The organism is Mesorhizobium sp. B2-5-3, assembly GCF_006441005.1.
GTDB lineage: Bacteria > Pseudomonadota > Alphaproteobacteria > Rhizobiales > Rhizobiaceae > Mesorhizobium.
In genome coordinates this window covers 226,717-338,580 of the sequence record NZ_VFUS01000008.1, presented here as the reverse complement: position 1 = coordinate 338,580, position 111,864 = coordinate 226,717, and the positions used below count along the sequence as shown (strand labels likewise).

109 protein-coding genes and 2 pseudogenes (2 of these 111 cut by a window edge) are annotated in these 111,864 nt (G+C 64.7%); 63 read left to right on the top strand and 48 right to left on the bottom strand.

The genetic code is table 11. The features are described 5' to 3' along the window. The 3 genes and pseudogenes from fghA to FJ867_RS20975 all read left to right on the top strand — a co-directional run. Positions 1-776, top strand: partial view of an S-formylglutathione hydrolase gene (fghA, locus tag FJ867_RS20985; RefSeq protein WP_140497531.1) — the 3' portion only. It extends 58 nt beyond the left edge of the window; only the last 776 of its 834 coding nucleotides appear in the window; its start codon lies beyond the left edge, outside the window; the stop codon is at positions 774-776. 44 nt (positions 777-820) lie between these two features. Then, positions 821-928 (top strand): annotated as a pseudogene (locus FJ867_RS20980) (isocitrate/isopropylmalate family dehydrogenase); the annotation flags it as partial. A gap of 55 nt (positions 929-983) precedes the next feature. After that, the gene (locus FJ867_RS20975; RefSeq protein WP_140628968.1) at positions 984-2,054 is read left to right on the top strand and encodes a tartrate dehydrogenase; all 1,071 of its coding nucleotides are present in this window, start codon (positions 984-986) and stop codon (positions 2,052-2,054) included. Positions 2,055-2,094: 40 nt separating this feature from the next. Here the strand turns inward: FJ867_RS20975 and FJ867_RS20970 are convergent, their stop codons facing one another. Beyond that, positions 2,095-3,030 carry a LysR family transcriptional regulator gene (locus tag FJ867_RS20970; protein ID WP_140628971.1) on the bottom strand — a complete coding sequence of 312 codons (936 nt, stop codon included), beginning with the start codon at positions 3,028-3,030 and terminating at the stop codon, positions 2,095-2,097. A gap of 77 nt (positions 3,031-3,107) precedes the next feature. Between FJ867_RS20970 and FJ867_RS20965 the strand changes: the two genes are divergently transcribed. Continuing rightward, positions 3,108-3,635, top strand: a complete 528-nt coding sequence (locus FJ867_RS20965) for a hypothetical protein (protein WP_140663312.1) — start codon at positions 3,108-3,110, stop codon at positions 3,633-3,635. 64 nt (positions 3,636-3,699) lie between these two features. On the opposite strand, the gene FJ867_RS20960 is transcribed toward FJ867_RS20965, so the two are convergent. From FJ867_RS20960 to FJ867_RS20950, 3 genes are all read right to left on the bottom strand, one after another. Then, positions 3,700-4,446, bottom strand: coding sequence for an SDR family NAD(P)-dependent oxidoreductase (locus FJ867_RS20960; protein WP_140497539.1), 747 nt, complete (start codon positions 4,444-4,446; stop codon positions 3,700-3,702). Between the two features lie 59 nt (positions 4,447-4,505). After that, positions 4,506-6,017, bottom strand: coding sequence for an altronate dehydratase family protein (locus tag FJ867_RS20955; protein WP_140497541.1), 1,512 nt, complete (start codon positions 6,015-6,017; stop codon positions 4,506-4,508). Between the two features lie 178 nt (positions 6,018-6,195). Next, complete coding sequence (locus FJ867_RS20950; protein WP_140497544.1) at positions 6,196-6,870, bottom strand: GntR family transcriptional regulator; 675 nt, start codon at positions 6,868-6,870, stop codon at positions 6,196-6,198. Positions 6,871-7,180: 310 nt separating this feature from the next. Here FJ867_RS20950 and FJ867_RS20945 point away from each other — a divergent pair, with 310 nt between their 5' ends. From FJ867_RS20945 to FJ867_RS20920, 6 genes are all read left to right on the top strand, one after another. Beyond that, on the top strand, positions 7,181-8,680 hold the full coding sequence (locus FJ867_RS20945) for a sugar ABC transporter ATP-binding protein (RefSeq protein ID WP_140818469.1): 1,500 nt from the start codon (positions 7,181-7,183) through the stop codon (positions 8,678-8,680). Then, a complete protein-coding gene (locus tag FJ867_RS20940) occupies positions 8,677-9,675 on the top strand; it encodes an ABC transporter permease (RefSeq protein WP_224617804.1) in 999 nt (332 codons plus the stop codon). Before FJ867_RS20945 ends, FJ867_RS20940 begins: the two co-directional genes overlap by 4 nt. After that, positions 9,675-10,670, top strand: a complete 996-nt coding sequence (locus FJ867_RS20935) for an ABC transporter permease (protein ID WP_140498090.1) — start codon at positions 9,675-9,677, stop codon at positions 10,668-10,670. The genes FJ867_RS20940 and FJ867_RS20935 overlap by 1 nt, the downstream gene beginning before the upstream one ends. Before the next feature lie 14 nt (positions 10,671-10,684). After that, on the top strand, positions 10,685-11,623 hold the full coding sequence (locus FJ867_RS20930; protein WP_140818468.1) for a sugar ABC transporter substrate-binding protein: 939 nt from the start codon (positions 10,685-10,687) through the stop codon (positions 11,621-11,623). A gap of 164 nt (positions 11,624-11,787) precedes the next feature. After that, positions 11,788-12,003, top strand: coding sequence for a KTSC domain-containing protein (locus FJ867_RS20925; protein ID WP_140525095.1), 216 nt, complete (start codon positions 11,788-11,790; stop codon positions 12,001-12,003). Positions 12,004-12,136: 133 nt separating this feature from the next. Continuing rightward, positions 12,137-12,817, top strand: a complete 681-nt coding sequence (locus tag FJ867_RS20920; RefSeq protein WP_140525094.1) for an aspartyl/asparaginyl beta-hydroxylase domain-containing protein — start codon at positions 12,137-12,139, stop codon at positions 12,815-12,817. A gap of 43 nt (positions 12,818-12,860) precedes the next feature. Here FJ867_RS20920 and FJ867_RS20915 read toward each other — a convergent pair whose 3' ends face one another. After that, positions 12,861-13,013, bottom strand: coding sequence for a hypothetical protein (locus FJ867_RS20915; protein WP_224684637.1), 153 nt, complete (start codon positions 13,011-13,013; stop codon positions 12,861-12,863). Positions 13,014-13,224: 211 nt separating this feature from the next. On the opposite strand from FJ867_RS20915, the gene FJ867_RS20910 reads away from it, so the two are divergent. Together FJ867_RS20910 and FJ867_RS20905 are read left to right on the top strand one after the other, a co-directional pair. Next, entirely contained in the window at positions 13,225-13,905 is a 681-nt protein-coding gene (locus FJ867_RS20910) for a GntR family transcriptional regulator (RefSeq protein ID WP_246675091.1), read from the top strand. A gap of 198 nt (positions 13,906-14,103) precedes the next feature. Then, complete coding sequence (locus FJ867_RS20905; protein ID WP_246675093.1) at positions 14,104-14,937, top strand: SDR family oxidoreductase; 834 nt, start codon at positions 14,104-14,106, stop codon at positions 14,935-14,937. A gap of 6 nt (positions 14,938-14,943) precedes the next feature. Here the strand turns inward: FJ867_RS20905 and FJ867_RS20900 are convergent, their stop codons facing one another. Together FJ867_RS20900 and FJ867_RS20895 are read right to left on the bottom strand one after the other, a co-directional pair. Further along, entirely contained in the window at positions 14,944-15,819 is an 876-nt protein-coding gene (locus FJ867_RS20900) for an SMP-30/gluconolactonase/LRE family protein (RefSeq protein WP_140818464.1), read from the bottom strand. Beyond that, positions 15,816-16,475 (bottom strand): GntR family transcriptional regulator, encoded by a 660-nt coding sequence (locus FJ867_RS20895; protein WP_140497561.1) that lies wholly within the window; start codon positions 16,473-16,475, stop codon positions 15,816-15,818. Before FJ867_RS20895 ends, FJ867_RS20900 begins: the two co-directional genes overlap by 4 nt. 141 nt (positions 16,476-16,616) lie before the next feature. Between FJ867_RS20895 and FJ867_RS20890 the strand changes: the two genes are divergently transcribed. The 9 genes from FJ867_RS20890 to FJ867_RS20850 all read left to right on the top strand — a co-directional run bounded on the left by FJ867_RS20890 (position 16,617) and on the right by FJ867_RS20850 (position 26,139). Further along, positions 16,617-17,813 carry a UxaA family hydrolase gene (locus tag FJ867_RS20890; protein ID WP_140628984.1) on the top strand — a complete coding sequence of 399 codons (1,197 nt, stop codon included), beginning with the start codon at positions 16,617-16,619 and terminating at the stop codon, positions 17,811-17,813. Between the two features lie 35 nt (positions 17,814-17,848). After that, positions 17,849-18,619 carry an ABC transporter permease gene (locus FJ867_RS20885; protein WP_140555620.1) on the top strand — a complete coding sequence of 257 codons (771 nt, stop codon included), beginning with the start codon at positions 17,849-17,851 and terminating at the stop codon, positions 18,617-18,619. Further along, on the top strand, positions 18,616-19,368 hold the full coding sequence (locus tag FJ867_RS20880; protein WP_140583911.1) for an ABC transporter permease: 753 nt from the start codon (positions 18,616-18,618) through the stop codon (positions 19,366-19,368). Before FJ867_RS20885 ends, FJ867_RS20880 begins: the two co-directional genes overlap by 4 nt. Next, complete coding sequence (locus FJ867_RS20875; protein ID WP_140497569.1) at positions 19,365-20,171, top strand: ABC transporter ATP-binding protein; 807 nt, start codon at positions 19,365-19,367, stop codon at positions 20,169-20,171. The genes FJ867_RS20880 and FJ867_RS20875 overlap by 4 nt, the downstream gene beginning before the upstream one ends. 24 nt (positions 20,172-20,195) lie before the next feature. After that, positions 20,196-21,428: a PhnD/SsuA/transferrin family substrate-binding protein gene (locus tag FJ867_RS20870; protein ID WP_140497572.1), complete on the top strand. Its 1,233-nt coding sequence runs from the start codon at positions 20,196-20,198 to the stop codon at positions 21,426-21,428. A 57-nt stretch (positions 21,429-21,485) separates the two neighbouring features. Beyond that, positions 21,486-22,385: an NAD(P)-dependent oxidoreductase gene (locus FJ867_RS20865; RefSeq protein WP_140555617.1), complete on the top strand. Its 900-nt coding sequence runs from the start codon at positions 21,486-21,488 to the stop codon at positions 22,383-22,385. Further along, positions 22,382-22,663: a UxaA family hydrolase gene (locus tag FJ867_RS20860; RefSeq protein ID WP_140497576.1), complete on the top strand. Its 282-nt coding sequence runs from the start codon at positions 22,382-22,384 to the stop codon at positions 22,661-22,663. The genes FJ867_RS20865 and FJ867_RS20860 overlap by 4 nt, the downstream gene beginning before the upstream one ends. Positions 22,664-22,790: 127 nt before the next feature. Beyond that, positions 22,791-23,579, top strand: coding sequence for a DeoR/GlpR family DNA-binding transcription regulator (locus FJ867_RS20855; protein ID WP_140675160.1), 789 nt, complete (start codon positions 22,791-22,793; stop codon positions 23,577-23,579). Between the two features lie 82 nt (positions 23,580-23,661). After that, entirely contained in the window at positions 23,662-26,139 is a 2,478-nt protein-coding gene (locus FJ867_RS20850; RefSeq protein ID WP_140818462.1) for an FAD-dependent oxidoreductase, read from the top strand. Here FJ867_RS20850 and FJ867_RS20845 read toward each other — a convergent pair. After that, positions 26,136-27,005, bottom strand: a complete 870-nt coding sequence (locus FJ867_RS20845) for a LysR substrate-binding domain-containing protein (RefSeq protein WP_140583905.1) — start codon at positions 27,003-27,005, stop codon at positions 26,136-26,138. The genes FJ867_RS20850 and FJ867_RS20845 overlap by 4 nt on opposite strands. A gap of 293 nt (positions 27,006-27,298) precedes the next feature. On the opposite strand from FJ867_RS20845, the gene FJ867_RS20840 reads away from it, so the two are divergent. From FJ867_RS20840 to FJ867_RS20800, 9 genes are all read left to right on the top strand, one after another. Continuing rightward, positions 27,299-28,498, top strand: a complete 1,200-nt coding sequence (locus FJ867_RS20840) for a 2-aminoethylphosphonate--pyruvate transaminase (RefSeq protein WP_140497584.1) — start codon at positions 27,299-27,301, stop codon at positions 28,496-28,498. Between the two features lie 25 nt (positions 28,499-28,523). Further along, positions 28,524-29,780: a phosphonoacetate hydrolase gene (phnA, locus tag FJ867_RS20835; RefSeq protein ID WP_140514498.1), complete on the top strand. Its 1,257-nt coding sequence runs from the start codon at positions 28,524-28,526 to the stop codon at positions 29,778-29,780. A gap of 234 nt (positions 29,781-30,014) precedes the next feature. Continuing rightward, positions 30,015-31,472 (top strand): phosphonoacetaldehyde dehydrogenase, encoded by a 1,458-nt coding sequence (gene phnY / locus FJ867_RS20830; RefSeq protein ID WP_140818460.1) that lies wholly within the window; start codon positions 30,015-30,017, stop codon positions 31,470-31,472. A gap of 73 nt (positions 31,473-31,545) precedes the next feature. Next, positions 31,546-32,904, top strand: coding sequence for an aspartate aminotransferase family protein (locus FJ867_RS20825; protein WP_140818458.1), 1,359 nt, complete (start codon positions 31,546-31,548; stop codon positions 32,902-32,904). Positions 32,905-32,938: 34 nt separating this feature from the next. After that, complete coding sequence (locus FJ867_RS20820) at positions 32,939-33,916, top strand: NAD(P)-dependent oxidoreductase (RefSeq protein WP_140818456.1); 978 nt, start codon at positions 32,939-32,941, stop codon at positions 33,914-33,916. 257 nt (positions 33,917-34,173) lie between these two features. Next, the gene (locus FJ867_RS20815) at positions 34,174-35,202 is read left to right on the top strand and encodes a 2-aminoethylphosphonate ABC transporter substrate-binding protein (RefSeq protein ID WP_140818455.1); all 1,029 of its coding nucleotides are present in this window, start codon (positions 34,174-34,176) and stop codon (positions 35,200-35,202) included. Between the two features lie 59 nt (positions 35,203-35,261). Then, a complete protein-coding gene (locus FJ867_RS20810; protein WP_224646565.1) occupies positions 35,262-36,374 on the top strand; it encodes an ATP-binding cassette domain-containing protein in 1,113 nt (370 codons plus the stop codon). Further along, complete coding sequence (locus FJ867_RS20805; protein WP_140497597.1) at positions 36,367-37,224, top strand: 2-aminoethylphosphonate ABC transporter permease subunit; 858 nt, start codon at positions 36,367-36,369, stop codon at positions 37,222-37,224. The genes FJ867_RS20810 and FJ867_RS20805 overlap by 8 nt, the downstream gene beginning before the upstream one ends. A gap of 2 nt (positions 37,225-37,226) precedes the next feature. Next, positions 37,227-38,024, top strand: a complete 798-nt coding sequence (locus FJ867_RS20800; RefSeq protein WP_140514512.1) for an ABC transporter permease subunit — start codon at positions 37,227-37,229, stop codon at positions 38,022-38,024. A gap of 7 nt (positions 38,025-38,031) precedes the next feature. Here the strand turns inward: FJ867_RS20800 and FJ867_RS20795 are convergent, their stop codons facing one another. The 8 genes from FJ867_RS20795 to FJ867_RS20760 form a co-directional block, all read right to left on the bottom strand. Beyond that, the gene (locus FJ867_RS20795; protein WP_140562340.1) at positions 38,032-38,478 is read right to left on the bottom strand and encodes a MaoC/PaaZ C-terminal domain-containing protein; all 447 of its coding nucleotides are present in this window, start codon (positions 38,476-38,478) and stop codon (positions 38,032-38,034) included. An 8-nt stretch (positions 38,479-38,486) separates the two neighbouring features. Next, the gene (locus FJ867_RS20790; protein ID WP_140818453.1) at positions 38,487-39,563 is read right to left on the bottom strand and encodes a Gfo/Idh/MocA family oxidoreductase; all 1,077 of its coding nucleotides are present in this window, start codon (positions 39,561-39,563) and stop codon (positions 38,487-38,489) included. Then, entirely contained in the window at positions 39,556-39,885 is a 330-nt protein-coding gene (locus tag FJ867_RS20785) for an L-rhamnose mutarotase (protein ID WP_140497605.1), read from the bottom strand. The genes FJ867_RS20790 and FJ867_RS20785 overlap by 8 nt, the downstream gene beginning before the upstream one ends. A 10-nt stretch (positions 39,886-39,895) precedes the next feature. Further along, positions 39,896-41,008, bottom strand: coding sequence for a mandelate racemase/muconate lactonizing enzyme family protein (locus tag FJ867_RS20780; protein WP_140818451.1), 1,113 nt, complete (start codon positions 41,006-41,008; stop codon positions 39,896-39,898). Positions 41,009-41,012: 4 nt separating this feature from the next. Next, positions 41,013-42,110: a sn-glycerol-3-phosphate ABC transporter ATP-binding protein UgpC gene (ugpC, locus tag FJ867_RS20775; protein ID WP_140555594.1), complete on the bottom strand. Its 1,098-nt coding sequence runs from the start codon at positions 42,108-42,110 to the stop codon at positions 41,013-41,015. A 4-nt stretch (positions 42,111-42,114) separates the two neighbouring features. Beyond that, positions 42,115-42,981 carry a carbohydrate ABC transporter permease gene (locus tag FJ867_RS20770; RefSeq protein WP_140564375.1) on the bottom strand — a complete coding sequence of 289 codons (867 nt, stop codon included), beginning with the start codon at positions 42,979-42,981 and terminating at the stop codon, positions 42,115-42,117. Then, on the bottom strand, positions 42,981-43,877 hold the full coding sequence (locus FJ867_RS20765) for a sugar ABC transporter permease (RefSeq protein WP_140818449.1): 897 nt from the start codon (positions 43,875-43,877) through the stop codon (positions 42,981-42,983). Before FJ867_RS20765 ends, FJ867_RS20770 begins: the two co-directional genes overlap by 1 nt. Positions 43,878-44,021: 144 nt before the next feature. Further along, a complete protein-coding gene (locus FJ867_RS20760) occupies positions 44,022-45,341 on the bottom strand; it encodes a sugar ABC transporter substrate-binding protein (protein WP_140818447.1) in 1,320 nt (439 codons plus the stop codon). A gap of 169 nt (positions 45,342-45,510) precedes the next feature. Here FJ867_RS20760 and FJ867_RS20755 point away from each other — a divergent pair, with 169 nt between their 5' ends. Together FJ867_RS20755 and FJ867_RS20750 are read left to right on the top strand one after the other, a co-directional pair. Beyond that, complete coding sequence (locus FJ867_RS20755) at positions 45,511-46,296, top strand: IclR family transcriptional regulator (RefSeq protein WP_140497617.1); 786 nt, start codon at positions 45,511-45,513, stop codon at positions 46,294-46,296. A 62-nt stretch (positions 46,297-46,358) separates the two neighbouring features. Continuing rightward, entirely contained in the window at positions 46,359-47,195 is an 837-nt protein-coding gene (locus FJ867_RS20750; protein ID WP_140818445.1) for an amidohydrolase, read from the top strand. Positions 47,196-47,215: 20 nt separating this feature from the next. Here FJ867_RS20750 and FJ867_RS20745 read toward each other — a convergent pair whose 3' ends face one another. The 8 genes from FJ867_RS20745 to FJ867_RS20710 all read right to left on the bottom strand — a co-directional run bounded on the left by FJ867_RS20745 (position 47,216) and on the right by FJ867_RS20710 (position 54,779). After that, on the bottom strand, positions 47,216-48,184 hold the full coding sequence (locus tag FJ867_RS20745; RefSeq protein WP_140520946.1) for an ABC transporter permease: 969 nt from the start codon (positions 48,182-48,184) through the stop codon (positions 47,216-47,218). 1 nt (position 48,185) lies between these two features. Next, entirely contained in the window at positions 48,186-49,136 is a 951-nt protein-coding gene (locus tag FJ867_RS20740; RefSeq protein ID WP_140818443.1) for an ABC transporter permease, read from the bottom strand. After that, positions 49,133-49,873: an ATP-binding cassette domain-containing protein gene (locus tag FJ867_RS20735; protein WP_140497625.1), complete on the bottom strand. Its 741-nt coding sequence runs from the start codon at positions 49,871-49,873 to the stop codon at positions 49,133-49,135. Before FJ867_RS20735 ends, FJ867_RS20740 begins: the two co-directional genes overlap by 4 nt. Beyond that, positions 49,866-50,603: an ATP-binding cassette domain-containing protein gene (locus FJ867_RS20730; RefSeq protein ID WP_140818441.1), complete on the bottom strand. Its 738-nt coding sequence runs from the start codon at positions 50,601-50,603 to the stop codon at positions 49,866-49,868. The genes FJ867_RS20735 and FJ867_RS20730 overlap by 8 nt, the downstream gene beginning before the upstream one ends. Positions 50,604-50,675: 72 nt before the next feature. Further along, positions 50,676-51,863 carry an ABC transporter substrate-binding protein gene (locus FJ867_RS20725; protein WP_140818439.1) on the bottom strand — a complete coding sequence of 396 codons (1,188 nt, stop codon included), beginning with the start codon at positions 51,861-51,863 and terminating at the stop codon, positions 50,676-50,678. A gap of 23 nt (positions 51,864-51,886) precedes the next feature. Then, the gene (locus FJ867_RS20720; RefSeq protein WP_140818485.1) at positions 51,887-53,032 is read right to left on the bottom strand and encodes an extracellular solute-binding protein; all 1,146 of its coding nucleotides are present in this window, start codon (positions 53,030-53,032) and stop codon (positions 51,887-51,889) included. 32 nt (positions 53,033-53,064) lie between these two features. Next, positions 53,065-54,225, bottom strand: a complete 1,161-nt coding sequence (locus tag FJ867_RS20715) for a CaiB/BaiF CoA-transferase family protein (protein WP_140818437.1) — start codon at positions 54,223-54,225, stop codon at positions 53,065-53,067. 2 nt (positions 54,226-54,227) lie between these two features. Beyond that, the gene (locus tag FJ867_RS20710; RefSeq protein ID WP_140520944.1) at positions 54,228-54,779 is read right to left on the bottom strand and encodes a MaoC family dehydratase; all 552 of its coding nucleotides are present in this window, start codon (positions 54,777-54,779) and stop codon (positions 54,228-54,230) included. Positions 54,780-54,979: 200 nt separating this feature from the next. On the opposite strand from FJ867_RS20710, the gene FJ867_RS20705 reads away from it, so the two are divergent. Further along, on the top strand, positions 54,980-56,077 hold the full coding sequence (locus FJ867_RS20705) for a lactonase family protein (protein WP_140818435.1): 1,098 nt from the start codon (positions 54,980-54,982) through the stop codon (positions 56,075-56,077). 298 nt (positions 56,078-56,375) lie between these two features. On the opposite strand, the gene FJ867_RS20700 is transcribed toward FJ867_RS20705, so the two are convergent. The 3 genes and pseudogenes from FJ867_RS20700 to FJ867_RS20690 form a co-directional block, all read right to left on the bottom strand. After that, complete coding sequence (locus FJ867_RS20700; protein WP_140655561.1) at positions 56,376-57,365, bottom strand: Tim44 domain-containing protein; 990 nt, start codon at positions 57,363-57,365, stop codon at positions 56,376-56,378. A 68-nt stretch (positions 57,366-57,433) separates the two neighbouring features. Next, the gene (locus FJ867_RS20695; RefSeq protein WP_140497640.1) at positions 57,434-57,730 is read right to left on the bottom strand and encodes a zf-TFIIB domain-containing protein; all 297 of its coding nucleotides are present in this window, start codon (positions 57,728-57,730) and stop codon (positions 57,434-57,436) included. A gap of 242 nt (positions 57,731-57,972) precedes the next feature. Continuing rightward, positions 57,973-58,963: pseudogene (locus tag FJ867_RS20690) on the bottom strand (zinc-dependent alcohol dehydrogenase family protein). Between the two features lie 103 nt (positions 58,964-59,066). Between FJ867_RS20690 and FJ867_RS20685 the strand changes: the two are divergent. Beyond that, complete coding sequence (locus FJ867_RS20685; RefSeq protein ID WP_140497644.1) at positions 59,067-59,969, top strand: LysR substrate-binding domain-containing protein; 903 nt, start codon at positions 59,067-59,069, stop codon at positions 59,967-59,969. A gap of 141 nt (positions 59,970-60,110) precedes the next feature. Beyond that, complete coding sequence (locus tag FJ867_RS20680; RefSeq protein ID WP_140497646.1) at positions 60,111-61,757, top strand: acetolactate synthase large subunit; 1,647 nt, start codon at positions 60,111-60,113, stop codon at positions 61,755-61,757. A 62-nt stretch (positions 61,758-61,819) separates the two neighbouring features. Here the strand turns inward: FJ867_RS20680 and FJ867_RS20675 are convergent, their stop codons facing one another. Further along, on the bottom strand, positions 61,820-62,467 hold the full coding sequence (locus tag FJ867_RS20675; RefSeq protein WP_181167178.1) for a GNAT family N-acetyltransferase: 648 nt from the start codon (positions 62,465-62,467) through the stop codon (positions 61,820-61,822). A gap of 166 nt (positions 62,468-62,633) precedes the next feature. Between FJ867_RS20675 and FJ867_RS20670 the strand changes: the two genes are divergently transcribed. The 4 genes from FJ867_RS20670 to FJ867_RS20655 are packed head-to-tail and all read left to right on the top strand — an operon-like array spanning position 62,634 to position 66,986. Further along, positions 62,634-63,935 (top strand): ArgE/DapE family deacylase, encoded by a 1,302-nt coding sequence (locus tag FJ867_RS20670; RefSeq protein WP_181165160.1) that lies wholly within the window; start codon positions 62,634-62,636, stop codon positions 63,933-63,935. Next, a complete protein-coding gene (locus tag FJ867_RS20665; protein ID WP_140497648.1) occupies positions 63,932-64,990 on the top strand; it encodes a phosphotransferase in 1,059 nt (352 codons plus the stop codon). Before FJ867_RS20670 ends, FJ867_RS20665 begins: the two co-directional genes overlap by 4 nt. Before the next feature lie 6 nt (positions 64,991-64,996). Next, on the top strand, positions 64,997-66,301 hold the full coding sequence (locus FJ867_RS20660; RefSeq protein ID WP_140497650.1) for an aspartate aminotransferase family protein: 1,305 nt from the start codon (positions 64,997-64,999) through the stop codon (positions 66,299-66,301). 28 nt (positions 66,302-66,329) lie between these two features. Continuing rightward, complete coding sequence (locus tag FJ867_RS20655) at positions 66,330-66,986, top strand: GntR family transcriptional regulator (protein WP_140555566.1); 657 nt, start codon at positions 66,330-66,332, stop codon at positions 66,984-66,986. A gap of 32 nt (positions 66,987-67,018) precedes the next feature. Here FJ867_RS20655 and FJ867_RS20650 read toward each other — a convergent pair whose 3' ends face one another. From FJ867_RS20650 to FJ867_RS20630, 5 genes are read right to left on the bottom strand one after another with little or no spacing between them, the layout of a single operon-like run. Then, on the bottom strand, positions 67,019-68,308 hold the full coding sequence (locus tag FJ867_RS20650; RefSeq protein WP_140818484.1) for an FAD-dependent oxidoreductase: 1,290 nt from the start codon (positions 68,306-68,308) through the stop codon (positions 67,019-67,021). Between the two features lie 5 nt (positions 68,309-68,313). Further along, the gene (locus tag FJ867_RS20645) at positions 68,314-69,291 is read right to left on the bottom strand and encodes a branched-chain amino acid ABC transporter permease (RefSeq protein WP_181168407.1); all 978 of its coding nucleotides are present in this window, start codon (positions 69,289-69,291) and stop codon (positions 68,314-68,316) included. Beyond that, entirely contained in the window at positions 69,288-70,196 is a 909-nt protein-coding gene (locus tag FJ867_RS20640; RefSeq protein ID WP_140818431.1) for a branched-chain amino acid ABC transporter permease, read from the bottom strand. The genes FJ867_RS20645 and FJ867_RS20640 overlap by 4 nt, the downstream gene beginning before the upstream one ends. Next, on the bottom strand, positions 70,193-70,960 hold the full coding sequence (locus FJ867_RS20635; RefSeq protein WP_140562033.1) for an ABC transporter ATP-binding protein: 768 nt from the start codon (positions 70,958-70,960) through the stop codon (positions 70,193-70,195). The genes FJ867_RS20640 and FJ867_RS20635 overlap by 4 nt, the downstream gene beginning before the upstream one ends. Next, a complete protein-coding gene (locus FJ867_RS20630) occupies positions 70,957-71,757 on the bottom strand; it encodes an ABC transporter ATP-binding protein (protein WP_140520932.1) in 801 nt (266 codons plus the stop codon). Before FJ867_RS20630 ends, FJ867_RS20635 begins: the two co-directional genes overlap by 4 nt. A gap of 145 nt (positions 71,758-71,902) precedes the next feature. On the opposite strand from FJ867_RS20630, the gene FJ867_RS20625 reads away from it, so the two are divergent. The 6 genes from FJ867_RS20625 to FJ867_RS20600 all read left to right on the top strand — a co-directional run bounded on the left by FJ867_RS20625 (position 71,903) and on the right by FJ867_RS20600 (position 76,293). Then, on the top strand, positions 71,903-72,631 hold the full coding sequence (locus FJ867_RS20625) for a GntR family transcriptional regulator (protein WP_140497664.1): 729 nt from the start codon (positions 71,903-71,905) through the stop codon (positions 72,629-72,631). Then, positions 72,632-73,129: a DUF3830 family protein gene (locus FJ867_RS20620; RefSeq protein ID WP_224681930.1), complete on the top strand. Its 498-nt coding sequence runs from the start codon at positions 72,632-72,634 to the stop codon at positions 73,127-73,129. Between the two features lies 1 nt (position 73,130). Next, positions 73,131-73,490, top strand: coding sequence for a TIGR04076 family protein (locus FJ867_RS20615; RefSeq protein WP_140648998.1), 360 nt, complete (start codon positions 73,131-73,133; stop codon positions 73,488-73,490). Next, positions 73,487-74,542 carry an aldo/keto reductase gene (locus FJ867_RS20610; RefSeq protein WP_140818429.1) on the top strand — a complete coding sequence of 352 codons (1,056 nt, stop codon included), beginning with the start codon at positions 73,487-73,489 and terminating at the stop codon, positions 74,540-74,542. Before FJ867_RS20615 ends, FJ867_RS20610 begins: the two co-directional genes overlap by 4 nt. Continuing rightward, complete coding sequence (locus tag FJ867_RS20605; protein WP_140555557.1) at positions 74,539-74,970, top strand: DUF4440 domain-containing protein; 432 nt, start codon at positions 74,539-74,541, stop codon at positions 74,968-74,970. Before FJ867_RS20610 ends, FJ867_RS20605 begins: the two co-directional genes overlap by 4 nt. A 63-nt stretch (positions 74,971-75,033) precedes the next feature. After that, positions 75,034-76,293: an ABC transporter substrate-binding protein gene (locus FJ867_RS20600; protein ID WP_140583866.1), complete on the top strand. Its 1,260-nt coding sequence runs from the start codon at positions 75,034-75,036 to the stop codon at positions 76,291-76,293. A gap of 110 nt (positions 76,294-76,403) precedes the next feature. Here FJ867_RS20600 and FJ867_RS20595 read toward each other — a convergent pair whose 3' ends face one another. Then, positions 76,404-78,062, bottom strand: a complete 1,659-nt coding sequence (locus FJ867_RS20595) for an alkaline phosphatase family protein (protein WP_140818427.1) — start codon at positions 78,060-78,062, stop codon at positions 76,404-76,406. A 131-nt stretch (positions 78,063-78,193) separates the two neighbouring features. Here FJ867_RS20595 and pcaD point away from each other — a divergent pair, with 131 nt between their 5' ends. Beyond that, complete coding sequence (gene pcaD, locus FJ867_RS20590; protein WP_140520927.1) at positions 78,194-79,018, top strand: 3-oxoadipate enol-lactonase; 825 nt, start codon at positions 78,194-78,196, stop codon at positions 79,016-79,018. On the opposite strand, the gene FJ867_RS20585 is transcribed toward pcaD, so the two are convergent. The 3 genes from FJ867_RS20585 to FJ867_RS20575 are packed head-to-tail and all read right to left on the bottom strand — an operon-like array spanning position 79,008 to position 82,059. Further along, a complete protein-coding gene (locus tag FJ867_RS20585; RefSeq protein ID WP_140583863.1) occupies positions 79,008-79,871 on the bottom strand; it encodes a carbohydrate ABC transporter permease in 864 nt (287 codons plus the stop codon). The two genes, pcaD and FJ867_RS20585, sit on opposite strands and share 11 nt — an antisense overlap. Further along, a complete protein-coding gene (locus tag FJ867_RS20580) occupies positions 79,868-80,758 on the bottom strand; it encodes a sugar ABC transporter permease (protein ID WP_140583862.1) in 891 nt (296 codons plus the stop codon). The genes FJ867_RS20585 and FJ867_RS20580 overlap by 4 nt, the downstream gene beginning before the upstream one ends. Before the next feature lie 8 nt (positions 80,759-80,766). Continuing rightward, a complete protein-coding gene (locus tag FJ867_RS20575) occupies positions 80,767-82,059 on the bottom strand; it encodes a sugar ABC transporter substrate-binding protein (RefSeq protein ID WP_140583860.1) in 1,293 nt (430 codons plus the stop codon). 321 nt (positions 82,060-82,380) lie between these two features. Here FJ867_RS20575 and FJ867_RS20570 point away from each other — a divergent pair, with 321 nt between their 5' ends. The 8 genes from FJ867_RS20570 to FJ867_RS20535 all read left to right on the top strand — a co-directional run bounded on the left by FJ867_RS20570 (position 82,381) and on the right by FJ867_RS20535 (position 90,015). Then, positions 82,381-83,649, top strand: a complete 1,269-nt coding sequence (locus tag FJ867_RS20570; RefSeq protein ID WP_140514572.1) for an extracellular solute-binding protein — start codon at positions 82,381-82,383, stop codon at positions 83,647-83,649. Between the two features lie 50 nt (positions 83,650-83,699). Next, positions 83,700-84,632, top strand: a complete 933-nt coding sequence (locus tag FJ867_RS20565) for a sugar ABC transporter permease (protein ID WP_140514575.1) — start codon at positions 83,700-83,702, stop codon at positions 84,630-84,632. Then, positions 84,629-85,486, top strand: a complete 858-nt coding sequence (locus tag FJ867_RS20560) for a carbohydrate ABC transporter permease (protein WP_140555548.1) — start codon at positions 84,629-84,631, stop codon at positions 85,484-85,486. The genes FJ867_RS20565 and FJ867_RS20560 overlap by 4 nt, the downstream gene beginning before the upstream one ends. After that, positions 85,483-86,220 (top strand): PIG-L family deacetylase, encoded by a 738-nt coding sequence (locus tag FJ867_RS20555; RefSeq protein WP_140583859.1) that lies wholly within the window; start codon positions 85,483-85,485, stop codon positions 86,218-86,220. Before FJ867_RS20560 ends, FJ867_RS20555 begins: the two co-directional genes overlap by 4 nt. Next, on the top strand, positions 86,217-87,092 hold the full coding sequence (locus FJ867_RS20550; RefSeq protein WP_140520923.1) for an ROK family protein: 876 nt from the start codon (positions 86,217-86,219) through the stop codon (positions 87,090-87,092). Before FJ867_RS20555 ends, FJ867_RS20550 begins: the two co-directional genes overlap by 4 nt. Beyond that, complete coding sequence (locus FJ867_RS20545; RefSeq protein ID WP_140497696.1) at positions 87,089-87,859, top strand: GntR family transcriptional regulator; 771 nt, start codon at positions 87,089-87,091, stop codon at positions 87,857-87,859. The genes FJ867_RS20550 and FJ867_RS20545 overlap by 4 nt, the downstream gene beginning before the upstream one ends. 39 nt (positions 87,860-87,898) lie before the next feature. Continuing rightward, the gene (locus FJ867_RS20540; RefSeq protein ID WP_140514582.1) at positions 87,899-88,690 is read left to right on the top strand and encodes an SIS domain-containing protein; all 792 of its coding nucleotides are present in this window, start codon (positions 87,899-87,901) and stop codon (positions 88,688-88,690) included. 290 nt (positions 88,691-88,980) lie between these two features. Then, on the top strand, positions 88,981-90,015 hold the full coding sequence (locus FJ867_RS20535) for a LacI family DNA-binding transcriptional regulator (RefSeq protein ID WP_140497700.1): 1,035 nt from the start codon (positions 88,981-88,983) through the stop codon (positions 90,013-90,015). On the opposite strand, the gene FJ867_RS20530 is transcribed toward FJ867_RS20535, so the two are convergent. Further along, entirely contained in the window at positions 90,003-90,953 is a 951-nt protein-coding gene (locus FJ867_RS20530) for an alpha/beta hydrolase (RefSeq protein ID WP_140818482.1), read from the bottom strand. The genes FJ867_RS20535 and FJ867_RS20530 overlap by 13 nt on opposite strands. A 23-nt stretch (positions 90,954-90,976) precedes the next feature. Continuing rightward, positions 90,977-92,125 carry a Gfo/Idh/MocA family oxidoreductase gene (locus tag FJ867_RS20525; RefSeq protein WP_140818425.1) on the bottom strand — a complete coding sequence of 383 codons (1,149 nt, stop codon included), beginning with the start codon at positions 92,123-92,125 and terminating at the stop codon, positions 90,977-90,979. Between the two features lie 175 nt (positions 92,126-92,300). Here FJ867_RS20525 and FJ867_RS20520 point away from each other — a divergent pair, with 175 nt between their 5' ends. Genes FJ867_RS20520 through FJ867_RS20495 form a run of 6 tightly spaced genes read left to right on the top strand, consistent with a single transcriptional unit; the run spans position 92,301 to position 97,580 of the window. After that, positions 92,301-93,122: a sugar phosphate isomerase/epimerase gene (locus FJ867_RS20520; protein ID WP_140818423.1), complete on the top strand. Its 822-nt coding sequence runs from the start codon at positions 92,301-92,303 to the stop codon at positions 93,120-93,122. Between the two features lie 4 nt (positions 93,123-93,126). Continuing rightward, positions 93,127-94,203, top strand: coding sequence for a Gfo/Idh/MocA family oxidoreductase (locus tag FJ867_RS20515; protein ID WP_140818421.1), 1,077 nt, complete (start codon positions 93,127-93,129; stop codon positions 94,201-94,203). Next, positions 94,203-95,024 carry a sugar phosphate isomerase/epimerase gene (locus tag FJ867_RS20510; protein ID WP_140818419.1) on the top strand — a complete coding sequence of 274 codons (822 nt, stop codon included), beginning with the start codon at positions 94,203-94,205 and terminating at the stop codon, positions 95,022-95,024. The genes FJ867_RS20515 and FJ867_RS20510 overlap by 1 nt, the downstream gene beginning before the upstream one ends. Continuing rightward, on the top strand, positions 95,021-95,854 hold the full coding sequence (locus tag FJ867_RS20505; protein WP_140555535.1) for an alpha/beta hydrolase: 834 nt from the start codon (positions 95,021-95,023) through the stop codon (positions 95,852-95,854). Before FJ867_RS20510 ends, FJ867_RS20505 begins: the two co-directional genes overlap by 4 nt. Then, entirely contained in the window at positions 95,851-96,573 is a 723-nt protein-coding gene (locus FJ867_RS20500) for a ribulose-phosphate 3-epimerase (RefSeq protein WP_140520915.1), read from the top strand. The genes FJ867_RS20505 and FJ867_RS20500 overlap by 4 nt, the downstream gene beginning before the upstream one ends. Then, positions 96,570-97,580 (top strand): ROK family protein, encoded by a 1,011-nt coding sequence (locus FJ867_RS20495; protein WP_140818417.1) that lies wholly within the window; start codon positions 96,570-96,572, stop codon positions 97,578-97,580. Before FJ867_RS20500 ends, FJ867_RS20495 begins: the two co-directional genes overlap by 4 nt. Positions 97,581-97,698: 118 nt before the next feature. Here FJ867_RS20495 and FJ867_RS20490 read toward each other — a convergent pair whose 3' ends face one another. Continuing rightward, positions 97,699-99,021, bottom strand: a complete 1,323-nt coding sequence (locus tag FJ867_RS20490; protein ID WP_181168403.1) for a dicarboxylate/amino acid:cation symporter — start codon at positions 99,019-99,021, stop codon at positions 97,699-97,701. A gap of 329 nt (positions 99,022-99,350) precedes the next feature. Here FJ867_RS20490 and FJ867_RS20485 point away from each other — a divergent pair, with 329 nt between their 5' ends. The 3 genes from FJ867_RS20485 to FJ867_RS20475 all read left to right on the top strand — a co-directional run bounded on the left by FJ867_RS20485 (position 99,351) and on the right by FJ867_RS20475 (position 103,038). After that, positions 99,351-101,156 (top strand): sensor histidine kinase, encoded by a 1,806-nt coding sequence (locus FJ867_RS20485; RefSeq protein ID WP_140818413.1) that lies wholly within the window; start codon positions 99,351-99,353, stop codon positions 101,154-101,156. Next, on the top strand, positions 101,153-102,544 hold the full coding sequence (locus FJ867_RS20480) for a sigma-54 dependent transcriptional regulator (protein WP_140663202.1): 1,392 nt from the start codon (positions 101,153-101,155) through the stop codon (positions 102,542-102,544). The genes FJ867_RS20485 and FJ867_RS20480 overlap by 4 nt, the downstream gene beginning before the upstream one ends. Positions 102,545-102,609: 65 nt before the next feature. After that, positions 102,610-103,038, top strand: coding sequence for a GNAT family N-acetyltransferase (locus tag FJ867_RS20475; protein WP_140663198.1), 429 nt, complete (start codon positions 102,610-102,612; stop codon positions 103,036-103,038). Here FJ867_RS20475 and FJ867_RS20470 read toward each other — a convergent pair whose 3' ends face one another. From FJ867_RS20470 to FJ867_RS20430, 8 genes are all read right to left on the bottom strand, one after another. Further along, on the bottom strand, positions 103,039-104,154 hold the full coding sequence (locus tag FJ867_RS20470; protein ID WP_140497724.1) for an anhydro-N-acetylmuramic acid kinase: 1,116 nt from the start codon (positions 104,152-104,154) through the stop codon (positions 103,039-103,041). Further along, positions 104,154-105,155 carry a serine hydrolase gene (locus FJ867_RS20465; protein ID WP_140818411.1) on the bottom strand — a complete coding sequence of 334 codons (1,002 nt, stop codon included), beginning with the start codon at positions 105,153-105,155 and terminating at the stop codon, positions 104,154-104,156. Before FJ867_RS20465 ends, FJ867_RS20470 begins: the two co-directional genes overlap by 1 nt. Positions 105,156-105,381: 226 nt before the next feature. Further along, on the bottom strand, positions 105,382-107,130 hold the full coding sequence (locus tag FJ867_RS20455; RefSeq protein ID WP_140663195.1) for an ABC transporter ATP-binding protein: 1,749 nt from the start codon (positions 107,128-107,130) through the stop codon (positions 105,382-105,384). Next, positions 107,127-107,966 (bottom strand): ABC transporter permease, encoded by an 840-nt coding sequence (locus FJ867_RS20450; RefSeq protein WP_140555523.1) that lies wholly within the window; start codon positions 107,964-107,966, stop codon positions 107,127-107,129. Before FJ867_RS20450 ends, FJ867_RS20455 begins: the two co-directional genes overlap by 4 nt. Then, positions 107,966-108,925, bottom strand: coding sequence for an ABC transporter permease (locus FJ867_RS20445; protein WP_140663190.1), 960 nt, complete (start codon positions 108,923-108,925; stop codon positions 107,966-107,968). Before FJ867_RS20445 ends, FJ867_RS20450 begins: the two co-directional genes overlap by 1 nt. Positions 108,926-109,070: 145 nt before the next feature. Continuing rightward, the gene (locus FJ867_RS20440) at positions 109,071-110,585 is read right to left on the bottom strand and encodes an ABC transporter substrate-binding protein (RefSeq protein WP_140818409.1); all 1,515 of its coding nucleotides are present in this window, start codon (positions 110,583-110,585) and stop codon (positions 109,071-109,073) included. Between the two features lie 140 nt (positions 110,586-110,725). After that, on the bottom strand, positions 110,726-111,658 hold the full coding sequence (gene murQ / locus FJ867_RS20435) for an N-acetylmuramic acid 6-phosphate etherase (protein ID WP_140672693.1): 933 nt from the start codon (positions 111,656-111,658) through the stop codon (positions 110,726-110,728). Positions 111,659-111,832: 174 nt separating this feature from the next. After that, positions 111,833-111,864: the final stretch of an N-acetylglucosamine kinase gene (locus tag FJ867_RS20430; RefSeq protein WP_140562070.1), read on the bottom strand. Its footprint extends 853 nt past the window's final position; the window shows 32 of its 885 coding nt (coding positions 854-885); its start codon lies beyond the right edge, outside the window — the gene reads right to left on this strand; it ends in the stop codon at positions 111,833-111,835.

Sequence of the window (111,864 nt, the reverse complement as noted above, 5' to 3'; positions counted from 1 at the left end):
CTTCAGAGGTCTGCGCCTGCGACATGACCTTTGCCGTCTTCGTGCCGCCGCAGGCCAAGGATGGGCCGGTGCCGGTGCTGTGGTATCTTTCGGGTCTCACCTGCACCCATGCCAATGTCATGGACAAGGGCGAGTACCGGCGCCTGGCGGCCGAGCTTGGTCTCATCGTGGTCTGCCCCGACACCAGCCCGCGCGGTGCCGATGTGCCGGACGAGAAGGATAATTGGCAGTTCGGCTGCGGCGCCGGTTTCTATGTCGATGCGACGCAGCAGCCTTACGCCAGGAACTACCGTATGTATTCCTACGTCCTCGACGAGCTGCCGGGATTGATCGCCGCGAACTTCCCTGCCGACATGGCGCGCCAGGGAATATCGGGTCATTCGATGGGCGGACACGGCGCTTTGACGATCGCGCTGAAGAACCCCGACCGCTTCAGGAGTTGCTCGGCCTTCGCGCCGATCGTTCAGCCGACGACCGCTGGCTGGTCGCGGCCTGCGCTCGAGAAATATCTCGGCGCCGACGACAGGGACTGGCGCGCCTATGACGCCACGCTGCTTATCGAGGACGGCCGCCGTTTTGGCGAGTTCCTGGTTGATCAGGGCACGGCCGATGGGTTCCTTGACGAAGGCCTTCGTCCGTGGCTGCTCGATGAAGCCTGCAAGAAGGCCGGCATCGACCTCACCTTGCGCATGCAGGAAGGCTACGATCATTCCTACAACTTCATCTCGACCTTCATGGACGATCACCTGAAGTGGCACGCCGCTCGGCTAGGCTGAAGAACCGCCGGCATTATCAGCGGTAGGGCCTGTGCATCGGCGAAGGCGACATAGCCATGGCGCAAGCGGCGCACGGGTCCGCGCCCGATATCGCGGGCGAGGGCATCGTCAATCCCTATGCGATGATCGAATCCACCCGCATGCTGCTGCAATGACTTGGCCACAACCGCGGCGCCATCGTCGCTGCCATCGAGAAGGAAACTGAAAATGTCCTCGCATAGGATCGCTGTCATCGGCGGTGACGGTATCGGGCCGGAGGTCGTCGAAGCCGGCGTGAAGGTGCTGGAAGCCCTGACCGCTGTCGAGCCGGGTCTGGCCTTCGACTTCAAGCGCTTCGACTGGGGCTCCGACTATTACCGCCGCAACGGCCGCATGATGCCGCAGGACGGCCTCGGGCAATTGGAGGGCTTCGATGCGATCTATTTCGGCTCGGTCGGCGATCCGAACCTTCCCGACGACGTCACCCTCTGGGGGCTGCGCCTGGCCATCTGCCAGGGGTTCGACCAATACGCCAACGTGCGGCCGACGCGCCTCTTGCCCGGGCTGACCGGCCCGTTGCGGCCCGATCTCGGCAAGCAGATTGACTGGGTGATCGTGCGCGAAAACAGCGAAGGCGAATATGCCGGCGTCGGTGGTCGCGCCCATCGCGGACTGCCTATCGAGGTCGGCATGGATGTCGCCGTCTTTACCCGCGCCGGGATAGAACGCATCGCACGTTTCGCCTGCGAGCTTGCGCTGTCGCGCCCCCGCAAGCTTCTGACGGTTGTCACCAAGTCGAATGCGCAGCGTCATGGCATGGTGCTGTGGGACGAAGTCGTGCGCGGCCTGCTTCGCGACTACCCCGGTCTCACCGTCGACTGGATGCTGGTGGACGCCATGACCCAGCGCATGGTCAACAAGCCCGGCAGCATCGACACGGTTTTGGCCACCAATTTGCATGCCGACATCCTCTCCGACCTGGCCGCCGCGCTGGGCGGATCGCTCGGCATAGGCTCGACGTCGAACATCGATCCCTCGCGCAGCCGGCCGTCCATGTTCGAACCCATCCATGGTTCGGCCTTCGACATCACCGGCAAGGGCGTCGCCAATCCGCTCGGATCGTTCTGGACGGCGAGCCTGATGCTTGAGCATCTCGGCGAGCAGGCCGCCGCGCGGCGCCTCATGGTTGCGATCGAGCTTGTCACGGACCGGGCGGAATATCTCAGCCCCGATCTCGGCGGCACCGCGAGCACCGCCGAGGTTACCGCCGCGGTGATCGCGGCCCTTCGCGCCAATTAGCGCGGCACGAACAGGCAAGCATGTCATCGAGGGCGTGGCCTCAGGAAGTTCGCGCGCCTTCGGCGTCCGTTCCCCGATATTTAACATGCTCTATGAACGCGCGCAGCTTGGGCAGGACCTGGCGTCTGTCGGGATAATACAGAAAAACGCCCGGCGTCGTGACGGCGAAGGGCGTGAGCAACGCTTGCAACCGGCCATCGGCAATCGGGGCTTCGGTGAGAGGGCCGGGCACCTGTGCAAGTCCGACACCTTGGATCGCCGCGCCAAGCAGTGTCGGGTAATCATGCGCGACCAGCGGCCCGGAGACGATTGCCTCGACGGTCTTGTTGCCGTCGATGAAGGGCCAGGGCGCGATCGATCCGTTGGAGCGGCGCATGCGCAGGCAGGCATGGCCGCGCAGATCGTCGAGGCGCTCCGGCCGTTTCTGCCGGCGCAGATAGCCAGGGCTGCCGACGACCACGAGCGGGAACGGCGGCGTCAGCCGAACCGCGACCATGTCGGCGGCGATGAACTGGCCGAGCCGGATGCCGGCGTCGAACCCCTCGGCCGCCAGGTCGACCAGCTCACCGCTTGCGGCGATCTCCACCTCTACTTCGGGATAGGCCTGGCAAAAGGATGCCACCAGCGGCTCCAGCAGGATCGGCACCACGGCGCGCGGCACAGAGAGGCGCAACAGCCCGGTCGGCCGCTGCCCAAGTTCACGTGCGACTTCGCTTGCTGCGACCAGTTCCTCGAAAGCGGGCTTTGCGCGCGAAAGGAACCGTTCGCCGGCTTCGGTCAGGCCGACGCTGCGCGTCGTGCGCATGAAGAGCGCCGCACCGACGCGCACCTCGAGCGCGCGCACCGCCTGGCTGATCGCCGATGGCGTGACGCCGAGCTCCGCGGCCGCTTTTCGGAAGCTGCGGTGTTGCGCGACGCCGAGGAACGCCTCCACGCCGTCGAGCGCGCCTTTCCGGATTGTGAAGTTCTGCTTCATACCCCGTCAACATTATCGCGAATAGTCGACCGCTGGAAGCGGGCGTAAATTGCGCCTTACATCTCTTGGGAGGCCATATGTCGCCTGCAACCATTTTCCTGTTACATCTCGCTCTAGGCTACGTGCCTTGGCTGCTCTGCGTCGGCGTGTATGTCTTGCCCCGGCTCAGATCCGTCAACCTGGTCGAGGCGCAACGTGCCATCGCCACGCTGCACAGCTTCCGCTTCTTCGGGCTTGTCTTCATCGTTCCAGGCGTCGTCGGGCGCGATTTGCCGGCTGATTTCGCCACCTTCGCCGCCTATGGCGACTTCGCAACCGGAGTGTTGGCCATGCTGGCGCTTTTGACGACGAGGATACGTCCGCTGTTCTGGTTGTCCGTCGTCGCGTTCAATCTCGTGGGGACGATCGATATCGCCGTCGACTACTATCACGGCGGCCAAGCCGGTCTTCCCGAGCTGGCGGGGCAGTTGGGCGCTGCATACGCGATCCCCGTAATCTATGTCCCACTGCTGATGATCACGCACGTCGTCGCGTTCTACCTGATGGTGCGCCCCCAGATCCAGGCAGCTCGAGTCTTCGCAGGCGACGCGGCCGCATCTCCGTGAGGCAGCAAGTGCCGGTGTACCGGCGCGCCGCGGTGCAGACGCTTCGCGGCGCGCGGGTATTCGACTAATAGGTCGTGCGCCCGCCCGACAGGTCGAAGGTCGAGGCGGTGGTGAAGCTGTTTTCCTTTGAGACGAGCCAAGCGACCATGGCGGCGGCCTCGTCGACCTCCAGCAGACGGCCGCGTGGAATGCGCGAGCGCATGTATTCGATGTGCTCGGGCGTGAGCTGTTCGAGGATTCGAGTCTGCGCGGTGGCCGGCGAGATGCAGTTGACTGCAATGTCATATTGCGCGAGCTCCTTGCCGAGCGATTTGGTCATGCCGATGACCGCCGCCTTCGAAGCGGAATAGGCGGCGGCGTTGGGATTGCCTTCTTTGCCAGCGACGGAAGCGATGTTGACGATCCGCCCGTAATTGCGCGCCTTCATCCCGGGCACCACGGCGCGGTTGACGTAGAAGGTGCCGTTGACGTTGATGTCGATGATCTTCTTCCACGTCTCTATGTCGTAGCTGTCGAGCGGGGCGGCGGGACCGGCAATGCCGGCAGAATTGACCAGGATGGAGATTTTGCCGGCGCTCTCCTCGGTTTTTGCCCGCGCGGCGTCCACCGTCTCCCAATCCGCAATGTCGACGACCAGGGTCGTGGCGGCCTTGCCAAGGTCGCGCTTGGCCGCTTCGAGGCGCGCCTCGTCGACGTCCCATAAGGTGACCGTCGCGCCGGAGGCGACGAAACGTTTGGCCATCGCGAAGCCGAGGCCTTGCGCGCCTCCGGTGACCACGGCGTGTTGGCCGTCAAGATCGATCCTGTTCATGCCGAGCGTTCTTTCTGGTTGAGTGAATTGAGGTTGCCCGTTGCGGGCGGGCGATGTCGCTACATGGTAGCGCCGAGGTTCCAGGGCACGAACTCATTGTCGCCGTAGCCCAGCGATTCCGATTTGGTACGCGCGCCCGATGCCACGCGCAGGATCTCTGCGAAGATCTCCTGGCCTTTGTCGTCCAGCGTGACGCCGTCGAGGATGTCCCCGCAATTGATGTCCATGTCCTCGCGCATCTGCTCGAAAATGAAGGAATTGGAGGCAAGCTTGATCGAGGGTGTCGGCTTGCAGCCGAAGGCCGAACCGCGCCCGGTGGTGAAGCACAATATGTTCGCGCCGCCGGCGACCTGGCCGGTTGCCGAAACCGGATCGTAGCCGGGCGTGTCCATGAAGACGAGGCCGCGTTCGTTGATCGGTTCGGCATATTCCAGCACCGCGCGCAGATTGGTCGTCCCGCCCTTGGCGGACGCGCCGAGCGACTTCTCCAGGATCGTCGTCAACCCGCCGAGCTTGTTGCCGGGAGACGGGTTGTTGTTCATCTCCATGTCGTGCTTGGCTGTGTAGTCCTCCCACCAGCGGATACGCTCGATCAGCTTCTCGCCGACCGCGCGGTTTTCCGCACGCATGGTGAGCAGATGTTCGGCGCCGTAGATCTCCGGCGTCTCGGACAGCACCGCCGTGCCGCCTTGCGCGACAAGCAGGTCCACGGCGGCGCCAAGCGCCGGATTGGCGCTGATGCCGGAATAGCCGTCCGACCCGCCGCATTGCAGCGCGAGCACCAGTTCGGAGGCCGGTTGTGGCGTCCTTTGCGCGGCGTTGACCATGGGCAGCATATCGACGATCGCCTTGACCCCTGCCTCGACCGTCTTGCGTGTGCCGCCAGTCTCCTGGATCGTCATCGTGCGGAAGGTCGTGCTCTCCTCGATATTGTAGGACTGCATCCAGCGCGGAATCTGGAACGCCTCGCAGCCGAGCCCAACCATCAGCACGCCGCCGACATTGGGGTTCGTGGCAAAACCCCACTGCGTGCGCTTCAAGAGGTCGTAAGCGGGGCCTTTGGTGTCAATGCCGCAGCCAGTGCCATGGACGAGCGAGATCACGCCGTCGACATTGGGATAGTCGCGCAGGATGCCGCAGCGGTTGACCTCTTCTACGATGAAGCGGGCGACGCTGGCCGAACAATTTACCGAGGTCAGGACAGCGATGAAGTTGCGCGTCCCGACCTTGCCGCTCGGCCTGCGGTAACCCATGAAGCTCGCGCGCTCGGCTTCAGGGACGACAGGCGTTTGCCTGGCGTTGGTGCCGAACAGATAGTCGCGTTCGAAATTGCGCAGATATACATTGTGCTCGTGAACCCAATCGCCGGCGGCGATCGGTCCGCGGGCGAATCCGATGGTCTGCCCATATTTCACGACCGGCTCGTCCGAAGCGATGTCGCGGATCGCCATCTTGTGGCCGCGCGGTATGCGCGCCTTCGCGGGCATGTCGCCTGCCTTGTCGCCGATCATCAACGGATCGATCGCCAGAAGGATGTTGTCGGCATGCGAAAGCTGGATGAACCGCGCCATTACAAACTCTGAAAAAGCCCCCGTCGGCACAATGCCGCCGAATGGATCGGAATACTAATATAATAGATTGTCAACGGTCAAGCTGCGAACACGGCTCACCAGGCATCGGCAAGCCGGTCGGATGCCAGGTTCGGGACCTCAAACCTGCGCCGCCCGTCTCAGCGCTCAGTCGAGGTCGTCAGTCGAGAAGCTCGGCGGCGACTTCGAGCGTGTTGCGAAATGACGTCTCGAGGTGATGCTCCATTGCCTGTGCGGCGCCCTCGGCGTCGTGACGCTTCAGCGCGTCCAGAATGGCCTCGTGCTGCTCGATCGTCTGCTCGCCATAGCCGGGCTTCGGAATGGCGAGATAGCGGCCGCGATCCATCTGCGCCTTTGAGATGTCGACGGCGCGCCAAATCATCGGCAAGCCGCATATTTCAGCAATGGTGCGGTGAAAGACGTCGTCGAGCTGAATCGCTGTGGCGTACCTGCCGCGCGCAATGGCGAGCTTATGCGCGGCCATGTTGTCTTCCAGCAATTCACAGGCAGCCGGCGTCAGCTTGGCGGCGGCGCGCCTGGCGCTCTCCATCTCCAATGCACGCCGGATGACATAGGCTTCCTCGAGGTCGGCCCGGCTGATGGGAGCAACGTAGGTGCCGGTCTGCGCCAGGATCTTGACGAGCCCTTCGTCGCTGATGCGTTTGACCGCTTCGCGCACGGGCGTGCGCGAGACGCCCAGCGCTTCGGCAATTGCGATCTCATTGATGACCTCACCCGGTTTCAGCCGTCCGACGACGATCATGTTGCGGATCTTGTTGTATATCTGGTCGCGCAGCGGGAGGGCTCGATTGAGGGTCGAAGGATCTAGATCCATGGAAAATCCCATCGTTCGTCCACCTGAAATGGCAAAATTATTCGAATGTCAAACGGAATGCACCTGCTTGCGACGCGGGGTTCGTTGCGATCCGACGCCAGTGACGGAGCGGTCAGATCCAGCTTGCCAGAACTATTATATTAGTGCAATAGTGCCGCCCGTTGCGTGATTTTCAGCCTATGGTGAAGTGCCTGGTGCGGATGCGCTGAAAGGGGCCTTCGGGCGGGCTCGAGGTGGGCCGAACCGTGCCTTGAAGTGCATTATACTAACATAACGCTGCCCGCATGCTACCAGGGAGGACCAAGCCTAGATGAGTGCCGCCGCCGATTGTGCCCTGGACATGAGAGGCATCTCCAAGAGTTTTCCCGGCGTGAAGGCCCTGTCGAACGTCAATTTCGCTGTCCGGTTCGGCACCGTCCATGCGGTCGTCGGCGAGAATGGCGCCGGCAAGTCGACGCTGATGAAGGTGCTCAACGGCTCCTACGCTCCGACCGCCGGCACGATCCTCGTCGGCGGCGCCGAAGTGCGCATGCGGCGTCCCGCCGACGCCCAGGCGCTCGGCATCCGCATGGTGCACCAGGAGATCAATCTTGTTCCCGACCTGACCGTCGCGGAGAACGTCTATCTCGGCCGCATGCCCGGCAAATGGAGCTGGCTGCACAAGGGCGAAATGGTCAGGAAGGCCGCCGCCGTCCTCCACGAGCTGGGCGCGGCCATCAACCCGCGCGCGCGGCTCGGCGACCTGTCGATCAGCCAGCAGCAACTGGTCGAGATCGCCAAGGCCTATGCGGCGCAGCCCAGGATCATCGTGCTGGACGAGCCGACATCGAGCCTGAGCGAGCACGAAACCGCGGCGCTGTTCCGGATCCTTCGCAAGATGCGCGATGACGGCATCGCCATCGTCTACATCAGCCATAGGCTGAAGGAGGTTCTCGAGATCGCCGACGAGGTGACCGTGCTGCGCGACGGCTCAATGATCGAGACCCGTCCGATCGACGGCATAACCGCGGCCGAGATGATCAGGCTGATGGTCGGCCGCGAGGTCGCCAACGTGTTCCCGAAAAGCCCGGCCGCGATCGGCAAGTCCGTGCTGCGTGTCGAACGCATCGGCGACGGGGCGCATTTCAGTGATGTCAGCTTCGATGTGCGCGCTGGGGAGATACTGGGCTTGACCGGACTGGTCGGGGCGGGTCGCACCGAGGTAGCACGCGCCATCTTCGGCCTGTCGCGGCTGGTGGAGGGAACGGTCAGCGTCAACGGGCGCAAGGTCGCCATCAACTCTCCTTCCGAGGCGGTGCGAGCCGGGATCGCCTACGTCCCCGAGGACCGCAAGGGCGACGGCATCATTCCGGGCATGTCGGTCCGCGAGAACATCAGTCTGCCGATATTGCGGCGTCTGACCAGCTTCGGCCGTATCAGGCGCAGCGCCGACCGTTCGCTGGCGGCGATCTATGTGAAGCAGTTTTCCATCTCGCCGCCCGACGGGGAGCGGCGCATCAACCTGTTGTCGGGGGGCAACCAGCAGAAGGCGGTCATCGCCAAATGGCTCGCGGCCAAGCCCTCCGTGCTCATTCTCGACGAGCCGACGCGCGGCGTCGACGTCGGCGCCAAGGCCGAGATCCACAGCATCATCGGCCGGCTTGTCGCCGACGGCATGGCGGTGGTGATGATCTCGTCGGAACTGCCCGAAATCCTCGGCGTCTGCGATCGCGTCGTTGTGATGCGCGACGGCCGCGCATCGGAGGCGCTCGCCCGCGCCGAACTGAGCGAGGAGCGCATCATGGCGCTGGCGACGGGGGAGGCTGCATGACTGATGCGGCCATGGAGACTAGCGGGGCGAACCGCAATGACCGCTTCACGCGCGGCAGCAGGCTTGCCGATGTCCTGTCCAAGGCGGGGCTTGGCTTCGCTATCCTTGCAGTGGTGCTCTACGGCTCATTCGTCAGCCCCGCCTTCTTCACCACAGGCAATCTGCTCAACGTCCTGACCTCGATGTCCATTGTCGGCATCGTCGTTGTCGGCATGACTTTCGTGCTTGTGGCAGGCGGCTTGGCCGACCTGTCGGTGCCGGCCACCATCGCCTGCGGGGCCATCCTCTCGCTCGGGCTGCAGCCAATGATCGGGCCGGTTCCTGCCTTCGTCCTGGCGGTGGCGCTTGCGGGCCTTATCGGCCTGCTCAACGGCGTGCTGGTCGGCTATGTCGGTATCAATCCCATCATCGCCACGCTCGGCATCGGCACCATCGGGCTGGGCATCGTGCAGGCCACTGTCGGCGGCGTCATCGTCTATGGCAACAATCCCGCTTCGGCCGAATTCGCCAAGGGCCGGCTCTTCGGCGTCCCGGTCGTGGTGCTGATTTTCCTGCTGATCGCTCTCATAGGGCATTTCGTCCTCTCGCGCTCCTTCTGGGGCAGGTGGACGCTCGCCACGGGCGGCAATTACAGCGCCGCCGAGGCGAGCGCGGTGCCCGTGCGAGCGGTGAAGGCCGGTGCGTTCGTGATCACGGCGTTGGCTTCGGGCGTCAGCGGCGGCCTGCTGGGCCTGACCTTGCAAAGCGCGCGGCCGCTGATCGGCGCCGGCTACGAGTTCAGCGCCATCACCGCGGTCGTGGTCGGCGGCGTGTCGATTATCGGCGGTTTCGGCTCGGTGCCGAGGGCGATCGCGGGCCTGATCTTCGTGCAGCTTCTGACCAACGTCATGGTGCTCGACGGCGTGCGCACGCCGATCCAGGGTTTTGTCCTCGGCATCCTGATCGTCGGCGCCGTCGGCATGGACGCGGCATTGCGCAAGAGGGGGGTGGCGTGATGAGGTTCCTGGCGCTTGCCTCGCGGCACAGGGTGGTGATCATCCTCGGCCTGACGCTGATCATTTCCGCCTTGGCGGTTCCGGGTTATTTCTCCGCATCGACCCTCGGACTCGGCCTCGACCGAGCGGCGACGATCGGCCTGATCGCCATTGGACTTACGGTGCTTCTGGTCGCCGGCCAGATCGACCTCTCCGGCGGCGCGGTGTTCGCGCTGGCGGGGATCATGTCGGTCATCCTGCAGCGCGAGATCGGCATCCTGCCTGCCGCACTTGTCGGTATCCTGGTCGGCATGCTGGCAGGCGCCATCAACGGCGCGCTGGTCGTCGGGCTGAAGGTGAACTCGCTGGTGCTGACGCTGGCGACGATGCTGATCTTCCGCTCGCTCGCGCATTGGATCACCAACAGCCAGCCGGTGACCGGCACCGACATCATGCTTTCACTGGCGTTCGCCAAGATCCATCTCGAAATCTTCACCATCCGCAGTGCGCTGTTCATCGTTCTGATCGTGCTGCTGCATGTCTGGCTGACGCGTACAATACCGGGCCGAAATGTCTTTGCGGTGGGGTCCAATCCGGCGGCAGCCAAGGAGAGCGGCATCGCTTCCGATCGCATCGTTTTTCTGGGCTTCGTCTTCGCCGGGACGCTCGCCGGTCTCGCAGGCGTTCTCCAGAGCCTCGTCACCAACACCGGTTCGCCCGTCTTCGGCTCGGAACTGACGGTCGCCGTCATTGCCGCGGTCGTGGTCGGCGGAACCCGCCTCGAAGGCGGCAAGGGATCCGCGCTCGGCACGCTTGGCGGCGTGCTGACGATCGGCTCGCTGACCATCGCGATGGAGTTCCAATCCGTTCCCGCATACGTCCAGCAGGTCGTGTCGGGGCTTATCCTGATCCTGCTCGTCGTGCTCGATCGGGCCGTGACTACCAAGGGGAGGGCGCCGGGCACAGGCCCCGCGCTCATTCGCGACAATCCAATCACTCAAGGAGGAAATACATGATCGGGAGGAAACCTATGATTGGCAAGAAAAGCATGCTCCACATTACCGCCATGGCGGTAATATTGGCGTCGACGGGCTGGGCCAGTGCAAAGACGGTCTGCTACGTCACGGCCGCGGATTCGCATGCCTATGCGACCCCGGCCAACAAGGCGCTCCAGGCGCGCGCCGGCGAACTCGGCATCGAGATCCTGAGCCTCAGCCAGGATTTCGACGTCCAGAAGGGCACCGAGCAGCTCAACACCTGCGTCGCGCGCAAGGTTGACGGCATCATCCTGTGGCCGCTCGACCCGCAGGCCTACATACCGGGCCTCGCCCGCGCACAGCAGGCGAACATTCCCGCGATCCTCATCAACTCGCCGATGAGCGACGATGCCAAGCCGTTCATCAAGTCGTTCACCGGGCCCGACGTTTACGAGGAAGGCAAGCTTGCGGCCGACTCGCTCAGCAAGGCGCTTGGCGGCAAGGGTTCCGTCGTCATCATCGCCGGCCAGGCCGGCAACGGCACGACGATCGGCCGCGTCGGCGGCTTCACCGATCGTCTCAAGGAAACCAGCGCCGACATCAAGGTGCTCGATACGGTCAATGCCGATTTCGACCAGCAGAAGGCGCTGGTGGTCAGCCGCGACCTGATCACCCGTTTCGGCGACCAGATCAGCGGCGTCTATGCCAATGACGACACCATGGCGCGCGGCTTCATCGACGCCTGGAAGGAGGCCAATCCGTCCAAGGCGGCACCGCCGATCGTCGGCATCAACGGCCAGAAGGATGCGTTCGAATCAATCCGCACCAACGAAATGTACTCCACCATCGTGCAGTCGCCGGTCGAGGACGGCCGCCTGGCGATCAACACCATGGCGGAGATCATGGACGGCAAGGAGGTCAAGGACCGTTTGCCGATCCCGCTGACGGTCGTCACCAAGGACAATGTCAACGCGGTCGAGCCGGCGTTCTGATCCCTTGGGGCCGGCTCGGCAGAACCGGGCCGGCTCCTTCGTCTCCTGGCGCGGACGGACGATCCGGCTGCGCTGCTCACTATAGGAAGGCCTGCCAGCCAAGGCTGCGCGGCACAGTTGGAACTTCCGTTTGCGCCCCGGATTATCCATCCGGGAGAACGCCAATGCCTTCTACGGCCATCCGCAGCACACAGTACCATCCCGCCACCAGGGTGCTTTCGGTCTGGTTCGTACCGAGCGGAAACCGCTATGACTACGAAGACGTGGAGCCCGAGACCTACGCTGCCTTCAAAGCCGCCTCTTCCAAGGGACGCTTCTTCAATGAATTCATACGGGATCGCTACAGGTTTCGTCTGGTCGAACGCGCCCCTGAACGCTGACGAACGCCAGCAACAAGGCGCGGTATCGCGGGACTGTTCGTCGGTCACGAATTCGTGCTGACAGGCATACGCCTAGCAAGATCAGCAACTTAATTGCCGGATATTCGTTTCATGATGTCCTCGAGGCCATGAAATGTCTCAAGTTTACGATCTTGCATCCGGTCTGGTGCGGCGGATCTACGAAAAGCGCATCGACGCGCCGGCGATCCTCGATACCGCCAGCGAATTTCCAAACGCCACCAAGTTCACGGCCGCCTGGCAGGCCATCCGCGACGAAGCGCTTGCCGTGGGCAAGGCGCCCCGCTTCCACGACATCATGCCTGAACAGGCCGACATCTCGGCCAATGACGGTCGCGACTGGCGTATGTTCGTGCTCAAGGCCTACGATGTCGCGGTTCCGCAAAACCTCGCGCGAATGCCGGTCCTCGACCGGCTGCTTGCAGAATGCCCTGAGGTGAAGTCGGCGGCGATCTCTTTCCTGGCTCCGGGCAAGCACATTCCCAGCCATCGCGGCCCTTTCAGAGGCATAATGAGGTTCCATCTCGGCCTGGTAATCCCTCGACAGGCAGATGGTCGTCCGGCGACGGTCATGATGATCAATCATCAGGAGAGGCGGATCGCCGACGGCGAGTGTCTGTTGTGGGACGACACGTTCCCTCACGAAGTGACAAACAACGCCGACAAGCCTCGCGTGGCCCTGCTTTTGGATATCTGGCGTCCACGAATGCCGCGCGACATGGAAATCCTGTCACGCCTGATCGTCCACGGCGTGCAGGCAGGCATGCGCCGCAGAGGTGTGTCCTTTTCTGCGTGAGGAGAGGCTCGCGGGCCATGGGCTCGCCGAGCGCCTTGGCGCGTCAGTCGCGTGGGCCCGCCACCATCCGTGCGATCCGTGTCATGTCCGTGCTCATTTCGCGGTCGTCGTCAAGCGGGCTGACAAGGGAGCGCACGGCGGCGAAGGTGCGCTGCGGTCCGTCGCCCATGCCGTCGACGACACCGCGCAATTCCACCCCGTAGCCGTAAAGATAAGTTCCATCGCAACGAGATAACGCAGCCGCTCGACGATTTCGGCTGTCTTGGCCATTCCCGTTCCGAAGGTTCGCCGCGGCAACTTCGCAGGCGCATCGCCGCCGGCTCGCCACTCCTCTCGTACACATGGATACCTATATCCGAGAATGAAGCTTTCCCCTAAGCTGACGATGCGTGAAATGGGAGCATGGATTGCGCGGATTTGGCGAGGGCTTGATCGAGAGGCCGCAAACGGTTGCCGAGCAGGTCGCCAATGTCTTGCGCGAGGCCATTGCCAGCGGGACCCTGAAGGCCGGCACGACGTTGCGCCAGGATGATCTGGCCGAGCAGTTTGGCTTCAGCCGGATGCCAATCCGGGACGCTCTTCGTCAGCTCGAGGCCGAAGGCATCGTATCTATCCACCCGACAAAGGGTGCGCACGTCGCCAGAATGAACGGCGACGAGATCCGAGAGATCTATGCCGTGCGCGAACTGCTCGAGTGCGAGGCACTGCGGCTCTCCATTCCCGGCTTGCCCGGCGGCAAGCTGGACGAGGCCGAACAGGTGCTCGATCAGATCGATGCCGAGCGCAATGTCGGCAGGTGGGGCGTGCTGAACCGGGCCTTTCATCTGGCGCTTTATGACGCCTGCGGCAATCGCCGGTTGCTCGGCCTGATCGAGGCGCACCATAATGCGGCCGACCGCTACGTCCGTGTCCTGTTGTCGAACCTCGACTACCGCGCCCGCTCTCAGACGGAGCATCGCGGCCTCTTGGCCGCTTGCCGGCGACGCGACGCCGGCAAGGCCGTCAGCGTTTTGATGCAGCATCTGCGCCAAGGCAGCGAGACACTGGTCAACGCCATAGAAGGCGACGGTCTGTCGCGAAAATCTTAGAATCTTTGTCCAATTCCGATGGGCGCGCGTGACAGGCTGTACGCCTTCGTCTAGCCGCTGCCGGCCAAGGACGCTGCTTTTCAGCTTGCCTGATTTGATCAAATGGAAGAATTGGTTCTGGATTTCTTCCTGAAAATGCGTTTTGGAGAGCACTCCAAAGAAAAGTGTGATCAAATTGGAAAGGCTGGGCTATTGACGGTGCAAAAGGAAGAGATCGACATCCAGAATGCGTTGGCTCTTGCCGAGCGCTTCACGATGGCTGGGCGGCGCGCCTTGGTAACCGGCGGCAGCGTCAGCATCGGTCGTGAGATCGTGCGGGTTTTTGCCGAGGCGGGCGCCGATGTGGCCGTCCATTTCGCTCGCGACGCCGACGTGGCATTCGGACAGCCGGATGCGGCCGCCGAAGCTGTCCGTGAAATTCGCGGGAAGGGCAGGCGCGGCGTCGCCATCGATGCTGATTTCGCTCGGGCCGGAGAGGCTGCCCGCTGTGTCCAGGCGGCGATCGAGGCGTTGGGTGGTGTCGACGTGCTTGTCGTCTGCGCCTCGATCCAGTACCGCACGCCTTTCCTCAATCTACCCGCCGAGCAGATCGAGCACCAGATCCAGATCAACTTCAAGGCGACGATCGAACTGCTGCAGGCCGCCTTGCCCGGCATGAAGGACAATGGCTGGGGCCGTGTGCTGACGATCGGCAGCATCAACCAGACGCGGCCCGAATCCGATCTCGCCGTCTATGCCGCGCTGAAAAGCGCGCAGCACAATCTGTCGTTCAACCTTGCCAAGGATTATGCGCCGCACGGGGTGACGATCAACAACCTGTCGCCCGGGCTTGTCGTTACCGAGCGCAATCGCTGGCGCCGCGAGGACGCGGCCAAATGGGCCGAGATCCAGAAGGGGTCCGCCCCGATGCAGCGCGCCGGCGAGGCGCGCGAGATGGCGGGAGCGGCGTTGCTGCTTTGCTCCGACGCCGGCAGCTTCATCACCGGGGCGGACCTGCAGGCGACGGGTGGCCGCCATCTCGGCTGGCAGTAGCCGAGATTAACCGGCAAAAGCCGGCTCCGGCAGTCCCGCCACGCCGACGTCGAGTGCAAGCAGGCAACCCGCCAGGGGCTCGTTGGCCAGTTGATCCTCCGTCAGCTTCTGCGTTGCGGTCGTTACGTACAGTGTCTTCAGGCCTGGACCGCCGAAGGCGCAGGAGGTCGGCTGAGTGACTGGCAGAGGGACCAGCCTGTCGAGCCGGCCATCGGGCGCGAACCGCGCCAGCGAGCCGCCTTGGTAGCGCGCATTCCACAGGAAGCCGTCCGCATCGACGGTGGCGCCGTCGGGCTTTCCAGGCGCCGCGTGCCGGTCGGCGAACAGAGACCACGGCCCCACGAATCCGCTCGCCGGGTCGAAATCCGCCCGCTCTATGTCGCCTTGCCGCGTATCCGTGAAGTAGACGGTACGGCCATCCGGGGCAAAGGCGATCGCATTGGGCACGGCGATCCCGTCGCGGATCCGGCTCGAACTTCCGGCGGCGTCGATCCGGTAAAGCGCCCCGGACGCATGCAGCCCATAGTCCCACATGCTGCCGCAGATTATGCCGCCGCCGGGATCGCACTTCATGTCGTTCAGCCGATGCTCGGGCGGCCCATCCTCCACGCGCGCCAGCAGGCTCAGTGCGCCGCTGGCGGGATCAAATGCGTGGAGACCTTGCCGCAAGGCCACGACGACACCGCCCGATGCTCGTGGAACCACCGAGCTGATGACCTCAGGCATCGGCCACGATGTCACCGCTCCTGTCTCGGGCCGCAGCCTGTGCAGGCAAGGACGCCGCAGATCGACCCAGAACAGCTCTCCGCCCCGCGCCAGCCATGTCGGCGATTCGCCCAGCGTGTCGCCCGTCGACGCCGCGACCTCGAACCTGGCCGTCATTGCCGGCCGATATCGGGTTTGGGATCGACGGCGATGCGCGCCAGGAGGTCGTGTTTGGCCTTTTCGATATGCGCGCCCATCAAGGTCGCCGCCGAGCCGGCATCCTGGCGCTCTATGGCCCGGATGATGTGGCGATGATCGTCGATGACGCCATGGAAGCGCCCCTCGTCATAGCCGTAGCGTTGCCAGATCGCCGCCACCAGCAGCCAGTTGCGATCCACCATCGACAGCGCGCCCGGATTGCCGGCCGCCTCGTTGATGACGCCGTGAAAGATGTTGTTGGCATGTGGGACGGCAAGGAAGTCGTCGCTGGCCACTCTTTGCTCAAGCATGTCCTGCGCGGCCTTCAGATCGCGCAGGTGCTCGGCGGTGCGCCGCTCGCTGGCGCGCCGCGCCAGCATCGTTTCGACGGCGCTGCGGATATCGAACAGGTCGATCACAAACGACATGTGGACCGTCCTGACGCTGGCGCCGCGATTGGGTTCCAGCACGACCAATCCCGTGCCGCTCAAGGCGCGCAAGGCCTCGCGGACCGGCATGTGGCTTACGCCATAACGGCCGGCGAGATCGTCGATCCTCAGCCTTGCCCCGAATGGAATGGCTCCGGAAACGATGTCGTCACGAAGAAGCTTCTGAACGTCGGGAATACGCGCCATGCATCCAAGCCTACCCTGATTTGAGCAAATATTGCTCGCACGGCGATCGAAAGAAGTCAATTTTGCCCTTGCCAAGGCAACATTTGATCAAATATTGAGATTTGAAGAGATTGCCTCGCTCGCGACGGTTTGGAAACGCCAATGCCACTGCCTGCCTCCGGTGCCGACAAAATCGACGGCCTGCCGCCATTCAGTGGCTACAGGCGGATCGATGGCCGCGCCGGAATCCGCAATTATGTGCTGATCCTGTGCATCAATGGTTTGGCGCTGCGCGTCAGCGAGCGGATCGCGGCGGGCCTCGAAGGCGCGCTTCTGGCCGCGACGAGCGCGGGCAGGGGGCACATCGAGCCGGACCTCGGCCTGCACCTTGATCAACTTGTCGGTCTCGGCCGCAATCCGAACGCCGCCGCCGTTCTGGTGGTCGGAGTGGATTCGGCGACGACCGAGATGGTCGCGGCCCGCATTTCGGCTTGCGGCAAGCCGGTCGCCAGCGTTTCCTTCGCCGAGCAGCATGAGGACATGCTGTCGGTCATGGGCGAGGGCATCAGGCGCGGCGCGGCGTTGCTGCGCGAGGCTTCGCGGATCCGGCGCGAGAACTTGCCCGGCGCGCAGCTGGTGGTCGGCATCGAATGCGGCCATTCCGACGCGACGTCGGGTCTGGTCAGCAATCCGGTCGTGGGGGCCGCGGTCGATCTTCTGGTTTCGCATGGCGGCACCGTCATTGTCGGTGAGACCGTCGAGTGGCTGGGGGCAGAACATATACTCGCGGCGCGCGCTCGCGATGCAACGGTGGCACGACAGATCCTGCAGGCCGTGGAGCGCAAGGAACGCTTCGCCGCCGCTTCCGGCCACAGCCTGACCGGCAACAATCCGGGCGAGGAGAATATACGCGGCGGGTTGAGCACGATCGAGGAGAAGTCCCTCGGTGCCCTGGCCAAGACGGGAACTTGCCGCATCGACGGCGTGCTCGGCATGGCCGAGCCGGTCACCGCCGGCGGCCTTTACCTCATGGACGGCCCGTCCTTCTCGCCGGAATCGATGACAGGCTTCGCCGCGGCCGGTGCCCAGATCATGCTGTTCACAACCGGGCCAGGCAACAGCACCGCGAGCGCGCTCGCGCCGACGATCAAGATCACGGCGCGGCGCGAGACGGCTCGCCGGCTGCCTGAGCAGATCGATTTCGACGCCAGCCCGGTTTCGGAGGGGATCGAAACCGTCGCCGAAGCGGCGAACCGGCTGCTGGCGACCATCCTCGATGTCGCCGGCGGCACCCTCACCTTCGGCGAGATTTTGGGGGAAGGGCTCGAAGTTCCGACCCGCGTGCGGGGCTCGTTGTGACGGCTATCTCCTCGAACGATGCCGGCCAAAGGACAATGCGCTTTGCGCGCCTGACCAGCCTGTTCGTGTATTTGCGCACGATGGGCCTGTTCGTCCTTGCCTGGTATGTCGGCTCGTTCTTCGTGCCTTCGAAGCTGCTCTTGCCGTCGCCGGTCGCGGTTGCGCTTGCGCTGCGCGATACGGCCCTCAACGGCGAACTGCTCGGCAATGCAGGGATCAGTCTGGCCCGTCTGCTGGCAAGCGTTGCGGCTGCCGCGGCGGTGGCGGTGCCGCTCGGGCTGCTGATGGGCCGCAGCCGGCTCTGGAACGATCTGCTCGAACTGCCGGTGGAGATCCTGCGGCCGATAGCCGGCATCGCATGGATACCGCTTGCGCTCTACATGTTCGGCATCGGCCATCGGCTGCCGCTGTTCATCATGTTCTATACCGCCTTCTTCCCGCTGCTGATCGGCACCGCCGCGGGCGCCGCCGCCGTCGACAGGCGGCTCGTCGCGGCGGCCAGCACGATGGGCCTGTCTGGGCGGGCGATCATGCGGCGCGTCATCGTTCCGGCGGCGCTGCCGGCGATCCTGGTCTCGGCACGGCTTGCGGTGGCGGCCTCGTGGACCGCCGTCGTCGCTGCCGAACTGGTAGGAGCGCCGAACGGCCTCGGCTACGCCATCGAATACTACCGCAGCATGCTGTCGACGCCGACGGTGATGGCTTTCATCGTCGCCATCGGCCTGCTCGGCTTCCTGACGGACAAGGGGTTGCGCTGGCTCTCTGATGTCTTGACACCGTGGGCGCGGACGGAGGTGGCGCGATGAACAGGTTTGCGCTTCGCCTCATCGTTCCGGTGCTGCTGCTGGTCGTCTGGGAAGCTCTCGCGTCCGGCTCCGCCCAGGCGCCACGCCCCAGCACGGTGGCCGAAACGGCCATTTCCATGCTGCGCGACGGCGATCTCGTGGCCGGTCTCGCCACCAGCCTCGGACGGGTCTTCGCCGGCTTCGCGGCGGCGGCCCTGTTGGCGATCCCGCTTGGCATCGCCATGGGCAGCATGCCGGCCGTCGAGCGCAATCTCGATCCGCTGGTCGAGACCTTCCGGCCGATAGCGGCACTTGCCATCCTGCCCCTGGTTATCCTCTGGTTGGGCTCGGGCTCCGGGGCAGCTGTCGCCATCGTTGCCTATGCCGCCTTCTTCCCGATCCTGATCAACACCATCTCGGGCGTGAAGCGTATCGAGCCCAGTCTGATGCGCGCCGCGCTGACCATGGGGCTGGCGCCGCTGACGCGGATGCGGGTGGTGCTGCTGCCGGCCGCCTTGCCATCCATTCTGGTCGGCATGCGCATCGGCCTCGGCATCGCCTGGACGGCGATCATTGCCGCCGAACTTGCGGTCGGCGCCAAGTCCGGCAGCAGCGGCGGCATCGGCCAGATGATGTTCGTCTTCTACGCCTATTCGATCAACCTCAACGGCATGGTGGTCTGCATGATCGCGGTCGGCATCGTGGCCTTCGCGCTCGACCGCATCCTGCGTGCCGCACTCGCCTTCGCCGTGCCGTGGAGCCAGCCATGAGCGATGCCAAGATCCGCCTCGACGGCGTCAGCAAATGCTTCGGGGAATCTGCCTCCGTGGTGGCGGTCGACAGCCTGTCGCTGGACATCAAGGCCGGCGAGTTCATGGCTATCGTCGGCCCATCCGGATGCGGCAAGACGACCGTTCTCAACATGCTCGCCGGCCTCGACAGGCCGACGTCGGGTACGATGAGCCTGAACGGCAGGCCGATCGAAGGACCGGGGGCCGAACGCGGCGTGATGTTCCAGGACTATGCCCTGTTTCCCTGGCGCACCGTGCGCGGCAATGTCGAGTTCGGATTGATCTATGGGCCGGCCGGGCGAGGGCTTTCGCCCGCGCAGCGCGCCGACCGCGTCAACCGCACCGTCGAAATGGTCGGCCTGACCGGCTCCGAGGACAAGTACCCGCACCAGCTATCGGGCGGCATGCGCCAGCGCGTGGCACTGGCGCGCCTGATGGCGAACGAGCCGGAAATCCTGCTGATGGACGAACCGCTAGCGGCGCTGGACGCGCAGACCCGCGTCATCCTGCAAGACGAATTGCTGCGCATCTGGGGGCAGGACCGCCCCGCTGCCGAGCGGCGGACGGTCGTCTTCATCACGCACGCCATAGACGAGGCGGTGTTCCTGGCCGACCGGGTCGCGGTGCTAAGCAGCCATCCGGGTCGCCTGAAGCAGGTCATCGACATCGACCTGCCCAGGCCGCGCGGCGACGAGACGCGGCGCTCCGGCGATTTCGCCAGGCTCAGCCAATCGATCTGGGAACTGATCCGCGAAGAGGCTTACCGCGCAACGATGAACTGAAACGACAACAGGGAGAGGATTGTCATGAGGAAACTTCTGGAAACCGCATTCAACCGACGCGCAGTCCTGAGTGGTGCCGCGGCTGCCGCGCTGGCCATGCCATCGATCGTGCGGGCGCAGGACCGCAAGCCGGCCAAGGTCTCAATCGGCCGCCAGCCCTACGCGGCCGGCAACTCGCCGCTGACGCAACGCATGATCAACGAAAAGCTGCTCGAGAAGGCGGCCGCCGAACTCGGCTACGACCTGACAGTCGACTGGCGCGACTATCCTTCCGCGCTGCCGATGGTGGAGGCTTTCGTCTCCGGCGATCTCGACATCGGCATGTGGGGCAACACGCCGATCGTGCGGCTGCTTTCGCAGGCGCAGCCGATCAACATCCTCACCGTCGGCGAGGGCCACATGCGCATGGTGCTGGCGACCCGCAAGGGCTCCGCTATCAAGAACATCGGCGACCTCAAGGGCAAGACCGTCGGCGCGCTTGTCGGCGGCGACCCCTACAACGCGCTCTCGCAAATGCTGCTGCAGGAACTGGGCGACGCCGACCCGCGCGCCTTCGGCATCAACATCGTCAACACGCCGACCCAGGCCGTTGCCGCGTCCCTCCCGGAGGGCATGGACGCGTCGGTGGTGATCTACCCGGCCTTCCTCAAGGCGAATGCCGAAACCGGCCTCACCGGGATCATGAATTCGTTCGGCTATACCGAGGCCGGCTACAGCGGACCCGCGGGCGAGGGCGAAGGCCACATGCTGCCCGGCGTCAAGAAGTCGAAATTCTACCCCGACGGCTACTATTTGCACCGTTCCTTCTGGATCTGCAGCGACCGCATCGTCGGCGACGATGCCGCGCTCGGCCAGGCCTTCCTGACGGCCGCGCAACGCGCGCTTGCCGATCTCCAGAAGATCGACCCGCGGGAGATCTCGCAGTCAGTTGTCAAATATTGGGGGCTCGATCCTGCGCTGGGCGCCAAGGTCATCGGCGACGAGGTGCTTTTCCAGCGCGGCTGGATCTGGCCGACCGAAGGCGATGCGGCGGCGATCAGCCAGATCTCCCAGTTCATGGTTGCCGGCAAGATGATTCCTGAGGCGCTGAGCTGGGACCAGGTCAAGGCCGCCTTCGGCAAGGCGGCGCCGCTGCTTCAGAAAGCCTATGAGGGCACGGGCAAGGTGCCGGACGAAAGCGGCTTCACCGACAAGAATGCCAAGGATCTGCGTGGCCTGCCGGCATGGCAGCTCGACCAGTGGAAAGTGCCGTCCTGAGGAGTTCGGGGGGCACGCGCATTCGCAGCAGAGTCATTCAGGGAAGGAAGTTGATCCATGACGTCAGTCGGTTTTGTCGGACTTGGAACCATGGGCGCACCCATGGCCCGCAACGTGCTCAAGGCAGGACATGCGCTGACGGTCTTCGACCTCAACCCCGTGGCGGTGAAAAAACTCGTCGACGCCGGCGCCCGGGCGGCGGCGTCGCCGCGCGAGGTTGCGCAGCAATCGGAAATCGTCATCACCATGCTGCCGGATGCGCCTGATGTGGAGGCCGCCGTGCTCGGTGCCGACGGCATCGGGCATGGCCTCAGGGCCGGCAGCCTCTATATCGACATGAGCACGATCGACCCGCAGACCACCCAGCGTATCGGCGCATGGCTGGCGCAACGCGGCGTGGACATGATCGACAGCCCTGTTGGCAAGACGGTGGAGCACGCCATCGCCGGAACCTCGACGCTGATGATCGGCGGCGATGCCGCCGTGCTGGAGCGCGCGCGCCCGATCCTGTCGAGCATGGGGGCCGACCTCATCCATTGCGGCGGGCTCGGCATGGGGCAGGCAATGAAGCTCACCAACAACCTGCTGGCCAGCGTGCTGATAACGGCCAGCTCCGAGGCGCTGGTCGCCGGCGCCAAGGCGGGCCTGACGCTCGACACCATGATCAACGTGCTGAAGACGACGATGGCCTGGAACCAGCAATTGGCGGTGGCGATGCACAATCGCGCGCTCAAGGGCGACTTCGAGCCAGGCTTCATGGTCAAGCTCGCCCACAAGGATTGCCGGCTTGCCCTGGCGATGAATGATGCGCTCGGCGTCGAGACGCCGGTCGGGGGCGCCACGCTTGCCGTGCTCAGGGAGGCGATGGACGCCGGCATGGCCGGCAAGGATGTTGGCGCCGTGCTGAAGTTGCGCGAAGACGCGACCGGCGTCCAGGTCCGGCTTGCCGGCGCATGACCAAGCCTGGAGCCATAGTGCTGCACGCTGACGACGACGTGGCTGTCCTCGTGGAACCGGTCGAGGCAGGCGCCGAAGTGACGACGCGAGGCGCCCGCGAGGGGGTTGTCCTCAAGGCCGGCGCCGCGTTGCAAGCCGGTCATAAGCTGGCGTTGCACGACCTGGCCGCCGGCTCCACCATACGCAAATACGGCGAGGCGATCGGCCGCCTGACGGCTGCCGTGGCGGCCGGCGACCACGTCCACGTGCACAATCTGCAAAGCCTGCGCGGACGCTGACGCTGGGTCAGCACCCGAACAGGGCCAGACCTTATCGATCGACTATGGCCACGCCGTCCTCGCGGTTGCCTCCCGGCCGGTTCACTGCCACATATCGCAACATCATTCGTTCGATATGAGGTTCTTCATGTCCCCCGACAGCCGTCTGCCGGCACGTGCCCTTGCTCCTCGCCGCCATGACGAGATCCTGAGGCGCCTGAGCGTCCAGGGCTCCGTCAGCGTCGCCGAACTGGCCGGTTTCTTCGACGTCTCGCGCGAGACCATCCGCCGCGACCTGAAGCTGCTTTCTGACCAGGGACGGCTCGGCATCGTGCACGGCGGCGCCGCTCGCTTCGAGCCGAGCGAGCCGGCGATGGGCCTGCGCAGCCGGGAGAATGCGCACGGCAAGGCGGCGATCGGCAGGGCGGCGGCCGGCCTTGTCAGCAGCGGTATGGTGGTCTTCCTCGATTCCGGCACCACCACATTGGCCGTCGCGCATGCCATGAACGACCTGCGCGATCTCACTATCTGCACGACCAGCCTGAAGATTGCACTGCATCTGTGCCATGTCCCCGGCATGCGTGTGCACATACTGGGTGGTGAAGTCGACCCGGGCGAGGAGGCCGCTTCCGGCATCGATGCGCTCGATGCAATGGCGCGCTTTCGCGTCGACATCGCCTTTCTCGGCGGCGGCGCGTTGTCGCCGAATGGCGAGGTGACCGATTTCACCAGGGCCGGTGCCGAGCAGCGCGGCCGCATGATCGCGCTCGCCGGCAAAACCTATTTCGTCCTCGACAGCAGCAAGTTCGGCAAGCTGACGCCGCTCAGGATTCCGAATTTCGACCGCGCCGCCGGCGTTGTCGTCGACGCTCGGCCGCAGCCTGCGCTTGCCGACGCCCTTTTGCAAAAAGGGCCGGAGCTGATCGTCGCATCTTGATGTGATATTTTGTGACTTTTTGACTTGATATTTGGCTTTCCTGTGTTAGCTTGTCGGCCACCCTCAAGATGGCGGAACGCTCATGGCACATGAATTTCCAACGCAGGCACGCGTCGTGATCGTCGGCGGCGGCATCATCGGCTGCTCCGTCGCCTATCACCTGACGAAGCTTGGCTGGGCCGACGTCGTCCTGCTCGAACAGGGGCAGCTCAGCGGCGGCACCACCTGGCATGCCGCGGGCCTGGTCGGGCAATTGCGCAGCCATTCCAACATGACCAGCCTGATCAGATACTCCACTCAACTCTATGGCGAACTGGAGGCCGAGACCGGTCTCGCGACCGGCTGGAAGAATTGCGGCTCGCTGTCGGTGGCGCGCACCGCTGACCGCATGACGGTGCTGAAGCGCACGGCTGCCTCGGCGCGTGCGCAAGGAGTTGAGATCGACGTCATCTCGCCGAGCGAAGCCGGCGATCTGTGGCCGGTCATGGCGACGGACGATCTGGTCGGCGCGGTCTGGCTGCCTGGCGACGGCAAGGCCAATCCGACCGATCTCACGCAATCGCTCGCCAAGGGCGCGCGCAATCGCGGCGCGAGGATATTCGAGCGGGTCAAGGTCACCGGCATCACGGTGAGAAACGGCGTCGCCTGCGGTGTCGAGACCGACCGTGGCGACATCGTCGCCGAGATCGTCGTTAACTGCGCCGGCCAGTGGGCGCGTAAGGTCGGGCTGATGTGCGGTGTTTCGGTGCCGCTGCATTCGGCCGAGCACATGTACATCGTCACGGGCCGGATCGAGGGTGTGCATCCGGACCTGCCCGTCATGCGCGATCCGGACGGCTTCGTCTATTTCAAGGAAGAGGTCGGCGGGCTGGTCATGGGCGGCTTCGAACCGCATGCCAAGCCGTGGGGCATGAACGGCATCCCCGAGAATTTCGAGTTCGCGCTGCTGCCGGACGATTGGGATCAGTTCGAGATTCTGATGGAAAACGCGCTGGTGCGCGTGCCGCAACTGGCGCAAGCCGAGGTCAAGAAGTTCTACAACGGTCCCGAAAGCTTTACGCCCGACAACAATTTTCTCCTCGGCGAGGCGCCGGAGCTGAAGAATTTCTATGTTGGCGCCGGCTTTAACTCGATGGGCATCGCCAGCGCCGGCGGTGCCGGCAAGGCGCTGGCCGAGTGGATCGTCAACGGCGCGCCGACCATGGATTTGTGGCCTGTCGATATCAGGCGCTTCGCCGCCTTCAACAACAATCCGCGCTGGCTGCATGATCGCGTCAAGGAGACGCTCGGTTTGCATTACGCCATGCCGTGGCCGAACCGCGAGCTGGACACCGCCCGACCCTTCCGCCGCTCGCCGCTCTACGACCGGCTGGCCGCCAGGGGCGCCTGCTTCGGTTCCAAGATGGGCTGGGAGCGCGCCAACTGGTTCGCGGCCCCGGGAGAGAGGGCCGGGAACGATTATGCCTTCGGCCGCCAGAACTGGCATGAGGCAGTCAAGCGCGAAATGAAGGCGACGCGCGAGGCTGTTGCCGTATTCGACCAGACCTCTTTCGCCAAGCTTCTCGTGCAGGGCCGCGACGCCTGTGCCCTGCTCAACCGCATCTGCGCCGGCAATGTCGATGTACCGGTCGGTACATCCGTTTACACGGGCGTGCTCAACGCGCGCGGCGGGTACGAAAGCGATCTCACCGTAATGCGACTTGGTGCGCAAAAATTCCTCATCGTCACCGGTTCGGCGCAAGCGGTCCACGACGCCGACTGGATCGCCAGGAACATCCCACCGGACGCACATGCCATCGTGACCGACGTCACCTCGTCCTACGCGGTGCTGGCGCTGATGGGGCCGCGCTCGCGCGATCTCCTGGGCAAATTGTCGTCGGCCGATCTTTCCAACGCCGGCTTCCCCTTCGCCACCATCCGCGAGATCGATATCGGCTACGCTACCGCCTACGCCAACCGCATGACCTATGTCGGCGAGCTCGGCTGGGAGCTGATCGTGCCGACGGAATTCGCCGTCGGCGTCTACGAGGCGCTGCACGAGGCTGGCGGCGAATTCGGCCTCCTGGACGCCGGCTACTACGCGCTTGATGCCTTGCGCATCGAAAAGGGTTTTCGCGCCTGGGGCCGTGAGTTGACGCCTGACATTACCCCCTGGCAGGCGGGGCTTGGCTTCGCCGTCGCCATGGACAAACCGGGTGGCTTCATCGGCCGTGACGCGCTGGTCGAGGCCGAGCCGTCAACGGCGCCGGCAAAACGCATCGTACTGTTCACGCTCGACCATGCCGAGCCGATACTGTGGGGCGGCGAGCTGATCCTGCGCGACGGCAAGCCCGTCGGCGAGGTCCGCTCGGCCGCCTACGGTCACACGCTTGGCCGCTCGGTGGCGCTCGGGCTGATCGAGAACGAGGCGGGCGTCGACGCTGCGTTTCTGGCTAGCGGCCGTTTCGAGATCGATCTTGCTGGCGTTCGCCACGCGGCCACGGCACATTTGCGCACCCCTTACGATCCGAAGTCGGAACGGGTGAAAGCGGATGTGGAGGAGATCAGGGCCGCCGCCTAATCCGCCGACATCGAACGCGCCATGTCGAGGAAGGCGCGCACCAGCTTGCCGCCGCTGCGTTCGCGCAGGCAGATCAGCGCTTCGTCCATCAAGGTCTCAGGCGCGTCGAGCGCGATCGCAGCCAGCCGCGAATCCTGGCCGAATTCGGCCGCCGAGACAAAGCCGATGCCGGCACCCGAGGCGACGATCTCGCGGACGGCTTCACGGCCTTCCGCCTCGATCACCGGCCTGAGTTCGACCTTCGATGCCGCGGCCAGATCCTCGAGCTTCTGGCGCGTCTTGGAGCCGCGCTCCCGCATGACCAGCGATTCCTGCGCGAGTTGCTTGAGGCTCAATGATTTCTTGCCCGACAGCGGATGATCGACCGACGCAAAAGCGATGATCGGCGTCGAATTGAGTTTCAGCACCTCGAAGTCCCGTCCGGTCGGCACCTCGCCCAGCACGCCGATGTCGGCATCATAGCTGTAGAGGCTGCTGATTACCGTCTCGGTGTTGCCGGCGCGTAGCGAAACCTGGACGCCGGGATAGCGCGCGCGAAAACTGCCGAGGATGTGAAGCAGATGATGCGCGGCGTCGGCGACGATGCGCAGCGTGCCGGAGCGCAGGGCGCGCGATTCCGTCAGAAGCTCGAGCGCCTGCTGCTCGGTGTCGAACATGCGGTGGGTAATTTCGAGCAGCTTCTGGCCCGAATGGGTCAGCGTGACCTGCTTCTTGTTCCGGTTGAACAGCAGCACGTCATATTCTTCCTCGAGCTTGCGCACCTGGTCCGAAATTGCCGGCTGCGTCAGGAACAGCGCTTCCGCGGCACGTGAAAACCCGCCTGATATCGCCACCTGGTGAAAGGCTCGCAATTGAACGTAGCGCATGTTCTCAGCTTTCTAGATCCGAGTTCCGGCCGCCACCCTATCATAAGCCTCGCAGGCAAAAAGGCATGAAGGAACGATTCTTCTTATATCTGGGGATGATCGCCCACGGTCACGCACACGTCATGGATACCACGCAGGCTGCGCTCGGCTGGAGGCGCGATTATCCCGCCGGGCAATAATTCGACTGCAAGCCAGATCATCGGGTGAGCTTATACATCAATACAAAATAACGATTTTACAAATACGTCGTTCCAGCCAAGAATGTCTCCACATAAAAAGCAGCGGAGGACACTATGCTCGCCGAGACGAAATTTGCCGCGGAGCCATTGGCCGGTCCGGCGCTGGGCGAGCCGTACCTGCTGACGCCGGGGCCGCTCACCACCTCCTATCCGGTCAAGCAGGCGATGCTGCGCGACTGGGGATCCTGGGACGGCGATTTCCGCGCCATGACGTCAGACATGCGCCGCCGCCTGCTGGCGCTGACCGGCGATGCGAAAGGCGAATTCGACTGTGTGCCGATGCAAGGCAGCGGCTCCTTCTGCGTCGAGGCGATGCTGGGTTCGTTCGTGCCGAAGGACGGCAAGGTTCTGGTCCTGGCCAATGGCGCCTACGGCCTGCGCGCGGCCCAGACCATGCAGTATCTCGGCCGCGCCTATACGCTGATCGACAAGGGCGACTACCTGCCGCCGCGCGGCGACGAGGTGGCCGCCGCCCTCGAGGCCGATCCTGCCATCACGCATGTGATCGCCATCCATTGCGAGACCAGTTCCGGCATCCTCAACCCCGTCGCCGAGATTGCCGAAGCCGTCCATGCCAAGGGCCGCAAGCTGCTGGTCGATTCCATGAGCGCCTTCGGCGCCATCGCGCTCGACGTGAACGAGATCCGCTACGAGGCGATGGTCTCGTCCGCCAACAAGTGCATCGAGGGCGTGCCGGGCTTCGGCTTCATCATCGCCCGCAAGAGCGAATTGGAAGCCGCCAAGGGCCGCAGCCATTCGCTGTCGCTCGACGTCCATGCGCAGTGGGCGCATATGAACAAGACCGGGCAGTGGCGCTACACTCCGCCGACCCATGTCGTCGCCGCCTTCCTCGAAGCGCTTCGCCAGCACGAGGCCGAGGGCGGTGTTGCCGGCCGCGGCGCCCGCTACACCAGGAACCGCGACGTGATGGTGGCCGGCATGCGCGAGCTCGGCTTCGAGACATTGCTCAGGGATCGCTGGCTGTCGCCGATCATCGTCACCTTCTTCAACCCGGCCCACGCCAACTTCGCCTTCGACCGCTTCTACGAGCTGATGAAGGACAAGGGCTTCATCATCTATCCGGGCAAGCTGACCGTCGTCGATAGCTTCCGTATCGGCTGCATCGGCCAGATGGACGAACATGTCATGCGTCGCGTCGTAGAGGCGGCGGCGCAGTCGCTGAAGGAGATGGACGTCGACACCGCCGCTCCTCCCGCGGCGGCAATCGCCGAGCGCGCCAAACTCGCCGCCTGAAGCGGCAGAATTTTTGAGGACTTCGATGAACCAGATGTCTCCCATCAACGTCGCGGTCAACGGCCGCACCTACGCCTGGCCACGTGTCCCGGCCATCGCCATCTGCCTCGACGGCTGCGAGCCGGCCTATCTTGAAGAAGCCATCAAGGCCGGGCTGATGCCGGCGCTGGTCAGGATCAAGCAGAAAGGCACGGTGCGTTTTGCGCATTCTGTCATTCCGAGCTTCACCAACCCCAACAATCTGTCGATAGCCACAGGCCGCCCGCCGTCGGTGCACGGCATTTGCGGCAACTACCTCTACGAGCGCGAAACCGGCAAGGAAGTGATGATGAACGACCCGCGCTTCCTGCGCGCGCCGACCATCTTCCAGGCCTTCTACGATGCCGGCGCCAAGGTCGCGGTGGTCACCGCCAAGGACAAATTGCGTGCGCTGCTCGGCAAGGGCCTCGCCTTCGACGACGGCCGCGCGCTGTGCTTCTCGGCCGAAAAATCCGACACCACCACCAAGGCCGAGCACGGCATCGACAATGCCTCGAAGCACTTTGGGCTGCCGGTGCCGGAAGTCTATTCGGCCGAACTGTCGGAATTCGTCTTCGCCGCCGGCGTCCAACTGCTGAAGGAATTCCGCCCCGACATCATGTATCTGACCACCACCGACTATGTGCAGCACAAATACGCACCCGGCGTGCCGCAGGCCAACGCCTTCTACGAGATGTTCGACAAGTACTTGACCGAGCTTGATGCGCTGGGCGCGGCAATCGTGGTGACCGCCGACCACGGCATGAAGCCCAAGCACAAGCAGGATGGTTCGCCTGACGTCGTCTATGTCCAGGACCTGCTCGACGAATGGCTGGGCAAGGATGCCGCGCGCGTCATCCTGCCGATCACAGATCCCTATGTCGTGCATCACGGCGCGCTAGGCTCGTTCGCCACCGCCTACCTTCCTGACGGCGCCGATCAGGCCGACATCATGGCGCGGCTGGCGAAGATCGACGGCATCATGTTGGTTGTTGACAGCCCGACCGCCTGCGAGCGTTTCGAACTGCCGGCCGACCGCATCGGCGACATCGTGCTGATCTCGACGCAGAACAAGACCATCGGCACCTCGGAACACCGTCACGACCTGGCAGCCCTCAACGAGCCGCTGCGCTCGCATGGCGGGCTGACCGAGCAGGAGGTTCCGTTCATCGTCAACCGCGTGCTGGCCGATTTGCCTGATGAGCCCGTGCTGAGGAACTTCGACGCGTTCTACTACGCGACGATGGCGGCCGCGCTCGCGTGACGGATGGGTCGGGTGCCGGTGTCGCCTCCAAGATGGCGCTGGTCGACCCCACTCCGCCTCGCTCCGCTCGGCACCTCTCCCCGATCGACGGGGGAGAGGAAAGGCGCCAAGCCTGGGGCGCTGACCTCACCTGATTTCCTCTCCCCCGTCGATCGGGGGAGAGGTGGCCCGAAGGGCCGGAGTGGGGGTCGACCCTCGCCGCGACGTACCCAAGAATCTGCTGGAGCAGAGCACATGACCCAACTCGACCCTGCCATCAAAGTTCGCCACGAGCCGATGCGCATCGCCGGCAAGAAGGTTGATGCCGACGACGTTGTCGAGGTGCGCTATCCCTGGAACGACACCGTTATCGGCACCGTGCCCGCCGGCCGCGCCGAGCATGCCCGCCAGGCCTTCGAGATCGCCGCCGGCTACAGGTCGAAGCTGACGCGCTACGAGCGCCAGCAGATCCTGTTCCGCACGGCGGAAAAACTGGCGTCGCGCCGGGAAGAAATATCTGATCTCATTACGCTCGAGCTCGGCATCTCCAAGACGGATTCGCTCTATGAGGTCGGCCGCGCCTATGACGTGTTCACATTGTCGGCGCAGATGTGCATCCAGGATGACGGCCAGATCTTCTCCTGCGATCTCACCCCGCACGGCAAGGCGCGCAAGATCTTCACCACGCGCGAGCCGCTGAAGGCGATCTCGGCGATCACCCCGTTCAACCATCCGCTCAACATGGTCTCGCACAAGGTGGCGCCGGCGATCGCCACCAACAATTGCGTGGTGGTCAAACCGACCGAACTGACGCCGATGACGGCGCTGCTTTTGGCCGACATCCTCTACGAAGCCGGCCTGCCGCCGGAAATGCTCTCGGTGGTGACCGGCTGGCCGGCCGACATCGGCAACGAGATGATCACCAACGACAACATCGACCTGATCACCTTTACCGGCGGCGTGCCGGTCGGCAAGACGATCGCCCGCACCGCCGGCTACAAGCGCCAGGTGCTGGAGCTCGGCGGCAACGATCCGCTGATCGTCCTCAACGATCTCTCGGACGACGATCTGGCCAGGGCCGCGGATCTCGCCGTCGCCGGCGCCACGAAGAACTCCGGCCAGCGCTGCACGGCGGTCAAGCGCATCCTTGTCCAGGAAAGCGTCGCCGACCGTTTCGTGCCGCTGGTGCTGGAGCGGGCCAGGAAGATCCGCTTCGGCGACCCCATGGACCGCACGACAGATCTTGGCACCGTCGTGCACGAGAAGGCGGCGGCACTCTTCGAAGCCCGGGTCCACATGGCCGCCGGGCAGGGCGCCGAAATCCTCTACAATCCGGGCCGGCAAGGCGCGCTGCTGCCGCCGATCGTCGTCGATCGCGTGCCGCACACATCCGAACTGGTGATGGAAGAGACGTTTGGGCCGATCATCCCGATCGTGCGCGCACCGGACGATGACGAGGCGCTGATCAGGCTGTCCAACTCGACCGCCTTCGGCCTGTCCTCGGGCGTCTGCACCAACTCGTTCCCCCGCATGCAGAAATACATTGCCGGCCTTCAGGTCGGCACCGTCAACATCTGGGAAGTGCCGGGCTACCGCATCGAGATGTCGCCCTTCGGCGGCATCAAGGACAGTGGCAATGGCTACAAGGAAGGCGTCATCGAGGCGATGAAGAGCTACACCAATGTGAAGACGTTTTCGCTGCCCTGGTCCTGACCGGACCACTCGGCTGACAGAACAACAGAGAGGGAGCGTTCCACGCTCCCTCATTCGCGTTTCGGAGAGGGTTATGGTCGCGATCAAAGAACTTGTGCATACCGAGGGTGATTCCAACACCACGGCGGCCCGCAGCCGCTGGGATTCCGGCCAGGACGATCCGCGCATCCGCGGACTGCTTGACCGCGACGCTTCGGCCTTCATGCACCAGAGCCTGTCCAGCCCTTGTCTTTCGACGATCGCCAAGGCCGAAGGCATCTGGATCGAGGACACCGCCGGCCGCCGTTTCATGGATTTCCACGGCAACAGCGTGCACCATCTCGGCTATGGCCATCCGAAGCTGGTCGCCGCGATCAAGAAACAGCTCGACGACCTCTGTTTTGCGCCGCGCCGTTTCACCTGCGAACCTGCTGTCGAACTGGCCGAGAAACTGGCGGAACTGGCGCCCGGCGATCTCGGCAAGGTGCTGTTCACGACAGGCGGTTCCGACGCCATCGAGGTGGCGCTGAAGATCGCGCGCGCCGCGACCGGCCGCTTCAAGACGGTTTCGTTCTGGGATGCCTTTCATGGCGCCGGCTTCGGTGCCGCAAGCGTCGGCGGCGAAGCGACCTTCCGTTCCCATATCGCCGGCCCGATGATGACCGGCACCGAACATGTCGCGCCCTGGGACGGCTACCGCTGTCCTTACGGCCACGGCACCCTGGAAGCCTCCGGGCTCGCCTGCGCCAACATGATCGCCTATGTGCTCGGTCGCGAACAGGATGTGGCCGCGGTCGTCGCCGAGCCGATGCGGGCGACGCCCAACCCGCCGCCGCCCGGTTTCTGGAATCGGGTGCGCGAGGCCTGCGACCGGCACGGCACGCTGCTGATCTTCGACGAGATCCCGACCGGCCTTGGCAAGACCGGAAAATTCTTCGCCCATGAGCATGACGGCGTGACGCCGGACATCGTCGTTCTCGGCAAGTCGCTCGGCGGCGGCATCCTGCCGATCGCCGCTGTCATCGCCCGCCGCGATCTCGACGTCACCGGCGGTTTTGCCATCGGTCACTACACCCACGAGAAGAACCCGGTGACGACGCGCGCGGCGCTGACGACGATCGATATCATCCTGGAGGAAGGACTGGTCGAGCGTGCGGCCGAGCTTGGCTGGCATATGCTGGGACGCATGCAGGATCTGATGGGGCGCTCGCCCCATGTCGGCGATGTCAGGGGCAGGGGGCTGATGGTCGGCGTCGAACTTGTCGAGGACCGTACCTCGCGCCAGCCCGCGCGCGATCTTGCCGAACGCGTCTTCTATGCCTGCCTCGAACGGGGGCTGAGCTTCAAGGTCAGCCACGGCAACGTGCTGACGCTGTCACCGCCGCTGGTGATTTCGAAAGCCGATCTCGACCGTGCGCTCGACATCGTCGAACGCGCCGTGCTGACGGCCTGACCGTGAAGGCCGCCCGCACCGACCGCGAGTTCGAATGTCCAGGCATCGATGCCGGCTGCGGGCAAGGGGTGTCGAGCTGGTGACGCTGCCGGACGGCATTTCCGAGGCGGAGCTCAAAGCCGCGGTCGCCGACGCCGATCTGCTCTTGATGTGCTACACGCCAGTCACTGCGGAGGTGATCGACGCGGCGCCCAGGTTGAAGGGCATCGTCAAATATGGCGTCGGTATCGACGCCATCGATATCCCCGCTGCCATGCGGCGCGGTATCCCCGTCGTCAACGTGCCCGAATATGCCGAGGAAACCGTCGCCGAAGGTGCTTTCGCCATGATGGTCGCCCTGGCCAAGCGGCTGCCCGCCATCACCGCGGCGGTATCGCGCGATGGCTGGATCTGGCCCGAGCCGCGCTGGCTGGGCCGCGACATTTCAGGCGCCACGCTCGGGATCGTCGGTTGTGGCAAAATCGGCCGCAGCATGGCGCGCATGGCCGGCCAGGGATTTCATGCGCGGCTTCTTGGCTTCGATCCCGGTGTCGACGCCGAAACGATGCGCGCCGCCGGCATCGAAAAAGCCGACGACCTCCAGGCAATGCTTCGCGCCTGCGACTTCGTCTCAATCCATTGCGTGCTGAACGACAGCACGCGCGGCCTGATCGGCAAGGCTGAACTCGCCTGCCTCAAGCCTTCCGCCATCATCGTCAACGTCTCGCGCGGCGCGCTCATCGACGAGGCGGCCCTTGTCGAGGCGATCGTTTCCGAGCGCATCGGCGGCGCCGGGCTCGACGTCTATTCGGTCGAGCCGCTGGCCAAGTCGGGCCATCCGTTGGGCGCGCTTTTCGGCCGCGACGACGTCATCCTGTTCCCGCACCTCACCTTCTTTACGCATCAGGCGATGCGCCGGCTCGAGGACGACACGCTCGCTCGCTGCTTTGAGATTCTCGACGGCCGGCCGGTGACCGTGCGCTCGTCCGACCCGCGGTTGCGGGCGCAGACTTCTGGCGTTTCATTCGTCTGATCACCACCTGCTCGAACGCTTCGACGGCCTGCCCTGAGCAGGCCGAAACATGTTCACGACATGACTGCGACGGTTTCACGACAACTATCAGATGAAGTTTGCCTGTCATAAAATAAATAGATTTTACTTATCGATCTCCAATCCCCAGAGTTGCACTTAACGACGACGCTGCCGGCACCCATCGAAGCAGAAGCAGCCGGCGCGGTCGCCACAGTGCATCGCAGAATGTGCCATCAATCAAAAAAGGGGAACTGGACATGAAATCACGCAACGCAACCATGGTCGCGGCTTTCGCCGCGTTGCTGGCGTCGGCTGCCCTCGTCGGACCGGCGATGGCAGATGGCGTCGTCACCATCTACTCCGCCGATGGCCTGCATGACGGCAACGGCAGCTGGTTCGAAACCGAGTTCGCCGCCTTCACCAAGGCCACCGGCATCAAGGTGCAGTATATCGAGGCTGGTTCGGGCGGTGTCGTCGAGCGTGTCGCCAAGGAGAAGTCGAACCCGCAAGCGGACGTGCTGGTGACATTGCCGCCCTTCGTGCAGCGCGCCGCCGCCGGCGGCCTGCTGCAGGATTACAAGCCCGAAGGGGCGAACCAGATCGACGGCGGCACCGACAAATACCGGCCGCTGGTCAACAACTACATGAACTTCATCTACAACAGCGCCGTGCTTTCGGAAGCGCCGAAGAGCTACGACGATCTGCTGGACCCGAAATTCAAGGGCAAGATCCAATACTCGACGCCCGGCCAGGCCGGCGACGGCACCGCTGTCATGCTGCAGATCATCCATGCCTTCGGCGGCGAGGATGCAGGTTTCGAGTTCATGAGGAAATTGCAGGACAACAATGTCGGCCCCTCCGCTTCGACCGGCAAGCTGACGGCGCTGGTCAACAAGGGCGAGCTGCATGTCGCCAACGGCGATTTGCAGATGAACATGTCGCAAATGGCCGACAATCCCAACATCAAGGTGTTCTGGCCGGCGGGGCCTGACGGCGTGCGCTCCACCTTTGCGCTGCCCTATGAGATCGGCCTGGTAACCGGCGCGCCCAATGCCGACAACGGCAAGAAGCTGATCGACTTCCTGCTCTCAAAGGAAGCTCAGTCGAAGGTCAGCTCCGTGGCTCTTGGTCTGCCGGCCCGCAAGGATGTGACGCCGAACGACGCCAATTTCGCGAAGGCGCAAGAGGCGATGAAGGGCCTGACCATCTGGTCGCCGAACTGGGATGACGCTCTGGCCAAGCTGCCTGACTACGTCAAGCGGTGGAACGAAGCGACCGGAAGTTGATCCCTGCCAATCCGGAGGACCATGCCATGTCGGCCGCCGCTTTTACTGGGACCAGTGTCATGGACATCGACGCCGCGAAGGTTCGCGGCGCCGGCTCCAACGTCCATTTCGACAAGGTTGTTGTCGCCTATGGCGCTCACGTCGTCTTGCATCCGCTGACCCTGGATATTGCTCCCGGCGAGATCCTGGCGATGATCGGCCCATCCGGCTCCGGCAAGACCACCGCCTTGCGGGCGGTGGCCGGCTTCGTGCGGCCGAGAAGCGGACGAATCCGCATTGGCGCGACGGATGTGACCGATCTGCCGCCTTATGAGCGCGGGCTCGGCATGGTGGTTCAAAACTACGCGCTGTTTCCGCATATGCGGGTCGAGGACAACGTCGCCTTCGGCCTCAGGGCTCAGGGAGCCGACAAGGCGCTGATCGCCGAGCGGGTCAAGGATGCGCTCGGTACCGTCGGCATGGCTGCCTATGCAGGACGCTATCCGCGCGAGCTTTCCGGCGGCCAGCAGCAGCGTGTCGCGATTGCGCGCGCTCTTGCCGTGCGGCCCCGCGTGCTGCTGCTTGACGAGCCGCTTTCGGCGCTGGACGCACAGATCCGCCGCAATATGGTCGAGGAGATCGCCAGGCTGCACCGCAGCCTGCCGGGCCTGACGATCCTCTATGTCACTCACGACCAGACAGAGGCGCTCACCCTCGCCGACAAGATCGCCATCATGCGCGACGGCTCGGTCTGTTCGCATGGACCGACGACCGAGCTCTACCGCCGCCCGCCCAACCGCTTCACCGCCGAGTTCCTCGGCCGCGCCAATCTACTGCCGGTCACCATTGCCGAGGCTGCCGGCTCCAAGGGTTTTGCCGCGGCAAGGCATGGCGACGCGGTGCTGATGGGCACCGGCCGTGACGAGAAGGCCGGCGACAAGAGCCTGCTTTGTATCAGGCCCCAGCACCTCAGCCTGACGGCCGATGGCGACCATACCAATCGCATTGTCGGCACGCTCCTGGAGGTGCACTGGCAAGGCGAACTCACCCATCTCGTGCTCGATGTCGACGGCACGACGGTGCGCGTCTCGGCGACGAGACTGCCGATGGCCCTGCCGGAACCCGGCGCCAAGGTGCCGCTGTTCTTCGCGCCCACCGACACCTCGCTCGTTCCGGAAGACGCCGGTGTCTGAGGCTGTCGCTATCGCCTCGCCAGCGGTCAGGAGAGAGCCTGGCAGATTCTGGATCGTGCCGCCGGCCGCACTCCTGGCCCTGCTGTTCTTCTATCCGCTGGCGCTCATCGCCCGGCAGGCCTTCCTGGACGACAGCGGCGTTGCCAATGTCGCCGAAGTGATCCGCGTCCTGCATTCGCGCTTCTTCCTCAACGCGCTGATCAACACGGTGACGATTTCGGTGACCGCGACTGCCGGGTGCCTGATCGTCGGTCTCGTGCTGGCACTGATCCTGGCCTTCGTTCCGTTCCCCGGCAGCGGCTTCATTGCCAGGCTGATCGACACCTTCATCGCATTGCCGACCTTCCTGGTGACGCTCGCCTTCACCTTTCTCTACGGCTCCGCAGGCATGCTCAACGCAGGGCTGATGGAGACCTTTTCACTGCCGTCGCCGCCCGTCGATTTTCTCTATTCGAGCTGGGGCGTGGTGCTGGCCGAGGTCACTGTCTACACGCCGTTCATCCTGCGGCCGCTGCTTGCCGCCTTCTCGCTGGTGGACCGCGGCCAGATCGAAGCGGCAAGCGTGCTCGGCGCGCGGTCGTTCCGCATCGTGCGCCAAATCATCCTGCCGGCCGCCATTCCGGCACTCATTGCCGGCGGGAGCCTCTGCCTGCTGCTCACCGTCAACGAGTTCGGCATCGTGCTGTTCATCGGCGCCAAGGGGGTCATCACGCTGCCGCTGCTGATCTATGGCAAGGCGATCCAGGAATCGGCCTATCAGGTCGCCTGCATCATCGCCCTGATCAACATCGCGCTGTCGCTCGGCCTGTTCGGGCTCTATCGTTTCGCAGCCGGCCGGCTGGGGGTCTAGCCATGCTGGTCTGGTCCCGCTCCGGTCGCCTCGTTCTGTGGCTCCTCTTCGCGCTGATCTTCGGTGTGCTGTTCCTGGCGCCGCTTGCGGTCATTCTCCTGTCCAGCCTTGCCGGCCAGTGGAACGGGGTGCTGCCGAGCAGCCTGACGACGGAACACTACAGCGACGTCTTGCACGGCGCGGCCGGCGATGCGGTCAAGGCGAGCCTTCTCACCGGTTTTGCAGCCAGCGCGCTGGCGCTGGTCAGCGGCACCTGGGCGGCGCTGTCGCTGCGGGTCCAGGGGCATGCGCTGCGGCGCCTGCTCGGCCTGTTGTTCTTCATCCCCAGCGCCGTGCCTTCGGTCTCCGTCGGCCTTGGCCTGCTGGTCGCCTTCAGCCATCCGCCGCTGCTGCTCAACGGTACGATCGCGATCGTCATGATCGCGCACTTCGTGCTGATATCGGCCTTCACCTTCGGCAATGTGTCGGCCGGACTGGCGCGGCTCTCGCCCGACTTCGAGCAGGTGGCATCGAGCCTCGGCGCGCGGCCGGCCTACCGCCTCTGGCACGTCACCTTGCCTCTGCTCGCACCCTATCTGGTCGCAGCGTTCGGGCTCAGCTTCGCACTGTCGATGGGTGAACTCGGCGCCACCGTGATGGTCTATCCGCCGGGTTGGGTGACGCTGCCGGTGTCGATCTTCAGCCTCACCGACCGAGGCGACATCTTTGCGGGAGCAGCGCTCACCATGATCCTGGTGGTGGCGACCCTGGCGCTGCTGCTCGGTTTGGAGCGCATCACCGCCCGCGCCACGGGATCGTAGCGCTGCCTCAGCCGGGTTTGCGTTCGACGATGTAGATGTGATCCGCGGCCAACACAACTTCGTCGCGCTGGTTGATCACCTCGCAGCGTTCGATGACCCGGCCCGCGGCCGGCCGCTTCGGATCGTCCTGCTTGGCTGCGATGGTGGTGCGCGTGCGGATCGTGTCGCCGATGAACACCGGCTTGATGAAACGCAGCCGATCATAGCCATAGGAGAAGGCAACGGGATTGACGACGCTTGCCGTCAGTCCGATGCCGACCGAGAACACCAGCGTGCCGTGCGCGATGCGCTGGCCGAACGGCGTCGTCTTCATGAACTCGGCGTCCATGTGGTGCGGGAAGAAATCGCCTGTGTGGCCGGCATGGACGACGAAATCGGTCTCGGTAATGGTGCGGCCGCTGGTCAGCCGCGAGGAGCCGATCTCGTAGTCTTCGAAATAAATTATCTGTTCCATGTCCTGCCTTACGGCTTTTCGGCCAGCGGCGTCGCCGGCGCCGCGCTCGATTTATAGGCGGCTTCCACCAGCGCCATCGTGCTCCAGGCGTCCTCGACCGAGCTGACCAACTCGTCGTCTTCTCCGCAAGCAAAGCGCTGGACATTGGCCATGCGCCCGACAAAGGCATCGGGGAACCATTCGCCGGCGAGTGGCACGGCAATCCAATCCGTCCCGCCTTTCGGGTATATTTCCAGGACATCCGGTTCGCCGCGGGGATAGTCGAGGTTGAGGCCGAGTTTGAGATAGGCCGCGCCCTCGGTGCCGCAGATGCGGAATTCGCAGGCCTGGTGCCGGCGCCCGAACTTGTGGTCATGGTTGATCGACAGAGCGCAGCGCACGGTGTCGCCATAGTCGAGGATGGCGCTGGTGCGCGTCTGTGCCACCGTATGGTTGGGATGGCCGAGCGTCTTGGCGTGCACCCCTCTTGGGTCGCCAAGCAATTGCCTGACAAGGTCCAGATAGTGGATCGAATGCATGGCGATCTCGACACGCGGCGCCTTGAGCAGGAATTCCCACAGTTCCCAAGGTGTGGCCAGCGCCAGCCAGGCATCGAAGTCGACGACCTCGCCGAGCCATCCCTTGGCGATGGCGTCCTTGAGCGCCAGCATCATCGGCGCGAAACGCAATTGGAAATTCACCGCAGCCTTGAGCTTCCTGGCGCGGCAGATTTCGAGGATTTCGGTTGCCTCGCCGAGATAGTTGCCCATCGGCTTCTGGATCAGTGCGACCGCCCCCTCGGGAAGCGCCTTCAGGATCTCGGCATGCCGACCGGGCGGTGTCGCGAGATCAAAGATCGCATCGTTGATTCCGGCGGCTTCTTCCACGGAGCGGAATGCGGTGACACCCCATTTCTCGGCCAACGTCCGCGCCTTGGCCTGGTCCGGATCATAGAGGCCGGCAACCGGAAACTCGGCCTTCCGGTAGGCGGGAAAATGGGCATCGCCGACAATCGAACCTGCGCCGAAGGTGACGATCGGCCGGGGCTTTGTAGGCTTGGGCCAGGACTGGATGAGTGAGGCAGGGTCGAAACCGCCTTCAGTCATGATGGAAGACCTCGTCCATCGAAGCCCACCATTCGCCCTCCTTGCGGGTCGCCAGCGGCTCCTGGCAAGGCATGCAGAGGGCCCACCATTCCTGTGTTTTCGGGTCTGCCGCCATCTTGGCCATGTCGGCGGCATAGTCGGTGCCGTGGTATTCGAAATAGGCAAACAGCAGGTTCTCCGGCCGCTTCAGGTAGATCGAATAGTTCTCGATGTTGCAAGCCGAGATCATGGTCAGCACGTCGGGCCAGACGGCGGCATGGAGGCGCACATACTCCTCGACCTTTTCCGGCTTCAATCCCAGAACCATTCCCATCCGCTGCATGTTCGTTCCCCTATTTCGTGATCGCCGTGGTGAATTCGGCGATGCTCATGGCCTTGACCGCGTCCCAGTCCCAATCGATGCCGATGCCGGGCTCGTCGGGTGCCAGCGCGTGCCCATCCTCGATGCGCATGCGCTTGCCGGTCAACTGGTCAAGCTGCGGAATGTACTCGACATACCGGCCGTTCTGAACAGCGCAGGCGAGGCTGACATGCAATTCCATCAGGAAATGCGGACAGACCGGGATGTCGAAGGCCTCCGCCGCATGCGCCACCTTTAGCCAGGGTGTGATGCCGCCAATGCGGCCGACATCGACCTGCACGATCGAACAGGCGCCTTTCTGCATGTATTCGCGGAAATGCCTGATGGAATAGAGCGACTCGCCGATGGCAATCGGCGTCTGCGTCGAATTCGACAGCCTGACATGGCCATCGATGTCGTCGGCCGGCAGCGGCTCCTCGATCCAGGCGAGATCGAGTTCACGCAGCCTCGCTGCGCGGCGGATCGCTTCGTCGACGGAGAATCCCTGATTGGCGTCGGTCATGATCTCGTAGCCGTCGCCCACCGCCTTGCGCACCGCCGCCAGCCGCGCCAGATCTTCCGATCCGTGCGGTTTGCCGATCTTCACCTTCGAGCCGCGAAATCCCTTGGCCTTCGCGGCCAGCGCGTCATCGACCAGCGCCTGCGTCTCGATGTGCAGCCAGCCGCCCTCCGTCGTGTAGAGCGGGCAGCGGTCCTTGGCGCCGCCCGCCAGCTTCCACAGAGGCAGCCCCTGCTTCTTCGCCCGCAGGTCCCAAAGCGCGGTGTCGATCGCCGCGATCGCGATGGCCGTGATCGCGCCGATCGTGGTGGCGTGTGTGGCGAATTCGAGATCGTGCCAGATCGCCTCGATCATGTCGGGGTCGCGGCCGATCAGGCGCGGCGCCAGATGGTCGGACAAGAGCCGCATCACGGACGAGCCGCCGGTGCCGATCGTGTAGCTGTAGCCGGTGCCGACGGCGCCGTCGGAATCGGTGATCGTGACGAGAGGCGTTTCCTGGCTGACGAAACTCTGGATCGCGTCCGTGCGCTTGACCTTCGGCACAAGGTCCACCATCCGCAGTTCTATCTTTTCGATCGTGGCCATGTCGTCAGCTCCGCAATGACTTTCCCGTGTCGGCGGCAAACAGGTGCGCCTGCGACAGGTCGAGGCTCATGGCCACCCGCTCGCCCGATCTCAAAGCTCTTGGGTTCAGCATGCGCGAAACCCAGTCTGCGCCATTGAACTCGACGAACACCAGCGTCTCGTTGCCGAGTGGTTCGGTGACCGTGATCGGCAATTCGATCTGGTGGACGTCTGCGGCACCACCGGAACTGATACCATGGCCGGTCGGGTAGATGTCGTCGGGCCGCAACCCGAACACCACCTTGTTACCCCTGGCGACATTGGCTTTGAATTGGCTAGGCAATGGCAGCTTTTCGCCGCTGGCGAAAACCAGCTGGCCGTCATCGATCGTCGCCTCGTGCAGGTTCATCGGCGGCGAGCCGATGAAGCCCGCGACGAACCGCGTCGCCGGCCGTCGGAACACCTCGTCTGGGGTGCCGACCTGTTCGATATGGCCGTCGCGCATGATGACGATGCGGTCGGCAAGCGTCATCGCCTCGACCTGGTCATGGGTGACATAGATCACCGTCGACCGCACCTTGGCGTGCAGCTTCTTGATTTCGGTCCGCATCTGCGTGCGCAGTTTGGCGTCGAGATTTGAAAGCGGCTCGTCGAACAGGAACACGTCGGGATCGCGTACGATGGCGCGGCCCATGGCGACGCGCTGGCGCTGGCCGCCGGAAAGTTGCGACGGGCGACGGTCGAGCAGCGTGTCGAGGCCGAGGATGGCCGAGGCTTCGGCGACGCGGCGCTCCATATCCTCCTTGGCGGCCCCGGCAATCTTCAGGGAGAAGCCGAGGTTCTCGCGCACCGTCATGTGGGGATAAAGCGCGTAGGACTGGAACACCATCGAGATGTTGCGCGAACGCGGCGGCAAATCGTTGACGACGCGGCCGCCGATCTCGATCGAGCCGGCGCTGATCTCTTCCAGCCCTGCGATCATCCTGAGCGTCGTCGACTTGCCGCAGCCGGAGGGGCCGACCAGCGCGATGAATTCGCGGTCCGCGATGTCGAGGTCGATGCCGTGCACGATCCCGACATTGCCGTAGCGCTTGGTCAGCTTTTGGAGGGAAACCGTTGCCATGGGATCAGCCTTTCACCGCGCCGGAGGTCAAGCCGCCGACAAGGTGTTTCTGGACGATGTAGGTGAGGGTGAGCGCCGGGATGATCATCACCACGGCGAGCGCGCACATGCCGCGCCAGTCGATGGTGAATTCGGCCGTGTAGTCGAGCAGGCCGACCGGCAGCGTCTTGGCGCTGACCGAGCGGGTCAGCTGCGAGGCCAGCGCGAACTCGTTCCAGCAGGTCAGGAAAGCAAAGATCGCGGCGGAGGCGATGCCGGGCCCGGCAAGCGGGAACTCGACCTGCCAGAAGGCCTGCCAGCGGGTGCAGCCGTCGATCTGGGCGGCTTCCGCGAGGTCCTTCGGCACCTGGCGGAAGAAGCCGTCGATCAGCCAGATGGTGAACGGCACGTTGAGCGCGACATAGGCCAGGATCAGTCCGAAATGCGTGTCGATGATGCCGAGCCTGACATAAAGGAAGAACAGCGGCAGCGAGAGCGCGATACCCGGCACCGTGCGCGTCAGCATCAGGCCGAGGAAGACGCCCGACTTGCCGCGGAAGCGGTAGCGCGCGAAGGCATAGCCGCCGGCCATGCCGATGGCCACTGCGATCACCGTCGAGGTCACCGAGATGATCAGCGAGTTGCGGAAGTATTCTATGACCGGGATGCCGCCCTTGCCGATCCCTGAGAACATCGCGACATAGGCGTCGAACGAGATCTGCTGCGGGATCCACACCGGCGGCTTGGCCATGATCTCCACCGTCGGCCGCAGCGACGAAAGCACGATCCACAGGCCGGGCAGGCAGATGGTCAGCATCGCCAGGAACAGGCCGATGCGATAGGCGATGCCCAGCAGCCGGCGCTTGAGGCGGGCGGAAGAATTCTCGTCCATCACCACTCCGCACCGATCTGCGTGCGCGCCGCGGCGAGCTTGTTGAAGAAATAGACGGTGAAGGCGATCGACAGCAGGATCGAGAAATAGGCCATGGCGTTGGCCATGCCCATGCGCCCGTCGCTGTAGGCGGTGCGCGCCACCAGCGTCCACAAAAGCTCGGTGCGGCCCGCCGGCCCGCCATCGGTCATGATCTTGACGATGTCATAGGCGCGCGCGACGTCGAGCGAACGGATGGTCATGGCGATGTAGGCGAAAGGCATGACGAACGGCCAGGTCACATAACGGAATGTCTGCCACGGCGTGCAGCCGTCGACGCGCGCCGCCTCGATTGGCTCCTTGGGCATGGCGAGCAGCCCGGCGAGGATCAGGATGGCGAAGATCGCCGTCGACGACCAGATCTCGGCGATCGAGATGGCGATGAAGGCGAGATGGCCTTCGATCAGCCATGCAATGGCATCCCTGGTGATGCCGAGCGATTGCAGGGCGTTGTTCACCAGGCCGATATTGTCGTTGAACATGAACTTGAACTGGAAGCCGACGAGGATCGGCGAGAACATCATCGGAAACATCATCAGCGTGCGCAGGATGCGCTGGCCGCGCGTCGCCTTTTCGACCAGCATGGCGAGGCCGAGGCCCAGCAGCATTTCGAGATTGAGCGCGATGGTCAGCAACAGAACCGTGCGGCCGAACGCCCACCAGAAATCGGCGTTCGCCAGGATCGAGAGATAATTGCGGAAGCCGACAAAGACGAAGAACGTTTCGGGCTTGGTCAGGCGGAACGGCGTGAAGCTGGAATAGAGCGACAAAAGCAACGGCACCACGACGACCGCCGCCAGCACGATGATCGCCGGAAGCAGCAGCAGGAATGGCGCGGATGGCTTGAAGCCCTTCATTGGGACCCTGTGAGTTGCATTCGATTGCCGCTTGTCGAGTCGGGCGGGGCCGGCATCGTCATCGTGGAACACCCGAGGCAGTGCGCGCCTTAAGACGCGAGCGCCTCCCCCATCCTGATGGGGGAGGCGGCCCTGGGAGCGGTTCTACAGCTTGCCGGCGTCTTCGAGGATTTGCGTCGCCTTGGTGGCGGCTTCGTCGAGCGCCTGCTTGGACGTCTTGTCGCCGAGGATCGCCGCCTGCAATTCGGGATAGACGGCGTTCGAGATCTCGATCCATTCAGGCGTCTGCGGCACCGCGAAAGCGTGCTTGGCTTCTTCCTGGAAGGCGGAGAGAACCTCCTTCTTGTAAGGATCGTTTTCGGCCTGCTTCAGGTCCCAGTCCCAGACCGCGGTGCGGGTCGGCAGCGGGCCCGCGGCGGCTTCCAGCTTCTGGCTGTCCTCGTTGGTCAGCCACCACACCAGCGATGCCGCGGCCTCCTTGTTCGGGCAGTTCTCGGTCACCGAGAAGCCATGGAAACCGGACCAGCCGGTGCGCTTGCCGGACGAGCCTTTCGGCGCGACCTTGACGCCGACATTGCCGGCGACCTTCGACGACTTCGGATCGTTGAAGAAGCCGGCCCAGCCCGGCCAGTCCAAGTTGATGGCGACGGTGCCGGAGGCAAAACCCTGGCCGAGATCGTCCCAGAGATAATTGGTGGTTCCGGCCGGCACGGCCTTGGCCTTGTAGAGGTTGACGAACCAGTCGAGCGCACGCACGCCGGCTTCGGAGTTGAAGACTGGCTTGCCGTCCTTGTCGAGATACTCGCCGCCCTCGGCCACCACCATCTCGTAGAAGCGGCCGTTGATCGCCTCTTCCTTGCCGGCGAACTGCGTGCCGTAGAAATTGGGCGGGTTGGCGAAGAACTCGGCCTGGTCGGTGACCTCTTTCCAGGTGTCCGGCGGCACCAGATCATAGCCGTATTTCGCCTTGAACTTGGCCTTGTTGTCGGCGTTCTCGTAGAGGCTCTTCTGGTAGTAGAGGGCAGAGACGTCGAACTGCGCGCGCGGCAGCATCTCCAGCTTGCCATCTATGGTCGCCGCCTTGATCGTCGATGGCACGAAGGCGTCGATCTCTTCCTTGGGCAGCAATTTGCTGAGGTCGGTATAGAGGCCGGTATACTGCGGCGCGAAGGAGGAATGGTTCCAGCCGACGCACCAGTTGGTGCTGCCCGAGGCGATGTCGGACTTCAACTCCTTGTCGATGTCGAAGCCGTTCTTCTTGGTCAGGATGTTGACCTTGGCGCCGGTCGCCTTCTCCCATTCGGGGATGCGCTCGTAGAGCTTTTCATATTGCTGGCCGCCGATCAGCTTCACGTCGACGGTGACGCCTTCGAACTTGCCGGGCAGGTCGCCGGCAAGGGCTGCGCCTGCGCCTGACGCGAGCAACAAAGCGCCGGCGCACACGCCGGAAAGCAGTCTGTTCATTGGTATCCTCCCTGGGGTGCGCCTTGGCGGCGACCGCAACTCGTCTGATGACAAGAAGCGCTACATTCATATACAAACAAAACATTCATAGAAACGTCAAGGCGAAATTTGTTTCCGTCGGCGGCGTTCCTGCGTATATGAAGAATCGATTTCACTGGAGGGAACGCCCATGGATGACAGCGAAGACGAGCGGTATCGCGCGCCTGCGCTCGACAAGGGGCTCGACATCCTGGAACTGCTGGCCGGCGTCGACGGCGGCCTGACGCAGGCGGAAATCGCCAAGAAGCTCGACCGCAGCCCCAACGAGTTCTACCGCATGCTGGACCGGCTGGTGCGACGCGGTTATGTCACGCGGCTCGACGGTGACCGCTATTCACTGACGCTCAAGCTGTTCGGCCTGGCGCAACTGCACGCGCCGGTGCGGCGGCTGGTTTCCTATGCGACGCCGTTGATGCGGGAGCTGGCGGAGACGTCGCAGCAGGCCAACCAACTCGTTGTTTTTGATCGCGGTTCCGCCGTGGTCATCGGCCAGCAGGAGGCGCCGAACTACTGGGGCATCTCGATCCGGGTCGGCGCCCACATCAGCCTGTTCGACACCGGTTCGGGACATGTGCTGCTCGCTTTCCGTTCGCAGGAGGAGCGCCAGATGATGATCTCCGAACATGTCCGCAGCACCGACAATACGGCGCAGCCGCCCGAGTTCTTTGCCCGTCTCGACCAGATCAGGGAACGGGGATATGAGATGATGGCCTCGATGCAGACTGCCGGCGTCTACAATCTGTCGGCACCGGTGCGCGGCTCCGACGGCAAGGCGATCGCGGCGCTTTCGATTCCTTACATCACCGTCGTCAACGCACCGTCCGCGCCGGACATGACCCGCACCATCGAACTGCTGCTGGCCACATGTGAAAAGCTGTCGCGTCTGGCCGGGTCGGCCGTCGGTTCATCGGCGTAATTCTTATTTGAATGAAGAATTCCTCCGTGAGATGATGTGAAAGATACGGGAGGAGCCCTGCCATGATCATCGACACCCACCTGCACCTCGTCGACCGCTCGGCCTTGCGCTACCCGTGGCTTGCCGGCGTGCCCGCTCTCAACCGCGACTTCTCCTATGAGGAGTACGGCGTGGAAGCTCAACGTGTCGGCGTCGAGCGTGTGCTGCATATGGAGGTCGATGTCGACCCTGCCGATATCGAGGCCGAGACCGAACGTGTCGAAGGCCTGTCGAGACAGGCCGGCAGCATGCTGGCCGGGGCGATCGCCGCCTGCCGTCCGGAAGAGGCCAATTTTGCGGCCTATCTCGAGCGCCAGCGAGCAAAGCCGTTCGTCAAGGGTTTTCGCCGCGTCCTCCACGTCATGCCCGATGAACTCTCGGAAGGCGCGCTATTCCGGGACAGCATCCGGCGGCTCGGCGGCACCGGGCTCACCTTCGATCTCGTCGTGCTGCCGCACCAGATTCCCAAGGCGATCGCGCTCGCCGATCTGGCGCCCGACGTCCAGTTCGTGCTCGACCATTGCGGCGTCCCCGACATCAAGGGCAATGGCGAGCACCCGTGGCGCGAACACATGAGCGAAATCGCGCGACGTCCGAACGTCGTGGCCAAGATTTCCGGCGTCGTCGCCTATGCCGATCCCGGCAGTTGGACGGTCGAGACGCTGCGGCCCTATGTCGAACACACGATCGGTTCGTTCGGCTGGGACCGCGTCGTCTGGGGCAGCGACTGGCCTGTCTGCACGCTAGGCGGCGGTCTGTCGACCTGGGTGGCGGCGACCCATGCGTTGCTTGCGGGTTGCAGTGTTGCGGAACGCGACAAGCTCTTGTCGGCGAACGCCCGCAAGCTCTGGCGGCTTTAACCGGCTCCGCTTGGGGTTCTTCAGATCGTCGCCGAAACGTGCCGTTCGCGGCCGTAGAGCGAAACCAGCAGCACGATGATGAAGCCGAGTGCTGCCTGCACCGCCGAGGGCTGGAAACCGAGCCCGATCAGCAGTGTGTTGATCTCGGTCAGCACCAGCACGCCGGCGATCGTGCCGAGATAGCTGCCGCGGCCGCCGACCAGCGCGGCGCCGCCGACGACCACGGCCGCGATGGTCTGGAACAGGTAGGGCTGCCCGACGTCGCCATAGGCTGAGCCGGTGAAGCCGAGCAGCAGAACGCCCGCCACCGCGGCGAAGAAGGCGCTTGCCGCATAGGTGATCATCCACATACGGACGGGATCGATCAGCGCCAGAGGCGCGGCACCCGGATTGCTGCCGAGTGCGTAAAGCCGGCGTCCATAGGGCGTCCGCTCCAGCACCAGGACGACGAGCGCCGCCAGCACGACGAGACAGGGCACCAGCCATGGAACCGGCAGCGGTCCGGCCGATCCGCCGATAGACACGAAGCTCGAAACCGCCTGCGGTGCGGAGCCTGAAGGAAAGCCCGCGGTCCACAAAAGCACCAGCCCTTGCACGACCATGCCGATGCCGAGCGTGACGATAAGCGGCTGGATGTCGAGGCTGCGCGCGATCAGCCCGTTCAGGCCACCGATAAGGATCGCCAGCACGCCGACGAGGCCGCAGACGAGGACAAAATTCCAGCCATCGCCGTAGAGTTGCGCGGCCACGACATTGGCAAAGCCGATGACGAAGGGGATCGACAGGTCGATGCCGCCCATGATGACGACCAGCGTCTGCCCGATCGAGGCGACGGCGAGCAGCGAGGCAAGCACCAGCATGGCGCGCACCGCAAACGGGCTGGAGTAGCCCGGAATGAGGATGATGCCGGCAAGATGCAGAAGGGCGGCAACACAGAAGGCGCCGACGACACGGGCATTGGTTGTCGCGAATAGATTTCGGCCAGCCATGTCAGCGCCTCCCGATGGCAAAGCGTTCCTGCAGCGCGGTCAGCATCACCGCCAGCACCAGTATGGCGCCGTAGGCGATCTGCAGCACGAAGGTCGAGACGTTGAACGTCGTCAGCACGCTTTGCAGCAGGAAGATGTCGACAGCGCCGATCGCGGCACCCGCGACGCCACCACGGCCGCCGGCAAGACTGACACCGCCGAGCGCCACGGCGGCGATGGCGATCAGCGTGTAGGTCGGGCCGATGTTGGGATCGGCCGACCCGATCAGCGCAGTCAGCATCAGTCCGGCGCAGCCGCCCAGGATGCCGGTCATGACATAGGCGATGAAGCGCACGAGCGTGACGTCGACGCCGGCCGTATAGGCGGCGCGATCGTCGCTGCCGACCGCCATCAGCTGGTCGTAATAAGGGCTGCGCCGCACCAGCCACCAAAAAAGGAACATCAAGGCGAGCGGCAGAAGCGAGAGTGGGCCCGCCAGGGCTTTCAGCCAGGCCGGCGCCGGGCCGATCGGCGCCGGCAGGATGGTCAGCGTCACCCCCGTCAGGATCAGATAGGTGCCGAGCGTGGCCACGATCGGCTGGATGCGCACGATGGTCGCCAGGAAACCGTTCGCCGCCCCGACCAGCGCACCGATGAGCAGCGCCGCCGGAACAAGCGCCAGCGGCGAGGATATTCCGGCGCGCAGGAAAAGCACCTGGATCACGATGGCGTTGACGAAGCCCATCAGCGGCCCGACCGAAATATCGATGCCGCCGCGCCCGGCGAGGATCACCGGCGTCGAGGCGATGGCCGCACCGATCAGCGGCGCCGCCAGACCAACCAGCGCACCCCAGGAGCCCGGCTGGAACCGTGCCGGGCTCAGCATCAGATTGACCGCCAGCAGGACGATCAGCAGCACGGCGGCGAAGCCGACGCTTCGGCCGAGGGACAGGATGCGTGCGAAGGGTCTCATGCTGCGCGTCCGAACATGGCTGCGATCACGTTCCCGGTGGTCATCGCCTGGCCGGCGATTTCCGCCACGACTTCATTTTCGCGGAACACCAGCACGCGATGGCAGAGAAGAAGGATCTCCTCGATCTCGCTGGACAGGATGACGAGCCCCATGCCGTCGGAAGCCAGCCCGCGAAAGACGTCGTAGAGAACATGCCGGGTCGCTACGTCGACGCCGCGCGTCGGGTCGTTGAGAAGCAACATTGCGGGGTCCAGCGCCAGGGCCCGCGCCAACAGCACCTTCTGCTGGTTGCCGCCGGACAGGGTGGTGATCGGCGCGTCGGGCCGAGGCGCCGATATCGACAGCCTTTCGCGATAGGCCTCGTAGCGCGCCTTGCGCGCCGCCGGGCTGATCAGGCCGAGGCGGGTATCGCGAGACAGCGTCGAGACGGCGAAATTGTCGAGCACCGATTGCGTCGGGAAAATGCCTTTGGCACGCCCGCGCGGAAGATAGGCGATGCCGCTCGATACGGCCTTGCGGAAGCCGGTGATGGCGCGGGATGCGCCGGGCAGATCGAGGGTTATCGAACCGCCAAGCGGCGCGACTAGGCCGGCGAGCATCTCGAGGAAAAGCTCCTGGCCGTGGCCATCCAGGCCGGCGAGCCCAACGATCTCGCCGGCGGCGACCGCCTGCATGATCGGGCTGGCGTCCGGTGCGATGACGAGGTCGCGGATAGTGAGGGCGGCGCGATCAGCCATGCGCCAGCTCCGCGGCGGTGCGTGGCGCCATCGCCTTGAGAAGCTCCGCCGGCGTCGAAGCGCCGCGCTCCTCGGTGCGCACCACGCTGCCGCCGCGCAGGATCGAGATGCGATCCGAAAGCGACGTCACCTCATCCATGCGGTGGGTGATGAACAGGATCAGGCAGCCTTCGCCGGCAAGCGTGCGCATCAGCGAAAAAACGGACTCGCGGTCGGCGAAGTCGAGTGCTGCGGTCACTTCGTCGAGGATCAGGATCTTTGGATCGCGCACGACCGCACGAGCAAGAACGACGAGTTGCTGTGCTGCGAGCGGCAACTGCCCGGCGGGCATGTCGAGCGGAACGTTGGTGACGGCGAAACGTTTGAGGGCGGCGGCTGCCCTGTCGCGCCGCTCGTTGCGGGGAACCGCGCGCCGGACCAGGCCGTCGAGGCCAAGCAGGATATTGTCGGTCACGCTGCGGTCCGGCGCGATCAGCACTTCCTGGAAGACCGTGGCGAAGCCTTGCGCCTGGAAAGCCGAGGGGGTTCCGCCCGAAAACGGCCTGCCTTGCAGCAGGACCGTGCCGCTGTCGGGCTGAACGATGCCGGACAGCAGCTTGACCATGGTGCTCTTGCCCGAACCATTCTCGCCCAGGATGGTGTGGATGGTTCCTGCCCGGAACGCGATCGAGGCGTCCGCAAGCGCGACCGTCTCGCCATAGCGTTTGGATATGTTTCTGAATTCAAGCATGTCGCGTTTCGAAGCTGGCAAGCCGGCCCTCCGAAAGGAGCCGGCTTGTCGAGGTCTTATCTGGCCCAGGCGTCACTTCGCGCAGGCGTCTGGCACCTTCGAATAGTCCCATCCCTTGGTCGGCGCCGGGTTGGAGAAATAGGCGTCGAGCCATTCTTCCGGCATCGGATCCTTGGGCGGCACCGGGAAGATCGATACGGCATCCGTCGTCATGCAGTCCTTGTACCAGGCGCCGAGATCGGCATTGTGGACCGGCGGAATCGGAATGAGCAGCGTGTTCAGCTTCGGCTTCTGGCCGTCGAGCATGCGTTCGCCGACGCGAAACAGCGTTTCGGCGGTCCAGTGCGGCAGCACGGCATGGCCCTCGAAGCGGTACTTGTCGGGATTGGCCTTCCAGTAGCCCAGGGCATCGCCGGTGATCGAACCGGTGATCAGCGGCGCCGGCCGGCCGGCTTCGGCGAACGCCTCCGCGACGACGCGGCTTTCGCTGCCTGTCGTCCACACCGCATCGATCGGCGCCGGGTTGGTGGCGATCGCCTGCAGCACCACCGTCTTGGTGACATTGGCCGTCCAATTGCCGTTGACCGTGCGCGAGATCTTCAGCTTGGGGTTTTCCGCCAGCGCCTTGTCGGCGCCCTGGCGCTCCTGAACCACGATCGGGTGGCCGGCGATGCCCTCGACCAGCAGGATGCTGGCGCCATCAGGCTTGGCCTTGCCGATCGCCGTCATCATGTCGTAGCCCCAGCGCGCATAGTTGGAATCGACATTGATCGCGTTCGGGCTGGTCACCGAACCAGCGGCGGTGATGAACGGGATGCCTGCCTTGGCGGCCGCATCGATGGCGTCATCGAGCGCTGTTGCCGAGCCCGGGATCGAGGTGATGATCGAGCACTTCTTGTCGATGAAGGCGCGGATCTGGTTGATCTGCTGGCTGGCGTCGTTGTTGGAATCCGACACTTCGAAGCTGGAGACGGTGCCGTCGGCGATCAGCCCGTCGACCAGGCGCTTCAGCTCCTTGGTGACGGTGACCCGCCAGGGGTTGCCCTGGTAGGATTCCGAATGGCACCATTTCCATGGCTTGGACGGCGGGTTGAAATTGTCCCAGGCCGATGGCAGCACCGTCTGCGGCGCGCCGTCATATTGCGCCTTGAGTTCATCGGGCAGCCCGCTGATGACGCCCTGCACATCCTGAGCAAAGGCGGCTGTTGCAAGCGAGGCAAGCGCGGTGGCGGCCAGCAGGCCACGCATCATGTTTCTCATTATTCTCCTCCGTTCGGTTTCTTTCAGGCTTCTCCACCGGCGGTGCCGGGCACCTGCAGAGGAGCACTCTCCCGGAACAGGCGATTGAGATCGGCAATGACGGAAGCGGCCTCCTGCCGTTCCGCCAAGCCGAGATTGATACGGTCGGACGCGCTCTGCTGGAACGCCATGTAGCCATCGTGACGTGGCCTGACCCATGCGCCATCGAGCGTGGCGCGGGTGCCCTTGTAGAAATTGTCGGTCGCCGCGTTGACCGCCGGATCTTCCCAGGCAGCGGCATGGCCGGGCTGGCCGCCGGCAGCGGCATAGGGGCCACGCTGGACCTCGCCGCTGGCGAGCCAGTAGGCGAAATCGGTTGCCGCCTCTTTCGCCTTCGAGAAGGCCGACACCGCTATGCCTGTGCCGCCAAGCGCCGTGCCAATCGGGCCGCTGGATCCGACAACAGGGATGTCGCCAAATGCCAGGCGATGTGGGCGAAACCCGGCCATCGCGTAGGAAACATAGCCGTAGATCAGCGGTGCGCAGACGATCGGGGATCCGGCCTGCGCCATCCGCTCCGAAACGGCGATCGGATCCATCTCGAAGCAGGCCGGGTCGACCAGCGCGGCAATCTCGCGCATTGTCTCGAAGACTTCGCTGCCGGCCTCGCCGTCGATGAGATCGTTGGATGGGTCGGTCGCGCAAGCATGCCCGAGATTGCCTGCGAGCGTGAAGAACACCATCATCGAATGCGGTGGCCGCAACGGCAGCAGCACGCGTGCCTGCCGGGCGAGATCGAGCACTTCGCTCCATCGCGATGGCGGTGCGCCAAGCCCATCGGGCCGCCATGCCTGGACCTGCGTCGCGGCATCGATGGGAAACGCCCACTGCCGTCCCTGCCATGTGTAACTCGGATAGGACTGGCCGACGCTGCCGGAGGAAAGTGCCGCGCGCTCCGCCTCGCGGCCGGCGACATCGAGCGGCTCCAGGCAGCGTTCGGCGGTGATCTGGCCGACATGCGGATGGTCGATGACGATCAGATCATAGGCGCGCGCCAGTTCCTCGACCGGGAAGGACTCGAAGTCCTGCAGCGAACGCTTGTCCCATTCGACGGCAATGCCGGTTTTCTGCTTCCACAGCGACGAGCAGGCGACCATCGGATCATAGCCGCGCGGATGGTTCCAGGTCATGCCCCTGAGCGTGGGCTTTAGGAAGCGCGTGGTCACAGGCTGAACTCCTCGCGGATCGCGGCGCCATGCTCGCCGATGCGCGGTGCTGCCCGGTCGACCTTGGCCCTGATGCCGTCGACCCTGAGCGGCGAACTGGTGGTAAGGATCGAGACATCGTCCTCGCGCGTCACCGTCTGCAGCATGTCGAGCGACTGGAAGCCCCCGCTTGCCAGCATTTCCGGCCAGGTCAGCACCTTGGCGCACCAGATGTCGGCGGGTTCGAGAACATCAAGCCACTCGTCGACCGTCCTGGTCGCGATCCGCTGCGCGACGATCGCCTTGATGTCGTCGCGCGCGGTGAACCACGATGCCGGCTTGTCGCGGTAGGGCGCCAGTTCCTCCAGCGACAGCAGGTCGGCGAGTTTCGGGATCGGTGTCATGGCGATGGCGAGGTAACCATCCTTGGCGGGATAGACGCCGTAAGGTGCCGACAGATAGGCATGCGCGCTGCGGAAGCTGGAGCGGCGCGGCAAACGGCGGCCGTCATTGAGATGCGTGGTCAGTACCTCGAACTGGAAGTCGACCAGCGCTTCCAGCAGGCTGGTTTCGATATGGCTGCCCTGGCCGGTGATGCCGCGCCGCACAAGGGCGGCCAGTATGCCTTGCGCGCATGCCGCGCCCGCCAGCATGTCGCCGATGGCAAGCCCGAACGGCACCGGCCCCTGGTCCTCGTCGCCGTTCAGCCACATCACCCCGGAGCGCGCCTGCGCCAGGAGGTCCTGGCCGGGCCGCTTGACCCATGGGCCTTCCTCGCCATAGCCGCTGATCGAAGCATAGACCAGGCGCGGGTTGATCCTGCGGACCGCCTCGTAGTCGAGGCCGAGCCGTTCGATGACACCCGGCCTGAAATTCTGGATCAGCACGTCGGCCTTGGCCAGCAGGCCGCGCAACGCCTTGAGATCCGCCTCGTCCTTGAGGTCGATGGCGAGGCTTTCCTTGGCCCGGTTGATGGCATGGAAGATGGTGGAATCACCGCCGATCTCGGTGTCGCTGAGATAGAGCCGGCGCGACAGGTCGCCGCCGTCCGGACGCTCGATCTTGATGACGCGGGCGCCGAGATCCAGCAGCCTGAGCGAGCAGTAGGGCCCGGACAGGAACTGGCTCATGTCGACGACGACGAGACCGGCAAGCGGCAATTCGGCTGCTGCCGGCATTTCTACTTCTCCGTCTTGCCGAGGAAATCGGCAGGGTTGCGGTACTTCACCGTCTGCAGATGCTCGCAATAGAGTACGAGTTCGCCTTCGCCCTTGAACACCTCGTAGCTGGCGCGGATCAGCCCCATGTCCTTGTAGCGCGGCGTCTTGTCGAGGTTGGAGCGGATCGAATAGATCGTGTCGCCGATGAAGACGGGCTTTATGAAGCGGAGCTTGTCGTAACCATAGGAAAACGCGTTGACGCAGTTGGTTGCGACGAGCCCCAGGCCAGCCGAGAAGACGAAGGCGCCCGCCACCAGCCGCTTGCCGAAAATGCCCTCTGTCTCGGCAAACATCTGGTCCTGCACGTAAGGATGGATGTCGAGCACCAGCGTGTTGAACAGGTGGCTGTCCCCTTCGGCCATGGTGCGGCGCAACGAGCGGATCTTCTGGCCGACCGGCCAGTCCTCGTAGAACCAGTTCTCGGCGTTCCAAACCGGCAAGGCGGCATGTTCCGCGGGCATGTTGGCCGGATGCGTCGAGGCGACGCCGACGGTCGGTGCGAAGTCGTTCATCGCTGGCTCCGCTGGCACTGCGCAAGGCACGGCACAAGTTTCGGAACACGCGTCAAGGCGCCAGATTGCACGACGTCTCCTCCCGTCAGTCTTCTTTTGTAAATACTATTTTCACATATGGGGTTGCGTTGCAAGCGAGGACGGGCGAAATTTTGGCTGTTTCCGCTGCGCTCGAGCGCCGGCGAAACAGGGAGGAAAACATGCGCGATGCCTGTCTGGTCTTTGTCGGCAGCCTGAACCGGGAGGCGCCCTATTTTCAGGGCGCACGCGGCGTCGGCCTCGGCGTCTACAGCTTCGACGAGGAGACGCTGGAAACACGAAAGCTGGCCGAGACCAGTGACATCGACAATCCGACCTTCCTTTCGGTGACGCCGGACGGTTCGCGCCTCTACGCCAATTCGGAAGTCTTCCCCTGGCGCGAAGGAACGGTTTCGGCCTACGGCTTCGACCGCGCCTCGGGCACGCTCACTTACCTGAACAAGCAGCCGTCACTCGGCAGCATCACCGCGCATAACACCATCACCCGCGATGGCACGAAGCTGCTGGTCGCCAATTACGGCATGGGCGAGGGCGGTCCGGATCGCGCAGTCGCGGTCTATGGCTTCGACGGCGATGGCGCCTTGTCGGCTCCTCTGGCTAGCGTTTCGCACAAGGGCACTGGCCCGAATCCAGCCCGGCAGGAGCGCTCGCATGCCCATAGCGTCACCGAAACCATCGCCGGCGGAACGGCCATCGTCGCCGATCTCGGCATCGACCGGCTGGTGTCCTACCGGATCGAGCACGATGGCAATCTGACCAAACTGGCCGAATCCGCTTTGCCGCCGGGCGCCGGTCCACGCCATCTCGCCTTGCATCCGAACGGCCGTTTTGTCTTCGTCATGAACGAGCTGGATTCGACCATCGTGTCGATGGCGCTGGACGAGGCAAGCGGCAAGCTCTCGACCATCGACGCCAGGCCGGCCGTGCCGGCCGAGGCGCGCCAGGCCAACCACTGCGCCGATATCCAGATCTCGCCCGACGGCCGCTTCCTCTACGGCTGCAACCGAGGCCATGACAGTGTGGTCATCATGGCCGTCGACCAGCAAAGTGGCGCGCTGAGCTTTGTCGGCTATGTCCCTTGCGGGGGCGCCACGCCGCGCAACCTGGCGCTGACGCCGTCGGGCGGCCACCTGTTCTCGGCCAACCAGAATGCCGACCGTATCTCGATCTTCGCGCGCGACGCCGAGAGCGGCGGGCTGACCGACACCGGCCGTGCCATCGAGATCGGCACGCCGATGTGCGTCAAGATCGTGCGGTGAACCGTGCGCGACATCGGCATCGAGCTTCGGACGGAAACGGACCGGAGCTCAGGCCGGGCGATCCGGGTTGACGGGTGCCTTCGCCGGAGCTGTTGACGGAGCATTGAACGAAAAAAACCCGCCTGCGCGGCGGGTTCCTGGCGCAACTCAGCACCATAGATAAATATCTACCATAGTTGCCTTCACCCAGTCAAGAAAAATTCCTATCTTGAGAGCTGCCGGCCATGGAAGGCTGCTGACACAGCCGGACCGGCCGTCGTCAGGCCGCCTTTGTCAACGCGAGTTCGCACGCTGGAGCTCAGGCCTGTTGGATTGCCGAGAGCTTCCAACTCGAGCCATTCTGACGCGTGAAGGTCCACAGCTCCGTCGTCTCCGTTGGATGATCCTCGTCGCCCTCGACGACCTTGCCGTTGGCCCGTTCGCGCATCACGTCGCGCGATTCATAACGCAGGGCCGCCGTGGCATAGTCGCGGTCATCCTCGCGCCAGCTTTCCGCGATGTCGGCCTGCAGGAGGGTGACGTCGGATACCTCGTTCCTGAGGCCCTTCTTCGCATTGTCGGCCAGCTCTTCAGAGAGATAGGACACCATTTCGGGAGTCGTCGTCTTGCGCAACGCGGCATGATCCTCACGCCCGAACGCTTCCTGGACATCGCTCAACAGCTGCTGGAATGCGTCGAGGTCGGTCTGGGCGAGCCGGATTTCATCGGAACCGGTGGCCGCGGCGGAGCCTCCGCCTGAACCGCCACCAAAGCCGGGAATGGCGAAAGAATGCGCATTGTTGGCATCGCTCTGTCCGGCTGCGCGGTTTTCAAATCGCGAGGCATTGCCGGCGCCGGCGAGCGCAGGGGCGGGGCCACGCGCGGATTGCGACCGGAAGAACCTGATTGCCAGCATGATGGCGCCACCGATCAGCACGGCCTGCAGCAGGAAACCGAACATGCCCGCCAGCCCACCGAAGCCCTGGCCCAGGAGCAGCCCGATCAGGCCGCCGATCAGCAGGCCGCGCATCATCGTTCCACCGAAGCCGCTCATGAAGCCGGGCCTCTGCGGGCCGGCCTGCGGCTGCCGGGCCGCGGTGTTCACGCCGGTATTGGGCGTCATCGAACGCTCGACCGGAGCGGTCGGCGCCGGAGCGGTCCTAGTCGGCGGCGCTGATTGGAACGTGCGCATGCCGCGGCTGCCGAAACTGCCGCCGCGACGGGCCTCGGCATGGTCTACCGCGACCATGGAGAATGCCAGGAACAGTCCGGCAAACAGGGCGGCAAATCGGCTTGTGCGGGAAATCATCTGGACGGACCTTTATCGATGGGTTTCGGAAATTCTCGACAGACGTCGGGCCGGCTACCGGCGTGCGGTCAATCGAACAGCTCTTCGAAGAACGATTTCTTCCGTTTCGGATAGCGGTGGCCCTGCGAGCGCGCATAGTCGTCATCGCGGTCCCGGCCATGCTGGGGCTGGGAGAACGCTGCCGGCTGTGGCGCGGGCGAGGCCTCCTTGGCCGATCGCTCGATGATCTTGTCGAGTTCGCCTCGGTCAAGCCACACGCCACGGCACTGCGGGCAATAATCGATCTCGATACCCTGGCGTTCGCTCATCACGAGCGCGACGCGGCAGGAGGGGCAAACCAAACCAAGAAGGGAAGAAGATGTCATATGGGGCTCCAAACCAAAAGAGATGAGCCCGCTTGACCGAAAGGATGGAAACGGGCCCGTTAAAGCGGTCCGACATCACGGTCGCGAGATGCGACAGTCAGAGGGGCCCGGCCCGCATGCGAGAATTAGGAACGCAGAGCGGCGCCTTCAAGAGCGACATTGTCCGCGAGGATCGAATTTGTTCGTCATTGCGCTTCGAGCGCTGGGTACCGCGCCTGCGCCAACGACCCCGGCGTCCCTGCTCAGACCGTCACCACGATCTTGCCGAACTGCTCGTTCGATTCGAGATAGCGATGCGCCTCGACGATCTGCTCGAACGGGAAGGTCCTGTCGATCATCGGCTTCAGCGCGCCGGCCTCCAGCCCTTCGAGGATGAACGCCTTGGCGGCTTCCAGCTTTGCTGGGTCGCCGGTGATCTCGTGGACGAGGTAGCCGCGCAGCGTCAATGTCTTGCCAAGCACAGCGGGCAAGGGAAACGGCGTCGGCTCGGGGCTCAACCCGCCATATTCAATGAGAATGCCGCCCCGGGACATCGCCGCCGCGAGCGGCTTCGAAAATCGGGCCGCCGATCGCCTCCAACACGATGCGCACGCCTCGCGGCCCGGCGATCCGGCGTAGCCGCGCCTCCAGATCCTCCTCGGCCAGGACCACGACTTCAGCCGCGCCGGCGTCGAGCAGGGCCTGCTTCTTCGTCGAGGTCCGTGTCACCGCGATCGCCGTCGCGCCGACGCTGTTGGCGATCTGGATCGCGGCAAGCCCGACGCTGCTCGAGGCTGCCGTGATGACGACGAAGTCCTCGTTGCGCAGCCTGGCGATGTCGATCAGCGCGCCATAGGCGGTGAGGTACGGCATCCACATCGCGGCCGCGGTCCGCCAGTCGAGTGATATCGGGTTTTTGACGACGAGCCCGGCGGGATAGGTAACAAGCTCTCCATAAGCCGGCCAGCGGATCATCGATTGCGGCGGGATGACGCTGACGGCATCACCCGGCGCCAGACCCGTCACGGCTTCGCCGACCGCTTCGATGATGCCTGCGGCCTCCAGGCCAAGCCCGGAGGGCAGGGTGGGCGTCTCGATATAGGTGCCCGCGCGCAGCAGCGCCTCGGCGCGATTGAGGCCGAGCGCCTTGACGCGGATCTGAACCTCGCCCGGGCCGGGTAGGGGAAGATCCACATTTTCGATCCGCAGGACCTCGGGGCCACCATGCCGATGAAAGCGAACGACGCGCGTCATTCGGTCTACTCCAAATTGTTTGAACCGAAAGGAGCTATGCCGGTAAGACGAAGTCGGATAAATGGCATTGGGAGCAGGACAGTAGAAACCAGGAGTTTCGAATATGGATCGGCTTGAGAGCATGGCCGTGTTCGTCAGGGCAGTCGACCTCGGCTCGTTCGCGGCGGCCGCGGCCGCACTCGATCTGTCCGGACCGATGGTCGGCAAGCACGTCCGTTTTCTGGAGGAGCGTCTCGGCATGCGCCTGCTCAACCGCACCACGCGCCGGCAGAACCTCACCGAGTTCGGACGCGCCTATTACGACCGCTGTCGGCTGGTGCTGGCCGAGGCCGAAGCGGCCGATCAACTCGCCGCCGACCAGCTCTCGCAACCGCGTGGCAAGCTGCGCGTCACCATGCCGGCGCATTTCGGCCGGCACTGCGTAACACCCGTGCTGCTGAAACTGGCGCGGCAATATCCGATGCTGGAACTTGACCTGTCGCTCAGCGACCGCTTCGCCGATCTTGCCGAGGACGGCTACGATCTTGCCATCCGAACCGGCGATCTGGAGGACAGGGCAGGCGTGATCGCGCGCCGCGTCGCGAGCCAGGACATGATTGTCTGTGCGGCGCCGTCCTACCTGAAAATTCAGGGCGAGCCACGGCGGATCGAAGATCTCGCCAATCATCATGCCATCGTATATCGCCGGCTCGGCCAAGCCGTTCAGCCTTGGCTGTTCCCGCGCGAAGGACAACCAGCACAGGAGATCATGCCCGGCGGCCGGCTGCGGCTCGACGATCTCGATGCCATCGCGGATGCTTCGGCCGAGGGCATGGGGCTCGCCTGGTTGCCTTGGTGGCTGGTTCGCGAGCGTATCCAGGCCGGGGCGCTGGTCGAGCTCTTGCCGGACCAGCCGCGATATCTCTATGACTGCCACGCCCTTTGGCTGCAGACGCCCCATTTGCCGCTGAAAGTTCGGCTGGCCGTCGATGCGCTGGCGGCCGCCTTGCCGAAACGGATGGCTTGATCGCTAGCGCTCGCGGCCACTCTCGTTTGGGATCGCGCGGACATTCCGTGGAGAGGCGCCTCGGCTCTTTGAGGCATCGCTTTCCAGTGCCATATGAGGCAAAGCTGGCGGCATGCAGGCGCATTGCAGGAGAGACGGTTGATGACCAAAGGTTCGGATCTGTTCGTGGCGGCCCTCGAGAACGAAGGGGTCGACCGGATATTCGGCATTCCGGGCGAGGAGAATCTCGACATCGTCGAATCCATCCGCCGCTCCTCGATACAGCTCATCCTGACCCGTCACGAGCAGGCGGCCGCCTTCATGGCCGCGACCTATGGCCGGCTCACCGGCAAGCCAGGTGTGTGCATCACCACGCTCGGCCCCGGCGCGCTCAACCTGACGACCGGCTCGGCCTATGCGCTGCTCGGCGCCATGCCGATGATCATGATCACCGGCCAGAAGGGAATCCTCTCGTCCAGGCAGGCACGGTTCCAGATCGTCGACATCGTCGCGGCGATGAAACCGCTGACCAAGCTGTCGCGCCAGATCGTCTCGCCCAAGATGATCCCCTCGCTGGTGCGCGAAGCCTTCCGCGTCGCGCAGGAAGAGCGGCCTGGTCCCGTGCATCTGGAACTGCCGGAAGACATTGCGGCGGCGGAGTGCGATCCGGTTCCGCTGGTGCCGACGCATCCGGTCGAACTGCCGCTGGCCGGTGCGGGCGCGCTCGACCGCGCCGCCCGCATGATCATCGAGGCCAAACGTCCGCTGCTGATGTTCGGCGCCGCGGCGTCGCGGCCGCGCGTCACGCCCGATGTCGCCCAGTTCGTGCTGCGCACCCAAATTCCCTATTTCACCACGCAGATGGGCAAGGGCACCGTGCCCGGCGGCACCGAACTCTACATGGGAACGGCGGCCCTTTCGGAACGCGACTACGTGCACGAGGCCATCGAACAGGCCGACCTGATCATCACCATCGGTCACGACACGGTCGAGAAGCCGCCCTTCATCATGGGCGTCAACGGGCCGAAGGTCATTCATGTCGGCTATCAAACCGCCGATGTCGAGCAGGTCTATTTCCCACAGACCGAGATCGTCGGCGACCTCGGCCCTTCGCTGGCGCTGCTGGCGGATCGCATCGAGGGCAAGATCCCCAACGCGCAGGCCCTGTTGCCGTTGCGCGAAGGCATTCTGAGCCGCATCGCCGCGCGCGCCACGGAAGACCGCTTCACGCCGCAACGCATCGTGCATGACGTGCGCGCCGTGATGCCCGCCGACGGGATCCTTGCCCTCGACAACGGCATGTACAAGATCTGGTTCGCGCGCAACTACCGCACGCGCATGGCCAACACGCTGCTGCTCGACAATGCGCTGGCCACCATGGGCGCGGGGCTGCCGTCGGCGATGATGGCGGCACTGCTCCATCCGCAGCGCCGCGTCATGGCCATCTGCGGCGATGGCGGCTTCATGATGAACAGCCAGGAACTGGAGACCGCCGTCCGGCTCAAGCTCAATCTTGTCGTCCTGCTGCTCGAGGACCACGCCTATGGCATGATCCGCTGGAAACAGGCGGTCGACGACTTTCCGGATTTCGGCATGACCTTCGGCAATCCCGATTTCGTCAAATACGCCGAGGCTTATGGCGCCAAGGGAACCAGGGTCGGCGCGATCGCCGAATTCCGGCCGGCGCTGGAACAGGCTTTTGCCGGCGGCGGCGTGCATCTCGTCGTCGTGCCCATCGACTATTCCGAAAACATCAGGGTGCTCGTCGACGAATTGCGTGAGCGGCTGCCAGCGGTGCAGGCGACCTGACGGCGGCCGGCGCCAAGGCCGTCGATGCCGCGATGCCTGGCTGGCTGGTTGCGAAGGCGTTTTCATCTGGCGTCGGGGGACCATTCCGTCTCGATCAGGGGAATCTGCGGCGCGGCGTCACGCGGCAGTGTTCCCTTGATCCTGGGATCGTCGGCGATTTCGAAGCCGGTCGCAAAGGGCTCAAATCCGCAGGCCCTGTAGAAACCGATGACACTGTGATGGTCGAAGCTGCTGGTATGCAGCCAAATGCGGCTGGGCCGGAGACGCCATGCCTGGTCGAGCGCGCCGGCCATCAGCCGCTTGCCGAAGCCACGGCCGGTCAAGGAGGGGAACAGGCCGAAATAGGTGATCTCGATCTCGTTGTCCTCGGCCACCGAGAACTCGACCATGCCGACATGGGCGCCGCTTTCGTCATGGCCGTAATAGAGATGCTGGCGCGGATCGGCGAAATGCGCGGCGATCTCGGCATCCGACATTTCGGCGGCGCGGTCCCAGAGCCAGCGAGCGCCGATCTCCAGGAAGACCGCGCGGTAGGAAGCATTGTCGGGTTTCGTGATCCTTGTCATGGTCAACGGCCGCGCGAGACCCGGCACCGGCGCGCGCGCTTCCATCCATGTCACCGCATTGACGATCTTGCCGGCCGGCACCCGCCGATAGCCGACCGTTAGATTGGTGATTTCATCAGGCAATCTGCCTTCGGTGACCAACATCTGTCCTCGACCTTCCCCACCGGCGCGCAAGAAGCTGATGCCAACTCTGCGCTCGCCTGCCAAGAGGCTCCCGAGGTGGGTCAAGATTTTTGGCCCACCTGTCCCTTGCGTTTCACAGAGATGGCATATGAGATATGATACACCATCGAACGGAAAGCGGAATATCATGCCTGAGCGAATTGCCGACGAGGCCATTTTGAACGCGGTCGACGACGGCTTCGCGCGGCAGGTGGAATTCCTCGCGAACCTCGTGCGCTTCCCCTCGCAACGCGGCGAAGAACACGCGGCGCAATCCTTCATGGCAGCCGCGTATGAAGCAGATGGCTATACGGTGGACATGTGGCGTGTCGATGTCGATGCGATCCGCGACCTGCCGGGCTTTTCGCCCGTGGCCGTCTCCTATGACGACGCCTTCAACGTCGTCGCCACCCACATGCCGCGAAACGCGACCGGCCGCTCGCTGATCCTCAACGGCCACATCGACGTCGTGCCGACGGGCCCGCTCGATCGCTGGCTGCGCGATCCCTATGATCCGGTCATCGAGGACGGCTGGATGCATGGTCGCGGCGCCGGCGACATGAAGGCTGGGCTCTCGGCCTGCCTCTACGCGCTGGCCGCACTGCGCCGCCTCGGCTATCAGCCGGCCGCGAAGGTCTTCCTGCAATCGGTGGTCGAGGAAGAGTGCACCGGCAATGGCGCGCTCGCTTGCCTGCAGCGCGGTTACCGCGCCGACGCAGCCTTCATCCCCGAACCGCTGGAGCCGAAGCTGATGCGGGCGCAGGTCGGCCCGATCTGGTTTAGGGTCGAGGTCGACGGCGATCCCCAGCATGCGTCGGGCGCTTTCTCGGCCGGCGCCAACGCCATCGAAAAGGCTTTCCTCATCATCCAGGCGTTGAAGCAGCTCGAAATCGTCTGGAACGCGCGCAAGGTCGACGACAGGCATTTCTGCGATCACCCGCATCCGATCCGTTTCAATCTGGGCAAGATCGAAGGCGGCGAATGGACATCGAGCGTCCCCGCGCGCTGCGTGTTCGAGATGCGTGTCGCCACCTATCCCGGCCAGAAGCTGGAGGATGCCAGAGCCGAGCTCGAGGCCTGCATCGCCGACGCGGCCCGCGCCGATCCGTTCATGGCCAACCGCCCGCCCAGGATCACCTACAATGGCTTCATGGCCGAGGGCTATGTGCTGGAGGGCGCCGACGAGATGGAAACCGTGCTGCGTCGTAGCCATACCGCCGTCTGGGGCGAGCCGCTGCAGGAACACGTCACCTCTGCCACCACCGATGCGCGCTTCTTCGGCCTCTACGCTGACACGCCGGCCATCGTCTACGGTCCGATCTGCCGCATGCCGCATGGCTATGACGAAGCGGTGGACCTTGATTCCGTACGCAAGGTCACCCAGACAATCGCACTGTTCATCGCCGACTGGTGTGGGCTGGAGCCTGTCGACCCCGAGGCAAGGCCATGACCGGCGCCGTGACCAATGCATTCGGCGAGACGCTGGCCGAGGACGCGCCCGATGTCTCGATCGCCGATGCGCTTGCCATCCTGCGCCAGCACTACGGCCTTGCCGGCACCGCTCAGCCCTTGCCCGGGGAGCGCGACCACAATTTTCACATCCGCACCGATGGCGAGGGCGAATTTGTCCTGAAAATATCGCATCCGGCGGAAGAGGCCGGCTTCACCGATTTCCAGAACAAGGCGCTGGACCACATCCTTGCGGTCGATCCCGCCTTGCCGGTTCCCTCGGTGCGCAAAAGCCTCGATCGCGATGCGCAGTTTACGGTCAGCATCGGCGGTTCGCAGCCGCGTATCGTCCGGCTGGTCACCTATCTGCCCGGCCAGTTGCTTTCGCGCTCGCCGGTGTCGGCTGCGCAAGATCGCAATCTCGGCATCTTCCTCGCTCGGCTTGGCAGGGCACTGCGCGGCTTTTTCCACCCGGCCGCCGGCAGCGATCTTTTGTGGGATATCCGCAAGGTCGCCAAGACGCGGCCCATGCTGGCACATATCGCCGATGCCGGGCGCCGCGCCATGGTCGAGCGCGTCATCGATGCCTTCGAGGAGCACGCCGCGCCCATTATTCCCAGCCTGCGCGCCCAGATCGTCCACAACGACATGAATTCCTACAATGTGGTGATGGACGCATCGCGGCCCGAGATCGTCAGCGGCATCCTCGATTTCGGCGACATGATCCATTCGCCGCTGATCTGCGATCTCGCCATCGGCGCCGTCTACCGCTGGCCGGCCGACGGCCACCCGCTGGCGCCCGCCGCACGCTTCGTTGCTGGCTACCAGTCGGTGCAGCCGCTCGAGGCCGAGGAGATCGGCATCCTGTTCGACCTGATCCGTGCCCGCCTTGCGCTCATCGCCAACATTGCCACCTGGCAGGCGGAGCGCTTCCCGGCCAAGCGCGACTATGTGCTGCGCCTCATCACCGAGGTCTGGGCCTCGCTCGAGCGGCTGGACGGACTGTCACACAGCGATGCCCGCCGTTATTTCCTCGATCATTCCAATCCGGAGTAGACGCTCGTGTCCCAATCCTCGCCCGCAAATGCCTCCGCCGATGCCGGTGCATCAGCATCCGCGCTGCTCGAGCGCCGTGCCAGGCTGCTCGGCCCGACCTATCGCGCCTTCTACCGCAACCCGATCCATCTCGTGCGTGGCAGCGGCGTTTGGCTCTACGATGCCCACGGACGCAAGTTTCTCGATGCGTACAACAACGTCGCTTCGGTCGGGCACTGCCACCCGCGCGTCGTCGAGGCGCTGTCGGGGCAGGCGGCCACGCTCAACACCCACACGCGTTACCTCAGCGAAATCATCCTCGACTACGCGGAAAGACTTCTCGGCACGCTTCCGCCCCATCTCGGCCATGCCATGTTCACCTGCACCGGCAGCGAGGCCAACGATCTCGCCATCCGCATCGCCCAGCATTCGAGCGGCAATACCGGCGTGATCATCACCGATTTCGCCTATCATGGCGCCACCATCGCCACCGCGCAGCTGTCGCCGGCCGCGGTCGGGGCGAAGGGCGTGCCCGCGCAGCACAGGACCGTGGCCGCCCCGGATACGTTTCGCGATCAGGGCCGGGCCGCACGCGATTTCGCCAGGAATGTCGCCGCCGCCATTGAGGACATGCGCGCACAGAACGTGCGCCCGGCGGCGCTGCTGATCGACTCGGCATTTTCCAGCGACGGAATTTTCTTCCCCGATGCGTCGGCGATGCGCGAGGCCGCCGATCACGTCAGGAAGGCGGGCGGCATCGTCATTGCCGACGAAGTCCAGTCCGGCTTCGGCAGGCTCGGCCAGGGCATGTGGGGTTTCGCCAATTACGGCCTCGAACCTGACATCGTCACCATGGGCAAGCCGATCGGCGACGGGCATCCGATGGCCGCGGTCATCGTGCGGCCGCAGCTTGTTGCCTCCTTCGGTTCCAACACCGGCTACTTCAACACATTCGGCGGCAATCCTGTCGCCGCCGCCGTCGGCATCGCGGTGCTCGATGTCATCGAAGGCGAGGGACTGGTCGAGAATGCGCGCACGGTTGGGGCCTATACGGGCGAGCTGCTGCGGGCTCTGCAGAACCGGCATGCCATGGTCGCCGATGTCAGGCATAACGGCCTTTATTTCGGCGTCGAGTTGACGGCGGAGGAGGACGAGGCGCTGGCCGCCACCAGGACGTCGGCGGTCGTCGAAGCCATGCGCGAGGACGGCGTGCTGATCTCGTCATGCGGTCCGCGCGGGAACGTGCTGAAGATCAGGCCGCCATTGCCGTTCGCCAGGGACAATGCCGAGCAACTTGCCGAAACGCTCGATCGCACCCTGTCGCGCTGGTGAGGGGATAGGAAAGGGTGCGGCAATCGACATGCTGAAGCTCGAACATCAGACCCTGAACGACCGCGCCTATGGCGCGCTCAAGCAGGAGCTGATTTCGGGCGGCTTCAGCCCGGGCCAGACATTGGTCATCCGCAAGCTTGCCGAGACGTTCGGCATTTCGACGACGCCGATCCGCGAGGCGCTGCAACGGCTCGTCGCCGAGCGGCTTCTGGAATTGCAGAACAACCGCTCGATCATCGTGCCCTTGCTGTCTGCGCCGGCCTTCGAGGAACTGACCCGCATCCGCGTCGCGGTGGAGGGGCTGGCGGGCGAGATGGCCGCCTCGCGCATCACCGAAGACGGGCTGGTCGACATACAGGCCACGCTGGCGGGCATGCAGCGCGCGATCGAGGCGGGCGACGCCGGGGCCTATCTCGCGCTCAACGAGGCCTTCCACTTCGCCATCTACCGGCATGCCGGCGCGCCGATCCTCCTCAACATGATCCGTGATCTCTGGGGGCGGGTTGGGCCCTATCTCAAGCTCCTGATGCAGGCTGAGCGCTACAAACCCCAGTCGAACGAGGCGCATCGCAAGATCGTCGCGGCATTGGCGCAGCGCAACGGCGCCGACGTCAGGACCTCCATAGAACAGGACATCGCCACGGCGGCAGCGGTGCTGGCGGGGAACCTTCGCGCGGCCGAATGACGACGCGATCCCGTCGCGCCCCGGCGATCGGCCTATCCGGTCTTGTCCAGCCGGTCGCGAAGCATGCTCCACGGCAGCAGCGCGTTCGGCGCGAAGCGCAGCAGGCTGTGGAACGGCATCGGCGACGGTGGCCCGAAGGGCAGCGGCAGATCGCGGGCGTCGGTTCCACCAGCCCAGTCCGCAAGCACCTTGCCCATGGCCGTGGTCATGGCGATGCCGCGACCGTTGCAGGCGCGACCTGCGATCAGCCCCGGTGCGAGATCGATGAGGTGGGGCAGGAAATCGGGTTCGACTGCTGCCATCCCCGACCAGCCATAGGCGAGCGGCGGCAGGTCCGGGAGCTCGAGATGCCGGGCCAGCCGCCGCTGGATCGTCTGCGGCAGGCGTCGGTCCGCACCGGGGCCGAAGACATGCATGCCGCCGCTGATCAGCCTGTTTTCGGCATCGAAGCGGTAGGTGAAGAGATTGCGTCTCGTGTCGCCGACGCCTTGCCCGCCGGGCAACAGGCGGCTGCGCACCTCGCGCGGCAGCGGCGCCGTCGCGATCTGGAAGATTTTCAGCGGGAAATAGGTTTTCCGAAGCCCCGGATTGAGCTGTCCGCCATAGGCGTTGGTGGCGATCAGCACCTTTCCTGTGCGCACCGAACCCATTTGCGTCTTCAGCGACCAGCCGTCCGCGATACGGTCGATCGCGGCGACGCGCGTGTGCTCGAACAGGCGCGCGCCGGCTTTTTCCGCCACGTCGGCCAGGCCGCGCGCATAGGCGACCGGATTGAGCACGCCTCCTGAACGATCCATCCAACCGCCGACATAACCGCGGGCGCCGGTCAGCGCCTCGATTTCTTGCCGGTCCAACACGACGGCCGGTCGGCCGCGCTCCGCCCATTGCCCCGCGCGTGATTTGACCTTTTCGAGCGCGACAGGGGAATGTGCCGGCTGGATCCAACCGTTCTGCACCGCGTCGCACTTGATGTCGTGCCGCCTGATCAGGCCGAAGACCAGGTCGGCGCTGCCAGCGGCGAAGTCGATCAGCCTCTCGCCGCGCGCGGGGCCTAGATGGGCCTTTATCGCATCCGGATCCATTTTGGCGAAGTTCGGTACGATGAAGCCGGCATTCCTGCCGGTAGCGCCCCAGGCGATGGTTTCGGCCTCGAGAACGGCGACCGAAAGACCTCTGGCCGCGGCATGCAAGGCGGTCGAAAGGCCGGTGAAGCCGCCGCCGACGATGGCAAGGTCGACATCGAGCTCGCCTTCCAGCGCCGGGCGGAGGCGGGTCTCACGGCTGACCGCGTGCCAAAGCGAAAGCACTTCCTGCCGGGCCATTGCGGTCACGAGCCGCTCTCGCTGGCGGCCACCTTCGCTCGCTTGCCGAGCCGTGCCCGCCGCGGCCGTTCCCCGAACAGTCCGTTGGGGCGGACCAGGAGGATGATGCACAGCATGACGCCGATTGCGACGATCTGCAGGGACGCGGCGCGCGCCTGTTGCTCCGGTGGGAACAGCGCGCTGGTCAGCGTGCCCGATCCGGCCCAGATCCCCCAGACCAGGATGCTGCCGACGATGGCGCCGGCATTGCTGCCCGAGCCGCCGACGATCAGCATCACCCAGACCTGGAAGGTCAGGATCGGCAGGTAATTGTCCGGCGCGATGAAGCCGGTGAAATGGGCCTGCAAGGCGCCCGCAAGCGCCATGATGGCGCCGCCGACCGCGAAGGCCTGGACACGGTAGAAGCGCGCGCTCTTGCCAAGCGAGATCGCCGCCCGCTCGTCCTCCCGCAGCGCCTTCAGCACCCGGCCCCACGGGCTGCGAGACAGGTGCTCCAGCGCCAGATAGGCGACCAGCGTGACCGCCGAGACGACGGCAAGGTTCGACAGGTTGAACAGCAGCGGCGTCTCGGCGAGGCTGCCGAAAGGGCGCGGGATGAAGCCGATGCCGAACGGACCGCCGGTCAGTTTCTGCGCATTAAGCGCGACCAGTTGCACGACCACGGCGACGCCGAAGGTGGTGATGGCAAGGTAGTCGGATCTGAGCCGCAACGTGGCGATGCCCGTCAGGGCCGCGGCGATGCCGCCGACGACCATGGCGCCGACCCAGCCGGCCAGGATCGGTAGCCCAAAACCGCCCAGACGCGCGGCATCGTCCGGCGTCGTCAGCAGCGCCGATGTATAGGCGCCGATGGCGACGAAGCCGGCGAGCCCGACATTGAAGAGCCCAGTCAGCCCCCATTGCAGATTGAGCCCCAGCGTGACCAACGAAAAGATCAGCGCCGTGGTCAGGAAGAAAGCGCCATAGCCGAGCAGGTCCATCAGCGTTCCCTCACACCAAAAAGGCCGATCGGCCGCACGAACAGCACCGCCATCAAGATGATGAAGGAGACCGCCGCGCGCCATTCGGCGCCGATCAGTTGCACGGCGCCCGCTTCGGCGAGCCCGATGATCAACCCGCCGAGCACGGCGCCCGGGATGCTGCCGATACCGCCGAGAATGGCGGCGGCGAACATCGGCAGCAGCATGTCGAAGCCCATGAACGGGCGGATCTGCACCAGGATGCCGATCATCACGCCGGCGACGCAGGCAAGCGCTGCGCCGAGGACCCAGGTGACACGCACCACCTTGGCGACATCGATGCCGACGATGCGGGCAAGTGCCGCATTCTGGCTCAGGGCCTGCATGGACCGGCCGGTCTGCGTGCGCGTCATCAACAGGTGTACGCCCAGCACCAGAATTGCTGTCAGCAGCAACAGCGCGATCTGGTCCGGCGTGATGCGGATGCCGAAGCCGACCGGCATGGCGATCTGGATGGCGCGGCTGAAATAGGTCGGGCGTGAGGTGAAGGTGAACTCGAGCAGGCTTCGCAGCGCCATCGAGGCGCCGAAACTTGCCATCACCACGATGATGGCCTGGCCCTGAGAGCGCAGCCGCGCGAACAGCACCTTGTCGAGCAGCAGCGCCAGCAGGGCGGTGAATGCCATGCCAATGACCAATGCGACGATGAGCGGCCAGCCGAAGGAAAGCGGGGCGATCGGCGCCACCTTGCCGATCGTGGCGCCGATGGCGCCTACGACGGCCAGCGTCGCATAGGTGCCCCAGGCCATGAAGTCGCCATGGGCGAAGTTCGAGAAGCGCAGGATCGAATAGGTCAGCGTCACGCCGATGGCGCCGAGGCCTATCATCGAGCCGGTCAGCAATCCGTCGACGATGAATTGCAGGTTCATGCCGCACTTCCCTTGCCTGAAGGCGCGGCCTTGCCGGCACTGTCCGGGCGCTGGCCAAGATAGAGCTCGGCGACCACCGGATCGCTCCACAATTCAGCGGCGATGCCCTCGTGCCGGTCCTTGCCTTCGACCAGCACATAGGCGCGGTCGCCGATGGCGAGCGCCGCCTTGGCGTTCTGTTCGACGAGAAGGATGGTGACGCCGGACTTGCGGATGCCGGCCAGCATCTCGAACACCATCGAGACGAATTTCGGCGACAGGCCGGCCGACGGCTCGTCCAGCACCAGCACCTTGGGGTGGACGATCAGCGCCCGCGCCACGGCCAGCATCTGGCGTTGCCCGCCCGACAGATTGCCGGCGGCGATGCGGCGCTGGCGCGCCAGGTCGGGGAAGGTCGCGTACATCTCGTCGATGCGGGCGGGAACCCCGCGGCGCTCGATGATGCCGCAGGCAACCCTGAGATTGTCGTCGACCGACATCAGTGGAAACACGTTCTCGGTCTGAGGCACGAAGGCGAGCCCAAGCCGCACCATGGTGTGGGCCGGTGCGGTGGTGATATCCTTGCCGTCGAGGAGAACGGTGCCGCCGGTGACCGGGACGAGACCGGCAATTGCCTTGATCAGGCTCGACTTGCCGGCACCGTTGGGGCCGAGAACGACGACGATTTCGCCCTTCCTCACCGTGATCGAGGCACCGCGCACGATCGGCACGCCGGGTTCGTAGCCGGCTTCGAGGTTGCGGACGTCAAGCACGGTGCCGGTCACGCCGCGCCCCCGAGATAAGCCTCTATCACGCGCGGATCGCGCGCCACCTCGTCGGCCGTGCCTTCGCACAGAAGCTCGCCGCCCGCCATCACCAGGACGCGATGGCAAAGCCGCGTCACCATGTCGATGTTGTGCTCGATCAGAAGAAAGGTGATGCCGCTTCTGTTGATGTCGCGGATGCGGTCGATGATGACTTCGAGCAGCGTGGCGTTGACGCCGGCCGCGGGCTCGTCGAGCAGGATGATCGCCGGGTCGGCCATCATCACACGGGCAAGTTCGAGCAGTTTGCGCTGGCCGCCCGAAAGCACCCGCGCCGGTTCGTGCGCCAGCCGGGTGAGCGAGACGAGTTCAAGCAGTTCGGCAGCCTTCTCGGCGGCTGCCTTCTCTTCGGCGGCGACCCGCCACGGAATCAGGAAATTGGCGAGCAGCCGCTCCCCTGCCTGACGTTGCGCGGCGAGCATGACGTTTTCGATCAGCGTGAGATTGGGCAAGGGCCGTGGAATCTGAAAGGTGCGCCCAAGACCGCGGCCAATGCGCAGGTGCGCTGCTTCGCCGGAAACGAGCGCCCCGTTGAGACGTATCTCGCCGCTTGTAGGCAGGATGCTGCCGGCGAGCAGGTCGAACATCGTCGTCTTGCCGGCGCCGTTGGGGCCGATCAGGCCGAGGATCTCGCCCGGGCGGACCTCGAACGAAACATCGTTGACGGCGACAAGGCCGCCGAAACGCCGCACGACGTTCTTTGCTGCCAGAACCGGCGCCTGGGTCTCCGTCCCATGCCGTTTCGCCGTGTCGTTCATCAAGCCCTCTGGCCGAAGCGATCTTTGCCGCTTTCTGATTTTTTGATTTGTGATCACACTTGCTTTGATCACGCTAATCAGCTTTAATTTTCTCCGCAAGCCGAAAACAGGCCAGGCCGTCGAAAAGGCCAAGATCGGGAACGCCATGCAAAGGGCTGCTGTCGAGCGCACCAACGAGGTCATCGCCGCGCAACTCGCGCCGGTCGGCCGCGAGACGGTGCAGGACCGCGTCTATTCCGAATTGCGCCGGGCGCTGATTGGCGGTCTCTTCGAGCCGAGCCAGGTTCTGACCATACGCGGCCTTGCCGATGCGCTGGTCACGTCTACCATGCCGGTGCGCGAGGCGCTTGGGCGGCTGATCACGGAAAAGGCGCTGGAAGCGCTTCCAAACCGCTCGGTGCGGGTGCCGCCGATCACGCTGGAACGCATCGACGACCTCCTGCGCGCCCGTGCCCTGATCGAAGGCGAGGCAATCGCGCTTGCCGCCGCGCGCATGGATCCGCGTCAGATCGCCACCATCGAAACCATTCTCGGTGAATGGGACGAGATGCGGGCGCTGAAGCACAAGAAGGATGTCGACCGCGAGGTGACGCTCAATCAGAGCTTTCATTTCGAAATCTATCGCGCCTGCGGTTCCGCCGTGCTGATCCCGATGATCGAGAGCCTCTGGCTGCAGTCGGGACCATGCATCCGAGTTGCAATCTATGCCTTTTCCGAGGCCGGCGAGGTCGACACCGCCCATTATCATCGCAGCATCGTCGCCGCGCTTGCGGCGCAGGATGCCCAGGCCGCACGCGAGGCGCTGGTGGCCGACATCAGCCGCCCTTTCGCTTTCCTGCGCGACAAGCTGAAGTTGACGGCAAAGGCGGAGTGAATGCCTGATATGACCAGACGCATCATCAGGATCACCGAGCCGCATTCCGAGCTGTCGGTGACGGCGCAGTTGCTGCCGGAAAAAGCGCCAGAGAACGCAACGTTCCTGTGGTCTTACCTGGCCGAGCCGCGCGTCGTCGCGGGCATTCATGCCATGTGGACCGGCCCGGAAATCTCCTGTCCGATCCCCGCGGCGCATCTGGACGGCGAGGCCTTTGCCCAGGCCTTGCCGGCGGAGAACGCGACGCTGACGCCGCAGCCCGGCGACATCGTGCTTTCCTATGTGCCGCCGCGCATGTGGGGCGGCAACCCGCATGCGATCTTCGACATCGGCCTGTTCTACGGGCAAGGCGCGCGCCTGCTGTTTCCGATCGGCTGGCTGGCGGGAAGCGTCGTTGCGCAGGTGCTGCCCGAGCAACGCGATCAGTTCGCTTCTGCCTGCGGCATCATTCGCCGCAACGGCGCCTGCGATGTCACCTTCACGCGGCTGGAGAGCTGAAATGGCTGAACGCGACGACAGCTTCGAACTCTTCGACCTCCGCGTCGAGGCTGTCGTCCCCGAGGGCAAGCCGGTGTATTGCGGCGCCAGGCCCGGCGACTATTTCGAGCTGAAAGGCGAGATGCTGTCGATGCCGGCGGGCCAGGGATTTTCGATCTATTCCATAGCGGCCGTGCTGCCGCTGCTGGCGGCGAAGCAGCGCCCCACCCATGCCAATGACTGGATGACCTCGGATGCCGAGATCGCCTGTCCCGATCCCAATTGCGCCAGCAGGCTCAGGATCGTCAGGACCGGCAAACGGCGGTTCAGCCACGCCGAGACCACGGCGGTGCCGCTGCCGAAGGAGAGTGAGCAGAGATGACCGCCAAGACTTTCGAACTCAGCCCCGGCTACACAATCTCGCGCGTCATTCGCGGTGGCTGGCAGTTGGCCGGCGGCCACGGCGCGGTGGACCGTCAGCAGGCAGTATCTGACCTGATCGCCACGTTCGACGCCGGGATCTGGACCTATGACTGCGCCGATATCTACACCGGCGTCGAGGAGCTGATCGGAGCGGCGCGGCTGCGTCTGGCCAACGAACGCGGTCTCGATGCCGCCGCCAGGATGAGGGTGCACACCAAGCTCGTGCCGGACCTCGAGCGGCTCGCCGGCATCAGCCGCGATTACATCAGAGGCATAGTCGACCAGTCTCTGCGCCGGCTGAAGACCGAGCGGCTCGACCTCGTGCAGTTCCACTGGTGGGACTATTCAGTGCCTCGCTATGTCGACGCGATGGGTTGGCTCGACGAGCTCCGGCTGGAAGGCAAGGTGCGCAATGTCGGCACCACCAATTTCGATACGCAGCGCCTGGGCGAAATCCTGTCGGCCGGCGTGCCAGTCGTCAGCCAGCAACTGCAATACTCCGTCCTCGACCAGCGTCCGGCGGCGAGCCTCGCCGCGCTCGCCGCGCGCAACGGCGTCAGTTTTCTCTGCTACGGTTCGGTGGCCGGCGGCTTTCTCGGCGACAGATGGCTCGGCGTCGCCGAACCGGACATGCCGCTCGAAAACCGCTCGCTGGTCAAATACAAGCTGATCATCGACGACTTCGGCGGCTGGGAGCTCTTCCAGACCCTACTCAGTGTGCTGAAGCGGATCGGCGACCGCCACGGCGTCGACATCGCCACTGTCGCCAGCGCCTGGGTGCTCGAGCAGCCGCAAGTGGCGGCCGTCATCGTCGGCGCCCGCAACCAGGCGCATGCGCTGGCCAATGCGAAGATCATGGATGTCGCGCTCGGGACTGAGGACCGGGCGGAGATCGGCGCCGTGATCGCCCAGAGCCGCGGTCCCCTCGGCGACGTCTACACGCTGGAGCGCGATCGTCACGGCCGCCACGGCTCGATCATGCACTACAACCTCAACGCGGCCCGGCCATGAGCGCCACCACCGAAAGGCTGTTTTCGCGGGCCAGCACCGAAATCGTCGAGTTGCATCGCTTCTTCGTCGACTGGTTCGTCGCATCGCGCGCCGGCAAGGCCGATTTCAGCCGCTTCGAACGCGTCATGGGCGAAGGCCTGGCCATGGTCACGCCTGACGGCACGGTCCTCGATCGCGATGCGGTGGTCGACCATGTCCGCGCAAGCCGCGCTTCCTGCGACGAAGCCTTCGCCATCTCGATCGAGGACATCCGGCCGGGCTGGCAAACCGGCGACGCGATCGTCGTGCTCTATGTCGAGGCGCAGTTGCGAGGCGGCAAGCATAGCCGCCGTCAGTCGAGTGCGCTCTTCACCACCAATCCATCGGCGCCCAACGGCGTCGAATGGCGACATCTGCATGAAACCTGGCTGCAGATGCCGGAAAGCTGAACAGGCTCCAGACGTGAAATTTGGTTCGTGTAACTCAATTCGTGTAGCTCAAGGGGAACAACAATGAGAAAGACGATACTCCAACTCACCACCGCGCTCGCTCTCGTGACGATCGCCGGCACGGCCCATGCCGCCGACTGCAAGATCACGGTCGGCCTGGTCATGGAATTGACGGGACCGGCCGGTGAATACGGCCAGGCCGGCGCAAAATCGGTCGAGATGGCCTTCCGCGACATCAACGACGCCGGCGGCGTTCGCGGCTGCGATCTGGTGACCGACACGCGTGATAGTCAGAGCCAGGGCAATATCGCCGTCGATGCGGCGACCCAGTTGGTTCAGGTCAAGAAGGTGCCGGTGATCATCGGCGGCATCATCTCCTCGGTGTCGATCCCGATCCTGACCTCGGTCACCGCCCCGGCCAAGATCGTGCAGGTCTCGCCGGCTTCGTCCTCGCCGACGCTGACCGCACTCGGGCGCGATGGCAAGACCAACGGCATCTTCTTCCGCACCATCACCTCCGATGCGCTGCAAGGCGTGGCCGCCGCGAAATACGCCATCGACAAGGGCTTCAAGAAGCTGTCGATCATCCATGTCAACAATGATTTCGGCGTCAACATGGTGGCCGAATTCTCCCGCGCCTACAAAGCGCTCGGCGGCACCGTCGTCTCCGACACGCCCTACAACGAGAAGCAGTCGAGCTATGCCTCGGAAGTCACGGCGGCCATGGCCGGCGAGCCTGACGGGCTTTATCTCGTCAGCACGCCGGTTGACGGCGCCACCGTCGCCCGCACCTGGATTTCGCAAGGGGGCGTGCAGAAATTCCTGCTCAATGACGGCATGAACAGCCCGGACTTCATCGAGTCCGTCGGCGCCGACTATCTCAAGGAGGCCTATGGCACCTCGTCCGGCACCAGCCCGACCGCCTCCACCGACTACTTCACCAAGAATTACAAGGCGTTTTCGGGCATCGAACCGTCCAATCCCGCGGCCGACCGTTCCTATGATGCCGGCGCCATTGTCGGCCTGGCAATCGCCATCGCCGGCTCAGAGGATCCGGCCAAGATCAAGGACGCCATGTACAAGGCGGTCGATCCTGCTGGCGCGCCGATCTTTGCCGGCAAGGACGAGTTCGCCAAGGCGCTCGGACTGATCAAGGACGGCAAGCCGATCCGCTACGAAGGTGTCATCGGCCCGGTCGCCTTCGACAAATATGGCGACATCACCGGGCCGTTCCGCTTGTGGAAGATCGTCGACGGCAAGGTAACGACCGACGGTGAAATGACCACCGACGACGTCAACGCCTTGCAGGCGAAGCTCCAATAGGCCGCCACATCAGGCAGTCCGGCACCGATCGCTCGATGCCGGACTGCTCGTAACCCAACCCTGGCCCTTGCGCCCTGAAATCATGCCGTCCACAACAACGGCTGCGGGCTTCATTCTCCCGACCTGCGTGACAGCCAGCGCCTGCGTCTTTCGCGCTGTTCGGCGAGCTCGGCTTCGTCCCAGTAACCGATCAGCACGCCGGGCTCGATCAGCGGATCGAAGTGCCGCAGCTTGTCGTTGTTTCCCGTCAGCCATTCCTCGGCGACGGTGATGCGGTTGTTGGGCAGCGCCAGCCAGCGGAACAGCGCCTGCCGCAGTCGTTCGATGTCGGCCGCCGCTGATGCTTCGGTGCCGAGATCGCGCAGTTCGTCCGGATCGCCGTTCAGATCGAAGAACATCGGCGCCAGGCCCTCGCCATGGACCAGTTTGAAGCGGCCGTCGGTGATCATGTAGAGCTTGCAGTCGGCGACCGGCATAACGAGCTTCAGCCGCGCGGCATCGCCGCCATAGTCGTACTCGCTCACCGCGTGGCGCCGCCAGTTCACGTCCTGGCCGGCCAGCAGCGGCGCCAGCGACCGGCCCTCGAGAACGTGCGGCTTCGCCTTGCCGCCGAAGAAGTCGAGGAAGGTGGGCGCGAGGTCGATCATCTCCACCAGCGCCTCCGACGTCGTGCCGCGCGTCGCGTCGGCCTGCCGGCGCGGATCGTAGACGATCATCGGCACCTTGGCCGCGACATCGTGGAACAGGTATTTTTCGCCCAGCCAATGGTCGCCGAGATAATCGCCGTGGTCGGAGGTGAACACGATCAGCGTGTTGTCGAACAGACCGCGCTCCTCCATGAACCCGAACAATCTGCCCAACTGATCGTCGATCTGTCTGATCAGGCCCATATAGCAGGGAACGACCCTTTCGCGGACCTCGTCGCGGGAGAAGTTCCTGGAATAGCGCTCCTGCTGGAAGGCTTCGAAGATCGGGTGGGGCGAGACGCGTTCTGCTTCGCTGCGCACGACCGGCTTTATGTCGGCCTTGCCGTACATGTCGTGATAGGGCGCCGGCACGATGTAGGGCCAGTGCGGCTTGATGTAGGAGAGATGCGCGCACCAGGCTTCGCCCTTTGCCTCGGCCTCCTCGATGAAGCGCATGGCGCGGCGCGTCATGTAGGGCGTTTCCGAATGCTCCTCGGGAATGCGCGCCGGCTTGTCGGCATGGACGAGCAGCCAGCCGTTGAAATTCTCGCCGTTCTCGCCTTCACCGGAATTGGCCCAATGCTCCCACGGATTGGCGGCGTCGAAGCCGTGCTCGCGCAGATATTGGTCGTAGGCCGGGTCGGGATCGTAGGCGGACGACGGATGCAACCCGTCGTCGCGCTCGAACGGTTCGAAGCCGCATTCGGCGACGCGCACGCCGATGATGGACGTCTTGTCGATGCCGAGGCGCTCCATGCCTTCCTCGTCGGCCCTCATATGCGTCTTGCCGATCAGCGCGCAGCGCACGCCGATCTCGCGCAGATGCTCGCCGAGCGTAGGCTCGCCGATCCTGAGCGGCACGCCGTTAAGCGTCGATCCGTGCGAGCGGACATAGCGGCCTGTATAGGCACTCATGCGCGAGGGCCCGCACACGGTCGATTGCACATAGGCGTTGGTGAAGCGCACGCCGCGGCTGGCCAGCCGGTCGATATTCGGCGTGTGCAGGGTCTGGTGTCCGGCGCAGCTCAAATAGTCGAAGCGCAGCTGGTCGCACATGATGAAAAGGACGTTGCGGTCTGTCATTGGTCGTCCGTCATTGTGGTTCGCGCAAGACCGGTGTGCCAGAACGGCCGATGTCCTACAACGATGCCTCAAAATATCATTTTACCCAACCAGATGCCTCATGCACTGTGGGAGCCGGGAGGGTCGAAATCGTGCCGTTCGTCACCATTGGCGGCCTTGCGCTGCACCACCGCTATGTCGAGGCGACCGGCACCGCGCGGCCGGTGATCTTCATCAATTCGCTGGGTACCGATTTGCGCATCTGGGACGATGTCATCTCGCAATTAAGCGGTGACATGCCTCTGCTGGTCTACGACAAGCGCGGCCACGGACTTTCCGATATCGGCAGCGGCATCCGGTCGATCGATGATCATGTCGACGATCTCCTGGGCCTCATCGATCATTTCGATCTCGGCAGGGTCGTGCTGTTCGGCCTGTCGGTCGGTGGCTTGATCGCGCAGCGGCTCTATACCCGTCATCCCAGCTGCGTTGAGGCTCTGATCCTGTCCGACACGGCGCACAAGATCGGCACGGACGAGAGCTGGAATAAGCGTATCGCCACCGTCGAGCGCGACGGGATCGAGGCGATAGCCGACGGTGTGATGGAAGCATGGTTCACGCCCGGCTTCCATGCCGCGCGTGCGGCCGACCTTGCCGGTTGCCGCAATATGCTGACCAGGCAGGCGCTGCCGGGTTACATCGGGACATGCATGGCGGTCCGCGACGCCGACCTCACCGAGGCCGCGCGGCGTATCGCGGTGCCGACACTTTGCATGGTCGGCGACCAGGACGGCTCGACACCGCCCGATCTCGTCCGCTCGCTGGCAGCGCTGATCCCCGGCGCCCGCTTTGAAATCATTCCTAATGCCGGCCATATTCCCTGCATCGAACAGCCGGAGGCGGTGGTCGCGCTGATCCGCGATTTTGTCGCGTCGCCTCCTCCGGGGCAGAAACCTTTGAGCGCGGCTACCCCTTGATCGCCGAGCCGACGATGGAATCGACGAAAAAGCGCTGCAGCAGGACGAAGAGGATGAGCGGCGGCAGCACGGCAAGCGTCGCGCCGGCCATCACCAACCCGGTGTTGACGGCGCCTCTGTTGTAACTCAACAGCCGGCTGAGGCTGATGACGATCGGATAGGCGTCGGCGTTGCCTTGCAGCACGGTCAGCGGCCACAGATAGCTGTTCCAGTGATAGACGAAGGCAAACAGCGCCAATGCCGCGATCGCCGGCGCCACGCTGGGCGCCACGATCTTGAACAGGATCAGCAGTTCGGAGGCGCCGTCCATGCGCGCAGCGTCGATCAGATCGTCAGGCACGCTTGCAATGAACTGGCGCATCAGGAAGATACCGAAGGCATTGGCGAGGTTGGGCACGATGATGCCGGCGAGGCTGGCATTGAGGCCGATCGAGCCGACGAGGCGATAGAGCGGGATCAGCGTCACGATCGGCGGCAGGAACATGGTCGCGATCAGCACCGAGAACAAAAGCGAGCGGCCGGGGAAGTGGTATTTGGCGAAGGCGTAGCCGGCCATCATGCTGGTGATGAGGATACCGGCTGTGGTGATCGAGGCGATGACCAGGGAATTCCACATAGAACGGCCGACATTGACCACGCCGGAAACTTTCTCATAGGCGTCGAGGCTCGGCGTGTGCGGGATCCACACCGGCGGCACCTGCATGCTCTCGGCCGGAGTCTTGAGACTGGACAGAACCATCCAAACCAGCGGAAAGGCCGACGCCACGGCCACGAGCAGCATGAGCGTGGCCAGCAGCGCCTTGCGGCCGGCGGGGCGTCTGCGCGGCAACCGGCTCGACGATCCCGCGCTCATTCCTGATCCTTCCGGTTGGCAAAGGCGAACAGAGCGCAGACCACGACGATCAGCGACAGCATCAGCATGACGGCCATGGCCGAACCCAGTCCGCCCTGCGCGCGCTCGATGCCGACGCGGCGGATGTGGTAGGTCAAGACATTGGTCGAGCCGACCGGCCCGCCCTGCGTGATCAGCGCCACCGGCTCGAACACCTGCACGGCGTTGATGATGGCGATGACCGCGCTGAACAGGAGCGTGCGCCGCAGCAGCGGCAAGGTGATGAAGCGGAACTGCTCGAAGCGGTTGGCGCCGTCGAGTTTTGCCGCCTCGTAAAGGCTCCCGGAAATCTGGGTCAGCCCCGCAATCGCCAGCACCGTGAAATAACCGACCTGCTGCCACACATTGAGCAGGACGATCGAGATCAGCGCCGAGCGCGGCGACGACAGAAAGGGTTGCGGGCCGATGCCGAGCAGGCCGAGCATCTGGTTCAGCGGCCCTTCACCAGGCGAATAGAGCTTCGACCACACCAGCGCCACCGCGATCATCGGCACCATGTAGGTGGAAAACAGCACGGTCCGCAGCGCTGTGCCGCCGCCAACATCGTGCTGGTGGACCATCAGTCCGAAGGCGACCGAGAGCGGCAGGATGAGGATGACGGAAAGCGCGGTGTAGATGGAGGTGTTGATCAACGCGCCCTTGAAGTCGCGTCCGACCGATGAGGCGCCGAAAATCTCGCGAAAATTGTCGAAGCCAATGAAGGCCGCATTGGAAAAAGGCGTCTGCGTCGACCAGTCCTGGAAGGATAGCCAGACGGTGAGCAGCATCGGCAACAGGATGAAGATGCCGATCAGCGTCACGGCGGGCGCCAGCATGATGCCCGCCGAGGCACGGTACCTGTTGATCATGGTTCGGTCTACTTGGCGGCGCGCTCCAGGATCGAGGCGGCGTCCGCTTGCGCCGTCGCCTGCGCATCCTTGGCCGAGACCTGGCCGTACTGCAACGCCTCCAGCGTCTGCTGCAGGGATTCCGAGAACTCCTGTCCGCCCGGCACGACCGGGAAGGGCTTGGCGTCGGCCAGCACGCTGACATAGCCCGACAGGAATTCCGAGCCGAGCTTGTCCTTGTGGGCCTCGATATCGGAGCTGCGCGAGGGCAGGATGCCCATCGACATCAATATGTCGGACATCGCCGAGGCGCCGTTCTTGCCGGATTTCGGATTGTTGAGCCAGGCCAGGAATTCCCATGCGGCCTTCTGCTCGGCCTGGCCGGCATTGCCGTTGACCACCGTCATCCAGGAATAGGAGATCGAATGCGGCTTGTCGCCGCTCGGGCCGACGGGGATTGGTGCGGTGGCGATATCCGCGAACCTGTCGCCCATGCCTGCCTTCAGCGCGCTTTCCCACCAATTGGCCATGATGATCATGCCGGTCTTGCCGGAGACGAAATTGTCGAGGAAGGGGCCGGTGGTGTTGGCGTCTGCCGTCGCCATGGCCGGCACGCTGGCGCCCGATTTGATGAGCTCCTCATAGAGCTGGAAGGTCTGCGCGGCCTGCGGAGTGTCCAGCGCCGGCTTGCCGTCCTTGACCAGGTCGCCGCCATTGGAGACCAGCAGCGAGGCGAAGGGGTGGACGACGCCCGCCGCCCAGGAATTGATCATGCCGAAACCCTGCTGGCCGGCATCCTTGTTGGTCAGCTTCTTCGCCGCATCCTTGAACGCGTCCCAGGTCTTCGGCGCAGCAGTAATGCCGGCCTGCTTGAACAGTGCCTTGTTGTAGTTCAGCGCGTAGACGTCGATCTCGTTGGGAATGCCGTAGAGCTTGCCGCCGACCGACGCGGCGCTCACCACGCCAGCGGGCCATGCTCCCTTGACCTCTTCGGCGACAGGGTCGGGGGCGGGCGCGACGAGCTTGTCGCGGGCGAGCTCAGGCAACCAGAGATCGTAGATGCCGCCGATCGTGGGACCGTCCGCGCCGCCGCCCTGGGAGCGCAGCGTGGTCAGGAGATCGCCGAAGGGAACGGCGCGCACGGTGACGCTGACATCTGGATTTGTCTTCGCATAGTCCTTGGCCGCCGCTTCCAGCAATGCGACCGTCTCCGGCGACCAATGGGTGAGATAGGATATGTTGACCGACTGCGCCCAGCCGCTGGCGGGCAGGATGGCCAGGCTCGCGGCCAGAGCCAGTTTCGAAGTCCAGGCAAGAGACATCCTCATCCTCCCTCAGGCTAGCGATCACGATGACGTTATGACAACATGAAGCATTGGCGCAAGGGCCCGATTGCGAAAAAGCTGCGCATGGCGCTGTCCCTGATTTCTCTGCTGTCCGTTCACATACGAAATTTACGGTGGAAATACAGTTAGCTGTGAAGGAATCATGGTTGATTGGCTTAGCCCAGCCGTTCCCGGAGGGAGTGTCAGACCTCTTGCGGAGGCTGCTATGTCGTTATAATGACTTTCCTGAGGAATGACTCTCCGCGGCGTCGATAGGGCCGCGGGACGCCAAGGACAGATAAAAATGGGAGACTGGCAATGAGCATGCTTTCAATTCACCGACGCGCAGCCCTTGGCCTGATCGGCGGCCTTGCCGCCTGCGCTGGCCTGTTCACCAGCCTGCCGGCGCGGGCCGACAGCACGGTGACGCTGTGGAGCTGGCGCACCGAGGACGAAGCCGCGATGCGCCGCATCTTCGATGCCTTCGAGGCCAAGAACCCAGGCATCAAGGTCAACATCCAGTTCACGCCGGATGCCGACTACCAGAACCGCCTGAGCACGGCGTTGCGTGGCGGGCGCGGGCCCGACATCGCCCAGCTCAAGGCCTATGGCGAATTGCAGCCTTTCGTCGAGGCGGGCTATCTCGACGCGCTCGACGAGAGCGTGCCGGAACTGAAGAGCATGCCGGACGCAGCCCTTGGCGGCGCGCGTGGGCGCTCCGACGGCAAGCTCTACGGCGTGCCCTATTCGGTGCCGATGATGGGCGTCTTCTACAACAAGGATATCTTTGCCGCGCAGGGCATCGAGGTCCCCAAGACCTACAAGGATTTCGTCGCCGCCTGCGACAAGCTGAAGGCGGCCGGCATCACGCCGATCGCCACCGGCGGCGCCAACGGCTCGGCGTGGGAACTGGAGATCGGCGTCGGCGTCATCGGCCCGACCGTCTACGGCCCCGGCTTTTACGACGAGATGATGACCGGCAAGGCGACCTTCGAGGATCCGCGCTATGTCGCGGCGCTGAAGCGCTTCGCCGAGCTGAAGCCTTATTTCCCCGACGGCTTCGCCGGGATCGACTACACCACCGCCACCCAGCAGTTCATTGGTGGCAAGGCCGCGATGTTTCTTGGCGGTTCGTTCGAGAATGGCAGCTTCAAATCGCAGAACCCGAAGCTGAAATTCTCGATCTTCCCGTTCCCCGCCGACGATGCGGGGGCAAAGCTCTACACCTCGGCCTTCTCGGACGGCTCCTACGGCCTCGTCTCCGAAAGCGCGAACAAGGAAGCCGCGATCAAGGTGCTGGACTTCATGGCCTCGGCCGAATTCGCGCAAATGTTCGCCGACGAACTCGGCTGGCCGCCGGCCCGCACCGATGTCACGGTGAAGGACCCGGTATTGGCCGAGATGATGGAGATGTCGAAGAACTCGACGCCCTACCTGACGCTGGTCGGCTTCCGCTGGCAGTCGCCGACCGCCTCTTCCGTCCTGCAAGCGGAGATCATCGACATGGTCGAAGGCAACATCGCACCGGAGAAGCTGGCGGCCGACATGCAGGCCGCCGTCGCCACCTGGTTCAAGCCGAAGCAGTAAGGAGCCGGGCCGGCCGCAATGCGGCCGGCCTCCCACCGGGCAAGCCACGCATGATCGATCGTCGCCGCAAAAGCAGCCTGAAGCGAACGCAGCAGCGCATGGCCGTGCTTTTCATCCTGCCGGCGCTGGCCGTCTACGCCCTGTTCGTCCTCTATCCCTTGGCGATGTCGCTGTGGGGCAGCTTCTTCATCTGGAAGGGGCTGCGCATCACCGAGTTCGCCGGCCTGTCGAATTTTTCGCGCCTGTTCGTTTTCCCCAGTAGCGCCAGGCTCTACGGCGCGCTCTGGCACAACACCGCCTGGTTCTTCGGCATCATGGTCTTCCAGAACGGCATCGGACTGCTGTTCGCCTGGCTGCTGTTCCTGCGTGATCGAGGTGCGGCCTTCTTCCAGTCGGTTTTTTTCTTCCCCGCGGTGCTGAGCCCGGTCATCGTCGGTGCGCTGTGGCGCCTGCTCCTGGCGCCGGGCGGCGTGGTCGAATGGGCGCTGAACGGGCTTGGCCTGCACCAGGGCAGCCTGACCGTGCTTGGCAACAGCCACACCGCGCTGGCCATGCTGGTCGCCGTCGACGCCTGGAACTGGATGGGCCTGCCGGTGCTGATCTACACGGCGGGCCTGCGGCAGATTTCGGGCCAGATCTTCGAGGCGGCGAAACTCGACGGCGCCGGCAATGCGCGCATGCTGTTCTCCGTCGCGCTGCCCTTGCTGATGCCGGCGCTGGGCACGCTGACGACTTTGTCCTTTATCAACACCTTCAACCAGTTCGACATCGTCTATGTGATGCAAGGCGTGCAGGGCAATCCGAGCTATTCGACCGACACGCTGGTGACCTATTTCTACAGGCTGGCCTTCGGCGCGGAGGGCGCCGTCGGCATCACCGACATCGGCCTGGCGCTGGCGTTGGGCACCATGCTGTTCCTCATCCTCAGCGTCGGCACGCTGTTGATGCTGCGTTTCTTCGACCGCCGCACGGTGCAGCTATGAGCGCGCTGACCATGGCAGGCAATCCCGTGATCTCGCGCCGGCTTTCGCGGCTGCCCGGCTGGACGGTGCTTGCCCTGTGGACGGCGGCCGTGCTGCTGCCGCTCTACATCCTCGTCGTCTCCTGCTTCAAGTCGACGGCCGAAATCTACGACAACCGGCTCGGCCTGCCGGCAAGCTGGGCCTTCGACAATTTCGTCAACGCCTGGACGCGCGCCGACCTCGGCCACAATTTCATCAACAGCCTGATCGTCACCGCCGGGACGGTCATCCTCACCATCGTCGTCTCGGCCATGGCCGCCTATCCGCTCAGCCGTTACCGGCTGGGCTGGAACGCCATCATGCTCGGCCTGTTCCTGTCCGGCATCATGCTGCCGATAAGGCTCGCCTCGGTCGAGCTGTTCACGCTGATGCGCAATCTCGGCCTGCTGGATTCCCTGACCGGACTGATCCTCGTCTATTCGGCGATCCGCATTCCCTTCGCCGTCTTCATCTTCGCCAATTTCATGCGCGTCCTGCCCTCCGAACTCGACGAGGCGGCACGCATGGACGGCGCCGGCGAGGTCCGCATCCTGTTCCAGATCATCCTGCCGATGGTGAAGCCGGCGGTGTCGATCGTCGCCATCTTCACGGCGATCGCCGTGTGGAACGACTTCTTCTTCCCGCTGATCTTCATCTTCGACGACCGCTACAAGACCGTGCCGCTGGCCATCAGCGTCTTCGTCGGCCAGTACCGCACCGATTGGGGCCTGGTGTTCGCCTCGCTGGCGATCTCCATGGCGCCGATCCTGATCATGTATTGTCTGCTCGCCCGCCAGATTCGAGAGGGCGTAGGCGCCGGGGGAGGCATGAAATGATCGAGGACAGGATCTATGCCGCCAAATCCATCCTGGTCGTCGGCGCGCATGCCTTCGATGCCGAGGTGATCGCCGGACCGCTGGCGGCGGCCGCCGTAATGAGGGGCGCCACGGTGACGTTCCTGCACCTGAGCATGGGCGAGCAGGGCCATCCGTGCCTGATCCCCGAGCACTATTGCGCTCAGAAGGAAGAGGAAGCGGGCAGGGCCGCCGCTCGCCTCGGCGTCGCCATACGCAATCTTGGCCTGCATGACGCCTTCCTGCCTTCCGACGACGAGACGGCGCTGAAACTGTGCGATGTCATTCGCGAGCTGAAGCCGGAAGTGGTCATAACCCATTGGCACGGCAGCTGGCACAAGGACCATCGCGCCGCAGCCAAGCTGACGCAGACCGGCATCTTCTTCGCCGCCCTTCCGACTGTTGCGCGCGACCATGCCGCCTTTACGCCGGGCTTGCTGCTGTTCGGCGAGAACTGGGAGGACGATGACGGTTTCCGCCCCGAGCACCTGGTCGACGTCAGCGACGGCTTCGAGGCGTGGAGCGAGGCGGTGCATGAATACGAGCTGGCGCGGGGCCTGAGCAGCTTCCCCTATGTCGATTACTACAGCGCGCTCTACCGTCTGCGTGGCTGCCTGCGCGGCACGCGCCATGCGCAGGCCTTCGCGGCGGCCTCGCATTCCTGGAACGCCGGCAGCGGTCTGTTCGCGCCGCCGGCTGCCGGAGGGCGCCGATGACGCGGGTTCTGGCCATCGATCTCGGCGGCACCAATCTGCGCGCTGCCGTCCAGTCCGGCAATGTCAGCGCGCTGGAGAGGCCGAGCCGCGAACCGGCGCCGGCAAGCCTTGATGCCTTCGTCGCCCGTATCACGGCGCTTTGCGCCGAGGCTGGCGCGGTCAAGGCGTTGGGCCTGGCGGTGCCAGGTCTCGTCGAGGGGTCGGTCTGCCGCTGGATCCCGAATCTCCCTTGGCTCGACGGTGTCGACATCGCGGCGCTGTTCCCGCGGTTGCGCGTCGCCGTTGGCAATGACGCGCAGATCGCCCTGCTGGCGGAAGCCGTTGAAGGCAGCGCGAAGGGCATGTCGGATGCGATCCTGCTGGCAATCGGCACGGGCATAGGCTCGGCGGTGCTCGCCAACCACCGCATCGTCGCCGGCACGCATGGCGGCGCCTGCTCGTTCGGCTGGGCCTGCGCCGACATCAAGGACCATGGCGAGGAGCGCAGCGGCTGGCTGGAGCGCGTTGCATCGGGCCGTGCGCTTGACGCGCTTGCCGGTCAGGTCGGCCTTGCCAGCGGCCGCCAGCTGATCGCGGCTGCCCAGGCGGGCGAACTCGCGGCACAGACCTTGCTCGAGCTGCCGGCGCGCCGGCTGGGCACCGCGCTTGCCGGCGCCGTCGCGCTGCTCGACCCCCAGGTGATCCTGGTTTCCGGCGGCCTTGCCGATGCGCTTGACGTCATCGGACCGCCGCTGCTTGCCGCGCTGCGGCGCCAACTGCCGCCGCATCTGCGCGGCATTTCTCTCAAGGCTGGCGCGTTCGGCCCTGGCGCAGGCCTGGTCGGTGCGGCAGTGGCCGGGCAGGCCGGAAGCGGGTGGAGACAGATCCGATGAGTGAAGCCAGTTTTCAGCAGCCGGATCGCAGAAGGCCCGAGCCGCTCTGGTATCAGGTCGAGGAGGCCATCCGCGCCATCGTCAAGAGCGGCGAATGGGCGACGGGCGACCAGATCCCGGCCGAAGACCGGCTGGGCGCGCTGTTCGGGGTCAGCCGCATCACGCTGCGCCACGCTTTGCGCAATCTGGAGGAAAGCGGATTGCTGCGCCGCGAACACGGACGCGGCACCTTCGTGCGCTCCACCACGCTCGTCGCCGGCACCCGCGAACTGACGAGCTTCACTCAGGAGATGGGCAATATCGGCGTCGTTGCCGGCTCGCGCCTGCTCGATTGCAGCCTCACCACCGCCAATGCGGCAGCGGCCGGCGCGCTGGAGATTGAGGAGGGTGACCCGGTGGTGCGCATCCGGCGGCTGCGGCTCGGCAACAACGAACCGATCGGCATCCAGACGGCGCAGCTCTCAGCCGCACGTGTGCCGGGCTTCCTCGACGCCGGCCTGCTGCAGGGATCGCTGTACGAAGCGCTGGAGCGCCACTACGGCATCGTGCCGGTGGCGGCGCGCGAGAATTATCGCGTCGGCGCGGTTGGCGCGGCGGATGCCGAGCTGCTCGATCTGCCGATCGGCAGTCCGGCTTTCGTGGTCGAGCGTATCGCCACCGACGAGCGCGGTCCGTTCGAGTTCACCGTCTCCATCATGCGTGGCGACCGCTACGAGATACGCTCGACGCTGCGCGCCGGGCGCGTCCCGTCAAATCCGCGAAGCTGATCCATCATCACCCAAGCAGACACTAACAGGAGTACCCACGTGTCCGACCTCTACATTCACCGTCTCGCCGCCCTCATCGACCAGGCAGCGAAAACCAATGAAGCGGCCTTTGCCCAGGCAGCCAGCCGCTTTGCCGACTCGCTTGAAGGCGGCGGTCTGATCCATCTCTACGGTTCAGGCCATTCGGTGCTGCCGGTGCAGGAAGTGTTTCCGCGTTACGGCAGCTATGTCGGTTTCAACCCGCTGACGGACCCGCGCGTGATGTGGCACAATGTGCTCGGCGCCGGCGGCGTGCGTGAGCTGCTGTGGCTGGAGCGCACCGAGAAATACGCCGAAAAATTCCTGGATCATCAGCCGCTCAACAAGGGTGACTCCATCATCATCTTCGGCCACAGCGGCCGCAACTCTTCCGGCATCGATACGGCGCTCTATGCCAGGAAGCGCGGCATCTTCGTCGTTGCGGTCACCAGCAAGAACAATCTCGACAAGCCCGCGACGCACTCCTCCGGCAAGCGACTGGCCGACGCGGCCGATCTCGTCATCGACACCTGCTCGCCGATCGAGGATGCGATCGTGCCGGTCGAGGGCTGGAGCCGTCCGGTCTCCGGCTCTTCGACGGTGCTCGCCATGATCCTGGCGCATGAGCTGGTCGCGCGTACCGCCGAGCAGCTCGCCAAGCGCGGCATCGAACTGCCGGTCTTCGCCTCGCCGACGATCGCGGGCGTGACCCTGCACGACACCGATGTCATCTACGGCGTCTACCGCGAACGCATGCTGGAAGCACAGAAAAAGCACCTGCCGGCCTTCCAGGCGACGATGCGGGGCGAATGATGTTCGGGGCGGGAGGCGTCGCGGACGCCTCCCGCCCATGGATGCGCCCAATGCGAACTTATCATCGTCGATGCAAGACCCGGGCCTATCCCCTTGGCTTCCTTCCGAAGCTCCAGTGTTGCTTTGAAAGCGTAAATAAATAATTTGACGCGCGTAATGACTCTGCGATCTATTGGGAACCGTTAAAACTTGACTGGACAAGTTCGGTCGAGCATTGCTGCTTCCAGGCAACGGCCGCCTGACTGGTGTCGGCCGGGGCGGCGGGCGAGGGCAAGGGACCCTGAATATCGATGGCGGAAAAGACGCACCGCACGATGGATGACTTCGCCCGGGCGTGCGGCGTGTCACGGCCGACCCTGTCGAAATATTTCGATGATCCGACGAGCGTCAAGCCGGCGACGCGCGCCCGCATCGAGGCCGCGCTTCGCTCCTCGGATTATCAGCCGAACCTCTTCGCCCGCAATCTCAACCGCAAGCGCACCCGCAATGTCGGCATCGTCGTGCCGGCGATTACCGATCCGTTCTATGCCGAGATGGTCAGCCGCATTGAACTGCGCTGCCGCGACGAGGGTTTTTGGCCGATCGTCATCTCCTCGCACGGTTCGCCCAGGCTTGAGTCGGAATCGGTCAAGACGCTCACCTCGCTGAAGGTGGCCGGCGCCATCGTGGCCCCGCTGGGATCGGTCTCCGAGCCGGGCGTCTTCGAACGGATGGGCAAAGACATCCCGATCGTCTATTTCGACACCTATATCGAGGGTGACACGCCCTTCGTCGGCAACGACAACCACCAGAGCACGTCGATCATGGTCGATTATCTCTGCCGGTCCGGCGAGCCGCCGGTGTATGTCGACATCCCGCACGTCAACCACAATTCGGGCGAGCGACTGCAAAGCTATATCGAGACGATGCGGGCCGCCGGCCTTGAGCCTGTCGTCATCAACGCGGCGCGCGACTACACCTGGGACTTCGAGCGGATCGGCCATGAATGGATGGAAAGGACGCTCGACAAGGGAGGCCTGCCTGGTCGCACCATCCTGTGCGCCAATGACCGGCTCGCCTTCGGCATCATGTCGGCCGCTTTCACGCGCGGGCTGAAGATCGGCCGCAAGCCCGATTGCGACTTCCGTGTCGCCGCCCATGACGACCACCCGTTGAGCCGCTACACCTGTCCGCCGCTCACCACCATGGCGCAGGACTTCGCCGCAATGGCCGGCCGCAGCGTCGAGATCTTGCTGGCCTTGCTCGACGAGGCCCGCCCGCCCGCGCATGACCTCGTGCGAAACGTCAAGCTCGGCGCGACCCTGGTGATGCGTCAGTCGGCCTGAGCGCGCGTCTGCAATTGGAGCCAGGCCGCGGCCTCGCTCATCGCTTGCCGCGCGGCGAGAATGTAGCGGCCCATCGAGACGAAGCCGTGGATCTGGCCCGGCCAGTGCCGCAGGACCAGCGGCACCCCTTCAGCAAGCAGGCGTTCGCCATAGGCGGTCCCTTCGTCGGCCAGGATATCGTGACCGGCGGTCACGACAAACGCCGGCGCCGCGCCTGCAAGGCTCGGTGCCAGCAGCGGCGAAACGCGCCAGTCCTTGATGTCGTCCGGGGTGCGCACATAGTGGTCGCGGAACCAGGCCATGGTGGCGGCGGTCAGTCCAAAGCCGTTGCCGAAACGGCGGTAGCTGTCCGCCGTCTGGCGGGCATCGGTGTTGGGATAGATCAGGATCTGGGCGGCAAGCGGCGGTGCTTGCCCATCGCGGGCGAGCAGTGCCAGCACGGCGGCAAGATTGCCGCCGGCGCTGTCGCCGGCAACGGCGATACGGGCAGGATCGATGCCGAGCTCCCCGGCGTCTTGCGCGATGAAGCGGAGCGCTGCCGCGCAGTCTTCGAGCCCGGCGGGGAATTTGTGCTCTGGTGCCAGTCGATAATCGGGGCAGACGACGAGGGCATTGGCCAGATTGGCCAGCCAGCGGCAGATCTCGTCATGCGAATCGAGATTGCCGATGACCCAGCCGCCGCCATGCAGATAGAGCACGGCGCGCGCGCCGGTTCGCGGTGCGCCGATGCCGCGATGGATGCGGATCGGAACCGGGCCGTTCGGTCCGCCGATCTGCCGCTGCGACGTCGCCGCGACCGGCTCATGTTCGCCCTGCTGCGCCGGGAACGAAGCGTTGTAGGCGGCCCGCGCCGCCGCCACGCTGCCGTTCTCGAACGGCGCACCGCCGGCCGCGCGGCCGATTTCCAGGGCACGCAGAGCATCAGGATCGAGCGTCATCGCAATCTCCGTCATGATTGCATCTAGGCGAGCAGGCCGCGCGCCTCGTCCTCCGAGAGTAGGGCCGGCTGGACGACATCGCCAGCAATGGCGACCGGGTTTTTCGTTTCGCCGGAGTGCAGGATCGCCTCCATGATCTCCAGCACATGCAGCGCCAGATTGCCGGACGCCCGGGGCGTGGCACCTGTCGCGAGCGAACGCACGAGGTCGGCGACGCCGAGCATGCGATAATTGGCGCGGTCGGGCGCGGCATAGGGCCAGTTACGGGCGCCGTAGAGTTCGCCCTCGCTGGGGAAATCCTTCCACTCGGCGCCGCGCTCGGACAAGGACACGGTGCCGCCGAACGTGTCGGGGTCGGGCAGGCGCAGCGAGCCCTCCGTGCCGTGCAGTTCGATCGGATGGTTGGAGTGCTTGAAGACGTCCCATGAGGCGCCGAAGGTGACTGTCGCGCCCGACCGGAATTCGAGCAGCGACAGCACGTTGGTCGGCGTGCCGACCTTGAAGGTCGTGTTCTTGAACGGTCCCTCGGCTGATATCAGCCGCTCCTGCTGGCCCCGCGTCGCCATTGCCATGACGCGTTGGATGGGACCGAGCAAATTGACCAGCATGGTCAGATAGTAGGGGCCCATGTCGAACACCGGGCCGCCGCCCGGCTGGTAGTAGAATTGTGGGTTGGGGTGCCAGTGCTCCATGCCGCGGCCCATCATGAAGGCTGTGCCGGTCACGGCGCGGCCGATGGCGCCTTCATCCATCAGGCGGCGCGCCCGCCGGCCGGCGGCGCCGAGGAAAGTATCGGGGGCCGAGCCGAGCAGCAGCCCTCGCTTGGCCGCCTCCGACACCAGGCGGCGCCCGTCGCTGGCCGAGGTCGCCAGCGGCTTTTCGGTGAACACATGCTTGCCCGCCGAAAGCGCCGAAAGCGAAACGTCGAAATGCGCAGCCGGGATGGTCAGGTTGAGGACGAGATCGATCTCGGGATCGGCCAGCATCGCATCGACGCCGAGCGCACGGATGCCATATTCCTTGGCGCGCAAGGTAGCCATGTCGGCCGAGATGTCGGCGCAGGCGCGCAGCTCGATGCCGCCGAAAAGCGCGGCATTGCGCAGGTAGGTCATCGAGATGTTGCCGCATCCGACGACGCCGATCCCAAGCTTCGTCTTCGATTGTCCGTGCATTTTCTTGTCGTTCCTCCGATGCGGCCACGCTCTGCCCGATCCGTTGCCCGCCAATGGATCATCCCTCGCAGCCGCTATACAACATATTGAATATTGACGCGCGTAAAATTTTTATAGACCATGCGAAACCCAGGGGCGCCAAGGAAACCCAGGGCGGCGTCAAGGAATGAACGACATGACGAAGACGAAGCTCAAGATCGGCTGCCAGACCTTCACCTGGGAGATGCTCGGCAAGGCCTGGACCGGCGGCCCCGACGATCTCCTGAAGGCGATCGCCGACGGCGGCTATGCCGGCATCGAGATCACCGACACCATGATCGGCCGCTATGCAGGCAAACCGACGGAGTTCGCCGCGGCGCTTGGAGCATCCGGCCTGACGCTGGTCTCCTTCGCCTTCGGTTCGAAAAGCGGCTTCACGCTGAAGGACGAGATCGGCGCCGATCTCGAAACCGCGAGGCGCCGGATCGATTTCGCTGCCGCGTTCCCAGGTGCGCTTGTCTCGATGGGCTCGGCGACCGTCGTCTCCAACGGCTCGCGCGACGACAAATTCGCTATCGCCGCGGAGGTCTACAACAGGGCCGGCGAGCTCGGGCGCAAGGCCGGCGTCCAGGTCGCAGTGCATCCGAGTTCGCACCACAACACGCTGCTGTTCGACCGCGCCGACTACGACGCGATCTTTGCCTTGCTCGAACCCGACCTGGTCGGCTGGGTGCCCGATACCGGCCACATATTGCGCGGCCACAAGGACATGGCCGATACGCTTACCACCTACCGCGACCGCATCCGCTACATCCATCTGAAGGACGTCGACGCCAAGGGCGATTGGGCGATGCTGGGTAAAGGCGTCTGCGACACGCCTGAAGTGATCGAGATCGTCGGTGCGGCGCCGCGCTTCAACGGCTGGCTGGTGCTTGAAGAAGAATCCGACACGGCCGCGGCCGATCCTGCCGGCGCGGTCAAGACCAACCGCCAGACGATGCGCGGCTACGGGGCCTGAGACGATGATCGGGAAACAGGACAGGCGCCTCAGGGTCGGCGTGCTCGGCTGCGGCCCCATCGCGCAGTTCGCGCATCTGGAATCCTGTGCAAAGGCCAGCAATGCCGACCTCTACGCCATTTGCGACGCCGCACCCGACCTGCTCGCCCGCATGGGCGCCACCTACGAGCCGCGGAAGATGTATGCCGACTATGACGAGATGCTCGCCGATCCGGAGCTGGAAGCGGTCATCGTCGCCACCTCGGACGCCTATCACGTGCCGATGTCGATCAAGGCGCTCGACGCCGGCAAGCATGTGCTGTGCGAAAAGCCGATCGGAACTTCGGTCGAGGAAGGCGAGGCGCTGGCGGCGGCGGTGAAACGCTCCGGCAGGATCCTGCAGGTCGGCCACATGAAACGCTTCGATCCGGCGCTGGAGGCGGCGCGCGACTTCGTGCGCGACGAAATGGGCGAGGTGCTGGCGCTGAAGGCCTGGTATTGCGATTCCACCCACCGCTACACCAATACGGATGCGGTGCAGCCGCTGCCTGTCACCAGCAAGCTGGCGAAGAAACCGTCCGGCAATCCGAAGGCGGATCTCCGGCAGTATTTCATGCTGGCGCACGGCTCGCATCTGGCCGATACGGCCCGCTTCCTCTGCGGCGAGATCACGGCCGTACGCGCCCGTCTCAACGAACGCTTCGGCGCCTATTGCTGGTTCGTCGAGACCGAGTTCGCCAGCGGCGCGCTCGGCCATCTCGATCTCACCGTCGCCGTACGCATGGACTGGCACGAGGGTCTCCAGCTCTATGGCGAGAACGGCTCCGTCATCGCCAAGACGTTCAATCCCTGGTACTTCCGCGCCAGCGAGGTCGATATCTTCCATGAGAAGGACGCGACCTCGCGAAAACCGCTCGGCGCCGACGGCCATTTCTTCCGCCGCCAACTGGAAGGTCTCGCCGACACGGTGCTGAACGGCGCGCCGATGCGCGGCGCCAATGTCGAGGACGGCATTGCCTCGATCCGCGCCATGGTCGCCATTGCCCGCTCTGTCGAGACCGGCGAACGGATTGAGCTCGCTTCAGTCTCGGGTGCGGTCTGATGCGTCTCGGCGTCTTCGCCAAGACCTTTGCGGGCACCGAGCCGGCTGTTGTGCTGGCGGCCGTGCGGCAGGCGGGCTATGAGACGACGCAATTCAATCTCGCTTGCGCCGGCCTGCCGTCGATGCCCGATGCGGTGCCTGACGCAGCCATTCCGGCCATCCGCGCCGCCGCCCGATCAACAAGCGTATCGCTCGCCGCCCTGTCGGGCACCTACAACATGGCGCATCCAGACAAGGCGGTGCGCGATGATGGTCTTCGCCGCCTTGCCGTCGTCATCGATACAGCCGCCGCCCTCGACATTCCGCTGGTCACGCTCTGCACCGGCTCGCGCAATGCAGCCGACCAATGGGCCTATCATCCCGACAACGCCACACCGGCCGCCTGGTCCGACATGGCCACTGAGATGGAAAAGGCGCTGGCGCTGGCCGAAGGGGCAGGCGTCGATCTCGGCATCGAGCCCGAACAGGCCAACATCGTCACCTCGGCGAAGGATGCCACCCGCTTGATCGCCGACATGGGCTCGAAGCATCTGAAGGTCGTGCTCGATCCGGCGAACCTGTTCGAGCATGCGACGCCGGGCGAGGCGCGCGCCATCGTCGCGGCGGCGATCGACGAGGCCGCTGCCCATATAGCCATGGCGCATGCCAAGGACAGGCATGGCGACGGCCGCTTCGCCACAACAGGGGAGGGCATTGTCGATTTTCCGGATTTCGTCGCGCGGCTGAACGCTGTGAAATTCGATGGCCCGCTTGTCACGCACGGATTGTCGGCCGACGAAGCTCCCGCCGTCGCCGCGTTTCTGCGCGGGCTGCTCCGATGAGCGTCGCACCGACAATGATGCTTCGCGACGATGCTGCGCTTCGTATCTTCGACACGGAGCAAGGCAGGCTTTCCGTCGTCTTCCAGCACGGTCTCGGCGGTGATGCCGCCCAGGTGGCGCAGAATTTTCCCGACAGCCCGTCGCGACGCCGGCTCACCGTCGAATGCCGGGCCCAAGGCGGCTCCGGTGCCGGCCATAAGCGCCCCTTTTCGATCGCCATGTTCGCCGACGACGTGCTGGCCGCCGCCGATGCGGCCGGCATCGAACGCTTCGTCGCCGGCGGCATCTCGATGGGTGCGGCGATCGCGCTGCGCCTGGCCGTCCGGCATCCCGAGCGCGTCAGCGGCCTGGTGCTGGTCCGGCCTGCCTGGGCCTTCGACGCGGCCCCTGAAAACATGCGTCCCTATGCGGCAGTGGCCGAGCTCATCCGAAACCGTCCGCCGAACGAGGCGCGCGCCATCTTTGCCGCTTCGGCCACGGCGGCCCGGTTCCGCGCCGAGGCACCCGATAATCTGGCGTCCTTGCTCGGTTTCTTCGAACGCGACAATGCAGCGGACTTCGCCGAAATGATGCAGGCAGTCGCCGGCGATGGACCCGGCGTCTCGCGTGGCGTGGCCGGCTCGCTCGCTGTCCCCACACTGGTCATCGGCAGCGGTACCGATCTCGTCCATCCGTTGGCGATTGCGCGCGAACTGGCGAAGACAATCCTCAACGCGATCTTCACCGAGGTGACACCGAAGGCCACCGACAAGGATCGCCACTTCGCCGAAATCCGTGCCGCGATCGGCGGCTTTCTCGATAAAAATTTCAACAACCAGGACCAGTCATGATCTCGAAACTCCTTTCAGGCCCGGCCGCCATCGCCGCATTGCCGCGCGATCGTCTGATCGCCGAATTCTCGCTGTGGTCGGCCGATCTCGCCAATTTCGAGAGCGACCTCAGGCGCATCGAACCCTATGTCGATCTTCACCACATCGATGTCGCTGACGGCCACTTCGCGCCGTCCTTCCTGTTCTTTCCCGATCTGGTCGCTCGCATCGCCAAGCTGACGGCCAAGCCCATCCATGTCCATCTGATGGTCGACGGGACAATCGTCGGGGAACAGACGCGCCAATTCATCGAGGCCGGCGCCGACATGATCAGCGTCCATGCCGAGAATGGCGAAGCAGGATTGCGCGCTGTGCGGCTGGCGCGCGAACTTGGCGCCGAAGCCGGCGTCGTGCTGCGGCTGGAAACGCCGGTCGAAGCGGTGAGGCCCTTCGTGTCCGAAGTCGCGTTCGTCACGCTTCTGGGAACCGCGATCGGCGTCAAGGGGCAAGGCCTTTCGGAGAAAGCCTGCGACAGGTTGGTTGAGGCCCGCGCCATCCTGCGCAAGACCGGACGCGAGGCGGACGTGGTTCTTGCCGCCGACGGCGGCATCCGCCATGAGACCGTGCCGCTGCTGCGTGCCGCGGGTGCCGAGACCGTGGTTCTTGGTTCGCTCGCCTTCGGTGACAAGGATCTGGCCGGCCGCATTGGCTGGCTGCACGGGCTGAAAGTCGCGGCATGAGCAACGAGGCCGCTCTCGCGATCGATCTGGGCGGCACCGAGCTTCGTGCCGCCCTGGTCGACCGTGATGGCAAGATACTGGCGTTCGCGGCGGTGCCGACGCAGGCGCAGGCCGGTCCCGAAGTGGTGATCGGCCAGATCGAGGCTCTCGCCGCGACCATCCATGCCGAGGCGCCGGCGCTCGCCATCCTCGGTGTCGGCGTCGGCGCGCCGGGACCGCTCGATCCGCTGGCCGGCATCGCGGTCGGGCCGCCGACGCTTGCCGGCTGGCTGGACGTGCCGCTGGCCGACATCCTCGAGCGGCGGCTCGGCCTGCCGGTGCGGCTGGAGAACGACGCCAATGCGGCAGCGCTCGGCGAGTGGCGCTTCGGCGTCGGCCACCGCGCCCGTTCGCTTGTCTTCGTCACCGTCTCGACCGGCATTGGCGGCGGCGTCGTCGCCGACGGGCGCATCCTGCACGGCCGCCGCGGCCTTGCCGCCGAGATCGGCCATATGACCATCACCGATGAAGGCGAGCGCTGCATGTGCGGTGTCGTCGGCTGTTTCGAGGCCATCGCTTCGGGCACCGCGCTCGGCCGCCGCGCCAATGCCGCGACGTCGGCCTTCGACGGCTCGACGCTGCGCCGCCTCTCGGCCAACGGCGAGGTGACGGGCCGCCATGTCGTCGATGCGGCGCGGCTGCAGGACGATCTCGCCCTGGCCCTGCTCGAGGAGGAAGCGCGCTGGCTCGGCGTCGGCTTCACTAACCTCCTGCATCTCTATTCGCCCGACGTGCTGGTCGTCGGCGGCGGCATCGCCAATGGCCTCGATCTGATGGCTCCGGCAATAGAGGCGACCATCCGCCAGCGCGCCATGCGCGCCTATCGCGACGTGCCGGTGGTTCAGGCCCAGCTCGGCCGCCACGCCGGGCTGATCGGCGCGGCGAGCCTTGTCCTGTTCGACGACGGCACAGCCCGCGTGCCTGTCGAAGGGCCAAGCAGATATCCCGGACACGAGGGCGGACACTGATGGCCGAGCTCAAGCTGCGCGGCGTGCGCGTCCTGCTGCCTCACACGGTGAGCACACGAAAAACGGCCGGAGGCGGCGATGCCTCCGGCCATTTGCTATCGCTGTGCGGCCGTTGTGATTACTCGGCTGGAACGATGTCCGCCGGCAGGCTGTCGTCGGCCGTTCCCGCCAGCGCCCTGGCCAGCTTGGCCTCGTCGAGCTCGCCTTCCCAGCGCGCCACCACCAGCGTCGCCACCGCATTGCCGACGAAGTTGGTCAGCGCCCGGCATTCCGACATGAAGCGATCGACGCCGAGGATCAGCGCCATGCCGGCGACAGGCACAGCCGGCACCACCGAAAGCGTGGCGGCAAGGGTGATGAAGCCGGCGCCGGTGATGCCGGCCGCCCCCTTGGAGGAAAGCATCGCCACCAGGAGCAGCAGGATCTGGTCGCCGAAGGAGAGGTGGATGTTCGTCGCCTGCGCGATGAACAGCGCGGCCAGCGTCATGTAGATGTTGGTGCCGTCGAGGTTGAAGGAATAGCCGGTCGGGATGACCAGCCCGACAACCGAGCGCTTCGCGCCGGCCTTCTCCATTTTCTCCATCAGCGAGGGCAGTGCCGCTTCCGAAGACGAGGTGCCCAGCACCAGAAGCAGCTCCTCCTTGATGTAGCGGATCAGCGACAGGATGGAGAAGCCGTTGTAGCGGCAGACGGCGCCCAGCACGATGAACACGAACAGAAAAGCGGTCATGTAGAAGGTGCCGACCAGCATGGCGAGGTTGATGACCGAGACGATGCCGTATTTGCCGATGGTGAAGGCCATGGCACCGAAGGCGCCGATCGGGGCTGCCTTCATCAGCACGCTGACCAGCTTGAACATCGGCGCCATCAGCGCCTGCAGGAAATTGAGCACCGGCGCGCCCTTGTCGCCGACCAGGGCCAGCGCGATGCCGAACAGCACCGAAAAGAACAGCACCTGCAATATGTCGCCGTCGGCGAAGGCGCCGACGATGGTCGTCGGGATGATGTTCATCAGGAAGCCGGTGACCGACTGGTCGTGCGCCTTGGCGGCGTAGCTGTTGACGGTCGCGGCGTCGAGCGTCGCCGGGTCGATGTTGAAGCCGGCCCCGGGCTGCACGACATTGGCCACGATCAGGCCGATGATGAGCGCCAGTGTCGAGAAGGTGAGGAAGTAGAGCATCGCCTTGCCGGCGACGCGGCCTACCTTCTGCAGGTCGCTCATGCCGGCGATGCCGGTGGCGACCGTCAGGAAGATAACCGGGGCGATGATCATCTTGACCAGCTTGATGAAGGCGTCGCCAAGCGGCTTCATGCTCTCGCCGAGCGACGGATAGAAATGGCCGAGCAGGATACCGACGGTGATCGCCACCAGCACCTGCACGTAGAGTTGGGCGTAAAGCGGCTTGCGCTGCGCGGCGGGCACGCGTGATTGGTCTGCCATGTGCATCTGCTATCTCCCTGGCCGGAGGGAACGGCACGCGCCGCCCCGCAAGACTTCTCCCATCGCGGCGCTCCGGTCGCTCGCCGCTGTCGAGAGTTTTGCAAGCGCCGTGCCAGATCGAGAAAAGGCCGGAACCCTGGATTTCCGGCGGTTTTGTCCCCGTTTCAATGGAGGCCTGTGCGGATTTCCGCACTCACCCTTGTTTGCCTGGGCGGAGTTTCGCATTACAGTGGCTGCTGAACAGCGAACGGTGGAGAGGGCAGACGCCGCAGGCAGACACCGATAGCGCATCCCCGGAGTTCGCCGGCCGCGACCTGCTGCGCGAAGCGATGGCCAGGCTGCGTGACGGCCGCTGGCTCATTCTCCTGATCGGCCTGGCAATGCTGGCGGGGGCGGTCGCGATTGCCGGGCGCCTTGCCGCCAACCAGGCTGCCGGCGATCTGCGCGACGGAGCACTGGCAGCCTTGCCGCTGGCGGCGGGCACCTTGACCGGCGAAATCGAAAAGCAGCGTCTCGTTCCCTTGGTGCTGGCACGCGACGATGCCGTGCGCGACGCGTTGCGCCGGGCCGGCAAAACGCAAGAGACGGCGCTCGACGACAAGCTCCGGGCCATTGCCGCCGATGCCTCGGCATCCGCCATCTATGTCATCGACACGGCAGGCATCGCGATATCGGCCAGCAACGCCGGCGAGCCGGGCAGCTTCGTCGGCATCGACTACAATTTCCGCCACTATTTCACCGACGCCATGACCAAGGGCGCCGCCAGCCAGTATGGCCTCGGCACGATCAGCGGCAGGCCGGGACTTTATCTCGCCAGCCGCGTCGATGACGGCAAGACGCCGCTCGGCGTTGCCGTACTGAAGGTCGAACTCGACGGCGTCGAAGCCAATTGGCGCTCCAGCGGCTTTGTCGTCTTCGTCACGGACGAGCGCGGTGTCGTGCTGGCGACCAGCCGGCCCGAGTGGCGGTTCCACGCGCTTGCGCCGCTCTCGGCCGCGGATGCCGCGACAGCTCACGCGCAGCTTCAACTTGCCGAAACCGGCTTCGAACCGCTGCCGATACGACGCGGTGCCGGTGACGGCCTGGCGACAATCGACAATGCCGGAAAATCGCGCCAGTTCGTCGAAGTGGCGCAGGACCTGCCCGGCGCCGTTCCCGGTTGGCGTCTGTGGCTGCTCACGCCTGCCGATGCCGCTTTGACGTCGGCCGCCAACACGGCACGCCTGACCACGCTGCTGGCGCTGCTGTTCACGGGTTTACTTGCCTACGTGCTTCTCAGGCGCCGCCGTGCGCGCCGCGTGAGGCAGGAAGCGCTGGCGCGCATGAATGCTGAACTGGAGAGCAGGGTAAGCACGCGAACGGCGGAACTGACCCGCTCCAACACGGCCCTTGCCGGCGAGATCGCCGAGCGCGAAAACGCCGAGGCCAAGGTCCGCCGACTGCGCGACGACCTCGCCCAGGCCAACCGGCTTTCCATCCTCGGCCAGATCGCCGCCGGCGTCGCGCATGAGATCAACCAGCCGGTGGCGGCGATACGCACCTACGCCGAGAATGCCGGCCGCTTCCTGCATGGCGACAAAGTCGAATCCGTCTCGGGCAACCTGACATCGATCGTGTCGATGACCGAGCGCATCGGCGCCATCACCAGCACGCTGCGCACCTTCGCACGGCGGCCAGGCGTCGCCGCCTCGCCATTGCCCGTGCGCGAAGCGATCGACGGCGCGCTGTCGCTCCTGTCCGGCCGCATCCGCGATTCCGGCGTGACCGTCGTCAAGCCGCGCGGCACCGCCTCGCCGACGGTCATGGCCAGCCGAATCCGGCTGGAGCAGATCCTGGTCAATCTCTTGCAGAATGCGCTGGATGCCCTGAAGGACCGGCCCGATCCGCGCATCGAGATCGAGCTTGCCGAGCGCGACGACAGGGTGCTGGTTTCGGTGCGCGACAATGGACCTGGCCTCGGGCCGGAAGCGGCCGGCAATTTGTTCATGCCGTTCCAGACCACCAAGGAAAAGGGGCTTGGCCTCGGTCTGGTGATCTCGCAGGAGATCGCCCAGGAACTGGGCGGCACGCTGCGCCTCGATCCGGGCAGCACGAAAGGCGCATCCTTCACCATAGATCTGAGGCGAATTGAATGACTGAGGGATCAGGGCTGGTCGCGCTCGTCGAAGACGACGCGGATCTGCTTCACGCCACCACGCAATTGCTCGAGCTTGCCGGCTTCGGCGTGATCGCGTTCAAGGCCGCGGAGGCAGCGCTTGCCGCCGTCGACCGGGATTTCCAGGGCGTGGTTGTCAGCGATATCCGCATGCCCGGCATGAACGGCTTGCAGCTGTTCGATCGCATCAGGGCGATCGACATCGACATACCGGTGATCCTGGTCACCGGGCATGGCGATGTCGATCTCGCGGTGGCGGCGCTCAAGGACGGCGTCTACGATTTCATCCCGAAACCCTATGCGGGCGAGCGCCTTGTCGAGGCACTGAAGCGGGCAAGCGAAAAGCGGCGGCTGGTGATGGAGAACCGGCGGCTGCACGAGGCCGCCGCACAGGCCGCCGACGGCCTGCCGCTGATCGGCGAGGCGCCCGCCATCCGCCGCCTGCGCGAGACCTTGCGTCAGATCGCCGACATGGATGTCGACGTGCTGGTGGAAGGGGAGACCGGCACCGGCAAGGAGGTGGTGGCGGATCTCCTGCACCGATGGAGCCGGCGCCGCGCAAAGCCTTTCGTGGCGCTGAATTGCGGCGCCCTGCCGGAGACCGTCATCGAGAGCGAGCTGTTCGGCCACGAGCCGGGTGCGTTCACCGGAGCGCAGCGGCGGCGGATCGGCCGCATCGAGCATTCCAGCGGCGGTACGCTGTTCCTCGACGAAATCGAATCCATGCCGCCGCCGCTCCAGGTCAAACTGCTGCGGGTGCTGGAAACGCGCAGCCTCACCCCGCTCGGCTCCAACGAAACGCGCCGCCTCGATCTGCGGGTCGTCGCGGCAACGAAGGTCGATCTAGGCCGGCCGGACCAGCGCGGCGATTTCCGCGAGGATCTCTATTTCCGCCTCAACGTCGTGACGCTACGCATCCCGCCGCTGCGCGAGCGGCGCGGCGACATCCCGATGCTGTTCGGGCATTTCCTGGGCAAGGCCTCGCAGCGTTTCGGCCGTCCTGTCGCGGCCGTGAATGCCGCGGTGAGCGACCATCTCCAGTCGCATGACTGGCCGGGCAATGTGCGCGAGCTCGCGCATTTTGCCGACCGGGTCGCGCTTGGCCTCGGGCCCGACGAGGAGGCCAGGGCAACGTCCGCGCGCTTGCCGGAGCCCTCGGCGGCGCTGCCCGAACGGGTCGGCCGCTACGAGGCGCAACTCATCCGCGAGGCTTTGCGCGATCATGCCGGCGACGTGCGCGGGGCCATCGACGCACTCGGCGTGCCGCGCAAGACTTTCTACGACAAGCTCAAGCGCTACGGCATTTCCGCCTCCGAATTCCGCAATGGTGGCGACCCGGACCGGCAAGCTGTTCGGGAACGGACTTAGGCGTTGCGCAGGCGCTCCGGCCTTCGTAACTCTGTTCGTCTCCCGTTGCGCATTTCGGATGAGCCATGATCACGACACTTGAAACGACGGCAACCCCCTTGCCCGAGGAGCTCGCCTTTCTCGGCGAGCGGTTGATGGCGTTCAACGACGGCGATGTCGGCGCTTCCGAAAGGAAGGCCCTTGCGGTGTTCGTGCGTGATGAAGCCGGCGCGATTGTCGCGGGCATTTCGGGCTACACCGCCTGGGGCTGGCTTTACGTGCAATGGCTGTGGGTCGACGAAAGGCTGCGCGGTCGGCACATGGCCGGCACGATGCTGGACGCGGCTGAGAAGGAGGCGATGGCGCGCGGCTGCCAGAACGCCTGGATCGACACCTTCAACCCCAACGCCGCCAGGGTCTATCGGCGCCAGGGCTATCAGCCCTTCGGAACACTCGCCGATTTCCCCGTCGGCCGCAGCCGCGTCTTCCTGCAGAAAAAACTGTCGGCGGGCTGATCAACCGGCCAGCCGTCCGCCGCGCATCGGCTGCGGCGCGCCCGTCGTGCTGGGGAAACTGATCGGCAGGCCGCGCAGCACGCGCACCGCCAAAAAGGCAAAACACTCCGCCTCCACCGCGTCGCCGCTCCAGCCGAGGCTTTCGGCCTGCACCACCTCGACACCGGCGCGGCTGGCGATCATTGCCATCATCGTCGGGTTGTGGCGGCCGCCGCCGCTGACCACCAGTCTTTTCGGCCGGCTCGGCAGAAGATCGAGTGCCTTGCCGACCGCGGCGGCGGTGAAGGCGGTCAAAAGCGCGGCGCCGTCCTCGGCGCTCAGGCCATCCGCCATGGTGGCGCCGAAGTCGAAACGGTCCAGCGATTTCGGATAGGGTTTGGTCAAATAGGGGTGTTGCAGCAGCTTGGCGAGCCGGGCTTCGTCGACCGTTCCCCCCCGGCCAAGCGCGCCGTCGCGGTCCATTTCGCCGAGCCCCTTTGACTTGATGAAGTCGTTGAGCGGCGCGTTGGCGGGGCCGGTGTCGAAGGCAACGACATTGTCGCCGCCGTCCCACCAGGTGATGTTGGCGACGCCGCCTAGGTTGAGCACGGCTACCTCGCCACTGGCGCCGGCGCTGCGCATCAGCGCGGTGTGATAGGCGGCCGCCAACGGCGCGCCCTGTCCTCCGGCGCGCATGTCGGCAGAGCGGAAATCATAGGCGACCTTGGTGCCGAGGATCGCATGCATCAACTCGCCGTCGCCGAGCTGCCGGGTCTGTCCGAGCCGGCCGATTTGCGGCGCGCGATGCAGCACGGTCTGGCCGTGGAAGCCGACGACGCCGATATCCGCCATTGTCATCCCATGGCCTTCGACGAGCTCCCTGACCGCCGCCGATTGCGCGCGCGTCAGCGCCTCCTCGGCCTCGCGGAAGATCGCCGGCTCCGGTCCGGCAAAATTCCAGCCCCGCGCCTGCTTAAGCGTCTCTTCCAGCAGCGAGCGGATCGACGGGGGGTAGGGCATCAGCCGGTAGGTGCCGAAATCGTCGATGCGCTCGCCATCTGTCTTGATCAGGGCGACATCGATGTTGCCGTCCAGCACGGTGCCGGTCATCAGGCCGACGGCCCAGATGGATTCCATTATCGAACTCCATTGATGAGATCGCCGACCGCTTGGCGAAGCGCGACGATTCCGCTGTCGAAGTGACGTGTCGGATGGATCCGGTTGGTAAGCAAGGTCCAGGCCTTTCCCTTGTCGAAGTCGATCCACAGCCCCGTACCGGTAAAGCCGGTGTGGCCTATCGTTTGCGGGCTGCACAAGGCGCCGCCGGACCAGCCGTCATAAGGACGCTCCCAACCGTGGGTGCGGGTAGCGGACAAGGGCGTGCGCATCAGCGCGATCGACCGTTCGGATGCGCCGTCCAGCAGCCCTTGGGCGAAATCGAGCACCGAGGCCGCCGTGCCGAACAGGCCGGCATGGCCGGCGCCTTGCAGCGCCGCGCAATTGTCGTCGTGCACCTCGCCGGACAGAACCCGATGGCGCCAGGTGCAGTCTTCTGTTGCAGCGGCTAGATCGGGCTCGGCGGACCACGCAAAGCCCGGGCCGGGCTCCATGTCCCGGATGCTTTTCCCCGACAGCCGTTCGAGCGCAAAGCCGAGCAGGATGAAATTGATGTCGGAATAAACGGGATCGCGGGCCCGCCATTCCCGTTGCAGGATGAAGGCGCGCAGCAAGTCGGGGTCGCGCCCATAGGTATAGATCGGTTCGACGGCCGGGAAGGGCGTCTGGTGCCCGAGGCACTGGCGAAACGTCACCTTCCGCTCCCAGGCATTCGCGTCGTACTGGCGTAGGTCCCGCAGCACCGAGACGAGTGGTGCGTCGAGATCGATGGCACCGTCCTGAGCCAGCGCCAGAATGCGCGGCGTGGTGAAGATCACCTTGGTCAGGGATGCCAGGTCGAACCAGCTCTCCTCACGCATCGGTCGCTGCTTAGGCACGAGTTGGGCTGAGCCGATCGCCCTGGTGATGCGGTCGCCATTCCTGTCAACGATGCCGAGCACGCCACCGGGGATGCGCTTGGCGGCAACTGCCGCTGCGAGTGGTTGGAACGCGCGGTCGAAGATCTGGGCGAGGTTGGTCAATGCGGGCCTCCTGAAAGGCCGAGTTCCGTCACACCCCCCTCTGCCCTGCCGGGCATCTCCCCCGCAAGGGGGGAGATTGGCAGAGTTGATGTCCCGCCAGCCTTCCAACATCGGAGATTGGCGAAAGCCGAGGCGACATCCGATCTCCCCCCTTGCGGGGGAGATGCCCGGCAGGACAGAGGGGGGTGCTGTCCCGCCGACCTAACCGAGCCCAGGGCACCATGCATCACCCTTCCACCCTCGCCATATGATCTACCCCAAATTCCTCCCATCTCGCCGGCGCCGGCTCAAACCCTTGCGGGCGCACCAGGGAAGGCACCTGGCGTGTGTCGACCTCGAAACGCTCATGCCGCCGGTCGATGGCCGGAACCGCTGATATGAGCTTCTTCGTGTAGGAATGTTTCGGCGCCGACAGCACCGAGGCCGCGTCTCCGATCTCGACGATCTGGCCGGCATAGATGACGGCGATGCGATGAGCGATCCGCTCGACGACAGCCATATCGTGCGAGATGAACAGATAGGCCAGCCCGAACTCGCGCTGCAGGTCGACCAGCAGCTCCAGCACCTTGGCCTGCACTGAAACATCGAGGGCGGAAACCGCTTCATCCAGAACGACGACCGACGGGTTGAGCATCAGCGCGCGGGCGATGCACAGCCTTTGCCGCTGGCCTCCGGAGAATTCGTGCGGATAGCGCTGCAAACTGTTCTGCGGCAGGCCGACGCGCTCCAGCAGGCTCGCCATCCTGGCTCGCGTTTCGGCGTCCGCCCGGCCGCCATTGGCGATCACCGGCTCCGCCAGGATGCTCTCGATGCTCAGCCGCGGGTTGAGCGAAGCGTAGGGATTCTGGAAAACCATCTGCACGGGCTTGGCGCCGTGCTTTGCCGAGGCCGTCCGGGCGCCGACCGAGAAGCTGCCGCGCGTCGAGCGCACCAGCCCAAGGACTGCTTTCGCGGTGGTTGATTTGCCCGAGCCACTCTCGCCGACAATGGCCAATGTCTCTCCCGGCATCAGGTCGAAGTCGACACCGTCCACGGCGTGCACCGCGCCGCTGGCATGGCTGAAGAAACTGCTCTTGAGCGAAAACCGCACCACGAGGCCGTTGACCTCAAGGGCCGGGTCCGTCCTTGCGTTCTTGTCGCGCTGCCCGTCCGTGCGTGTCGCGCGGCCGTGGGCGAAATGCGGCACATCCTGCAACAGATGCTGCGTGTAGGCGTGCTGCGGCCTGTCGAGGACCTGGTTCAGTTCGCCCTGTTCCATGGCCTGCCCGTTCTGCATCACCATCACAGTGTCGGCGATCCCGGCGACAAGGCCGATGTCGTGGGTGATGAAGATCATCGACATGCCGCTTTCCTGCTTGAGCTCCGCAAGCAGCGCCATGATCTGCGCCTGTACCGTCACATCGAGCGCCGTGGTCGGTTCGTCGGCGATCAGCAGACGCGGATTGCAGGCGAGCGCAATGGCGATCATCACCCTTTGCAGCATGCCGCCCGACAGCTGGTTGGGTGTGTATTTCAGCCGCCTTGCCGCATCGGGGATGCGCACTCGGTCGAGCGCGTCCCTGGCCGCCGCCGTGGCCTGCCGGCCGGTCAGGTCGCGATGCAGCCGGAACGATTCCTCGATCTGCGTGCCGATCGTCAGCACAGGATTGAGCGAGGTCATCGGCTCCTGGAAGATCATGCCGATCTCTGCGCCGCGAATCCCGGTCAGTTGCCGCTCGGTCGCGGTCGTCAGGTCGAAGAGACTGCCGTCGGCCCGTTTCAGCGTCATGGCGCCGCCGGTGATGCGGCCGCCGCCGAAATCGATGAGACGGTTGATCGACAGCGCGGTGACGGACTTGCCCGAGCCGCTTTCGCCGACAATGGCCAGCGTTTCGCCGTCGGCGAGATCGAAGCTGACGCCGCGCACCACCTCATTGGCTTTCGGGTGGCGGCCGAAGCCGACGCGCAGATCGCGGACCGACAGAAGCGGGATCATGCGAGCGCTCTCCGCATTCTGGGATCGAGGATGTCGCGCAAGGCGTCGCCCAAGAGGTTGAAGCCCAGAATACTGATCATGATCGCCAGGCCCGGGAAGATCATCAGCCATGGGGCGGTTTCCATCAGATTGCGGCTGTCGCTCAGCATCAGGCCGAGCGAGGCGGCCGGTGGCTGCGTGCCGAGACCGAGGAAGCTGAGGCCAGCCTCGGTCAGCAATGCCCAGGCGAGCGCCAGCGTCACCTGGACGGTCAAGGGCGCGATCAGATTGAGCAGCAGGTGCCGCGTGATGATGTAGCTGGAGCTGCTGCCGAAGGTGCGCGCGGCGTCGACGAATTCGCGCGCCTTGAGCGACAAAGCAGGGCCGCGCACCACGCGTGTGAAGATCGGCGTATAGACGATGCCGATGGCGACCACGCTGGTCCATGTGCCCGGTCCGGCAACGGTGACGATCAGCAGCGCCAGAAGAATGGCAGGAAAAGCCAGCAGCACATCCATGATCCGCATCAGCACGCCGTCCCAGCGACGCCCGAGCCAGGCGGCGGCGAGCCCCAGCACGGTGCCGGCAAGCGCGGCGAAGGCGACCGAAAGAAAGGCAACGGTGAAGGACTGGCCGACGCCCGCCATCAGCCGGCTCGCCACGTCGCGGCCGAACAGGTCGGTGCCCATCCAGTAGGCGGCACTGGGCGCATGCAGCCGGTCGACCCGGTATTGCGTGATCGGATTGTGCGGGGTCAGTCCCAACAGGCCGAGGATGGCGACCAGGAGATAGACGCCGACGATCACGCCGCCGACACGGCCGCTGCCGTGCCCGAAGATGGCGCGCAGCATGCGCATCACTGCTCGTCCAGCCGGATGCGCGGATCGAGCGCGACATAGGCGAGGTCGACCAGGAGATTGACGATCATGAAGTTGAAGGCGATGAACAGCACGCTGCCCTGCACCAGCGCGTAATCGCGCTGGAGTATGGCGTCGAGCACCATGCGGCCGAGGCCGGGCAGGGCATAGATCTGCTCGACGATGACCGCGCCGCCCAGGAGATAGCCGAACTCGATGCCGCTCAGCGTCACCACGGGGATCAGCGCGTTGGGCAGCGCATGCCGCCAGATGACGCTGCGCGCCGAGGCGCCCTTGCTGCGGGCGGTGCGCACATAGTCGTCGCTCAACACGTCGAGCATGGCCGAGCGCGAGATGCGGGTGACCGATGCGGCGAAGGCGAAGCCGAGCGTGATGGCAGGCAGGATCAATTGGCTGAGATTGCGCAAGGGATCCTGCCAGAGCGGCGCGAATTCGCCCATGGCCGGCAGCACGCCGAAGCCGGCCGACAGCGCGTAGATGATCAAAAGGCCGAGCACGAAGCTCGGCGTCGACTGGCCGATCATAGCGACGACGCGCACACCGAGGTCGGACAGTTTCTCACTATGCGTGGCGGCGTAGATGCCCGCCGGCATGCCGGCGGCGAGTGCGATGATCATCGACAGCACGGCCAGTTCCAGCGTCAGCGGGAAGCGCTCGAGGATGACGTCCAATACCGGCCTACCATAGGTGACGGAGATGCCGAAATTGCCGTGCAGGATGCCGCCGATCCAGCGCCAGTACTGGACGAACCAGGGCTGGTCGATGCCGAAATAGGCGGCGAGCGCATCGCGCTGTGCCGGCGTCAGCAGGCCGGCTTCGGTGCCCAGCATCGCGGTGATCGAATCGCCCGGCACCATCCGGATCGCCACGAAGACCAGGATCGACACGCCAAGCAGGACGAGAGGAAACGCCGCAAGTCGTCGCATCAGATAGTTCACGCGAAGAAGACCTCTCGTCTAGAGCATGATGCCGAGTGTGAAGCGGTTTTCGGACGACATCATGCTCTATCCCTTTGATCTAGAGGCGGATTCAGATTTCAGGTCGATTCAACCTGAAATCATCCGTCTCCAGGGCCGCCCACGGCTACTGCTGGATGGTAACCTTGCTGAGGCTGAACAGCGTGCCCGTCGGCGTCGGCACGAACCCGGCGACGTTCTTCTGCTGGGCGGTATAGCTGTAGGACGTGTAGAGCCAGATCCAGGGCGAGACTTCGGCGAGGTGCTTCTCGAACTCGGTGAAGATCGCCTTGCGCTTGGCCGGATCGGTCTCGGCGCGGCCTTTCTGCATCAGGCTGTCCAGCGTATCGTCGATGTAGTTGGCCACCTTCTGCAGATTGCCTGATTTGGTCCAGTAGCGGTTGTACATGGTGTAGGGGTCGGCGCGGCCGCCATTGAGCGCGATCGCCATGTCGAAATCGCCCTTCAGCCAGGCGTCGACATAGACGTTGAGCTCCATCATCTTGATGTCGAGCTTGACGCCGATCTCGGCGAGCTGCGATTGGATGACCTGGGCTTCTGCCGCCGCCGTCGGCGGCTCGCCGGTGGCGCCGATCACGGTCGCCGAAAAGCCGTCAGCAAAGCCCGCTTCCGCCATCAGCTTCTTGGCCTTCTCGACATCGCGCTTGTAGCAGAAGAGCTGGCTTGGATCGGTCGCAAGTGCTGGGATGGTCAGCGGTCCGGTGACCTTGCCTTCACCGAGCGCGGCGGTGTCCAGAACCTCCTGCCGGTCGATGGCGCAGGAGATCGCCTGGCGCACCTTGAGTTCGGTCATCGGCTTGCGTGACGGATTGAGCTGCAGCACGTTATAGGCCAGCACCGGCGCGCGGTTCAGTTGCAGGCTAGCCTCCTTCGGCACCAGCGTGGCGACGAGCGGATCGTTGAGCAGCGCGAAATCGACCTGCTTGGTGCGCATGGCGGCGAGGATCGCCGCTTCATCGGGCAGCACGCTGATTTCGATACCGTCGACGCCGGTCGCGCCGCCGGCCCATTCCTTGTTGGCGCTCAAGACTTCCTTGGCGTTGGGGTCCCATTTATCGAGCTTGAACGGGCCGGAGCCGACCGTTTTGGTGCCGATCGAGCCGGCCTTGATCTCGGCCGCCGGCACGATGGCCGCGTTGATGTCGCTCATCGCCGTCAGGATCGGCGCGTCGGGCTGCGATAAATGGAACACGACGGTTCCAACGTCCGGCGTGTCGATGCTGGCGATCGACAGGAAGTTGGCGCGGGCGGCGGCGCCTGTCTTCTCGTCCAGGATGCGCTCGAACGATGCCTTGACGTCGGCCGGAGTCACGGCAGCGCCGTCCTGGAATTTCGCCTTGGGATCGAGCTTGAAGGTCAGCTCCTTGCCGTCCTTGGAGAATTCCCAGGAGGTGGCGATGGCCGGGACGATCTGCAGGCTGGCATCGACCCGCACCAGCGGCTCATAGATCAGCTCCAGGAGCCGCAGCGAGGAAAAGGCCGTCTGCTTGTGCGGATCAAGTCCCGTTGCGTCCTGCGACCAGGCCATGTGCAGCGTCGCCGCCTGCGTCGAGACCGTGGCGATGCCGAGCATGGCTGCCAGCGTGATGCCCGACAGCAGCTTTCTTGTGAGGTGAACCATTCTCGTCTCCCATCTTTGCTTGAACCCGATGCCCTTGCAGTTTCTGCGGACCGCTTCCAAGACACACGCGCTTTGGAGCATCGGCCCAGTCTATGCGGCTTCGCGCCGTCTTGTGTAAAGCAGCTTCACGCCGTCTGGTCTCAAGCGCCTTCATGCGTCTCGTCGCTGATTGCCTTTCGCAGGAAACCCCTTGCCTTGGCGAGGGCTGCGCGCGCCTCCTCGACCTCAAGCCCGGTGATGGTCAGCAGGATCGCCAGCTTCACGTCGTTGCCGGTCCGGCCGAGCGCCTGGCGCGCCTGCGCCGCCGTGCAGCCTGTGGTCTGCATCACGATCCTGGTTGCCCTGGCGGCCAGTTTCCTGTTGGACGGATTAAGGTCCACCATCAGGTTCTGGTAGCTCTTGCCGATGCGGATCATCGAGGCCGTGCTCAGCATGTTGAGCACCAGCTTCTGCGCCGTTCCGGATTTCAGCCGCGTCGAGCCGGTCAGCACCTCGGGACCGACGACCGGCGAGATGGCGATGTCGGCAATGCCTGCTATGGTCGATGCCGGATTGCAGGACAGGGCGACCGTCGTTGCCCCCACCTGCTTGGCATAATTCAACCCGCCGATCACATAGGGCGTGCGCCCGCTGACCGCGATGCCGACCACCACGTCGTCCGGGGTGAGCTTGATGTCCTGCAAGGCCCTGGCGCCCATCTTGGGATCATCCTCGGCCCCTTCGGTCGAGCGCACCAGCGCGTCGGGCCCGCCGGCGATCAGGCCAACGACCATGCCTTCCGGCACGCCGAAAGTGGGCGGACATTCCGAGGCGTCGAGCACGCCCAGCCGGCCGCTGGTGCCGGCGCCCATATAGATAAGCCGAGCGCCTTTCTGGAAGGCGAGGACGATGCGGTCGACCGCGGCCGCGATGTCCGGCAGCACCTTTTCGACCGCTGCCGGAACCACCCGGTCCTCGTCGTTGATCTTGCGCAGCACATCGATCGTCGGCAGCAGGTCGATGTCCATAGTCCGCGGATTCCGGCCTTCGGAAACCAGCCGGTCCAGCTCGGACATCAAACCTTGCTCGCTCATCCCAGTGCTTTCAAATCAGTGCTTTCAAAAATCAGGCCGCTCAGCCTGTTCGGAAGTGGTTCCTCTTTGGCTCCGGCACACGCGTATTTCGTTATGCTACCCCGTTTCGTTAACGTCTTAGAATTCAATATTCGTTCCGTCAACGGAAAGATGGAATAAATTATTCCTTCCGCGCTAATGCTTGCCGAGTGACCTGCGGGCAAGAA

What these genes read in the sequence shown, in the direction of transcription:
- FJ867_RS20975 (WP_140628968.1), top strand. Translation starts at nt 984, where the DNA reads ATGTCCTCGCATAGGATCGCTGTCATCGGCGGTGACGGTATCGGGCCG.
- FJ867_RS20970 (WP_140628971.1), bottom strand. Translation starts at nt 3,030, where the DNA reads ATGAAGCAGAACTTCACAATCCGGAAAGGCGCGCTCGACGGCGTGGAG.
- FJ867_RS20965 (WP_140663312.1), top strand. Translation starts at nt 3,108, where the DNA reads ATGTCGCCTGCAACCATTTTCCTGTTACATCTCGCTCTAGGCTACGTG.
- FJ867_RS20960 (WP_140497539.1), bottom strand. Translation starts at nt 4,446, where the DNA reads ATGAACAGGATCGATCTTGACGGCCAACACGCCGTGGTCACCGGAGGC.
- FJ867_RS20955 (WP_140497541.1), bottom strand. Translation starts at nt 6,017, where the DNA reads ATGGCGCGGTTCATCCAGCTTTCGCATGCCGACAACATCCTTCTGGCG.
- FJ867_RS20950 (WP_140497544.1), bottom strand. Translation starts at nt 6,870, where the DNA reads ATGGATCTAGATCCTTCGACCCTCAATCGAGCCCTCCCGCTGCGCGAC.
- FJ867_RS20945 (WP_140818469.1), top strand. Translation starts at nt 7,181, where the DNA reads ATGAGTGCCGCCGCCGATTGTGCCCTGGACATGAGAGGCATCTCCAAG.
- FJ867_RS20940 (WP_224617804.1), top strand. Translation starts at nt 8,677, where the DNA reads ATGACTGATGCGGCCATGGAGACTAGCGGGGCGAACCGCAATGACCGC.
- FJ867_RS20935 (WP_140498090.1), top strand. Translation starts at nt 9,675, where the DNA reads ATGAGGTTCCTGGCGCTTGCCTCGCGGCACAGGGTGGTGATCATCCTC.
- FJ867_RS20930 (WP_140818468.1), top strand. Translation starts at nt 10,685, where the DNA reads ATGATTGGCAAGAAAAGCATGCTCCACATTACCGCCATGGCGGTAATA.
- FJ867_RS20925 (WP_140525095.1), top strand. Translation starts at nt 11,788, where the DNA reads ATGCCTTCTACGGCCATCCGCAGCACACAGTACCATCCCGCCACCAGG.
- FJ867_RS20920 (WP_140525094.1), top strand. Translation starts at nt 12,137, where the DNA reads ATGTCTCAAGTTTACGATCTTGCATCCGGTCTGGTGCGGCGGATCTAC.
- FJ867_RS20900 (WP_140818464.1), bottom strand. Translation starts at nt 15,819, where the DNA reads ATGACGGCCAGGTTCGAGGTCGCGGCGTCGACGGGCGACACGCTGGGC.
- FJ867_RS20895 (WP_140497561.1), bottom strand. Translation starts at nt 16,475, where the DNA reads ATGGCGCGTATTCCCGACGTTCAGAAGCTTCTTCGTGACGACATCGTT.
- FJ867_RS20890 (WP_140628984.1), top strand. Translation starts at nt 16,617, where the DNA reads ATGCCACTGCCTGCCTCCGGTGCCGACAAAATCGACGGCCTGCCGCCA.
- FJ867_RS20885 (WP_140555620.1), top strand. Translation starts at nt 17,849, where the DNA reads ATGCGCTTTGCGCGCCTGACCAGCCTGTTCGTGTATTTGCGCACGATG.
- FJ867_RS20880 (WP_140583911.1), top strand. Translation starts at nt 18,616, where the DNA reads ATGAACAGGTTTGCGCTTCGCCTCATCGTTCCGGTGCTGCTGCTGGTC.
- FJ867_RS20875 (WP_140497569.1), top strand. Translation starts at nt 19,365, where the DNA reads ATGAGCGATGCCAAGATCCGCCTCGACGGCGTCAGCAAATGCTTCGGG.
- FJ867_RS20870 (WP_140497572.1), top strand. Translation starts at nt 20,196, where the DNA reads ATGAGGAAACTTCTGGAAACCGCATTCAACCGACGCGCAGTCCTGAGT.
- FJ867_RS20865 (WP_140555617.1), top strand. Translation starts at nt 21,486, where the DNA reads ATGACGTCAGTCGGTTTTGTCGGACTTGGAACCATGGGCGCACCCATG.
- FJ867_RS20860 (WP_140497576.1), top strand. Translation starts at nt 22,382, where the DNA reads ATGACCAAGCCTGGAGCCATAGTGCTGCACGCTGACGACGACGTGGCT.
- FJ867_RS20855 (WP_140675160.1), top strand. Translation starts at nt 22,791, where the DNA reads ATGTCCCCCGACAGCCGTCTGCCGGCACGTGCCCTTGCTCCTCGCCGC.
- FJ867_RS20850 (WP_140818462.1), top strand. Translation starts at nt 23,662, where the DNA reads ATGGCACATGAATTTCCAACGCAGGCACGCGTCGTGATCGTCGGCGGC.
- FJ867_RS20845 (WP_140583905.1), bottom strand. Translation starts at nt 27,005, where the DNA reads ATGCGCTACGTTCAATTGCGAGCCTTTCACCAGGTGGCGATATCAGGC.
- FJ867_RS20840 (WP_140497584.1), top strand. Translation starts at nt 27,299, where the DNA reads ATGCTCGCCGAGACGAAATTTGCCGCGGAGCCATTGGCCGGTCCGGCG.
- phnA (WP_140514498.1), top strand. Translation starts at nt 28,524, where the DNA reads ATGAACCAGATGTCTCCCATCAACGTCGCGGTCAACGGCCGCACCTAC.
- phnY (WP_140818460.1), top strand. Translation starts at nt 30,015, where the DNA reads ATGACCCAACTCGACCCTGCCATCAAAGTTCGCCACGAGCCGATGCGC.
- FJ867_RS20825 (WP_140818458.1), top strand. Translation starts at nt 31,546, where the DNA reads ATGGTCGCGATCAAAGAACTTGTGCATACCGAGGGTGATTCCAACACC.
- FJ867_RS20820 (WP_140818456.1), top strand. Translation starts at nt 32,939, where the DNA reads ATGTCCAGGCATCGATGCCGGCTGCGGGCAAGGGGTGTCGAGCTGGTG.
- FJ867_RS20815 (WP_140818455.1), top strand. Translation starts at nt 34,174, where the DNA reads ATGAAATCACGCAACGCAACCATGGTCGCGGCTTTCGCCGCGTTGCTG.
- FJ867_RS20810 (WP_224646565.1), top strand. Translation starts at nt 35,262, where the DNA reads ATGGACATCGACGCCGCGAAGGTTCGCGGCGCCGGCTCCAACGTCCAT.
- FJ867_RS20800 (WP_140514512.1), top strand. Translation starts at nt 37,227, where the DNA reads ATGCTGGTCTGGTCCCGCTCCGGTCGCCTCGTTCTGTGGCTCCTCTTC.
- FJ867_RS20795 (WP_140562340.1), bottom strand. Translation starts at nt 38,478, where the DNA reads ATGGAACAGATAATTTATTTCGAAGACTACGAGATCGGCTCCTCGCGG.
- FJ867_RS20790 (WP_140818453.1), bottom strand. Translation starts at nt 39,563, where the DNA reads ATGACTGAAGGCGGTTTCGACCCTGCCTCACTCATCCAGTCCTGGCCC.
- FJ867_RS20785 (WP_140497605.1), bottom strand. Translation starts at nt 39,885, where the DNA reads ATGCAGCGGATGGGAATGGTTCTGGGATTGAAGCCGGAAAAGGTCGAG.
- FJ867_RS20780 (WP_140818451.1), bottom strand. Translation starts at nt 41,008, where the DNA reads ATGGCCACGATCGAAAAGATAGAACTGCGGATGGTGGACCTTGTGCCG.
- ugpC (WP_140555594.1), bottom strand. Translation starts at nt 42,110, where the DNA reads ATGGCAACGGTTTCCCTCCAAAAGCTGACCAAGCGCTACGGCAATGTC.
- FJ867_RS20770 (WP_140564375.1), bottom strand. Translation starts at nt 42,981, where the DNA reads ATGGACGAGAATTCTTCCGCCCGCCTCAAGCGCCGGCTGCTGGGCATC.
- FJ867_RS20765 (WP_140818449.1), bottom strand. Translation starts at nt 43,877, where the DNA reads ATGAAGGGCTTCAAGCCATCCGCGCCATTCCTGCTGCTGCTTCCGGCG.
- FJ867_RS20760 (WP_140818447.1), bottom strand. Translation starts at nt 45,341, where the DNA reads ATGAACAGACTGCTTTCCGGCGTGTGCGCCGGCGCTTTGTTGCTCGCG.
- FJ867_RS20755 (WP_140497617.1), top strand. Translation starts at nt 45,511, where the DNA reads ATGGATGACAGCGAAGACGAGCGGTATCGCGCGCCTGCGCTCGACAAG.
- FJ867_RS20750 (WP_140818445.1), top strand. Translation starts at nt 46,359, where the DNA reads ATGATCATCGACACCCACCTGCACCTCGTCGACCGCTCGGCCTTGCGC.
- FJ867_RS20745 (WP_140520946.1), bottom strand. Translation starts at nt 48,184, where the DNA reads ATGGCTGGCCGAAATCTATTCGCGACAACCAATGCCCGTGTCGTCGGC.
- FJ867_RS20740 (WP_140818443.1), bottom strand. Translation starts at nt 49,136, where the DNA reads ATGAGACCCTTCGCACGCATCCTGTCCCTCGGCCGAAGCGTCGGCTTC.
- FJ867_RS20735 (WP_140497625.1), bottom strand. Translation starts at nt 49,873, where the DNA reads ATGGCTGATCGCGCCGCCCTCACTATCCGCGACCTCGTCATCGCACCG.
- FJ867_RS20730 (WP_140818441.1), bottom strand. Translation starts at nt 50,603, where the DNA reads ATGCTTGAATTCAGAAACATATCCAAACGCTATGGCGAGACGGTCGCG.
- FJ867_RS20725 (WP_140818439.1), bottom strand. Translation starts at nt 51,863, where the DNA reads ATGAGAAACATGATGCGTGGCCTGCTGGCCGCCACCGCGCTTGCCTCG.
- FJ867_RS20720 (WP_140818485.1), bottom strand. Translation starts at nt 53,032, where the DNA reads ATGACCTGGAACCATCCGCGCGGCTATGATCCGATGGTCGCCTGCTCG.
- FJ867_RS20715 (WP_140818437.1), bottom strand. Translation starts at nt 54,225, where the DNA reads ATGCCGGCAGCAGCCGAATTGCCGCTTGCCGGTCTCGTCGTCGTCGAC.
- FJ867_RS20710 (WP_140520944.1), bottom strand. Translation starts at nt 54,779, where the DNA reads ATGAACGACTTCGCACCGACCGTCGGCGTCGCCTCGACGCATCCGGCC.
- FJ867_RS20705 (WP_140818435.1), top strand. Translation starts at nt 54,980, where the DNA reads ATGCGCGATGCCTGTCTGGTCTTTGTCGGCAGCCTGAACCGGGAGGCG.
- FJ867_RS20700 (WP_140655561.1), bottom strand. Translation starts at nt 57,365, where the DNA reads ATGATTTCCCGCACAAGCCGATTTGCCGCCCTGTTTGCCGGACTGTTC.
- FJ867_RS20695 (WP_140497640.1), bottom strand. Translation starts at nt 57,730, where the DNA reads ATGACATCTTCTTCCCTTCTTGGTTTGGTTTGCCCCTCCTGCCGCGTC.
- FJ867_RS20685 (WP_140497644.1), top strand. Translation starts at nt 59,067, where the DNA reads ATGGATCGGCTTGAGAGCATGGCCGTGTTCGTCAGGGCAGTCGACCTC.
- FJ867_RS20680 (WP_140497646.1), top strand. Translation starts at nt 60,111, where the DNA reads ATGACCAAAGGTTCGGATCTGTTCGTGGCGGCCCTCGAGAACGAAGGG.
- FJ867_RS20675 (WP_181167178.1), bottom strand. Translation starts at nt 62,467, where the DNA reads ATGTTGGTCACCGAAGGCAGATTGCCTGATGAAATCACCAATCTAACG.
- FJ867_RS20670 (WP_181165160.1), top strand. Translation starts at nt 62,634, where the DNA reads ATGCCTGAGCGAATTGCCGACGAGGCCATTTTGAACGCGGTCGACGAC.
- FJ867_RS20665 (WP_140497648.1), top strand. Translation starts at nt 63,932, where the DNA reads ATGACCGGCGCCGTGACCAATGCATTCGGCGAGACGCTGGCCGAGGAC.
- FJ867_RS20655 (WP_140555566.1), top strand. Translation starts at nt 66,330, where the DNA reads ATGCTGAAGCTCGAACATCAGACCCTGAACGACCGCGCCTATGGCGCG.
- FJ867_RS20650 (WP_140818484.1), bottom strand. Translation starts at nt 68,308, where the DNA reads ATGGCCCGGCAGGAAGTGCTTTCGCTTTGGCACGCGGTCAGCCGTGAG.
- FJ867_RS20640 (WP_140818431.1), bottom strand. Translation starts at nt 70,196, where the DNA reads ATGAACCTGCAATTCATCGTCGACGGATTGCTGACCGGCTCGATGATA.
- FJ867_RS20630 (WP_140520932.1), bottom strand. Translation starts at nt 71,757, where the DNA reads ATGAACGACACGGCGAAACGGCATGGGACGGAGACCCAGGCGCCGGTT.
- FJ867_RS20625 (WP_140497664.1), top strand. Translation starts at nt 71,903, where the DNA reads ATGCAAAGGGCTGCTGTCGAGCGCACCAACGAGGTCATCGCCGCGCAA.
- FJ867_RS20620 (WP_224681930.1), top strand. Translation starts at nt 72,632, where the DNA reads ATGCCTGATATGACCAGACGCATCATCAGGATCACCGAGCCGCATTCC.
- FJ867_RS20615 (WP_140648998.1), top strand. Translation starts at nt 73,131, where the DNA reads ATGGCTGAACGCGACGACAGCTTCGAACTCTTCGACCTCCGCGTCGAG.
- FJ867_RS20610 (WP_140818429.1), top strand. Translation starts at nt 73,487, where the DNA reads ATGACCGCCAAGACTTTCGAACTCAGCCCCGGCTACACAATCTCGCGC.
- FJ867_RS20605 (WP_140555557.1), top strand. Translation starts at nt 74,539, where the DNA reads ATGAGCGCCACCACCGAAAGGCTGTTTTCGCGGGCCAGCACCGAAATC.
- FJ867_RS20600 (WP_140583866.1), top strand. Translation starts at nt 75,034, where the DNA reads ATGAGAAAGACGATACTCCAACTCACCACCGCGCTCGCTCTCGTGACG.
- FJ867_RS20595 (WP_140818427.1), bottom strand. Translation starts at nt 78,062, where the DNA reads ATGACAGACCGCAACGTCCTTTTCATCATGTGCGACCAGCTGCGCTTC.
- FJ867_RS20585 (WP_140583863.1), bottom strand. Translation starts at nt 79,871, where the DNA reads ATGAGCGCGGGATCGTCGAGCCGGTTGCCGCGCAGACGCCCCGCCGGC.
- FJ867_RS20580 (WP_140583862.1), bottom strand. Translation starts at nt 80,758, where the DNA reads ATGATCAACAGGTACCGTGCCTCGGCGGGCATCATGCTGGCGCCCGCC.
- FJ867_RS20575 (WP_140583860.1), bottom strand. Translation starts at nt 82,059, where the DNA reads ATGTCTCTTGCCTGGACTTCGAAACTGGCTCTGGCCGCGAGCCTGGCC.
- FJ867_RS20570 (WP_140514572.1), top strand. Translation starts at nt 82,381, where the DNA reads ATGAGCATGCTTTCAATTCACCGACGCGCAGCCCTTGGCCTGATCGGC.
- FJ867_RS20565 (WP_140514575.1), top strand. Translation starts at nt 83,700, where the DNA reads ATGATCGATCGTCGCCGCAAAAGCAGCCTGAAGCGAACGCAGCAGCGC.
- FJ867_RS20560 (WP_140555548.1), top strand. Translation starts at nt 84,629, where the DNA reads ATGAGCGCGCTGACCATGGCAGGCAATCCCGTGATCTCGCGCCGGCTT.
- FJ867_RS20555 (WP_140583859.1), top strand. Translation starts at nt 85,483, where the DNA reads ATGATCGAGGACAGGATCTATGCCGCCAAATCCATCCTGGTCGTCGGC.
- FJ867_RS20550 (WP_140520923.1), top strand. Translation starts at nt 86,217, where the DNA reads ATGACGCGGGTTCTGGCCATCGATCTCGGCGGCACCAATCTGCGCGCT.
- FJ867_RS20545 (WP_140497696.1), top strand. Translation starts at nt 87,089, where the DNA reads ATGAGTGAAGCCAGTTTTCAGCAGCCGGATCGCAGAAGGCCCGAGCCG.
- FJ867_RS20535 (WP_140497700.1), top strand. Translation starts at nt 88,981, where the DNA reads ATGGCGGAAAAGACGCACCGCACGATGGATGACTTCGCCCGGGCGTGC.
- FJ867_RS20530 (WP_140818482.1), bottom strand. Translation starts at nt 90,953, where the DNA reads ATGACGCTCGATCCTGATGCTCTGCGTGCCCTGGAAATCGGCCGCGCG.
- FJ867_RS20525 (WP_140818425.1), bottom strand. Translation starts at nt 92,125, where the DNA reads ATGCACGGACAATCGAAGACGAAGCTTGGGATCGGCGTCGTCGGATGC.
- FJ867_RS20520 (WP_140818423.1), top strand. Translation starts at nt 92,301, where the DNA reads ATGACGAAGACGAAGCTCAAGATCGGCTGCCAGACCTTCACCTGGGAG.
- FJ867_RS20515 (WP_140818421.1), top strand. Translation starts at nt 93,127, where the DNA reads ATGATCGGGAAACAGGACAGGCGCCTCAGGGTCGGCGTGCTCGGCTGC.
- FJ867_RS20510 (WP_140818419.1), top strand. Translation starts at nt 94,203, where the DNA reads ATGCGTCTCGGCGTCTTCGCCAAGACCTTTGCGGGCACCGAGCCGGCT.
- FJ867_RS20505 (WP_140555535.1), top strand. Translation starts at nt 95,021, where the DNA reads ATGAGCGTCGCACCGACAATGATGCTTCGCGACGATGCTGCGCTTCGT.
- FJ867_RS20500 (WP_140520915.1), top strand. Translation starts at nt 95,851, where the DNA reads ATGATCTCGAAACTCCTTTCAGGCCCGGCCGCCATCGCCGCATTGCCG.
- FJ867_RS20495 (WP_140818417.1), top strand. Translation starts at nt 96,570, where the DNA reads ATGAGCAACGAGGCCGCTCTCGCGATCGATCTGGGCGGCACCGAGCTT.
- FJ867_RS20490 (WP_181168403.1), bottom strand. Translation starts at nt 99,021, where the DNA reads ATGGCAGACCAATCACGCGTGCCCGCCGCGCAGCGCAAGCCGCTTTAC.
- FJ867_RS20485 (WP_140818413.1), top strand. Translation starts at nt 99,351, where the DNA reads ATGGCCAGGCTGCGTGACGGCCGCTGGCTCATTCTCCTGATCGGCCTG.
- FJ867_RS20480 (WP_140663202.1), top strand. Translation starts at nt 101,153, where the DNA reads ATGACTGAGGGATCAGGGCTGGTCGCGCTCGTCGAAGACGACGCGGAT.
- FJ867_RS20475 (WP_140663198.1), top strand. Translation starts at nt 102,610, where the DNA reads ATGATCACGACACTTGAAACGACGGCAACCCCCTTGCCCGAGGAGCTC.
- FJ867_RS20470 (WP_140497724.1), bottom strand. Translation starts at nt 104,154, where the DNA reads ATGGAATCCATCTGGGCCGTCGGCCTGATGACCGGCACCGTGCTGGAC.
- FJ867_RS20455 (WP_140663195.1), bottom strand. Translation starts at nt 107,130, where the DNA reads ATGATCCCGCTTCTGTCGGTCCGCGATCTGCGCGTCGGCTTCGGCCGC.
- FJ867_RS20450 (WP_140555523.1), bottom strand. Translation starts at nt 107,966, where the DNA reads ATGCGCATGCTGCGCGCCATCTTCGGGCACGGCAGCGGCCGTGTCGGC.
- FJ867_RS20440 (WP_140818409.1), bottom strand. Translation starts at nt 110,585, where the DNA reads ATGGTTCACCTCACAAGAAAGCTGCTGTCGGGCATCACGCTGGCAGCC.
- murQ (WP_140672693.1), bottom strand. Translation starts at nt 111,658, where the DNA reads ATGAGCGAGCAAGGTTTGATGTCCGAGCTGGACCGGCTGGTTTCCGAA.